The 114,439-nt window shown below is 61.3% G+C and carries 111 protein-coding genes, 1 tRNA gene and 1 pseudogene (2 of these 113 running past the window's edge); 74 read left to right on the plus strand and 39 right to left on the minus strand.

Features of this window, described 5'->3' with window-relative positions:
• The 8 genes from AB0O81_RS10690 to AB0O81_RS10725 form a co-directional block, all read left to right on the plus strand.
• Positions 1–915, plus strand: the 3' portion of a protein-coding gene (locus tag AB0O81_RS10690; RefSeq protein WP_363584067.1) for an FtsQ-type POTRA domain-containing protein. Its footprint begins 93 nt before the window's first position; the window shows 915 of its 1,008 coding nt (coding positions 94–1,008); its start codon lies off the left edge, out of view; the stop codon is at positions 913–915.
• 160 nt (positions 916–1,075) lie between these two features.
• Positions 1,076–2,224: a cell division protein FtsZ gene (ftsZ, locus tag AB0O81_RS10695; protein ID WP_363584069.1), complete on the plus strand. Its 1,149-nt coding sequence runs from the start codon at positions 1,076–1,078 to the stop codon at positions 2,222–2,224.
• 1 nt (position 2,225) lies between these two features.
• The gene (locus AB0O81_RS10700) at positions 2,226–2,915 is read left to right on the plus strand and encodes a YggS family pyridoxal phosphate-dependent enzyme (RefSeq protein WP_363584071.1); all 690 of its coding nucleotides are present in this window, start codon (positions 2,226–2,228) and stop codon (positions 2,913–2,915) included.
• Between the two features lie 32 nt (positions 2,916–2,947).
• The gene (gene sepF, locus AB0O81_RS10705) at positions 2,948–3,409 is read left to right on the plus strand and encodes a cell division protein SepF (protein WP_363584533.1); all 462 of its coding nucleotides are present in this window, start codon (positions 2,948–2,950) and stop codon (positions 3,407–3,409) included.
• Between the two features lie 3 nt (positions 3,410–3,412).
• A complete protein-coding gene (locus AB0O81_RS10710) occupies positions 3,413–3,715 on the plus strand; it encodes a YggT family protein (protein WP_363584073.1) in 303 nt (100 codons plus the stop codon).
• Positions 3,716–3,847: 132 nt separating this feature from the next.
• The gene (locus tag AB0O81_RS10715; RefSeq protein WP_363584075.1) at positions 3,848–4,453 is read left to right on the plus strand and encodes a DivIVA domain-containing protein; all 606 of its coding nucleotides are present in this window, start codon (positions 3,848–3,850) and stop codon (positions 4,451–4,453) included.
• 9 nt (positions 4,454–4,462) lie between these two features.
• On the plus strand, positions 4,463–5,059 hold the full coding sequence (gene lspA / locus AB0O81_RS10720) for a signal peptidase II (protein WP_363584077.1): 597 nt from the start codon (positions 4,463–4,465) through the stop codon (positions 5,057–5,059).
• Position 5,060: 1 nt separating this feature from the next.
• Positions 5,061–5,984 carry an RluA family pseudouridine synthase gene (locus AB0O81_RS10725; RefSeq protein ID WP_363584535.1) on the plus strand — a complete coding sequence of 308 codons (924 nt, stop codon included), beginning with the start codon at positions 5,061–5,063 and terminating at the stop codon, positions 5,982–5,984.
• 80 nt (positions 5,985–6,064) lie between these two features.
• Here the strand turns inward: AB0O81_RS10725 and AB0O81_RS10730 are convergent, their stop codons facing one another.
• Positions 6,065–6,538 (minus strand): NUDIX domain-containing protein, encoded by a 474-nt coding sequence (locus AB0O81_RS10730; protein ID WP_363584079.1) that lies wholly within the window; start codon positions 6,536–6,538, stop codon positions 6,065–6,067.
• Positions 6,539–6,600: 62 nt separating this feature from the next.
• Between AB0O81_RS10730 and dnaE the strand changes: the two genes are divergently transcribed.
• The 5 genes from dnaE (at position 6,601) to AB0O81_RS10755 (ending at position 14,129) form a co-directional block, all read left to right on the plus strand.
• Positions 6,601–10,119 carry a DNA polymerase III subunit alpha gene (gene dnaE, locus AB0O81_RS10735; RefSeq protein ID WP_363584081.1) on the plus strand — a complete coding sequence of 1,173 codons (3,519 nt, stop codon included), beginning with the start codon at positions 6,601–6,603 and terminating at the stop codon, positions 10,117–10,119.
• An 88-nt stretch (positions 10,120–10,207) separates the two neighbouring features.
• Positions 10,208–11,242 carry a hypothetical protein gene (locus AB0O81_RS10740; protein ID WP_363584083.1) on the plus strand — a complete coding sequence of 345 codons (1,035 nt, stop codon included), beginning with the start codon at positions 10,208–10,210 and terminating at the stop codon, positions 11,240–11,242.
• A complete protein-coding gene (hisD, locus tag AB0O81_RS10745) occupies positions 11,242–12,543 on the plus strand; it encodes a histidinol dehydrogenase (protein WP_363584085.1) in 1,302 nt (433 codons plus the stop codon). The genes AB0O81_RS10740 and hisD overlap by 1 nt, the downstream gene beginning before the upstream one ends.
• Positions 12,544–12,555: 12 nt before the next feature.
• Complete coding sequence (gene nrdR, locus AB0O81_RS10750; protein ID WP_363584087.1) at positions 12,556–13,044, plus strand: transcriptional regulator NrdR; 489 nt, start codon at positions 12,556–12,558, stop codon at positions 13,042–13,044.
• Positions 13,045–13,109: 65 nt separating this feature from the next.
• Positions 13,110–14,129, plus strand: coding sequence for a quinone-dependent dihydroorotate dehydrogenase (locus tag AB0O81_RS10755; RefSeq protein ID WP_363584089.1), 1,020 nt, complete (start codon positions 13,110–13,112; stop codon positions 14,127–14,129).
• A gap of 43 nt (positions 14,130–14,172) precedes the next feature.
• Here AB0O81_RS10755 and AB0O81_RS10760 read toward each other — a convergent pair whose 3' ends face one another.
• Positions 14,173–14,757: a DUF3043 domain-containing protein gene (locus AB0O81_RS10760; RefSeq protein WP_363584091.1), complete on the minus strand. Its 585-nt coding sequence runs from the start codon at positions 14,755–14,757 to the stop codon at positions 14,173–14,175.
• Positions 14,758–14,806: 49 nt separating this feature from the next.
• Between AB0O81_RS10760 and AB0O81_RS10765 the strand changes: the two genes are divergently transcribed.
• The 5 genes from AB0O81_RS10765 to AB0O81_RS10785 all read left to right on the plus strand — a co-directional run bounded on the left by AB0O81_RS10765 (position 14,807) and on the right by AB0O81_RS10785 (position 19,929).
• A complete protein-coding gene (locus tag AB0O81_RS10765; RefSeq protein WP_363584093.1) occupies positions 14,807–16,198 on the plus strand; it encodes a dipeptidase in 1,392 nt (463 codons plus the stop codon).
• A gap of 120 nt (positions 16,199–16,318) precedes the next feature.
• The gene (locus AB0O81_RS10770; protein ID WP_363584095.1) at positions 16,319–16,684 is read left to right on the plus strand and encodes an iron-sulfur cluster assembly accessory protein; all 366 of its coding nucleotides are present in this window, start codon (positions 16,319–16,321) and stop codon (positions 16,682–16,684) included.
• Between the two features lie 159 nt (positions 16,685–16,843).
• On the plus strand, positions 16,844–17,728 hold the full coding sequence (coxB, locus tag AB0O81_RS10775) for a cytochrome c oxidase subunit II (RefSeq protein ID WP_363584098.1): 885 nt from the start codon (positions 16,844–16,846) through the stop codon (positions 17,726–17,728).
• A gap of 2 nt (positions 17,729–17,730) precedes the next feature.
• Positions 17,731–19,494 (plus strand): cytochrome c oxidase subunit I, encoded by a 1,764-nt coding sequence (gene ctaD / locus AB0O81_RS10780; RefSeq protein WP_363584100.1) that lies wholly within the window; start codon positions 17,731–17,733, stop codon positions 19,492–19,494.
• Complete coding sequence (locus AB0O81_RS10785) at positions 19,495–19,929, plus strand: cytochrome c oxidase subunit 4 (protein ID WP_363584102.1); 435 nt, start codon at positions 19,495–19,497, stop codon at positions 19,927–19,929. It abuts the gene before it with no gap.
• Positions 19,930–20,014: 85 nt separating this feature from the next.
• Here the strand turns inward: AB0O81_RS10785 and AB0O81_RS10790 are convergent, their stop codons facing one another.
• The 5 genes from AB0O81_RS10790 to AB0O81_RS10810 all read right to left on the minus strand — a co-directional run bounded on the left by AB0O81_RS10790 (position 20,015) and on the right by AB0O81_RS10810 (position 24,940).
• Positions 20,015–20,422 (minus strand): rhodanese-like domain-containing protein, encoded by a 408-nt coding sequence (locus AB0O81_RS10790; protein ID WP_363584104.1) that lies wholly within the window; start codon positions 20,420–20,422, stop codon positions 20,015–20,017.
• 154 nt (positions 20,423–20,576) lie between these two features.
• Positions 20,577–22,409, minus strand: a complete 1,833-nt coding sequence (locus tag AB0O81_RS10795; protein WP_363584106.1) for a ubiquinol-cytochrome c reductase cytochrome b subunit — start codon at positions 22,407–22,409, stop codon at positions 20,577–20,579.
• Positions 22,406–23,485: a Rieske 2Fe-2S domain-containing protein gene (locus AB0O81_RS10800; protein WP_363584108.1), complete on the minus strand. Its 1,080-nt coding sequence runs from the start codon at positions 23,483–23,485 to the stop codon at positions 22,406–22,408. Before AB0O81_RS10800 ends, AB0O81_RS10795 begins: the two co-directional genes overlap by 4 nt.
• Before the next feature lie 35 nt (positions 23,486–23,520).
• Positions 23,521–24,321, minus strand: coding sequence for a cytochrome c (locus AB0O81_RS10805; RefSeq protein ID WP_363584110.1), 801 nt, complete (start codon positions 24,319–24,321; stop codon positions 23,521–23,523).
• 19 nt (positions 24,322–24,340) lie between these two features.
• On the minus strand, positions 24,341–24,940 hold the full coding sequence (locus tag AB0O81_RS10810) for a heme-copper oxidase subunit III (protein ID WP_363584537.1): 600 nt from the start codon (positions 24,938–24,940) through the stop codon (positions 24,341–24,343).
• Positions 24,941–25,160: 220 nt separating this feature from the next.
• Here AB0O81_RS10810 and trpD point away from each other — a divergent pair, with 220 nt between their 5' ends.
• From trpD to AB0O81_RS10825, 3 genes are all read left to right on the plus strand, one after another.
• Positions 25,161–26,228, plus strand: a complete 1,068-nt coding sequence (trpD, locus tag AB0O81_RS10815) for an anthranilate phosphoribosyltransferase (protein ID WP_363584112.1) — start codon at positions 25,161–25,163, stop codon at positions 26,226–26,228.
• A gap of 280 nt (positions 26,229–26,508) precedes the next feature.
• The gene (locus tag AB0O81_RS10820) at positions 26,509–27,504 is read left to right on the plus strand and encodes a PHP domain-containing protein (protein WP_363584114.1); all 996 of its coding nucleotides are present in this window, start codon (positions 26,509–26,511) and stop codon (positions 27,502–27,504) included.
• 38 nt (positions 27,505–27,542) lie between these two features.
• Positions 27,543–28,865 carry an MFS transporter gene (locus AB0O81_RS10825; protein WP_363584116.1) on the plus strand — a complete coding sequence of 441 codons (1,323 nt, stop codon included), beginning with the start codon at positions 27,543–27,545 and terminating at the stop codon, positions 28,863–28,865.
• Here AB0O81_RS10825 and AB0O81_RS10830 read toward each other — a convergent pair.
• The 3 genes from AB0O81_RS10830 to AB0O81_RS10840 form a co-directional block, all read right to left on the minus strand.
• Entirely contained in the window at positions 28,862–29,785 is a 924-nt protein-coding gene (locus tag AB0O81_RS10830) for a 5'-3' exonuclease (protein ID WP_363584119.1), read from the minus strand. The two genes, AB0O81_RS10825 and AB0O81_RS10830, sit on opposite strands and share 4 nt — an antisense overlap.
• A gap of 61 nt (positions 29,786–29,846) precedes the next feature.
• A complete protein-coding gene (locus AB0O81_RS10835) occupies positions 29,847–30,617 on the minus strand; it encodes a hypothetical protein (protein ID WP_363584121.1) in 771 nt (256 codons plus the stop codon).
• 26 nt (positions 30,618–30,643) lie between these two features.
• The gene (locus AB0O81_RS10840; RefSeq protein WP_363584123.1) at positions 30,644–31,192 is read right to left on the minus strand and encodes a hypothetical protein; all 549 of its coding nucleotides are present in this window, start codon (positions 31,190–31,192) and stop codon (positions 30,644–30,646) included.
• Positions 31,193–31,541: 349 nt separating this feature from the next.
• On the opposite strand from AB0O81_RS10840, the gene AB0O81_RS10845 reads away from it, so the two are divergent.
• Both AB0O81_RS10845 and AB0O81_RS10850 read left to right on the plus strand, forming a co-directional pair.
• A complete protein-coding gene (locus tag AB0O81_RS10845; RefSeq protein ID WP_363584125.1) occupies positions 31,542–31,970 on the plus strand; it encodes a YchJ family metal-binding protein in 429 nt (142 codons plus the stop codon).
• A gap of 35 nt (positions 31,971–32,005) precedes the next feature.
• A complete protein-coding gene (locus AB0O81_RS10850) occupies positions 32,006–33,055 on the plus strand; it encodes a zinc-dependent alcohol dehydrogenase family protein (protein ID WP_363584127.1) in 1,050 nt (349 codons plus the stop codon).
• Between the two features lie 7 nt (positions 33,056–33,062).
• Here AB0O81_RS10850 and AB0O81_RS10855 read toward each other — a convergent pair whose 3' ends face one another.
• The 3 genes from AB0O81_RS10855 to AB0O81_RS10865 all read right to left on the minus strand — a co-directional run bounded on the left by AB0O81_RS10855 (position 33,063) and on the right by AB0O81_RS10865 (position 35,670).
• Positions 33,063–34,097 carry an aromatic acid exporter family protein gene (locus AB0O81_RS10855; RefSeq protein WP_363584129.1) on the minus strand — a complete coding sequence of 345 codons (1,035 nt, stop codon included), beginning with the start codon at positions 34,095–34,097 and terminating at the stop codon, positions 33,063–33,065.
• Between the two features lie 33 nt (positions 34,098–34,130).
• Positions 34,131–34,550 (minus strand): DUF3054 domain-containing protein, encoded by a 420-nt coding sequence (locus AB0O81_RS10860; protein ID WP_363584131.1) that lies wholly within the window; start codon positions 34,548–34,550, stop codon positions 34,131–34,133.
• Positions 34,551–34,629: 79 nt separating this feature from the next.
• Positions 34,630–35,670 carry a lytic transglycosylase domain-containing protein gene (locus AB0O81_RS10865; RefSeq protein WP_363584133.1) on the minus strand — a complete coding sequence of 347 codons (1,041 nt, stop codon included), beginning with the start codon at positions 35,668–35,670 and terminating at the stop codon, positions 34,630–34,632.
• Between the two features lie 127 nt (positions 35,671–35,797).
• Here AB0O81_RS10865 and AB0O81_RS10870 point away from each other — a divergent pair, with 127 nt between their 5' ends.
• On the plus strand, positions 35,798–37,324 hold the full coding sequence (locus tag AB0O81_RS10870; protein ID WP_363584135.1) for an MFS transporter: 1,527 nt from the start codon (positions 35,798–35,800) through the stop codon (positions 37,322–37,324).
• A 196-nt stretch (positions 37,325–37,520) separates the two neighbouring features.
• Positions 37,521–38,981, plus strand: coding sequence for a 30S ribosomal protein S1 (gene rpsA / locus AB0O81_RS10875; protein ID WP_337337775.1), 1,461 nt, complete (start codon positions 37,521–37,523; stop codon positions 38,979–38,981).
• Positions 38,982–39,177: 196 nt separating this feature from the next.
• On the opposite strand, the gene AB0O81_RS10880 is transcribed toward rpsA, so the two are convergent.
• Complete coding sequence (locus AB0O81_RS10880; RefSeq protein ID WP_363584137.1) at positions 39,178–39,951, minus strand: response regulator transcription factor; 774 nt, start codon at positions 39,949–39,951, stop codon at positions 39,178–39,180.
• Positions 39,952–40,354: 403 nt separating this feature from the next.
• Here AB0O81_RS10880 and coaE point away from each other — a divergent pair, with 403 nt between their 5' ends.
• Positions 40,355–40,957: a dephospho-CoA kinase gene (coaE, locus tag AB0O81_RS10885; RefSeq protein WP_363584139.1), complete on the plus strand. Its 603-nt coding sequence runs from the start codon at positions 40,355–40,357 to the stop codon at positions 40,955–40,957.
• 48 nt (positions 40,958–41,005) lie between these two features.
• Positions 41,006–43,087: an excinuclease ABC subunit UvrB gene (uvrB, locus tag AB0O81_RS10890; protein ID WP_363584141.1), complete on the plus strand. Its 2,082-nt coding sequence runs from the start codon at positions 41,006–41,008 to the stop codon at positions 43,085–43,087.
• Between the two features lie 40 nt (positions 43,088–43,127).
• Here uvrB and AB0O81_RS10895 read toward each other — a convergent pair whose 3' ends face one another.
• Positions 43,128–43,382 carry a hypothetical protein gene (locus AB0O81_RS10895; protein WP_363584144.1) on the minus strand — a complete coding sequence of 85 codons (255 nt, stop codon included), beginning with the start codon at positions 43,380–43,382 and terminating at the stop codon, positions 43,128–43,130.
• A gap of 96 nt (positions 43,383–43,478) precedes the next feature.
• Between AB0O81_RS10895 and uvrA the strand changes: the two genes are divergently transcribed.
• The 10 genes from uvrA (at position 43,479) to AB0O81_RS10945 (ending at position 54,806) form a co-directional block, all read left to right on the plus strand.
• Positions 43,479–46,376 carry an excinuclease ABC subunit UvrA gene (gene uvrA / locus AB0O81_RS10900; RefSeq protein WP_363584146.1) on the plus strand — a complete coding sequence of 966 codons (2,898 nt, stop codon included), beginning with the start codon at positions 43,479–43,481 and terminating at the stop codon, positions 46,374–46,376.
• Positions 46,377–46,378: 2 nt separating this feature from the next.
• The gene (uvrC, locus tag AB0O81_RS10905; RefSeq protein WP_363584148.1) at positions 46,379–48,295 is read left to right on the plus strand and encodes an excinuclease ABC subunit UvrC; all 1,917 of its coding nucleotides are present in this window, start codon (positions 46,379–46,381) and stop codon (positions 48,293–48,295) included.
• 21 nt (positions 48,296–48,316) lie between these two features.
• Positions 48,317–49,198 (plus strand): RNase adapter RapZ, encoded by an 882-nt coding sequence (gene rapZ, locus AB0O81_RS10910; RefSeq protein ID WP_363584150.1) that lies wholly within the window; start codon positions 48,317–48,319, stop codon positions 49,196–49,198.
• A gap of 57 nt (positions 49,199–49,255) precedes the next feature.
• The gene (whiA, locus tag AB0O81_RS10915) at positions 49,256–50,233 is read left to right on the plus strand and encodes a DNA-binding protein WhiA (protein WP_363584152.1); all 978 of its coding nucleotides are present in this window, start codon (positions 49,256–49,258) and stop codon (positions 50,231–50,233) included.
• Positions 50,234–50,353: 120 nt separating this feature from the next.
• Positions 50,354–50,980, plus strand: a complete 627-nt coding sequence (locus AB0O81_RS10920; protein ID WP_337337782.1) for a superoxide dismutase — start codon at positions 50,354–50,356, stop codon at positions 50,978–50,980.
• A 105-nt stretch (positions 50,981–51,085) separates the two neighbouring features.
• Positions 51,086–52,096 carry a type I glyceraldehyde-3-phosphate dehydrogenase gene (gene gap, locus AB0O81_RS10925; protein ID WP_363584155.1) on the plus strand — a complete coding sequence of 337 codons (1,011 nt, stop codon included), beginning with the start codon at positions 51,086–51,088 and terminating at the stop codon, positions 52,094–52,096.
• Between the two features lie 9 nt (positions 52,097–52,105).
• Positions 52,106–53,320, plus strand: a complete 1,215-nt coding sequence (locus AB0O81_RS10930; protein WP_363584157.1) for a phosphoglycerate kinase — start codon at positions 52,106–52,108, stop codon at positions 53,318–53,320.
• On the plus strand, positions 53,311–54,099 hold the full coding sequence (gene tpiA / locus AB0O81_RS10935) for a triose-phosphate isomerase (protein WP_363584159.1): 789 nt from the start codon (positions 53,311–53,313) through the stop codon (positions 54,097–54,099). The genes AB0O81_RS10930 and tpiA overlap by 10 nt, the downstream gene beginning before the upstream one ends.
• A gap of 105 nt (positions 54,100–54,204) precedes the next feature.
• Positions 54,205–54,450, plus strand: a complete 246-nt coding sequence (secG, locus tag AB0O81_RS10940; protein ID WP_337337786.1) for a preprotein translocase subunit SecG — start codon at positions 54,205–54,207, stop codon at positions 54,448–54,450.
• Complete coding sequence (locus AB0O81_RS10945) at positions 54,450–54,806, plus strand: RNA polymerase-binding protein RbpA (RefSeq protein WP_363584162.1); 357 nt, start codon at positions 54,450–54,452, stop codon at positions 54,804–54,806. Before secG ends, AB0O81_RS10945 begins: the two co-directional genes overlap by 1 nt.
• A gap of 70 nt (positions 54,807–54,876) precedes the next feature.
• On the opposite strand, the gene pgl is transcribed toward AB0O81_RS10945, so the two are convergent.
• From pgl to tkt, 6 genes are read right to left on the minus strand one after another with little or no spacing between them, the layout of a single operon-like run.
• Positions 54,877–55,656 carry a 6-phosphogluconolactonase gene (pgl, locus tag AB0O81_RS10950; RefSeq protein WP_363584164.1) on the minus strand — a complete coding sequence of 260 codons (780 nt, stop codon included), beginning with the start codon at positions 55,654–55,656 and terminating at the stop codon, positions 54,877–54,879.
• Positions 55,657–55,662: 6 nt separating this feature from the next.
• Positions 55,663–56,628: a glucose-6-phosphate dehydrogenase assembly protein OpcA gene (locus AB0O81_RS10955; protein WP_363584166.1), complete on the minus strand. Its 966-nt coding sequence runs from the start codon at positions 56,626–56,628 to the stop codon at positions 55,663–55,665.
• The gene (zwf, locus tag AB0O81_RS10960) at positions 56,625–58,175 is read right to left on the minus strand and encodes a glucose-6-phosphate dehydrogenase (protein WP_363584168.1); all 1,551 of its coding nucleotides are present in this window, start codon (positions 58,173–58,175) and stop codon (positions 56,625–56,627) included. Before zwf ends, AB0O81_RS10955 begins: the two co-directional genes overlap by 4 nt.
• Positions 58,176–58,188: 13 nt before the next feature.
• Positions 58,189–59,805 carry a glucose-6-phosphate isomerase gene (locus tag AB0O81_RS10965; RefSeq protein WP_363584170.1) on the minus strand — a complete coding sequence of 539 codons (1,617 nt, stop codon included), beginning with the start codon at positions 59,803–59,805 and terminating at the stop codon, positions 58,189–58,191.
• Entirely contained in the window at positions 59,802–60,917 is a 1,116-nt protein-coding gene (tal, locus tag AB0O81_RS10970) for a transaldolase (protein WP_363584172.1), read from the minus strand. Before tal ends, AB0O81_RS10965 begins: the two co-directional genes overlap by 4 nt.
• Positions 60,914–63,010: a transketolase gene (gene tkt, locus AB0O81_RS10975; RefSeq protein WP_363584174.1), complete on the minus strand. Its 2,097-nt coding sequence runs from the start codon at positions 63,008–63,010 to the stop codon at positions 60,914–60,916. Before tkt ends, tal begins: the two co-directional genes overlap by 4 nt.
• 296 nt (positions 63,011–63,306) lie before the next feature.
• Here tkt and AB0O81_RS10980 point away from each other — a divergent pair, with 296 nt between their 5' ends.
• Positions 63,307–64,248, plus strand: a complete 942-nt coding sequence (locus AB0O81_RS10980; protein WP_363584176.1) for a heme o synthase — start codon at positions 63,307–63,309, stop codon at positions 64,246–64,248.
• Positions 64,249–64,327: 79 nt separating this feature from the next.
• On the opposite strand, the gene AB0O81_RS10985 is transcribed toward AB0O81_RS10980, so the two are convergent.
• Positions 64,328–64,810: a dinucleotide-utilizing enzyme gene (locus AB0O81_RS10985; RefSeq protein WP_363584178.1), complete on the minus strand. Its 483-nt coding sequence runs from the start codon at positions 64,808–64,810 to the stop codon at positions 64,328–64,330.
• A gap of 96 nt (positions 64,811–64,906) precedes the next feature.
• Positions 64,907–65,848, minus strand: a complete 942-nt coding sequence (locus AB0O81_RS10990) for a COX15/CtaA family protein (RefSeq protein ID WP_363584180.1) — start codon at positions 65,846–65,848, stop codon at positions 64,907–64,909.
• A gap of 261 nt (positions 65,849–66,109) precedes the next feature.
• Here AB0O81_RS10990 and sufB point away from each other — a divergent pair, with 261 nt between their 5' ends.
• Genes sufB through AB0O81_RS11020 form a run of 6 tightly spaced genes read left to right on the plus strand, consistent with a single transcriptional unit; the run spans position 66,110 to position 71,378 of the window.
• Entirely contained in the window at positions 66,110–67,528 is a 1,419-nt protein-coding gene (sufB, locus tag AB0O81_RS10995) for a Fe-S cluster assembly protein SufB (protein ID WP_363584182.1), read from the plus strand.
• A complete protein-coding gene (sufD, locus tag AB0O81_RS11000; RefSeq protein ID WP_363584184.1) occupies positions 67,529–68,731 on the plus strand; it encodes a Fe-S cluster assembly protein SufD in 1,203 nt (400 codons plus the stop codon).
• Positions 68,728–69,054 (plus strand): non-heme iron oxygenase ferredoxin subunit, encoded by a 327-nt coding sequence (locus AB0O81_RS11005; RefSeq protein ID WP_363584186.1) that lies wholly within the window; start codon positions 68,728–68,730, stop codon positions 69,052–69,054. The genes sufD and AB0O81_RS11005 overlap by 4 nt, the downstream gene beginning before the upstream one ends.
• Positions 69,054–69,824, plus strand: a complete 771-nt coding sequence (gene sufC / locus AB0O81_RS11010) for a Fe-S cluster assembly ATPase SufC (RefSeq protein WP_363584188.1) — start codon at positions 69,054–69,056, stop codon at positions 69,822–69,824. The genes AB0O81_RS11005 and sufC overlap by 1 nt, the downstream gene beginning before the upstream one ends.
• A gap of 9 nt (positions 69,825–69,833) precedes the next feature.
• Positions 69,834–70,163, plus strand: coding sequence for a metal-sulfur cluster assembly factor (locus AB0O81_RS11015; protein WP_337337801.1), 330 nt, complete (start codon positions 69,834–69,836; stop codon positions 70,161–70,163).
• Positions 70,164–70,217: 54 nt separating this feature from the next.
• On the plus strand, positions 70,218–71,378 hold the full coding sequence (locus AB0O81_RS11020) for an aminotransferase class I/II-fold pyridoxal phosphate-dependent enzyme (RefSeq protein WP_363584191.1): 1,161 nt from the start codon (positions 70,218–70,220) through the stop codon (positions 71,376–71,378).
• Between the two features lie 45 nt (positions 71,379–71,423).
• Here AB0O81_RS11020 and AB0O81_RS11025 read toward each other — a convergent pair.
• A pseudogene (locus tag AB0O81_RS11025) lies at positions 71,424–71,710 on the minus strand (SIP domain-containing protein); the annotation flags it as partial.
• 184 nt (positions 71,711–71,894) lie between these two features.
• Here AB0O81_RS11025 and AB0O81_RS11030 point away from each other — a divergent pair.
• Complete coding sequence (locus AB0O81_RS11030) at positions 71,895–73,493, plus strand: ABC-F family ATP-binding cassette domain-containing protein (protein WP_363584193.1); 1,599 nt, start codon at positions 71,895–71,897, stop codon at positions 73,491–73,493.
• On the opposite strand, the gene AB0O81_RS11035 is transcribed toward AB0O81_RS11030, so the two are convergent.
• The 3 genes from AB0O81_RS11035 to AB0O81_RS11045 are packed head-to-tail and all read right to left on the minus strand — an operon-like array spanning position 73,494 to position 74,988.
• The gene (locus AB0O81_RS11035) at positions 73,494–74,372 is read right to left on the minus strand and encodes an SURF1 family protein (RefSeq protein ID WP_363584539.1); all 879 of its coding nucleotides are present in this window, start codon (positions 74,370–74,372) and stop codon (positions 73,494–73,496) included.
• A 23-nt stretch (positions 74,373–74,395) separates the two neighbouring features.
• Complete coding sequence (locus AB0O81_RS11040; protein WP_363584541.1) at positions 74,396–74,620, minus strand: hypothetical protein; 225 nt, start codon at positions 74,618–74,620, stop codon at positions 74,396–74,398.
• Positions 74,620–74,988: a DUF3099 domain-containing protein gene (locus tag AB0O81_RS11045; protein WP_363584195.1), complete on the minus strand. Its 369-nt coding sequence runs from the start codon at positions 74,986–74,988 to the stop codon at positions 74,620–74,622. Before AB0O81_RS11045 ends, AB0O81_RS11040 begins: the two co-directional genes overlap by 1 nt.
• Before the next feature lie 87 nt (positions 74,989–75,075).
• Here AB0O81_RS11045 and fabG point away from each other — a divergent pair, with 87 nt between their 5' ends.
• Positions 75,076–75,786, plus strand: a complete 711-nt coding sequence (gene fabG / locus AB0O81_RS11050; protein ID WP_363584197.1) for a 3-oxoacyl-ACP reductase FabG — start codon at positions 75,076–75,078, stop codon at positions 75,784–75,786.
• Here fabG and serB read toward each other — a convergent pair.
• Together serB and AB0O81_RS11060 are read right to left on the minus strand one after the other, a co-directional pair.
• Positions 75,783–76,424: a phosphoserine phosphatase SerB gene (serB, locus tag AB0O81_RS11055; protein WP_363584199.1), complete on the minus strand. Its 642-nt coding sequence runs from the start codon at positions 76,422–76,424 to the stop codon at positions 75,783–75,785. The two genes, fabG and serB, sit on opposite strands and share 4 nt — an antisense overlap.
• Before the next feature lie 40 nt (positions 76,425–76,464).
• On the minus strand, positions 76,465–77,709 hold the full coding sequence (locus AB0O81_RS11060) for a glucose-1-phosphate adenylyltransferase (RefSeq protein ID WP_363584201.1): 1,245 nt from the start codon (positions 77,707–77,709) through the stop codon (positions 76,465–76,467).
• A gap of 47 nt (positions 77,710–77,756) precedes the next feature.
• On the opposite strand from AB0O81_RS11060, the gene glgA reads away from it, so the two are divergent.
• The 3 genes from glgA to AB0O81_RS11075 all read left to right on the plus strand — a co-directional run bounded on the left by glgA (position 77,757) and on the right by AB0O81_RS11075 (position 80,140).
• On the plus strand, positions 77,757–78,971 hold the full coding sequence (gene glgA, locus AB0O81_RS11065; RefSeq protein ID WP_363584203.1) for a glycogen synthase: 1,215 nt from the start codon (positions 77,757–77,759) through the stop codon (positions 78,969–78,971).
• A gap of 10 nt (positions 78,972–78,981) precedes the next feature.
• Complete coding sequence (locus AB0O81_RS11070; protein WP_363584205.1) at positions 78,982–79,767, plus strand: ABC transporter ATP-binding protein; 786 nt, start codon at positions 78,982–78,984, stop codon at positions 79,765–79,767.
• 124 nt (positions 79,768–79,891) lie between these two features.
• Complete coding sequence (locus AB0O81_RS11075; RefSeq protein WP_363584207.1) at positions 79,892–80,140, plus strand: type B 50S ribosomal protein L31; 249 nt, start codon at positions 79,892–79,894, stop codon at positions 80,138–80,140.
• Positions 80,141–80,228: 88 nt separating this feature from the next.
• Here AB0O81_RS11075 and AB0O81_RS11080 read toward each other — a convergent pair whose 3' ends face one another.
• Entirely contained in the window at positions 80,229–80,960 is a 732-nt protein-coding gene (locus AB0O81_RS11080) for a 3'-5' exonuclease (protein ID WP_363584209.1), read from the minus strand.
• Between the two features lie 75 nt (positions 80,961–81,035).
• Here AB0O81_RS11080 and AB0O81_RS11085 point away from each other — a divergent pair, with 75 nt between their 5' ends.
• On the plus strand, positions 81,036–81,935 hold the full coding sequence (locus AB0O81_RS11085) for an alpha/beta hydrolase (protein WP_363584211.1): 900 nt from the start codon (positions 81,036–81,038) through the stop codon (positions 81,933–81,935).
• Here AB0O81_RS11085 and AB0O81_RS11090 read toward each other — a convergent pair.
• Complete coding sequence (locus AB0O81_RS11090; RefSeq protein WP_363584213.1) at positions 81,895–82,449, minus strand: CGNR zinc finger domain-containing protein; 555 nt, start codon at positions 82,447–82,449, stop codon at positions 81,895–81,897. The genes AB0O81_RS11085 and AB0O81_RS11090 overlap by 41 nt on opposite strands.
• Before the next feature lie 74 nt (positions 82,450–82,523).
• Here AB0O81_RS11090 and AB0O81_RS11095 point away from each other — a divergent pair, with 74 nt between their 5' ends.
• Positions 82,524–83,531 (plus strand): DMT family transporter, encoded by a 1,008-nt coding sequence (locus tag AB0O81_RS11095; RefSeq protein ID WP_363584215.1) that lies wholly within the window; start codon positions 82,524–82,526, stop codon positions 83,529–83,531.
• Here the strand turns inward: AB0O81_RS11095 and AB0O81_RS11100 are convergent.
• Positions 83,503–83,976: an Lrp/AsnC family transcriptional regulator gene (locus AB0O81_RS11100; RefSeq protein ID WP_363584217.1), complete on the minus strand. Its 474-nt coding sequence runs from the start codon at positions 83,974–83,976 to the stop codon at positions 83,503–83,505. The genes AB0O81_RS11095 and AB0O81_RS11100 overlap by 29 nt on opposite strands.
• 165 nt (positions 83,977–84,141) lie before the next feature.
• On the opposite strand from AB0O81_RS11100, the gene pdhA reads away from it, so the two are divergent.
• From pdhA to AB0O81_RS11115, 3 genes are read left to right on the plus strand one after another with little or no spacing between them, the layout of a single operon-like run.
• A complete protein-coding gene (gene pdhA / locus AB0O81_RS11105; RefSeq protein WP_363584219.1) occupies positions 84,142–85,272 on the plus strand; it encodes a pyruvate dehydrogenase (acetyl-transferring) E1 component subunit alpha in 1,131 nt (376 codons plus the stop codon).
• Positions 85,269–86,279 carry an alpha-ketoacid dehydrogenase subunit beta gene (locus AB0O81_RS11110; RefSeq protein ID WP_363584221.1) on the plus strand — a complete coding sequence of 337 codons (1,011 nt, stop codon included), beginning with the start codon at positions 85,269–85,271 and terminating at the stop codon, positions 86,277–86,279. Before pdhA ends, AB0O81_RS11110 begins: the two co-directional genes overlap by 4 nt.
• Positions 86,276–87,673, plus strand: coding sequence for a dihydrolipoamide acetyltransferase family protein (locus AB0O81_RS11115; protein ID WP_363584223.1), 1,398 nt, complete (start codon positions 86,276–86,278; stop codon positions 87,671–87,673). The genes AB0O81_RS11110 and AB0O81_RS11115 overlap by 4 nt, the downstream gene beginning before the upstream one ends.
• Here AB0O81_RS11115 and AB0O81_RS11120 read toward each other — a convergent pair whose 3' ends face one another.
• Positions 87,674–88,270 carry a TetR/AcrR family transcriptional regulator gene (locus AB0O81_RS11120; protein ID WP_363584225.1) on the minus strand — a complete coding sequence of 199 codons (597 nt, stop codon included), beginning with the start codon at positions 88,268–88,270 and terminating at the stop codon, positions 87,674–87,676. It lies immediately after the preceding gene.
• A gap of 104 nt (positions 88,271–88,374) precedes the next feature.
• Here AB0O81_RS11120 and AB0O81_RS11125 point away from each other — a divergent pair, with 104 nt between their 5' ends.
• Genes AB0O81_RS11125 through AB0O81_RS11145 form a run of 5 tightly spaced genes read left to right on the plus strand, consistent with a single transcriptional unit; the run spans position 88,375 to position 94,446 of the window.
• The gene (locus AB0O81_RS11125) at positions 88,375–89,949 is read left to right on the plus strand and encodes a carboxyl transferase domain-containing protein (protein ID WP_363584227.1); all 1,575 of its coding nucleotides are present in this window, start codon (positions 88,375–88,377) and stop codon (positions 89,947–89,949) included.
• Positions 89,950–89,954: 5 nt separating this feature from the next.
• Positions 89,955–91,946, plus strand: coding sequence for a biotin carboxylase N-terminal domain-containing protein (locus AB0O81_RS11130; RefSeq protein WP_363584229.1), 1,992 nt, complete (start codon positions 89,955–89,957; stop codon positions 91,944–91,946).
• Positions 91,947–91,959: 13 nt separating this feature from the next.
• On the plus strand, positions 91,960–93,111 hold the full coding sequence (locus tag AB0O81_RS11135) for an acyl-CoA dehydrogenase family protein (RefSeq protein ID WP_363584231.1): 1,152 nt from the start codon (positions 91,960–91,962) through the stop codon (positions 93,109–93,111).
• Positions 93,112–93,115: 4 nt separating this feature from the next.
• Positions 93,116–93,622: a MaoC family dehydratase gene (locus tag AB0O81_RS11140; protein ID WP_363584233.1), complete on the plus strand. Its 507-nt coding sequence runs from the start codon at positions 93,116–93,118 to the stop codon at positions 93,620–93,622.
• A complete protein-coding gene (locus AB0O81_RS11145) occupies positions 93,622–94,446 on the plus strand; it encodes a CoA ester lyase (protein ID WP_363584235.1) in 825 nt (274 codons plus the stop codon). Before AB0O81_RS11140 ends, AB0O81_RS11145 begins: the two co-directional genes overlap by 1 nt.
• 6 nt (positions 94,447–94,452) lie before the next feature.
• Here the strand turns inward: AB0O81_RS11145 and AB0O81_RS11150 are convergent, their stop codons facing one another.
• Positions 94,453–95,055: a histidine phosphatase family protein gene (locus tag AB0O81_RS11150; protein ID WP_363584237.1), complete on the minus strand. Its 603-nt coding sequence runs from the start codon at positions 95,053–95,055 to the stop codon at positions 94,453–94,455.
• 40 nt (positions 95,056–95,095) lie between these two features.
• The gene (locus AB0O81_RS11155; protein ID WP_363584239.1) at positions 95,096–95,947 is read right to left on the minus strand and encodes a Sir2 family NAD-dependent protein deacetylase; all 852 of its coding nucleotides are present in this window, start codon (positions 95,945–95,947) and stop codon (positions 95,096–95,098) included.
• Positions 95,948–96,020: 73 nt separating this feature from the next.
• Here AB0O81_RS11155 and AB0O81_RS11160 point away from each other — a divergent pair, with 73 nt between their 5' ends.
• Positions 96,021–96,827, plus strand: coding sequence for an RNA methyltransferase (locus AB0O81_RS11160; protein WP_363584241.1), 807 nt, complete (start codon positions 96,021–96,023; stop codon positions 96,825–96,827).
• On the opposite strand, the gene AB0O81_RS11165 is transcribed toward AB0O81_RS11160, so the two are convergent.
• Positions 96,824–97,684 (minus strand): SGNH/GDSL hydrolase family protein, encoded by an 861-nt coding sequence (locus AB0O81_RS11165; protein WP_363584243.1) that lies wholly within the window; start codon positions 97,682–97,684, stop codon positions 96,824–96,826. The two genes, AB0O81_RS11160 and AB0O81_RS11165, sit on opposite strands and share 4 nt — an antisense overlap.
• A 139-nt stretch (positions 97,685–97,823) precedes the next feature.
• Between AB0O81_RS11165 and AB0O81_RS11170 the strand changes: the two genes are divergently transcribed.
• On the plus strand, positions 97,824–99,668 hold the full coding sequence (locus AB0O81_RS11170) for a DEAD/DEAH box helicase (RefSeq protein WP_363584245.1): 1,845 nt from the start codon (positions 97,824–97,826) through the stop codon (positions 99,666–99,668).
• Between the two features lie 27 nt (positions 99,669–99,695).
• Here the strand turns inward: AB0O81_RS11170 and AB0O81_RS11175 are convergent, their stop codons facing one another.
• Positions 99,696–101,012 carry a chloride channel protein gene (locus tag AB0O81_RS11175; RefSeq protein ID WP_363584248.1) on the minus strand — a complete coding sequence of 439 codons (1,317 nt, stop codon included), beginning with the start codon at positions 101,010–101,012 and terminating at the stop codon, positions 99,696–99,698.
• Positions 101,013–101,103: 91 nt separating this feature from the next.
• Between AB0O81_RS11175 and AB0O81_RS11180 the strand changes: the two genes are divergently transcribed.
• The 4 genes from AB0O81_RS11180 (at position 101,104) to AB0O81_RS11195 (ending at position 105,080) form a co-directional block, all read left to right on the plus strand.
• Positions 101,104–101,973, plus strand: a complete 870-nt coding sequence (locus tag AB0O81_RS11180) for a formate/nitrite transporter family protein (protein ID WP_363584250.1) — start codon at positions 101,104–101,106, stop codon at positions 101,971–101,973.
• Positions 101,974–102,060: 87 nt separating this feature from the next.
• Complete coding sequence (locus AB0O81_RS11185; RefSeq protein ID WP_363584252.1) at positions 102,061–103,209, plus strand: hypothetical protein; 1,149 nt, start codon at positions 102,061–102,063, stop codon at positions 103,207–103,209.
• A gap of 4 nt (positions 103,210–103,213) precedes the next feature.
• Positions 103,214–104,215, plus strand: a complete 1,002-nt coding sequence (locus AB0O81_RS11190) for an ATP-binding cassette domain-containing protein (protein WP_363584254.1) — start codon at positions 103,214–103,216, stop codon at positions 104,213–104,215.
• On the plus strand, positions 104,202–105,080 hold the full coding sequence (locus AB0O81_RS11195; RefSeq protein WP_363584256.1) for an ABC transporter permease: 879 nt from the start codon (positions 104,202–104,204) through the stop codon (positions 105,078–105,080). Before AB0O81_RS11190 ends, AB0O81_RS11195 begins: the two co-directional genes overlap by 14 nt.
• 9 nt (positions 105,081–105,089) lie before the next feature.
• Here the strand turns inward: AB0O81_RS11195 and AB0O81_RS11200 are convergent, their stop codons facing one another.
• Positions 105,090–105,317, minus strand: coding sequence for an RNA-binding S4 domain-containing protein (locus AB0O81_RS11200; RefSeq protein ID WP_363584258.1), 228 nt, complete (start codon positions 105,315–105,317; stop codon positions 105,090–105,092).
• 138 nt (positions 105,318–105,455) lie between these two features.
• Here AB0O81_RS11200 and AB0O81_RS11205 point away from each other — a divergent pair, with 138 nt between their 5' ends.
• From AB0O81_RS11205 to AB0O81_RS11220, 4 genes are all read left to right on the plus strand, one after another.
• The gene (locus AB0O81_RS11205; RefSeq protein WP_363584260.1) at positions 105,456–106,553 is read left to right on the plus strand and encodes a VIT1/CCC1 family protein; all 1,098 of its coding nucleotides are present in this window, start codon (positions 105,456–105,458) and stop codon (positions 106,551–106,553) included.
• 91 nt (positions 106,554–106,644) lie between these two features.
• Positions 106,645–106,728: transfer RNA gene (locus tag AB0O81_RS11210), tRNA-Leu, on the plus strand.
• A 95-nt stretch (positions 106,729–106,823) separates the two neighbouring features.
• Positions 106,824–108,125: a M20/M25/M40 family metallo-hydrolase gene (locus AB0O81_RS11215; protein WP_363584262.1), complete on the plus strand. Its 1,302-nt coding sequence runs from the start codon at positions 106,824–106,826 to the stop codon at positions 108,123–108,125.
• A 50-nt stretch (positions 108,126–108,175) separates the two neighbouring features.
• Positions 108,176–109,000, plus strand: coding sequence for an undecaprenyl-diphosphate phosphatase (locus AB0O81_RS11220; RefSeq protein WP_363584264.1), 825 nt, complete (start codon positions 108,176–108,178; stop codon positions 108,998–109,000).
• A gap of 11 nt (positions 109,001–109,011) precedes the next feature.
• Here AB0O81_RS11220 and AB0O81_RS11225 read toward each other — a convergent pair whose 3' ends face one another.
• Positions 109,012–109,887 (minus strand): PAC2 family protein, encoded by an 876-nt coding sequence (locus AB0O81_RS11225; protein ID WP_363584266.1) that lies wholly within the window; start codon positions 109,885–109,887, stop codon positions 109,012–109,014.
• A 69-nt stretch (positions 109,888–109,956) separates the two neighbouring features.
• Between AB0O81_RS11225 and AB0O81_RS11230 the strand changes: the two genes are divergently transcribed.
• The 5 genes from AB0O81_RS11230 to AB0O81_RS11250 all read left to right on the plus strand — a co-directional run.
• Positions 109,957–110,643 carry an HAD family phosphatase gene (locus AB0O81_RS11230; RefSeq protein ID WP_363584268.1) on the plus strand — a complete coding sequence of 229 codons (687 nt, stop codon included), beginning with the start codon at positions 109,957–109,959 and terminating at the stop codon, positions 110,641–110,643.
• Positions 110,640–111,668, plus strand: a complete 1,029-nt coding sequence (locus tag AB0O81_RS11235; RefSeq protein ID WP_363584270.1) for a tRNA (adenine-N1)-methyltransferase — start codon at positions 110,640–110,642, stop codon at positions 111,666–111,668. The genes AB0O81_RS11230 and AB0O81_RS11235 overlap by 4 nt, the downstream gene beginning before the upstream one ends.
• Before the next feature lie 9 nt (positions 111,669–111,677).
• The gene (locus AB0O81_RS11240) at positions 111,678–112,634 is read left to right on the plus strand and encodes an FKBP-type peptidyl-prolyl cis-trans isomerase (RefSeq protein ID WP_363584272.1); all 957 of its coding nucleotides are present in this window, start codon (positions 111,678–111,680) and stop codon (positions 112,632–112,634) included.
• A 110-nt stretch (positions 112,635–112,744) separates the two neighbouring features.
• On the plus strand, positions 112,745–113,683 hold the full coding sequence (locus AB0O81_RS11245) for a WYL domain-containing protein (RefSeq protein ID WP_363584543.1): 939 nt from the start codon (positions 112,745–112,747) through the stop codon (positions 113,681–113,683).
• Positions 113,680–114,439, plus strand: the 5' portion of a protein-coding gene (locus tag AB0O81_RS11250) for a WYL domain-containing protein (RefSeq protein ID WP_363584274.1). Its footprint extends 203 nt past the window's final position; the window shows 760 of its 963 coding nt (coding positions 1–760); the start codon lies at positions 113,680–113,682; its stop codon lies beyond the right edge, outside the window. Before AB0O81_RS11245 ends, AB0O81_RS11250 begins: the two co-directional genes overlap by 4 nt.

The raw sequence follows: 114,439 nt of genomic DNA on the forward strand, positions 1-114,439 counted from the left end.
GGGTTGGGTGAGGCTGACAAAGCAGCTGTGCATCCTGATCACGGCCTCACTGCTCCGATAATTCCGCTCGCGGTGCCTACGGCCGACGCTGATGCCGATCATGCTCCGGCGCAGTCCTACGCGGACGACATCGATGGGGCATACGAGGGTGATGTGGGCGTGCGCGACGTGTGGCGTGCCTCACGTGCGCGACGTAAGGCGCTGCGCTCCGAGGTGCGGCGTTTCACGGGCCGCCAGCGGCGACGGCGTATGGTGTGGATCGGTGCGCTCGCTTCGTTGATCGTGCTGGTGGTGGCAACGCTCGGAGCGGCATACAGTCCGCTTCTCGCGGTCGAAGAAATCGTCGTGGTCGGCGCCGAGCGCCTCGATGCCGAAGAAGTTTCGGATGCCCTCTCGTCGCAGCTGAACACGCCGCTGCCGCTCGTTGACGAGAGCGCCATCAAAGCGGCGCTTGTCGAATTTCCGCTGATCGAGTCTTATACGCTCGAGGCGCGTCCTCCGCATGAATTAGTGGTGCAACTCGTTGAGCGCACGCCCGTGGGGCTGATCGAATCAGCCGCCGGATACACTCTGGTCGACGCTGCGGGGGTAGCCCTCGCTACCACCGAGAATCGCGAAAGCGATGAGCCGATCATCGAGGTGACAGGCGGCACCGATTCCGACGCTTTTCATTCGGTCGGTCAGGTGATTCGATCGCTTCCTGACAGCATCCTCGAACGTGTCACCAGCGTGTCCGCGTCGTCGCCCAACGATGTGACTCTTACCTTCGGCGGCACCAACACGGACGTCGTATGGGGGAGTGCGGAAGACTCCGCACTGAAAGCGTTCGAACTCGAGAAGATCATGCAGACGCGTGCTCCCGAAGATGTGCTCACCTATGACGTCTCTTCGCCGTCCGCAATTGTCGTGCTCTGACCTCTGATTACTCCGATCTGGGGTGGGGATGTGGCGACACGCCCACGGCCTTCCGCCGCCAAGTCGACCCGCGGCATACCTTCAATTCAGGAATTGCATACCGAGCAATTCTTTAGACCTCTACTAGAGGTTGAAGGTTACCCCAGGTCCGGAGGCCGGCATGAGCCAAAACCAGAACTACCTCGCCGTCATCAAGGTGGTCGGCGTTGGTGGAGGCGGCGTCAACGCCGTCAACCGAATGATCGAGCTCGGCCTGCGTGGCGTGGAGTTCATCGCGATCAACACCGACGCGCAAGCGCTTCTGATGAGCGACGCCGACGTCAAGCTTGATGTTGGTCGCGAGCTCACCAGGGGTCTCGGCGCTGGTGCCGACCCCGAGGTTGGCCGACGTGCTGCTGAAGACCACACTGAGGAAATCGAAGAGGCGCTTCGCGGCGCCGACATGGTTTTCGTGACCGCAGGCGAGGGTGGCGGAACCGGAACCGGTGGAGCCCCCGTCGTCGCAAAGATCGCCAAGTCCATTGGTGCTTTGACCATCGGTGTCGTCACCAAGCCATTTTCTTTCGAAGGCCGTCGCCGGCAGAGCCAGGCTGAAACCGGTGTGTCGAAGCTGAAAGAAGAAGTTGACACTCTCATCGTCGTTCCGAACGACCGTCTGCTTGAAATCAGCGACCGCGGCATCTCGATGATCGAAGCTTTCGCCACCGCAGACCAAGTGCTCTTGGCTGGTGTGCAGGGCATCACCGATCTCATCACGACCCCTGGCTTGATCAACCTCGACTTCGCAGACGTGAAGTCTGTGATGCAAGGCGCTGGCTCTGCCCTCATGGGTATCGGTTCAGCGCGTGGCGCGGATCGCGCGATCAAGGCGGCCGAACTGGCGGTCGAATCTCCTCTGCTCGAAGCGAGTATCGAAGGCGCACACGGTGTGCTGCTGTCGGTGCAGGGTGGGTCGAACCTCGGGATCTTCGAGATCAATGATGCAGCTCAGCTCGTCAAAGAAGCGGCGCACCCCGAGGCGAACATCATCTTCGGAACCGTGATCGATGACACTCTCGGCGATGAAGTACGGGTGACGGTCATCGCTGCTGGTTTTGACGGCGGAGAGCCGCAGACGCGCGCAGAGCCCATCACCGCTGCTCGAGTCGCTCCTGCTCTTCCCACGGCTGTTGCCACCGACGTTGCAGACGAGCAAACGCCCGTTGTCGCGCGCGATCCCGAGCCGGTATCGGTGAGCGCCAACGTCGAGTCGAGCTACGGTTCTGCCTTCGGCGACGACGATCTCGACATTCCCGACTTTCTGAAGTGACGTGAACGCCGACCTAGGCGCCCGCCTCACCGAGATCGACGCGAGAATCGCCGATGCTGCTCGCTCGGCAGGCCGCGATGTTGCATCAATTTCGCGGATTGTCGTGACGAAGTTTCATCCGCCCGAGCTCGTGAAAGAGCTCTACGACCTCGACGTTCGTGATGTCGGGGAGAATCGCCAGCAGGAGCTTTCAGAGAAGTCATCGGCGCTCGCGCACCTCTCTGGTCTGCGCTGGCACTTCGTCGGCCAGGCTCAGACCAACAAGGCACGAGCGATCCGATCCGCTGCCACGGTGATGCACTCACTCGACCGCATGAAGTTGGCCAATGCTCTCGACAGCGCAGCGGAACCCGATTCCTTGCCCCTCGATGTGCTGTTGCAGGTGAACCTCACCTCCGACACGGGTCGCGGCGGAGTTGCACCCGAAAACCTGCTCGCCTTGGCTGAACATGCTGCGGCAAAAGTCAGCCTGCGCGTGCGAGGAGTTATGGCAGTCGCCCCACTCGAAGAACAACCAGCGAGAGCATTTGAACGACTGCGCGGATACGCCGACATCGTTCGCAGCGTCGTGCCAGATGCTGAATGGATCTCCGCTGGAATGAGCGCAGATTTCGCCGATGCGATCGCAATGGGCGCGACACACCTGCGCATTGGCTCAGCAATCACGGGCCTTCGGCCCCAACACGGTTAACCTCAGAACAGATGAGCACTACGGAGGATGCAATGTCGAACCCGCTCAAGAAGACCATGGTGTACCTAGGTCTCGCCGACGAAGAAGCCGAGGCGTATGAAGAGCCTCAGCCTGTGAGCCGCAAAAGCAACCCACAGAGTGTGGAAAAGTCCGCGCCTGTGACGCCGCTTCACCGTCCTACGGTGGTGCGCCAGCCCACACCGACGGCGGTGAGTGAGATTCTTACGGTGCACCCTAAGCAGTACCGCGATGCTCAGGTGATCGCCGAGAACTTCCGTGAAGGCATTCCGGTGATTATCAACCTGTCGCAGATGAGCGATGCAGACGCGCGGCGTCTGATCGACTTTGCCAGTGGGCTTTCGCTGGGACTGTACGGGCGTATTGAACGAGTGACGAGCAAGGTGTTCCTGCTCTCGCCCGAGAACGTTGCAGTATCGGGCGATGGATCAGTCGTACAGGCTGACCCTGACGCCGTGCCGTTCGCGCAGCAGTAGATCGTGGCAGTTCTCCAACTCATCGCATCAATTCTCAACACGCTGCTGTTGCTGTATGTCTTCGTGTTGATCGCCCGACTGGTTCTTGAGTGGATTCCGGTCTTCAACCGCGAGTGGCGTCCGAAAGGCGCTGGTCTGGTTGCAGCCGAGATCGTGTACTCGATCACCGATCCGCCCATCAAGCTGTTTCGGCGGCTGATTCCGCCGTTGCGGGTCGGAGCAGTCGCGATCGACTTCGGTTTCGCACTCACGATGTTGCTGTGCTTCATCTTGCTGAGCGTCACGCGCGCGCTGGCAAGTGCCTGATAAGTAGTGGGCCGTCGAAGAACTGCTTCGACACTCACCTGAACCCGCGGCTATGCTTGCTAGATACGGCCCCGTCAGGGAGAGTATCTCTGACATACGCCAGCGACCGGAGCGCTCGAAAGAGGAATCACCATGGCATTGACCCCCGATGACGTCGTCACCAAGCAGTTTCAGCACGTACGTTTCAAGGAAGGTTTCGACCCGGATGAGGTCGATGACTTCCTCGACGAAATCGTCGTTGAGTGGCGCAAGACTATCGCCGAGAACGAGCAGCTGAAGGCGAAGATCGCTGAACTTGAGTCCGGCGAAGCCGCCGCTGCTCCTGCGGCAGAACCGACGCCTGCTGTCGCCGAGGCTGAGCCAGCCGCAGAAGAGACCCAGTCAGCTTCAACCGCAGCCGCAGGCGGCGGTGCCGCGGCCACCGCTGGCATCATCGAGCTTGCACAGCGCCTTCACGACGAGCACATCGCCGAGGGCATGGCCCATCGCGACCAGCTCATCGCTGACGCCAAGGCTCAGGCCGCGTCGATTATCGATGACGCTGAAACGCGTGGCCGTGAAGCCCGCGAGAGGCTCGAGCGCGACCGCGCAGACCTCGAAGGCCGCATCACCGAGCTTCGTAGCTTCGAGCGTGACTACCGCGCTCAGCTGCGGGGTTACATCGAGGGCAAGCTGCGCGACCTCGAGACCACAGCGACCTCGTCGGGTCCGACCCCGGTTTCGGCTGTCGGCCTTTAGGCCGGACTTTTGACAGTCCGTCCTCCCCTTCGACAGGCGGCGGCCGGCTCGATCATCGCGATTCTCGCGGCGATCGTGCTGGCCGCCGACCAGTTTACGAAGTATCTAGCGCTAAAGAACCTTCCCTACCAGGAGTCGGTTCACATTCTCGGTGACTTTCTGATCTTCTATCTCACCAAAAACCCCGGTGCTGCCTTCTCGCTCGGCGAAGAAGTGACTTGGGTCTTCACCATCGCGCTCGCAGGCGTCGCGATCGCTATCGTGTGGCTTGCTGCCACGCGCGTGAAGTCAAGGCTGTGGGCGGTGGGTCTCGGCTTGCTGCTCGGCGGAGTGCTGGGGAACCTGACCGATCGACTGGTGCGCGAACCCGGTTTTGGCGTCGGACACGTGATTGATTTCATCAACACCCCCTGGATGATGCCGGCGATCTACAACGTCGCTGACATGTTCATCGTGACGATGATGATTGGCATCGCCATCATGGTGCTGGTTGGATTGCGGTTCGATGGCACTCGTGAAGGCGCAACCGCCAAGAACGAGTCGGCCGAGGAACGTGAAGCCGACGAAAATCCGGATGCTGCAGCATCCGTTTCATCGGTCGACTGACGTGGAATCACGCTCGCTTCCCGTTCCCGATGGTCTCGATGGAGTTCGCGTAGACGCAGCGCTTGCCAAGATGCTGGGCTTTTCACGCACTTTTGCCGCCGAAGTCGCTGAAGCGGGCGGCGTCACGATGGACTCCCGAGTGCTTGCCAAGTCGGACCGGCTACACGGCGGATCATGGCTTGACGTCACGTGGACTCCAAAAGAGGAGCCGCGGGTTGTGCCGGTCAACGTGCCAGACCTCGGCATCGTCTATGACGACGATGAGTTCGTCGTCATCGACAAGCCGACCGGCGTCGCGGCTCACCCGTCCGTCGGTTGGGAAGGCCCGACCGTGCTCGGCGCGCTTGCGGGCAGCGGGTATCGCATCGCGACGACGGGGTCCGCCGAGCGTCAAGGTATTGTGCATCGCTTGGATGTCGGCACCAGCGGGCTGATGGTCGTCGCCAAGACAGAGCACGCCTACTCGGTGCTCAAACACGCGTTCAAGGAACGCACCGTCGAGAAGATCTACCACGCGGTCGTTCAAGGCCACCCTGATCCGCTTGCGGGCACGATCGATGCGCCCATTGGGCGCCATCATTCGCACTCATGGAAGTTTGCGGTGACACCGACCGGCAAAGACTCGGTGACGCACTATGAGACGCTGGAAGCGTTCCCTGGCGCATCCCTTCTTGAGATTCATCTCGAAACGGGTCGCACGCATCAGATTCGAGTGCACATGGCCGCGCATCGTCATCCCTGCGTGGGCGATCCGCTTTACGGCGCCGACCCCACTATCGCTGCGCGTCTCGGGCTCACCCGTCAGTGGTTGCACGCGCGTGAGCTGTCGTTCTCACATCCGGCGACAGGGGAGTGGGTGACGTTCCGCTCGGAGTATCCCGCGGACTTGGCGCACGCGCTCGATCTGCTGCGCGATCCGGCCTGATCTCTCAACAACCACCCGATCTCTCAACAACCACCCGATCTCTCAACAACCACCCGATCTCTCAACAACCACCCGATCTCTCAACGACCACCTGAGAACGAGGCGGGGTCGTCTTCAGCGAGGGCAAGCGCAATTTTGCGTACGTGTGTCTGCTCCATGTCGCCGAGTTGACCGAGCGCAAACCAGCCGACGTCGGTGAGTTCGCCGTCTGCCGGGTGCGGTTCACCCGACACCCAATCGCACCGAAACACGAGATCGAGATAGTCGACCTGATCGCCGTTGTCATAGGTGATTCGCGGGAGCTGATGCACAAGGGCAAGGCGAGTGGCGCGCACCACGACGCCTGCTTCTTCGTGGCACTCGCGCACCGCTGCATCGGCCGGTTCCTCGCCCGGATCGACGATGCCCGAAACGCACTGCCATTGACCGTTGTCTGCGCGCTTGCCAATCAGGAGCTTCTCGTCTTTGAACACGACAGCAGTCACCCCGACAAGCGGGAGCGGGGAATGCCCGAGCTTCTCACGAAGCGAGAGGACGAAATCTGGAGTTGCCATGAGAACGAGCCTATGGGGCGCGGAGCGACGACCACGTCGTGGCCCGAAGGTAGTCTCGTTGGGTGGCATCCGACTCCTTCGTACATCTGCACGTACACAGCGAATACTCGATGCTCGACGGGGCAGCGCGCATCAAGCCGATGATCGACGAAGCTGTGCGTCTTGACATGCCGGCGATCGCGGTCACCGACCACGGCAACACCTTCGCCGCGTTTGAGTTCTATCGAACCGCGAAAGACGCCGGTATCAAGCCGATCATCGGCATCGAGGCCTACGTCACGCCCGGAACCCACCGCTCCGACAAAGCTCGAGTCAAGTGGGGCTCACCGGAACAAAGCCGCGACGATGTCTCGGGTGCAGGTGCCTACACCCACATGACGCTGCTGTCCGAGTCGACCGAAGGCATGCACAACCTGTTCCGGCTGTCATCGCTTTCTTCGCTCGAGGGCTACTACTTCAAGCCCCGCATGGACCGGGAGATTCTGCAGAAATATTCCAAGGGACTCATCGCCACTACGGGGTGCCCGTCTGGTGAGGTGCAGACCAGGCTGCGACTTGGCCAATACGATGCGGCTCGCGCCGCAGCCGCAGAGTTCCAAGATATCTTCGGCAAAGAGAACTACTTTGCCGAAGTGATGGACCACGGACTCGACATCGAACGTCGAATCATGAGCGATCTGCTGAAGATCTCCAAAGACCTCGATATTCCACTTGTCGGCACGAATGACCTGCACTACACCCACCAGCACGACGCATCGGCACACGCGGCGTTGCTGTGCGTTCAGTCCGGCTCGACGATCGATGACCCCAAACGCTTCAAGTTCGACGGCGATGGCTACTACGTCAAGTCGGCCGCCGAAATGCGTCAGGTGTTCCGTGACAAGCCCGAGGCCTGCGACAACACGCTTCTCATCGCCGAGCGCTGCGACGTCGAATTCAATACCAGCGCAAACTACATGCCACGATTCCCGGTGCCAGCGGGCGAGACCGAAGAGTCTTGGTTCGTGAAGGAAATCGAGACCGGGCTGCACTACCGCTACCCGGGCGGAATTCCTGATGCCGTGCGTCAGCAAGCCGAGTACGAAACCGGCGTCATCATCCAGATGGGTTTTCCCGGCTATTTCTTGGTCGTTGCCGACTTCATCAACTGGGCTAAGACCAACGGTATTCGAGTCGGGCCTGGACGAGGCTCGGGTGCCGGCTCCATGGTCGCCTATGCGATGAAGATTACCGACCTTGATCCGCTGCAGCACGGCCTGATCTTCGAGAGATTCCTCAACCCCGACCGCGTCTCAATGCCCGACTTCGACGTGGACTTCGACGACCGGCGCCGCGGCGAAGTCATTCAGTACGTGACCGAGAAGTACGGCGACGAGCGTGTCGCTCAGATCGTGACCTACGGCACGATCAAAGCGAAGCAAGCTTTGAAAGATGCTGGTCGAGTGCTGGGCTTCCCTTTCAGCATGGGAGACAAGCTCACCAAGGCGATGCCCCCCGCCGTGATGGGCAAGGACATGCCGCTGGAGGGCATGTTCGACAAGAGTCACGCGAGATTCAAAGAGGCATCCGAGTTCCGGACCCTCATTGAGACAGACCCCGAAGCGAAGACGGTCTTTGACACCGCCGTCGGGCTGGAGAATCTCAAACGACAATGGGGCGTGCACGCCGCTGGCGTGATCATGTCGAGCGAGCCACTCATCGACATCATTCCCATCATGCGCCGCGAGCAAGACGGTCAGATCGTCACGCAGTTCGATTATCCGTCGTGTGAGGCGCTCGGGCTGATCAAGATGGACTTCTTGGGGCTGCGAAACCTCACCATCATCAACGACGCGCTCGACAACATCGAAGCCAACCGCGGCCATCCCCTCGTGCTCGAAGATCTCTCGCTTGACGACAAGGGCGCATACGAATTGCTCTCACGAGGAGACACCCTCGGCGTCTTCCAACTCGATGGCGGCCCGATGCGGTCATTGCTGCGCCTGCTTAAGCCTGACAACTTCGAAGACATCTCTGCTGTGATCGCGCTCTACCGGCCAGGGCCGATGGGAGCGAACTCACACATCAATTACGCGCTGCGAAAGAACGGCCAGCAAGAGATCACTCCGATCCACCCCGAATTCACCGAGTCGCTCGCCGAGATTCTCGACACCAGCTACGGCCTGATCATCTACCAAGAGCAGGTGATGGCGATTGCGCAGAAGGTGGCTGGCTTCAGTCTCGGACAAGCCGATATTCTGCGCCGCGCGATGGGCAAGAAAAAGAAGTCAGAGCTCGACAAGCAGTTCGAGGGTTTTGAAGCGGGCATGCACGCCAATGGCTATTCGGATGCTGCGATCAAGATGCTCTGGGACATCTTGCTCCCGTTCTCGGACTACGCGTTCAACAAAGCCCACTCGGCTGCATACGGGCTTGTCTCGTATTGGACGGCCTATCTCAAAGCCCACTACCCGGCCGAGTACATGGCCGCGCTGCTGACCAGCGTTGGTGACTCCAAAGACAAGATGGCGGTGTACCTCAACGAGTGTCGTCGTATGGGCATCAAAGTGCTGCCACCGGATGTGGGCCAATCGATCCGCTTCTTTGCCGCTGTTGGCGAAGACATCCGCTTCGGGTTGGGTGCGGTGCGCAACGTGGGCTCGAACGTTGTCGACGGCATCGTCTCCTCTCGCGCCGACGAGAGCTTTGTGAGCTTCCATGACTTCCTCACGAAGGTTCCGATGCATGTGTCGAACAAGAGGACGATTGAATCGCTGATCAAGGCGGGCGCGTTCGACTCGCTCGGCTCCACACGTCGAGCGCTCATGGAAATCCACGAGGATGCCACCGAAGCTGCGGTCGACAGCAAGCGAAAAGCAGCTACCGGGGCCATCGGCTTCGACTTCGACAGCCTTTACGACGAGACAGAAGAGATTGCGCCGGCGAAGGTGCCCGACCGTCCCGAGTGGACTAAGAAAGACAAACTCGCATTCGAGCGCGAAATGCTGGGCTTGTACGTCTCCGACCATCCGCTCGCCGGGCTGGAGGTGCCACTCGCGAAGCATGCGTCGATCAGCATCCATGACCTTCTTGCTTCGGAGGACTTGAACGACGGTGATCAGGTAACCGTCGCGGGTCTGGTCACCAGCGTGCAGCATCGAGTGGCAAAGGCGAGCGGCAACCCCTACGGCATGATCACTATCGAGGACTTCGACGGCGAGGTGACGGTGATGTTCATGGGAAAAACCTATGCCGAGTTCTCATCGACGTTGATAGCCGACTCGATTCTCGCGGTGCGCGGGCGGGTGTCGCGACGCGATGATGGCTTGAACCTGCACGCCCAGTCGGCATTCACACCGGATTTGGGTGCAGTGGATGCTTCAGGCCCCCTCTCCCTCTTGGTTCCCGAGCATCGTGCGACTCAGCAGCTGGTAGAAGAGCTTGCGCAAGTGCTCAGCCGCCATCAGGGCACCACCGAGGTGACGTTGCGACTGCATAAAGGTGGTGTCGCGAAGGTGTTCGAAGTGCCGATGCCCGTTTCGGTGACCGCCGACCTTTTCGGCGAACTGAAAGGGCTACTCGGGCCGCAATGTCTCGGGTGATCTCATCGACACCTCATCTCGATCCGGCCGCGCGCCGTTAGGATCGAAGAAGACTTAGGCCGCGCTCGCGTGGCAAGAAGGGAAGATTGTGACGGACGACAAGCTCGCAGAAAACTCCGATGTGGAAGCACTGGATCACACCGACGCTGCGGCAAAAAGCACGGTCGACGAGGTCGAGGCGGCCACCACGCCAGAGCACGCGCCAGAGCACGCGCCACAGTACGGCGTCGGACCATTCTCGATTCGCGAGGTTGCGCTGATCGGCGTGTGGGTGGCGGCTGTCATCGTGTCGTTCTTCTCGATCAGCACGTTGCGTTTTGACTCAGTATGGACATCAGGGCTGCAGTGGATTCTCACTATTGGTGTGCCGACCGCGGCTGTATTCCTGGTTGTATTGCGGCGCCTGTCGCCGCTGGGGATTCGTCGAGTTGGATCGCTGGGCATCGATCAGTTCGCCTCGGTCGCGTTCAGCGTTTCGAGCGTGCTGTGGGCTCAGTCGATCTGGGAGACAGTCGCGTTTGCCGGCAGCACCGGGCAGTGGGTGCGCACCTGGGTGATCTGGGTGTCGTTCTTCTTGATGATGGCAGGCGTCTTCCTTACGGTGTTCGCGCCGTTCATCTCGCCGATTGACGAAGACTTCGTGGGCCGCGAAGAGGTGCCTGCGCACCGCAATGCACGTCCGATTCGAGCGATTTCGCCGCGTCCGGCGCCGGTCGCAGCTGCTGTCGATCCCGCTTCGGTTGAAGACAGCGACAAGGCAACGGAGCCGGTCGATGCCGACTCCGAGATCGCTGCTGACGATAGCGTGACTGGCGCTTACACGGCCGAGGAGATTGCAATCGTTGACGCAGGCGAGAGTGGCGAAGATGCCGCGGTCGAGCTCACAGATGCCGATGCCGATGGTGATGGCGCTCCTGTCGCTGAGCCTGTGCGCCAGCAAGCCTTCTGGGCTCTCGCGCCGGAAGAGCGCGATGTGGTCGACGAACTCGGTGCGCCCCTGTTCCGTGTCGGTCCCACCGCATGGGCCCTCGTGATTGAAGACCGCGGTGCGAGCTTCGTCGTGCGTCACGAAGATGGCCGCACGGGAGTTCTCAATGATGTGTCGGGAGTGACCCGCGGCTAATGCTTCGCATCATTGACCTGCGCGGGCGCACCATGACGCCCCTCGAACTGCTCGCTACTGTGCCCCGCGCAAGCGCGGCGCGAAACGATGCCCTGGCCGTTGCCGCCGAGATTGTCGCTGACGTTAAGGCGCGCGGCGAGGTTTCGCTGCGCGAGCAAGCAGAGCGGTTCGATCATGTGTCAGGTCACGAGCTGCGCGTGCCAGCGTCTCACCTCGATGAGGCGCTGGCAGGCCTCGACCCCGCTGTGCGCAGCGCTCTTGAGGAAGCGATCGCGCGTGTGCGGGCAGCATCCGCCGCGCAGGTTCCCCCGGCCGTGGTCACCGAACTTGGCGCAGGTGCCCGCGTCACGCAACGTTGGCAGCCGGTGCGCAGAGTCGGACTCTACGTTCCCGGCGGAAAAGCCGTGTACCCCTCGAGCGTGGTCATGAATGTCGTCCCGGCTCAGGTCGCGGGTGTCACCCAGATTGCTCTCGCCTCACCGCCTCAGTCGGAATTTGGTGGCCGTGTTCACCCGGTGATTCTGGGCGCTGCACGATTGCTCGGTGTCGAAGAGGTCTACGCCATTGGGGGAGCAGGAGCCATTGGTGCGTTTGCGCACGGAGTGGTTGACCTCGACCTTGAACCGGTAGATGTGGTGACGGGCCCGGGTAACAACTTCGTCGCCGCTGCAAAGCGCGCCGTTGCAGGTCTGGTCGGCACGGATTCTGAAGCTGGAGCGACTGAGATTCTGATCGTCGCTGACGATGCCGCCGACGCGCGGCTTGTGGCTGTTGATCTCATCAGCCAAGCCGAGCACGACGAACAGGCTTCCGCGGTGTTGGTTGCGACCTCCGTTCGGCTTGCTGAGGCAGTGCAAGCTGAGATCACGGCGCGAACCCCGGGCACGCGACACGCCGATCGCATCACGGCCGCGTGTGAGGGGGTGCAGTCCGCGATCGTGCTGGTAGACGACATCGAGACTGCCACTGCATTCAGTAACGCCTATGCGCCCGAGCACCTTGAGTTGCATCTCGAAGACGCTCGTCCCGAAGATTTTGTTCACGCTGGTGCGGTGTTTGTTGGGCCGAATTCACCGGTCAGCCTGGGGGATTACCTCGCAGGAAGCAACCACGTGTTGCCGACGGGGGGACAGGCCCGCTACTCGGCAGGACTATCTGCGTCGACCTTCTTGCGGCCTCAGCAGGTCATCGACTACGACCGCGACGCCTTGCAGGCGGTGCGCGCCGCGATCGTGACGCTGGCCGAGGCAGAGGCGCTTCCTGCGCACGGCGAAGCGGTGACGGCCCGGTTCGAGGCGTAGTCTGGCCCTCTTATGCATTGCCCGTTCTGCCGCCATTCCGATTCTCGTGTTATCGACTCGCGCACCAGCGACGACGGACTGAGTATTCGTCGCCGCAGACAGTGTCCGCAGTGCGGTGGCCGTTTCACTACGGTCGAAACAGCAAGCCTTAACGTCATTAAGCGCTCGGGCGTCATCGAGCCGTTCAGCCGTGAGAAGGTCATGTCGGGTGTGCGCAAGGCGTGCCAGGGGCGTCCCGTTACCGAGGGCGATCTTGCCGTATTGGCCCAGACGGTCGAAGAATCGATCCGTCAGACCGGCACTTCGCAACTTGATGCGAATGAGATCGGCTTGGCAATTCTGCAGCCCTTGCGCGACCTCGATGAAGTCGCCTATCTCCGGTTCGCGAGTGTGTATCAAGCCTTTGATTCGCTTGAAGATTTCGAGGCGGCGATCGCTCAACTTCGGTTGGACCACCCCCGCACGCGCGGTGAACGTGACGCCGCATCCGTTCTCGACTAGCTTGCTCGCGCACGAACGGCTCGCGGTGTGATGAGCTCCGCTTGCGAACGGCTAGCCTGGAGACGATGTATCCCTTCATCTTTCGCACCGTGTTCGCGCGTATGGATCCCGAAACTGCCCATCACGCCGCAATGTTGTTCATTCGTGTGCTCGGTGTTCCGCCGTTCTCATGGGCAGCCCGCCGTCTGACCGCTCCTGCACCGGAACTCGCCACTGCCGCGCTCGGCCTCACTTTCGATTCGCCATTCGGGGTCGCGGCGGGCTTTGACAAAGATGTGAAGGGGGCAGCAGGTCTCTACTCGCTCGGTTTCGGCCATGTCGAGGTGGGTACTCTCACCGCCATACCGCAAGAGGGGAACCCGCGGCCGCGACTGTTCCGATTGATTCCCGATCGTGCTGTCATCAACCGCATGGGTTTCAACAACAGCGGTGCCGAGCAAGCAGCTCGGCGCTTGACGAAACTCCGCAGGCGGTCAAAGCGTGCGGTGTTGGGCGTCAACATTGGCAAGAGCCGTGTGGTCGAAGTAGAAGACGCAACCGCCGACTATGTGCAGAGCGCGTCGCTGCTCGCGCCGTTGGCTGATTATCTTGTCGTCAATGTTTCGTCTCCGAATACTCCTGGCTTGCGCGGATTGCAAGCAGTAGAGACGCTACGGCCGTTATTGAGTGCGGTGCACGAGGCAGCCGGTTCAGTTCCGCTCTTGGTGAAGATCGCGCCGGATCTTCCAGACGATGAGGTCACCGCCGTTGCGCAGCTGGCCGTCGACCTCGGCTTGGCTGGATTGATTGCGACGAATACAACGATCGTCCGGGACGGACTCATCTCTGACGATGCTGTGGTTCAGGCGGCAGGCGCGGGCGGCCTTTCGGGCGCACCGCTGAAGGCGCGGTCACTTGAAGTTCTGCGCCTCGTGCGCGCCGCTGTTCCGGCGGAGTTCTGCGTGATATCTGCCGGGGGAGTTGAAACTGGCGCTGATGTCGAAGAACGTATTAAAGCCGGCGCGAACCTCGTCCAGGGCTACACCGCATTCCTCTACCGTGGCCCACTCTGGGCGCGCCAGATCAATCAGGCGCTAGCAAAGTAAAAGGCGCGCGCTGAGAGTTCAGCACGCGCCTCTGGAAGCTGGTCTACGAGACCGGGCGTCCGCCGATCTTGACCTGCGGCTTGGGTAGGCGCAGGAATCGCATTTGGATGCTGCGCATTGCGGAGTACCACCCGAGGCCCTTCTCCACCTTGCCTTCGCCAAATTTCTCCTTGGCAGCGCGCTTGACGCGGATCGACGTGATGACCATGTCGCCGACAACGAAGAAGATGAAGATCCAGAGCGCCACGAACGAATAGAACTGCACCTCGGTGCTCGGAATGAATGTGGCGAAGATCACCACAACCATGGCTGGCATAACCGCTTCGCCCAGGTGGAAACCGCGGTCTACGAAGTCACGAACAAACTTGCGCTGCGGTCCTTGGTCACGAACGGGCAGGTAGCGGGGATCGCCGGCAGCCATGCCGACCCGTGCTTTCTCGCGCTGAGCGGCGAGCTCGGCCTTGGCGCGAGCTTTCGCTTCTTTGCTGTCGGGCACCAGCGGGCGCTTTCGAGCGGCCTCTTGCTCGGCTCGGCTCGGGGTCGGGCGACCCTTGCCGGTCGCTGACGACTCGGCCGAAGAGTCGGCTGGAACGTCGTTCGGTGCGGGGGCGGCGGGTGTCTTAGCCACGGGTGAATCCTCGATGATTGTGAACAGGTGTGGGCTTAAGATTACCCGCATGACCACTGAGCTTTCTCGACAAGACGCTGTGCGCGCTGCTGCGGCGTCCGGAATCCCCGTCGCCCTCGCCGATCTCGGCGCTCTTGTGCGCATTCCTTCGATCGCATTTCCAGGCTTCGATCCTGGCGCCGTAGCGCAGAGTGCCGAGGCAGTCGCGGCGCTGGTGCGCGAGCTCGAACTGTTCGATTCCGTGGAGATTCGCAACGCCGTGATTGCTGACACCGGCGAAGCCGGCCAGCCAGCAGTGCTGGCGACGCGTGCCGCGCGCAACGGCCGCCCGACGATCCTGCTGTATGCGCATCACGACGTTCAGCCTGTCGGTGACGAGTCGCTGTGGGAATCGCCGCCATTCGAGCCGACGTTGCGAGCTGGGCGCTTGTACGGGCGCGGAGCAGCCGATGACAAGGCCGGGATCATGGCGCACATCGCGGCGCTACGCGCGCTGAAAGAAGCCCTCGGTAGCGATTTCGACCTGGGCGTGGTGCTGTTCTTCGAGGGGGAAGAGGAGGCGGGGTCTCGTTCTTTCGCTCAATTCCTCTCCGACAACGCCGACGCCTTGCGCGCCGACGTCATTGTCGTCGCCGATTCTGGTAACTGGGATGCGACCACGCCCGCGCTCACCGTCTCGCTGCGAGGAAACACCCGGTTCACCCTGAAGGTGCGCACGCTCGAGCACGCTTCCCATTCCGGAATGTTTGGGGGCGCCGTCCCTGACGCCATGCTCGCGACAGTGAAGATGCTGTCGACGCTCTGGGACGATGATGGTGCTGTCGCCGTATCAGGGCTCACCGAAAGGGATGCGGAGACACCTGACTACGGCGAAGAAACGTTGCGTGATGAGGCTGGACTGCCCGAGGGGGTTTCGCCGATCGGTCGGGGCAGCATTCTCAGCCGAATCTGGAACAAGCCCTCGATCACGATCACCGGAATCGACGCTCCGAGTGTCGCGAACGCATCCAACACATTGACCCCAGAGGTAACCGTCGTGATCAGCGCGCGTGTGGCCCCCGGCCAGCCCGCACGCGAGGCGTATGCCGCTGTGGAGGCTCATCTGCGTGCCAACGCGACGTTCGGTGCACAGCTGGAGTTCGTCGATCAAGACTTTGGTGATGCGTTCCTCGTTGACACCAGCGGCTGGGCTGTTTCGGCTGCGCGTGCCGCACTCCACAACGGCTACGGTGTTGAACCGGTTGATATCGGTGTGGGCGGATCGATCCCGTTCATCGCGGATCTCGTCCGGGAGTTTCCCGCTGCGCAGATTCTTGTGACTGGCGTCGAAGATCCGCACGCGAAAGCGCATAGTCCCAACGAATCGCTTCATCTCGATACTTTCCGCAATGCCGTTGCATCGGAGGCTCTGCTGCTCGAGGCCCTCGATTCTCGCGAGTGAAACCAGTGTTCCGGCGCGAGAGCGCTTGTGAGCGATTGGAGCGATTCCAGGCTCGCTGCCAAGCAGCGGGCGTACAATCGACATATCAAGCCGCGCGAGCGGCCCGTCCGGAGGAGTGCCATGACAGACACCGCGCTGACAACCGATGCAACCACCCGCGAGCACGGCGTTTCATTGACTAACGACGCTGCGCTGAAGGTGAAGAGCCTGCTTGGCCAAGAAGGCCGCGATGACCTGCGATTGCGAGTTGCCGTGCAGCCTGGCGGTTGCAGTGGTCTGATCTACCAGCTGTATTTCGACGAGCGCTATCTTGATGGTGACAAGACAGTGGATTTCGACGGCGTCGAGGTCATCATCGATGACATGAGCGTGCCATATCTCGACGGTGCGACGATCGACTTCAAAGACACGATCGCGGAACAGGGCTTCACGATCGACAATCCGAACGCTGCCGGTAGCTGCGCCTGTGGAGACAGCTTCCACTGATCGCACCACTTTTTTGGCAGGCCCGGAGAGCTCCTAGAGCACTTCGGGCCTGTTTTTTGTGGCGACATATCTTTGATCAAACTGGGTGGATGGCCTGAATCGGCTGGATGCTTGCCATAGACTGACTACAGTCCTGTCCGCGAACTGGAAAGGTGCATTGTGCCCTCGAAACGCCGCCTCCGCTGGGCCGTACTCCCTGTGGGGATTGCTACGGCCGCAGTACTTGCCGGGTGCACCCCCACTGAGCTCAACGGTTACCTTCCTGGGTTCATCGAGGACGGTGCCGCCACAACGAACCGAACCGAGATGGTTTCGGGCTTGTGGGTGAACTCTTGGATCGTGCTGCTCGTCGTTGGCGTCATCACCTGGGGTCTCATGGGATGGGCGGCGATCGTCTACCGTCGTCGGCGTGGGCAGTCGGGGCTTCCCGTTCAGCTTCGCTACAACATGCCAATCGAGATTTTCTACACGGTGATCCCGCTGATCTTGGTGATCGGCTTCTTCGCATTCACCGCGCGCGATCAGACGATTCTTGAGACTCAGTACGAAGACCCTGATGTGGAAATCACCGCCATTGCAAAGCAGTGGGCGTGGGACTTCCAATACACCGCAGACAACGACGCCGACACGGTGTGGACCATGGGTGTTCAGGCGCAGACTGACGAACAGGGAAACATTCTCAACGAGTTGCCCACCCTCGTGCTTCCCGTCGACCAGGAAGTGAAGATCACCCTGCAGTCGCGCGACGTGATCCACTCTTTCTGGATCATCGACTTCTTGTACAAGAAGGACATGTACATCGGCAAGGACAACTACTGGTCCTTCACGCCGACTCGTGAAGGTGAGTACGCCGGTAAGTGCGCTGAGCTGTGCGGTGAGTATCACTCGATGATGCTGTTCAACGTCAACGTCGTCAGCCAGGCCGAGTACGAGAGCTACCTTGCTTCGCTCGAGGCAGCGGGTCAGACCGGTGACATCACTGAAGAATACGATCGTTTGCAGAACCTGCCGGGCACCGGCGCCAGTGAAGACGGAGAACAGTAATCATGGCGACGACGCTTCCGCTTGAAGACACCTCGGCTGGGCGCCCCACTACGCTCCCGCCGCGGCAGGCTTCGCTGATGAGCTCCTCACGCGTGGAGGAAAAAGGCAACATCATCGTCAAGTGGATCACGTCCACTGACCACAAGACCATCGGTTACATGTATCTCATCGCTTCGGTGATGTTCTTCATGCTCGGCGGTGTGATGGCGTTGCTGATTCGCGCCGAGCTGTTTGAGCCCGGCATGCAGATCATTCCGACCAAAGAGCAGTACAACCAGCTCTTCACGATGCACGGCACGATCATGCTGCTCATGTTCGCGACTCCCTTGTTTGCAGGTTTTGCAAACGCGATTCTTCCGCTGCAGATCGGGGCGCCTGACGTCGCATTCCCGCGTTTGAACGCATTCGCATTCTGGCTGTTCCTTTTCGGCTCGACGATCGCTGTATCCGGCTTCCTCACCCCGCAGGGAGCAGCCGGCTTCGGCTGGTTCGCGTATCAACCTTTGGCGAACGCGTCGTTCTCGCCGGGGGTCGGCGGAAACCTGTGGATGCTCGGTCTCGGTATGAGCGGTTTCGGAACGATTCTTGGTGCTGTGAACTTCATCACCACGATCGTGACCATGCGCGCTCCGGGTATGACGATGTGGCGCATGCCGATCTTCACCTGGAACACTCTCGTCACCAGCATTCTGATCCTGATGGCTTTCCCGGTGCTGGCAGCGGCAATCCTCGCCGCCGCATCCGACCGTATCCTCGGCTCCCATATCTATGACCCGGCAAACGGTGGTGTGATTCTCTGGCAACACCTGTTCTGGTTCTTCGGCCATCCTGAGGTGTACATCATCGCGTTGCCGTTCTTCGGTATCGTCTCGGAGATCTTCCCGGCCTTCAGCCGCAAGCCGATCTTCGGATACAAGACGCTCGTCTACGCCACGATTGCCATCGCAGCGCTGTCGGTGGCTGTGTGGGCGCACCACATGTACGTGACCGGCGCTGTATTGTTGCCCTTCTTCGCTTTGATGACAATGCTCATCGCGGTGCCAACGGGTGTGAAGATCTTCAACTGGATCGGCACGTTGTGGCGAGGGTCAATCACCTTTGAAACGCCGATGGTGTTTGCACTGGGCTTCCTGGTTTCGTTCGTTTTCGGTGGCCTGACCGGTGTCATCTTGGCTTCACCGCCATTGACCTTCCACACTTCCGATTCGTACTTCGTCGTGGCGCACTTCCACTATGTGGTCTTCGGTACCGTCGTGTTCGCGATGTTCGCTGGATTCTATTTCTGGTGGCCCAAGTGGACCGGCAAGATGCTCAACGAGCGCATCGGCATGGTTCACTTCTGGATGCTGTTCATCGGTTTCCACATGACCTTCCTCATCCAGCACTGGTTGGGCGTTGACGGCATGGTTCGCCGCTACGCTGACTATTCCGCTGCGGATGGCTGGACTTGGCAGAACCAGGTGTCGACAGTTGGTGCGATTATTCTTGGCGCATCGATGATTCCATTCCTGTTCAACGTCTGGATCACCGCCAGAAAGGCGCCGAAGGTCACGGTCAACGACCCATGGGGGTATGGTGGCTCGCTCGAGTGGGCGACGTCTTGCCCGCCGCCGCGCCACAACTTCACCTCGATTCCCCGTATTCGCAGTGAGCGACCCGCATTCGACCTGAACCACCCAGAGGCAGCCGTGCCGGTCGGAGTGGGGCCGGCGAAGGATGCTCCTGATACCCCGGTTGTAGATGTCGAGACAGGAGAGGTTAAGTAGATGCGCACCAATACCGGTCTATGGTGGTTGCTCACCGTCTTCTTCTTCCTCGTGACGGTGATGTATACGGTATGGAACATCGTTGCTCACGCAGATCGTCCTTGGTACAACGCGATTGAGTGGGTCGGCACGACTGCGTTGCTCTTCACTTCACTCATGTCGGCGCTCATTGCCTTCTATATCGGTCGCGTGCACGCCGCACAGGGTGGCGAACTGCCAGAAGACAATCTGATGGCTGATATCGACGATGGTGACCCAGAGCTGGGTGAGTTCAGCCCTTGGTCCTGGTGGCCGATTGTGCTCGCAGCATCAGCGGCGCTGGCCATGATGGGGCTGGCAGTTGGAGCATGGATGATGCCCATCGGTCTCGCCGTGTTCGTCGTCGCGATCGTGGGTTGGGTCTACGAGTACTACCGCGGATACTTCGCTCGCTGATCTGGTTCTCAAAAGCGGTGTGCCTCTTGCTCAAGAGGCACACCGTTTTGTACTTGTGGGTATTAAGCGGCTTCGTCCCCAGCGGTCAGGAACGGACGACCATGACTAGTGGATCGAACTGTCGAGGCAGGGCGCCCTCGTCGTTCTCCAACGGCTGGCCCTCTCGCCCCCAGTACTCGTAGCCACCAATCATCTCGCGCACTGAGTAGCCCTGCTTGGCGAATTCGAGAGCTCCCTTCGCACCCGCGTTGCATCCAGGGCTCCAGCAGTAGACGACAACGGGCAGATCACCATCGATCTCTTGTGACGCACGCTCAGCTATCTGGGCGTAGGGCATGTGCATGGCGCCAACAATCCTCCCTTGTGACCACGCCTCATCGCTGCGCACGTCGACGAGCACAAAGGCGTCACCGGCCTTTTGGGCGGCGTACACATCCGACGCGTCGGTCTCGAGGCTGAGCTTTGCGGTGAAGAAGGTCATGGCGTCTGTCATGGGTCCACGCTAGTTCTTCAAAACGACCCGAACCAGACGCGAGAGCGCCAGCATACGCACGATTACTGCCGCGTTGCCCATGCCGACGCAACGCAGAACGCCCCTTCGGCATCCCGAGAATCGGGGGAGCGGCAGGGGCGATCTGCGTTGCGTGCTAGTTCTTTTCGTCCTTGCTCTTGTCCTTCGATTCCTTGCCCGACTCAGGCTCAGGAATGATGACGTTTGAAGGGTGCACCGAGGTCTCTGACTGATGGCCGTCCGAGATCGGAACGTGCGGAGCATCGGGGACACCGGCGCGCTCGTGAGCGCCCTGGATCTCGGGATGCTCTTCTTCAGCAATGTGCTCGAGAGCGTGGTGCTGATGCGCGCGTGCAGCTTCGATCTCGGTCTGCGTCACCGGGGTGAGGCGGTCTTCGAAGAACCATCGCGATAGCGATGCGCGAACGTTCTCGGTCCAAGGGATGTTGCCCTTGGCGTTTGGTCGCACGACGAGCGGCTCGTATGTTTCGACGTCTACCAGTTTGAAGAGCTCATACTCATCCACGGGCTGGTGCACTTCGATGAACTCACCGCCGGGAAGCCGGACGATTCGACCTGACTCATAGCCGTGTAGCGCGATCTCACGGTCCTTCTTCTGGAGCGCGATGCAGATGCGCTTCGTTACGAAGTAGGCGATGATCGGGCCCAAGATCAGCAGGGCCTGCAGGGTGTGGATGACACCCTCCATCGTGAGCCAGAAGTGCGTCGCGATGATGTCGGACGAAGCTGCAGCCCACAGCACCGCATAGAACGTAACGCCAGCAGCACCGATCGCCGTACGTGTTGCGGCGTTGCGAGGTCGCTGAGCGATGTGGTGCTCGCGCTTGTCGCCTGAGACCCACGCTTCGATGAACGGGTAGATGAGCACCAGCAAGATGAACAGACCCAGCACCGCGAGCGGAGCAATGATGTTGAACGACCAGGTGCGATCGAACAGAACGAACTCCCAGCCCGGGGGTACCAGGCGCAGAGCACCATCGGCAAAACCGATGTACCAGTCGGGCTGCGTACCAGCCGAGACCGGCGACGGGTCGTAGGGGCCATAGTTCCAGATCGGGTTGATCGTGAACAGCGATGCCACCAGGACGATGACTCCGAACGTGATGAAGAAGAAGCCACCCATCTTCGACATGTACACGGGAACCATCGGGTAGCCCACAACGTTGTCGTTCGTGCGAGCGGGGCCCGCGAACTGCGTGTGCTTGTTGATGATCATCAACATGAGGTGCGCTGCGAGTAAAGCGACCAAGATTGCAGGCAACAGCAGAATGTGCAGCGAGTAAAGACGCCCAACGATCTCGGTTCCGGGGAACTCGCCGCCGAACAACAGGAACGATATCCACGTGCCGACGATTGGGATTCCCTTGACCATGCCGTCAATGATTCGCAGTCCGTTGCCCGAGAGCACGTCGTCGGGAAGCGAGTAGCCGGTGAATCCTTCTGCCATCGCGAGGATGAAGAGGATGAATCCGATCACCCAGTTGAGCTCGCGCGGCTTTCGGAATGCACCTGTGAAGAAGACGCGAAGCATGTGCACACCGATGCCAGCGACGAACACGAGTGCCGCCCAGTGGTGGATCTGACGAACGAGCAAGCCGCCACGCAGATCAAAGGAGATCTCGAGTGTGGAGGCCATCGCGGCTGACATCTCGATGCCTCGCATCGGGAGGTAAGCGCCGTAGTAGTGCGTTTCGACCATTGATGCGTCGAAGAAGAACGTCAAGAACGTTCCCGACATCAATACAACGACGAACGCCCATAGCGCGATCTCGCCGAGCATGAACGACCAGTGGTCGGGGAAGATCTTGCGACCTAGCTCTTTGACGATGCCTGAAAGGCTCGTGCGCTCGTCGAGATAGTTCGCGGTGGCGCCGATGAAGCGACCGCCGAGAGGCTTGTCGCGCGGTTCAGTTTCGGCCTGGGTCTGAGGCTCGGTGACGGTACTCAATGGCGCTCCCAGAAGCTCGGGCCTACAGGCTCGTTGAAGTCGCTCGTCGCGATGAGGTAGCCCTCATCGTCGACGGTGATCGGCAGTTGCGGCAGTGCGCGCGCAGCGGGCCCGAAGATGACCTTTGCCTCGTCAGTCACGTCGAACTGCGACTGGTGGCAAGGGCACAACAGGTGGTGAGTCTGCTGCTCGTACAGCGCCACAGGGCAACCGACGTGCGTGCAAACCTTGGAATACGCGACGATGCCGTTGTACGACCAGTCTTTGCGCTCTTCGGTCTCGATCAGCTGGTCCGGCAGAAGGCGCATCAGCAGCACGATCGCTTTCGCCTTCTCTTCGAGGTAGCCATCGTGGTGCGAGAGCTCTGCAAGTTCCTGCGGAATAACGTGCACAGCGGAACCGAGCGTCAGGTCAGCTGCGCGGATCGGTTCACCGGTCGGGTCGTGCGCGAGGCGCGATCCTTCTTTCCACATGGTGTGGCTGAGCAGAGCGACCGGATTTCCCGCGTCTGGGTGCTCAGGCGAATCGAAAGGTGCGAGACCGCGGAACAAAACGATGCCGGGCGCGACGGACGCCACGATCGCGGCGATCATCGAGTTGCGGATCACCGTGCGACGGCCGAATCCCGACTCCTCATTGGCTTCGTCGAACACCTGAATGGCGGCCTCACGCGTGACGTCACGGCCACGAGTCGCGTGTCGGGGTTCGATGAACTCCTTGTCCGACATGATCGCCTTCGACCAGTGGATCGCGCCGATACCAATTGCCAGCAGCGCTAGAGCGATGCCCAAACCAATGAAGAGGTTGTTGTGGCGGATATCGATGATCCGGCCGCTCTCGATCGGGAAAAGCATGTAGGCAGCAATCGCCCAGATGCTCGCCGCAACCGAAACATAGAACAGTGTGTAGACCGTTCGTACGGCGCGTTTCATTGCGGCCGGGTCTTGGTCCGTCATCCGTGTGCGGTGCGGAGGCAAACCCGGGTTCTGCACTGGGTCGGTGACCGCGACCGCGAGCCCGGGGGACGGCTTCCATGAAGCCCTCTCGTGCTCGAGGGCGTCGTCCTCGTGTGCCATGCTGCTCCTCGTCAGTGCTTACGTGAATCGATAAATCAGTTGGATTTCGCCGTGATCCACACGGTGATGGCAATCAGCGAGCCGATGCCGAATATCCAGATGAACAGGCCCTCAGAGACAGGACCGAGCGAGCCGAGCGAGAATCCGCCAGCTGACTCATTGTCTTGCAGGTAGAGGAGGTAGGTGATGACATCACGCTTCTCTTCTGTGGTGAGCGTCATGTCGTTGAAGACCGGCATGTTCTGCGGTCCAGTCACCATCGCCGCATACATGTTCAGCTCGGTGGTGGTGTGAAGTGCAGGGGCGTACTTTCCCTCGGTGAGTGCGCCACCAGCGCCAGCCACGTTGTGGCACATGGCGCAGTTGATGCGGAATAGTTCTCCACCGTGCGACTCGTCGCCCTGGCCATCGAGAACTTCTGCATCGGGAAAGCTCGGCCCGGGTGCTGCATCCTGAATGTAGGCGCCAATAGCTTCGATCTGCTCATCGGTGAACTGCACCGGCTTCTGAGGGGCCTGCGGTCCCTGCATCTGCAGCGGCATGCGCCCGGTGCTCATCTGGAAGTGAACGGAGAGCTCGCCGACTCCGTAAAGAGCCGGTCCCTCTTCCGAGCCTTGCAGGTCGAGACCGTGGCAAGTTGCGCAGTTTGCCTGGAACAGCTTCTGACCATCTTCGACCGTCAGCGTCGAGGCGACCGCAGCCGGTTCAGTTGAGGCCATTGCCGCCGATGCTCCGGCGTATACGCCACCGGTAATCAGAAGGCCAATGCCAATGAGGGCGGCGGCAGCCCAAGGGCTGCGGCGGCCGGAGGAGCGGCGCGAGGTGTCACGTGCCATGTCGGGAATCAGCTCCGCTCTATTTCAGGAAGTAAATAACGGCGAACAGGGCAATCCACACCACGTCAACGAAGTGCCAGTAGTACGACACAACGATGGCAGTAGTCATTTCCTTGCGACCGAAGTTCTTGACGGCGTATGCGCGGCCGATCGTGAGGAGGAATGCGATGAGTCCGCCTGTCACGTGGATCGCGTGAAAACCGGTGGTGATGTAGAAGGCTGACGCGTAGGAGTCAGAAGCAATTGGCATGCCCTCTGCGACGAGCTGCGCGTACTCCCACACCTGGCCCGAAACGAAGATCGCGCCAAGGATGAAGGTAAGCCAGAACCACTCCACCATGCCCCAGCCCAACCAGCCGCGCTTCTTCGTGCTGTACGGCTGGAAGCGCTCAGCTGCGAACACGCCCATCTGGCAGGTCACAGAAGAGAGCACGAGGATGATCGTGTTTACGAGGGCGTACGGCACGTTGAGTAGCTCGGTGCGCTCCGCCCACAGCTCCGGCGATGCGTTGCGAAGCGTGAAATAAATGGCGAAGAGGCCCGCGAAGAACATAACTTCGCTGCCGAGCCACACGATGGTTCCGACAGCGACCGGATCCGGCCGCTTGACGGACCGCATGGCCTGGGAGTAGGTCGCTGTAGAGGTCGTCACAAAACCATTATGTCGGATGATGAGCGATCGTATTCCCATCCGGGCTCACTGTTTTGTCTCTATACGCACTTAGGGCTGCCTAAGAATGCGCCGTGAGTTGGCCAGGAACTCCCGATGTAGACAAAGAAGCGCCCTCCTGTGATCGCACGGAATGGGGCCGGGCAGCATCCAGATAGGCTTTTGCGTTATGGCGGAGCTCTACAACTGGTCTGAAATTCTTACCGATTTGCTTGGGGATCGTAACCTCAGCGTGTCGCAATCGACGTGGGCGATGCGCAAGATCATGTCGGGCGAGGCGACGCCTTCGCAACTGGCTGGTTTTCTCATCGCACTGCGTGCGAAGGGGGAGTCCGTAGATGAGGTCGTCGGGTTTCGTGACGCGATCCTCGAAGCGGCGTTGCCGCTGCCTGTGAACTCTGCAGTGCTCGACATAGTCGGCACCGGCGGCGACCGCTTTGGCACGGTGAATATCTCGACGATGGCAGCGCTGGTGGCGGCAGCATCCGGAATTCCGGTCGTAAAGCACGGCAACCGCGCGGCGAGTTCTGCTTCGGGGTCATCAGATGTGCTGAGTGCGCTTGGACTCGATCTGACGCTCACGCCCGACCAGGTCGCCGAGACTCTGGATCAAGCCGGCATCACCTTCGCGTTCGCATCAGCATTCCACCCAGGATTCCGACACGCCGGACCGACTCGGGCTGAACTGGGTGTACCCACCGTGTTCAATTTTCTTGGGCCGCTATGCAACCCTGCTCGTGCTGAAGCGAATGCAGTGGGTGTTGCCCAGCTCGACCGCGTGCCGCTGATCACTGGGGTCTTCCAAACCCGTGGCGCCACCGCTCTTGTCTTCCGAGGCGACGACGGTCTCGACGAATTGACGACCACCGGACACAGTCGGTTGTGGGAGGTCAGTCGTGGTGATGTGCACGAGCATGACCTCGATCCTCGCGATCTTGGCATTCCGCTCGCGCAGATCGACGATCTGCTGGGGGGTGACCCCTCGCACAACGCCGATGTGGTTCGGCGCGTTCTGGGCGGCGAACAGGGAGCAGTGCGCGACATCGTGCTGTTGAATGCTGCGGCGGGAATGGTGGCGTATCGGTTGTTCCTCGATTCAGCGCAGGTGCAACGGCCAATCGTGACCCGACTGGGTGAAGCGCTTACGGATGCCGCTGCGGCGATCGACACCGGTGCAGCATCCACTGTTCTTCATGACTGGGTGAGCGCCACACGGGCTTTCGGGGCCCACGCGTAATTCTTCAGTTCGGACTCTTCCGTCGACTGCGCACAGACCGATAGCGTGATCGGCAGGAGCGCATGCAGCGTGCCAGCACGGCGAATCCATGAGGGGGCAATCATGACCGCGGATGACCGGAACGCACACAACGCCCATTCACAGGCCGCTTCCATTGAGCCCCCGCCCGCAGCGTAGGCGGGGTCAAAGTCATGGGCACGCTGGACATTCTCGCCGGGATCCTGCTCATCTCGGTGGGACCTACGACGTTCGCGCCGTGATTGAGATGAGCTGAGCAGCGATGCACCCGCACGAAGCACTCGCTGAGATTGCTGCGCTCTTAGAACGAGAGCGGTCGTCGAGGTATCGATCGAAGGCTTTTCGCGCGGCAGCAAACGCCATCGCTGGGCTCAGTGACGAACAGCTGCGCGACACCGCGAGAGTGCGAAGGCTCAAAGGCGTTGGTGATTCGTCTCTCGCGGTGATTCAAGAAGCACTGCAAGGCGATGTGCCCGCGTATCTCGTCGATCTGCGCCAACGGGTGGGTGCCGAGAAGCAGTCGACTCTCAGAAGCTTGTTGCGCGGCGACCTGCATTCGCACAGTGACTGGTCTGATGGGCTCACTTCAATCGATTTGATGGTGGATGCTGCGCGTTCCCTCGGCCACGAATATCTCGCGCTGACTGACCATTCGCCGCGGCTGCGTGTGGCAAACGGGCTCAGCCCGGAGCGGCTTCGTGCGCAGCTCGAAATCGTGCGGAATACCAATGCAGAGGGGCTCACTTTGCTATCGGGTATCGAGGTCGACATTCTCGATCGCGGTGAGCTCGACCAAGAGTCTGAGCTGCTCGACGAACTGGATGTGGTGGTTGCCTCTGCGCACTCGAAATTGCGCATGGAGCACACTCCGATGACACGCAGGCTGGTCGCTGCGGTCTCGGGGCCGCATATCGACGTGCTCGGTCATGTGACGGGAAGGCTTGTTGAAGGCTCCCGAGGAACTCGGCCGCCCTCCAACTTCGACGCGAAAGCAGTTTTCGACGCCTGCGCCGCAAACGATGTCGCGGTCGAGATCAACTCTCGCCCCGAACGGCAGGACCCGCCAGATGAGTTGATCGCGGTAGCGCTGCGGGCAGGGTGCCTGTTTGCGATTGACTCAGACGCCCATGCCCCCGGGCAGCTGTCCCTTCTCGACCACGGGGCAGTCAGAGCCGAGGCCGCGGGCGTGCCACCGGAGCGGATAGTGACGACTTGGCCACTCGACCAGCTGCTGGAGTGGACTCGACGCAACTCGTGAGCACCGCGGGTGCACTCTCGGCCTCATAGACTCGGGTGGTGAACTCCGATCCTCGCTCCCGCGTCGGGCGAGGGATGCCATGGCTGGTCGTGGTGGGCGTTCTGCTCGCAGCAATGAGTCTTCGCGGCCCGATCGTCGCACCTACCGCCGTGCTGAGACTCATCGAGCAAGACTTCGGCATCGGTGCTGCGACTGCAGGTTTGCTGACGACCGCGCCAGTGCTGATGTTCGCCGCGCTGACTCCACTGGCAGCGCTGGTTATTCGCAGAGCCGGTGCGGAGCTCGCGCTGATGCTGTCGCTATCGGGCGTGCTCGTGGGGACGTTCGTACGGGCGCTACCGGGTTTTGGGTGGATGCTCGCCGGGATGTTCATCATCGGCGCCTTCATCACCATCGGCAATGTTGTGATTCCCGTTGTGATCCGGCGCGACGTGCCGCCCGAGCGGGTTGCGCTGGTGACGGCGGCGTACGCTGCCACGCTGAACGTCGGTTCGCTGATCACCTCGCTCGGCACCGCACCGCTGGCTGAAGTGATCGGATGGAACGCGGCCTTGCTGAGTTGGTCGGCGCTTACCGTCGCTGGCATCGCGTTATGGGCAGTGCATATTCGCCGATCACGCCGAACTCTGCGCGATGGCGACGGGCTCTCGGGCGAACCCCCACACCCAGCGATTCTCGACACCGCGCCAATCTCTTCGCCCGTCGTGCGCGACAACGCGGGCAATGAGCTCGACAGTGCGGCGATCACTGGTCCATTGCCCGTCATCGGCGCGGGTCGCGATTCGCGGTCGATTCTCACACGGCCGATCGCATGGTTCCTCGTCGCGTCGTTCGCGCTGCAGTGCACGATTTACTACGGGCTCACGACGTGGCTGCCTTCCTTTGCGGCAGACGAACTGAATCTCGATGCGACGTCTGCGGGTGCCGTTGCATCCATCTATCAAGGCGCGGGAATCGCAGGAGCATTTGTGGTGCCGTTGCTCAGCAGGTTCGCGCCACGCTGGGTAGCCCCCTTCGCCATCTGCGTTTCTTGGCTTACTGTCTCGATCGGTCTGCTTGCCGCCCCCCAGTTCCTGTGGGTGTGGCTTGCTATCGGGGCGGTCGGGCACGCTGGTGGCTTCGTCGTGATCTTCAGCGCACTTGTCGCCGTGTCACGCAGCGACGGCGAGGCCGCAGGGCTTTCGGCCATGGTGCAGGGTTTCGGCTATTCCATCGGTGCGCTTGGCGGGCCGGTTATCGGATTGCTGCATGAGCAATCTGGCGGCTGGACCGCGCCCTTGACGCTGGTGCTCGTGCTTTCGTCGCTGTATTGCGTCGCTCTGGTCACCGCGGTCGTCTTTGCCGGACGTGCGACTCGCTAGCGCTTGTTCAGCGCTGTCGTGATGCGCGACATTGCGGTGCCCAGCGACCACTTTTCACCAAGAGCTTCAGCGGCGTCTAGGTCGGCGGTTTCGAGGGCCGCGAGGCGAGAGTCGATGTCAGCAAGCTCGAGGTTGCGCACGACTTCCACGACCTTCGGGGCGACGTCAAGGTAGTCCGATGCCGCAAGGATCTTGTTGCGCACGCCCGGCGTCATGCCGATGCCCTCGGCAGCGGCAGCTCGAATGCCAGCGAGATTGCCGTGAGCGGCAAGAAGCGCGGCGGCGGTCTTCTCGCCGACCCCAGGTACGCCGGGCAGACCGTCGGACGAGTCGCCGCGCATCGTTGCGAAATCGGCGTACTGCTGGGGAGATACGCCATACTTCGTCGCGATCGTGGTGTCGGTGACAACCTCAAGATTGCTCATGCCCCGCGCGGTATAGATCACGCGCACGTCGCGCGCGTCGTCAACGAGCTGAAAAAGGTCACGGTCGCCGGTCACGATGTCGACGGGAATTGTTGAGCGCGTGGCGAGGGTGCCGATGACGTCGTCGGCTTCGTGGGCGGCGATCCCGACGATCGGGATGCCGAGGGCGTCGAGAGCAGCGCGGATGATCGGAATTTGCGCTTCGAGTGGATCGGGCACTTCTTCGATGTCGGCGCCTGTCGCGACGACTTCAACTACGCGGTGGGTCTTGTAGGTCGGAATCAGGTCGACACGCCACTGCGGGCGCCAATCGTCGTCCCAGCAGGCAACGAGGTGGGTGGGCTCGTACAGAGTGATGAGCTTGGTGATGATGTCGAGAAAACCTCGCGCGGCGTTCACAGGTGTGCCGTCGGAGGCGCGCACCGTATCGGGCACGCCGTAGAAGGCGCGGAAGTAGAGAGAAGCACTGTCAAGCAACATCAGCCGGTCGGTCACGATCTCATCCTGTCACGCGCCCTCGACATGATGTGTGGCACCGAGGGGTGCCACGAGCCCGCTAGCAGCCCGGACCGGCGGGGTTTTGATCGCACGTCTTATCGACGAGCGCCGTGCGGGCCTCGACGATTTGCACCGAGTAGGTCGGCGCTCCTGCCGTAATCGTGCCAGGCACGCGATACCAGTTGGTGCCCGTATCGAGGCGAACCTCGGGTTCAAAGTGCACGGTGAGCGAAATGGGGTAGTGCCCGGTGGCGAGGTACGTGTGGGACGTGTCGGTGGGGCTGAACTGGGATGCGCCGAGTGACTCCCACGACGCTCCACCCGTCGATGAAGTGGTGGTGGAGCCGTCCCCGTTGTCGAACACATAGGTGGCAGGAGTGAAACGCACGATGACGTCCATGTCGAGGATGGTCGCTGCGAACTCACTCGACTGTGCCTGGGCTACGCGGTTCGTTGGAGCACCCAGAAGGCCAAAGCCCAGCGGCTCACCGCTCAACGATGGAGACGTCGGTCGAAACGACGCCAGGTCTTCGAGAGTGATGTCGGTCAGGCTCACGATCGTGAATTGGCCGTTGCAGAGGATGTATTCCGTGGAACAGCCAATAAAGATGTCTTCGTCATCTCCCGGCTCAGAGCTATCGGGTGACGGGGCGTTGTCGCTATCTCCCGATGATCCGGATCCGCCGGAGCCGCCGCCTGGGCGCGTCTCGCTGGCCGAGATATCGAGTTGGGTGTTGTCCTCGGTTATCACGGCGCATGTGCCGGACCAATATCCGGTAGCGCAGCTCTCGGCCAGCACAGGAGCCGCGCTCATGCCAATGGTGGCCAATGCGCAGATTGTCCCCGAAATCGATGCTAACCAGCGCATTCAGAGATGCCTTCCCGCCCGCCCACCGTCGAGATTCGGAAGTCCGACGATGAACTGTTCGATCGCGCTAGCGGTACTCTAAGCGACTGTTGATCCGGTCGATCGGGAGCGACGACGGAAGTCCCTTCGTTGTCGAGCAAAGTAACCCCGCGAACGTCCAAGCACACATCTAGAATCAACGAAAGCGGAAAGTCATCGGGTTGCTCAGTCGACGGTTGAAGGCTCAGGACCCTGGTTTGGCCGCCGACCTCGAAGCCCTCAGCGTGCAGGCTGGTCAAGTCTTCACGCGCCTGCGCGCTTTCATCGCCTGTCGTCCAGGCGTAGACGTCCTCGAACGTTTCAGGATCGCTCAGGTCCACCGCATTGAGCGCATCGACGTAGGCACGGTACGTGGCCTCGGCAGCGGCGAATGCTTCTTCCTCGTTCGAGAATGCCACTGTCGGCGACGCGGCGGGTTCGGGCTGTGCCGCGCAACCAACCAGCACAGATGCCAGCACCGCGCCGACGGCGGCAATGCGAGCGAAACGGTGGATCACGCCACTACGGTAGCCGCCCTTGGGCATCGCCGATTGAAGTTATCCACACCGTCGCACGGACCGTTCTCGACGGCGAACTCAACGCGCTCATGAGACAGAGCCGGCGATCATCGGGGGGAATGATCGCCGGCTCTGAGCGGATCGGACACGCCCACTCTTCGCGCTCCTCGGGGTGGAGCAAGAGTGTCAGTCGACGATCCGGGTTTTTTGGTAGCGTGCGTTTCCGCTTGGGTTCGGATTCGCGGCTACAAGAATTACAGTCCTCGTGAGAGCTGGGAGGATGCTTTGGCTGGGCCGTACGCCAGCAGGGAAGCACGCCTGCGCTTGCTATATCTGAGGAGTTTTGACGATGTCATTCGGACCAGCAGTGTCGCCTGCGGGCGAGGGATTTGTCGCCGTTCACGCATCAGCGCTCTGCCCGTGCGGTAGTCGCAACCGGTTCGCTGATTGCTGTCAGCCGCTGCACAACGGCGCGATCGCCTCTTCACCCGAGCGCTTGATGCGCTCGCGCTACACCGCCTTTGTGGTCGGGAATGCGCAGTATCTCGCCGCGACATGGCATCCACGCACTCGACCTGAAGAACTCGACCTCGACCCGCAGCAACGCTGGGAGAAGCTCGAGATCATTGATTCGGGCGAAGCGGGTGATGAAGGTTTTGTCGCGTTCCGTGCCACGTGGCGCATCGGTGACGAGGTGGGGCGCCTGAGCGAACGCAGCAAGTTTCGACGTGCATACAAGCGTTGGTACTACGTTGACGGTGATGTAGAGATCTCATAGCCCATAGGCCCGTGTCGCGCGCCTATGCTCGACACATGCTTGCCACCGTAATCCACGCTGCCCGAGACATCCGCGTTGAAGAGGTTGCCGATCCAGCACTATCTACAGGAGCCGATGCGATCGTTCGCGTCGTTGCCGCGTGTGTGTGCGGATCGGATCTCTGGCCGTATCGCGGAGTGACAGACACCACCGAGCCCCATCGCATCGGGCACGAGTTCGTCGGAGTCGTCGAAGAAGTCGGCCCAGATGTTGCCCAGGTCGCGCCCGGAGACTTCGTCATCGCACCGTTCTACGTCTGTGATAGCACCTGCATCAACTGTCGCAACGGCGTCAGCACCTCCTGCAAACAGGGCAGTTGGTGGGGCAGCGACGATCGCGTCGGGGGCTTCGCCGATGGGGCGCAGGGCGAGCGCGTGCGCGTTCCCCTCGCCGACGGCACGCTCGCTGTCGTTTCTGGCCCGGTCGGTGACGAAGAGATCGCAGGCTTGTTGACTCTGAGCGATGTCATGGGAACGGGCCACCACGCCGCGATTTCAGCCGGCGTGGGTGCCGGCGATTCGGTCGCAGTGGTCGGTGATGGTGCGGTTGGGCTCTGCGCGATCATCGCGGCAAAGAGACTTGGTGCGACAACGATCATTGCGATGTCACGGCACCCCCAGCGTCAAGCGCTAGCTCGCGAACTCGGAGCGACCCACATCGTCGAAGAACGGGGGGATGCTGGTGTGAAAGCGGTCCGCGCACTGACCGACGGAGTCGGCGCTGATCGAGTGCTCGAATGCGTGGGAACGAAAGAGTCGATGGACCAAGCGCTTCGTTCCACTCGGCCGGGTGGAATGGTTGGCTATGTAGGCGTGCCCAACGGCGGCCCAGAGCTGCCGATCGCCGCCATGTTTGGTCGCAATGTTGGCGTAAACGGGGGAGTGGCGCCTGTCCGCGGCTACATCGAAGAGCTCTTGCCTGACGTGCGCTCGGGGGCGATTCAGCCAGGCAAGGTATTCGATCTCGTTCTGCCGCTTACCGAGGCGGCCGAGGCCTACGCGGCGATGGACGAACGTCGCGCAACGAAAGTCATGTTGCGGCCCTAGCACGCAGTCAGCTGCGACCTGCGAGCGCCTCGTGAATGCGTCGCAGGTCTTCGAGCAACGACCCGACGAGAATCCAATGCTCCGAGGGTGCGACGATCGCAAGGGGCGCGGTGAGCGCTGGAATCGGCGATGTGAGGTCAGAGACGTCGTCCACGTTGCTTGCATGGGCGAGTCCGAGGCGAACATCATGCGCCGCGCGATGCAACTGCTCTGAGATCGCTCTCACCGAAGCATCCCTCGCTATAGCGCGGTCGTAGTGGTCGTAGAACGCTCGCGTCATGCCAATGACCTGTGTGACGATCGGTCCGTACCGATCAAGCAGCTCTTGAGTGCTCGCGAGATCCGCGCGATGCCGACCGGCCCGAGGATTGAGAGTGAGTGATTCGGCGCCGTCCGCGATTGCTGCCTCTGCAGCATCCCTCATCGGCTTCATCAAGCGGGCAGTGAGCAACAGCTCCTCGAGGTTGGCATTGGTCTGCTCCTGTTGAAGCGCGTCGCCGAGTCGGTCGAGGGATGCGGCCAGTTCCGATCCGAGGTCATTGACCGCGACCGCTGCGGGCGCGACAACCACGGGCGGAACAAGCGCAAGGTTCACGATGACGCCGATGATCGCGCCGATGAGAGTCTCGAGAATTCTGTCGAGCGCATAGCTCGGTGTCGTCGTGGCCAACGCGAGCACGAGCACCGCGCTGATCGCGATTTGATTCGCTGTGCCGGCGGTCATCTTCAGCGCCCATGCAAGCAGCAGCGCAATGACGATGGCCGTGACGACAACCCATGTACCGTCGCCGAAGACGATTCCAAGAGTCGAAGCGATCACCACACCCGCGATTACACCGACACTGCGTTCAATCGCTTTGGCGAGCGATTGATTGAGGCTCGGTTGCACGACCAGCAGAGCGGCGATCGCGGCGAAGACTGGGGGTTGTCCGGGGACCAGCCACCCGGCGATGATCCATGCGGCAGCCGTGGCAATGGCGGACTTCGACACTTGGAGTAGTGGTGCACGTCGGCTGGCCCGCAGGGCGCTTGTCATGCGCATGAATCCACCGTAGAACGAGGTTGGGTTGCGCGGTCAGTTCGGACGGAGCTGGGTTCGCCGCGCGTGCGCCCACGTCGCAATCGTGCGCCACCCCACCAAGAAGACCAGCAACGTGATCGAAGCGACGATCACGAAGGCGATGGCTGTGCCCTGGTCGCTGACCGCGCGCAGAAGCATCCCGCCGGCCACGGTTATCGCCCATACGGGTAGGCCGGTGCGGATTGGTGACGCCGGATTGAGCCAGGCGCGCGCGATGAGCCACCCGAGCGCGAGAGCGATCAAGAATGGCCATGCCGTTTGCCATAGGCCCGAACCCCAGGGTCCGAAGACGCCTTCATCGTGGCTTGCGCGTCCGATGGCGGCAAAGGTCACTACGAGGGCGACGTCGAGAACCAACGCGCCAAGCACCGCCCGGCTACTGACGCGGGAATCGTTCGAGGGCTCGTTGCTCATGCTGCAGTCGATTCTGCCGGACGGCGGCACGCTCTGCGTCCAACGTCGCGATTCAGTCGAGCGCGCTCAGCGCCCGGGATCAGTACCAGCCGACGGACTGCGAGTGCGCCCAAGCACCACACGGCGTGCCGTAACGCCCTGAGATGTAGCCGAGGCCCCACGAGATCTGGGTGGCTGCGTTGGTTTGCCAGTCGGCGCCAGCGCTGGCCATCTTGCTACCCGGCAGCGCTTGCGGAATGCCATAGGCGCCGCTCGAGCCGTTGTGGGCCGACGCGTTCCAACCTGATTCTTTGTTCCACAGCGATACGAGGCATGCGAACTCGGAGTCGCTCCAGCCTCGGCTGGCGACCATTCCCTTGGCGATGGCTTGAGCCTCGCCAGCGCTGGTGGTTGCGCTCGCATATGACGGCGTAGGAACTGAGGTTGACGACGTCGATGATTCTGACGACGACTCTTCGACGGCTACGGCTGCGGCTTCTGCCGCCAGAGCAGCCTCGGCTGCGGCTGCGGCCTCTGCAGCGGCCTTCGCCTTGGCTTCGGCCTCCTTACGGGCCTTCTCCGCAGCTTCCTCAGCTGCTTTCTTAGCCTTCGCTTTGTCGAACGCTTCGCGCAGTTCGCTGACCTCAGCGCTCACTTCGTCAGCCTCCGCCGCGACATCGTCGGTCAGATCGGGAATGAGCGGAGCAGGCAGTTCGCTGGCGCCTTCGAGACGCTCAGTCGAAGCCTCGAGCTCCAGCGTTTCGATTGTGAGTTCGGTGTCTCCCATATCGAGATCTGACTCTTCGATCTCTGCCAAGAGCTCTTCAGCTGCAACGATTGCTGCGCTCGCGTCTGTGAGAGCAGCGCGGGCATTCATCGATATCTCGTCGCTTGCGTCGGGGCCCAAGTTGATGACCGGTTCAACCGACGTGGAGAAGGACGCAAGTACGAAGTTGGGGGTCTCGCTTGATGCCTCTACCGACGCTGCGGGGGTCGACGCGAGTCCGGCGATCGCGATGATTCCAAAAGCGGTGCCCGCAGCGAGGATCGCGGTGCGCCGTCGAGTGGTGCGGCGAGGGGTGGTAGAGGTGTTCGAGAGCATGTAACCGAGTTCCGTATAAAGGGTCGGCGCCGAAGACACGGCGCTTCACATCCCGCACGAGCGGGCACAAGAAGCCGATTCTGCCCACTCCTCCTGAACGCTACCCGTGTAAACGCTGGGTGTGTGGATCGGCCACCCCTACCCTACGAGGTCTAGCGTGGTCCTAGTGAGCGATGAGATAGCGCGGCACCCCCGCACCAAAAGCGGCACCACCGCACCGGCAGAGACCCGTGAGATCCCGCTACCATCGCATGCGCACCAGTGGCGGGCCTTTTGGGTGTGTGTGTCGGTCGCCGCGCTGACGATCCTCGATCTCACCAAGGTCAACGTTGCGCTCCCATCGATCGAAGACGCGTTTGGTTCAGGCTCGACGGCGCTCGGCTTCATTGTGTCGGGCTACGTGCTGGCCTTCGGTCTCGTGCTGGTGCCGATGGGCCGCTTGGGGGATCAGCGTTCGCGCCGCACTCTGTTCATCGTCGGCCTCAGTCTGTTCACACTGATGAGCTTGGTCTGCGCACTCGCCCCCACGATCGAGATACTGCTGATCGGGCGGTTGGTTCAAGGTATTGCTGCGGGCATACAGATGCCCCAGGTGCTGGGAATCATCCAGGAGCTGTTCCGCGGGGCAGATCGCGGCCGGGCCTTCGGGCGGTTCGGTGCCATCATCGGCATCTCAACTGCGCTCGGCCCGACGATCGGCGGCCTTGCGATTGCTATTGGCGGTGTGGCGGACGGCTGGCGGCTCATCTTCTGGATGAACGTTCCCCTCGGTCTCATCGCGATCGGATTGGCAATCTTCTTGCTGCCGAAGCTGCACAAGCGCACGCGCAAGCCGCTCTCGCTCGATCCGTTTGGCATCGTCTTGTTCGGCCTCGCAGTGTTCTCGCTCATGCTCCCGTTCCTCTTCACTACGGGCTCGCCCGATGACAACCCGCTGCGCTGGTGGCTGCTCGTTGCCTTTGTGCTCTTCGCTGCATCGTTCATCACGTGGGAGCGGCACTATGAGGCATCCGGTCGAGCTCCTCTCATTCCTCTGAAGCTGTTCCGCATTACCTCCTATCGCAACGGCACATTAATCGTCGCGACCTACTTCACCGCCATGCCGTCTATGTTTCTGCTCACCACGCTCTATCTGCAGGGTGGGCTAGACCTTGAGCCGGTTTATGCCGGCATGGTCACGATCGGCTTTGCCCTCGCGAGCGCGGTGACGTCTTGGATCGGAGGGAGTCTCGTCAACAAACTCGGCAGGCCGCTGGTGGTGTGGGGCATTGCCACCGTGCTCGTGTCGCTGGTCGGCCTCGTGGTGATCGCTCTCACAGCCCCTCCTGAGTGGATGCCTTGGCTGATGGCGGCGACAATGACCGTAGGCGGTGTCGGAGGTGGGTTCGTCATCTCGCCGAACCAGACGCTGACTCTCGCTGAGATCCCCGTCAAACAGGGCGGTGTTGCAGGATCAGTGGGCCAACTAGGGCAGCGGATCGGAACGGCCATTGGCACCGCGGTAGCGATCTCGCTGTTCTACGCCACGATTTATCGTGAGTCGGGGTCGCGGCCGGATCTCGTGGTTTTCCACGACGCCTACGCGTTTGGGATGCTGTCAGCCGCTCTCTTTCTCGCGGTCGCTTTCTTAATCGGGCTGATCGATCTGTCATCGCGGCGCAGGGCTCACAGCGGCCGGCAGCAGGCTCGCTGACCGCCGCGCTTCGCTCGCGGCACCGTCAATGAGGTGGGACCCCAGATCTGGCCAGGATTCTGGTAGCCTGAAGTGTCATGCGTATGACCCTTTCGTCGTGCGTGACAATCGCAATCAAATCCATTCGCTTTGCCTCGGGGTATTACTGTGCCCACGGCGAAGCCTGACACCCAAACCCACAAGGACAATCCACTACATGACTACCGCAACGACCGCCCCGGCCACCAAGCAGGTCGCAATCAACGACATCGGATCTGCTGAGGACTTTCTGGCCGCGGTCGAACTGACACTTAAGTTCTTCAACGACGGCGACCTCATCGAAGGAACCGTCGTGAAGATCGACCGCGACGAGGTTCTTCTCGACGTCGGCTACAAGACCGAGGGCGTTATCCCCTCGCGCGAACTTTCCATCAAGCACGACGTCGACCCCAACGAGGTCGTCAAGGTCGGCGACGAGGTCGAAGCCCTTGTTCTCCAGAAGGAAGACAAAGAAGGCCGCCTCATCCTCTCCAAGAAGCGCGCACAGTACGAGCGTGCCTGGGGAGACGTTGAGAAGATCAAGGAGACCGACGGTGTTGTCACTGGTTCGGTTATCGAGGTCGTCAAGGGTGGACTCATCGTCGACATCGGCCTGCGTGGCTTCCTCCCCGCATCGCTGATCGAGCTTCGTCGCGTTCGTGACCTCACGCCGTACCTCGGCCAGGAGATCGAAGCGAAGATCCTCGAGCTCGACAAGAACCGCAACAACGTTGTGCTCTCGCGTCGTGCGCTGCTGGAGCAGACGCAGTCCGAGTCGCGCACCACGTTCCTCAACAACCTCCACAAGGGCCAGGTCCGCAAGGGCACCGTCTCGTCGATCGTCAACTTCGGTGCGTTCGTCGACCTCGGTGGCGTTGATGGTCTCGTTCACGTCTCGGAGCTCTCGTGGAAGCACATTGAGCACGCATCCGAGGTCGTCGAAGTTGGCCAGGAAGTCACCGTCGAGATCCTTGAGGTTGACCTTGACCGTGAGCGCGTTTCGCTCTCGCTGAAGGCAACGCAGGAGGACCCGTGGCAGGTCTTCGCCCGCACCCACGCCATCGGCCAGGTTGCACCGGGCAAGGTCACCAAGCTCGTTCCATTCGGCGCGTTCGTTCGTGTTGCAGACGGCATCGAGGGCCTCGTGCACATCTCGGAGCTTTCGGGCAAGCACGTCGAGCTCGCTGAGCAGGTTGTCTCGGTCGGCGAAGAAGTGTTCGTCAAGATCATCGACATCGATCTCGAGCGCCGCCGCATCTCGCTGTCGCTCAAGCAGGCCAACGAGTCGGTTGACCCCAACGGCACCGAGTTCGACCCGGCTCTCTACGGAATGGTCACGGAATACGACGAGAACGGGGAGTACAAGTACCCCGAGGGCTTCGACGCCGAGACCAACCTCTGGAAGGACGGCTTCGACGAGCAGCGTCTCGCTTGGGAAGCAGAGTACGCCGCTGCCCAGGGTCGCTGGGAAGCGCACAAGGCTGCCGTTGCTAAGGCGATTGAGGCTGAAGCAGCTGCACCCAAGGAGACCAGCACCAGCTCGGCTCCGGCCGGCTTCGCTACCGACAGCAGCTCGGCGGGAACGCTGGCTGATGACGAAGCGCTTGCAGCGCTTCGTGAGAAGCTGTCAGGTCGCTGATTCGACACGTATGAGTTGAAGGGCCGGAACCTCAGGGTTCCGGCCCTTCTTCGTTTATCTGCGACGCGGCGGCAACGCAGATCTCCGGCGTCTTTCGCCATGCCGATGATGCGGTAGCCCCATCGTGCCTTCGTGCGGCACGAGAGAGTCGGCTGCTGGAGCGCCCCGTCTGGGCGGGGCTAAAGTGGCGGCGGAGTCAGTGAGACGAGGGCTCAGGGTGGGTCAGGCGATAGCCCACACCCCTGACTGTCTCTATCCAACGCGGGTTTGCCGGTGACTCGCCGAGTTTGCGGCGAAGGTTGGCGACGTGCACTTCAATGGCGCGCGCGTCGCTCTCACTGACGTATTCCAACCCTGTGAAATTCTCTCCACGAAGCATGAGTGCCAACTCGCTCTTGCTTCGCACTCGCCTTCCTGATGTCAGAAGATCAGCCAGAATGTCGAATTCGCTGCGCGTCAATTCGAGGTCCGATCCGCTCTGCGTCACGACGCGCGTGGATTCATTGAGCACAAGCCCTCGATGCTCATGCACCACGCTCGTTTCGTCAGGCTTGCTCGTAGAAGGCGCCGAACTCGTGACCGCGGCAGAATCGGTGTGTTGACGAGGTCGTCGCAACATTGCGTCGATTCGGGCTCGCAACTCTCTCGGCCGGAATGGCTTGGCGACATAGTCGTCTGCGCCGGCTTCGAGGCCTTGTAGAGCATCGATTTCTTCGGTCCGAGCGCTCAACATCACGATGTAGGTCGAAGACTCCGCTCGGATGCGCTTGGCTGCCTCGAAACCGTCCATTCCGGGCATATTCACGTCCAGAGTGGTGACAAGCGGATTGTGCGTGCGCACGAGCTCTAAGCCGTGCGTAGCATTTGCCGCACCATGAACATCAAATCCGGCCTGCTCGAGCACGGCGGTTAGCAGGGCTCGAATGTCGTCTTCGTCTTCGACAACGACCGCGATGCGCGATTCTTCCACAGAGAAACCCTCCCGTTGCGGCAGGGAAAAGAGTCTTGCCGGAACCTCGGTCATGTTACCCCAGAAGGCTGATTCGAACCTGCCGCGTGTGCCGTTCACCTCGAAGCTCGCTTCGAACGCGTGGCCGGGGCGACGGTATCCCCAAGATAGGTCGCCCCGCCACGCCCACGAATCCGCTCGGGTTGCAGTGCGGGCGTGCAACGCGATCCATCGGTGACGAGTGACACCAGTGCTGTACTGCCAATCTCGGTGGCCATCGTCCGCCTCCCCAGACACGCAGGTGCGGGTTCGTGTGGTTTTTCGGGTTTTTATTACGTTACTGCGGCTTCCTCAGGGCAGCCTCAGGACGAACTAAGGAGACTCCAAGGTTCGCTCTTGTGCCATCTCATGGCATTCTCGTCTCATGGCTTTAGTGGCGCTGACCGGCGGAATCGCATCGGGTAAATCAACGATCGCCCGCTTTCTCAAAGAGCGTGGGTCCGTAATCGTTGATGCCGATCAGATAGTACGAGATGTACAGCAGCCGGGATCGCCAGTGCTCACTCGAATCGCCGAAGAATTCGGTGCTGACATGCTCGGTGTCGATGGAACTCTTGACCGTGCGCGTCTTGCCTCAGTCGTTTTCGGCAACGACGACGCCGTCGCGCGGCTAAATGAGATCGTGCACCCTGCGGTACGGGCCGAGTCGGCGCGCCAATTCGAGGCCGCCTTCGCCCGGAACCCTGACGCGGTCGTGGTCTACGACGTGCCCCTGCTGGCCGAGGCGAGGATCGATGATCCCTGGGATCTCGTGATCGTCGCCCATGCACCTGCGGCAGTGCGGCGCCAACGCCTCATCGCGCAGCGAGGAATGGACGAAGCCGAAGCGGATGCGCGAATCAAGTCGCAGGTGTCAGATGACGCTCGACTGGCAGTTGCCGACGTTGTTGTGGATACCACGGGCACGATCGAGGCAACAGAAGTGCAGGTCGCGCAGGTATGGGATCAGCTGGTCGCAAAACATTGATCAGACTGGAACAGATCCGGTGTCGGTGACCACACGTACGCTTGAGTGATGCAACCTACTCGATCCGTCCGGCCGTTTGAGGTCGTCAGCGAGTTTGAGCCCTCGGGCGATCAGCCAGCAGCGATTGCCGATCTTGCCGGCCGCATCAACGCCGGCGAAACTGATGTTGTTCTGCTGGGTGCCACCGGTACCGGAAAGTCCGCGACCACCGCGTGGCTCGTTGAGGCGGTGCAACGACCCACGCTGGTGCTCGCGCACAACAAGACTCTTGCCGCGCAACTGGCGAATGAGTTTCGCGAGCTGATGCCAAACAACGCGGTGGAGTATTTCGTCAGCTATTACGACTACTACCAACCCGAGGCGTACGTTCCGCAGACTGACACGTTCATCGAGAAAGATTCGTCTGTGAACGCTGAAGTCGAGCGACTTCGGCACTCGACGACGAACTCACTGTTGAGCCGTCGCGACGTGGTCGTGGTGAGCACGGTGTCATGTATTTACGGCCTAGGAGCACCCGAAGAGTACATGCGCGCGATGGTCGCTTTGCAGACCGGCGAGCGCTACGACCGCGATGCACTGATTCGTAAATTCATTGCGATGCAATACAACCGCAACGACGTCGATTTCTCGCGAGGGAACTTCCGCGTGCGTGGCGACACGATCGAGATCATTCCGGTGTACGAGGAGTATGCCATTCGCATCGAGCTCTTCGGTGATGAGATCGAAGCGCTCTACATGCTGCATCCGCTCACAGGCGATGTGATTCAAAAGCTCGACGCCGTGCCAATTTTTCCTGCTTCTCATTACGTGGCTGGCAATGACACCGTGCAGCGAGCGATCGGCACGATTGAAGAAGAGCTGATCGAGCGACTGGCTGATTTAGAGCGGCAGAACAAGCTGCTCGAAGCACAGCGTCTGCGAATGCGGACTTCGTTCGACCTTGAGATGCTGCAACAGCTCGGCTTCTGCTCGGGAATCGAAAACTACTCACGTCACATGGATGGTCGCGCGGCGGGGGAACCTCCCCACACGCTGTTGGACTTTTTTCCCGACGATTTCCTGATGGTGATAGACGAGTCGCACGCCACCGTTCCCCAGATCGGGGCCATGTATGAGGGGGACGCATCGCGAAAGCGCACCCTGGTCGAGCATGGTTTCCGCTTGCCGAGTGCAATGGACAACAGGCCGCTGCGCTGGGACGAATTCAAAGAACGCGTCGGGCAAACCGTCTACCTATCAGCCACGCCGGGTCGCTACGAGATGGGCATCGCCGACGGTGTTGTCGAACAGATCATCAGGCCGACTGGTCTTGTGGATCCCCAGATCATGATCAAACCATCGAAGGGTCAGATCGACGATCTTCTCGAAGAGATCAGGGTGCGTGCACAGCGTGATGAGCGCGTACTCGTGACGACGCTGACCAAGAAGATGGCAGAAGAGCTCACAGACTTCTTGGGCGAGCATGGCGTGCGGGTGCGCTACTTACACTCCGACGTAGACACGTTGCGTCGCGTCGAACTGCTCAGCGAGTTGCGCGCCGGTGTCTACGACGTGCTCGTGGGCATCAACCTGCTTCGTGAAGGCCTCGATCTGCCTGAAGTCTCGTTGGTGTCGATTCTGGATGCTGACAAAGAAGGGTTCTTGCGCAGTGGTACCTCGTTGATTCAGACGATCGGTCGTGCCGCGAGAAACGTTTCGGGTGAAGTGCATATGTATGCCGATCGGGTCACCGACTCGATGGCGAAAGCCATCGAAGAGACAGATCGTCGACGCGAGAAGCAGGTTGCCTACAACCTTGAGCGCGGCATCGACCCGCAGCCGTTGCGGAAGAAGATCGCTGACATCACCGAAGTGCTGGCACGGGAAGCATCCGACACCCAAGAATTGCTCTCGCGCAAGGATGCTGCCCGCACGAAGTCGGGCAAGGGCAAGTCGCCCACGCCGCGGTTGAAGCGCGAGGGAATCGCCGCCGAGGGCGCGCAACAGCTCGAAGCGACGATCGCCGACCTCAGCGATCAGATGTTGGCGGCCGCCAGTGAGCTGAAATTCGAACTCGCTGCTCGTCTGCGCGACGAAGTGCAAGATATGAAGAAGGAATTGCGCGCGATGGAACGCGCGGGTCACGCCTGAGATCGACCGCGGTTGTGGTGCGCTTTCGCGAACACGTGAGTTACGGGCAGAGCATGAGGGGCTTCTCGCGCGATCGGTCGAACGTATGCGCTGTAATGGGCGCACCGCACAACGGGCACGGGCGTTCAGCGCGCTGCGCGCTGCTCGGCGGCGGAGTCTTTTCGTACGGTCCCACCGAAGCAGGTCCACCCACGCGGATCAGCGAGGCGTTGATCCACGCGTACAAGCCACCCGCCGCACGCACGCGTTCTCGAAGCGAAGCGGGCTTCTCAGGGGCAGAATCCGGTTCGCTCATACCCCTCAGTTTAGGAACGATCGCTGGGGTGTAGCACAACACCTGGAGAGCAACGCCATCGACGCCAGTGTCTGAGGCCCCGCCTACACTTGACTGGTGCCTATTGTGCCTGTCGATATCCCCGGAAACACGAGCGGAAAGCTCAGCGTTCGCGGCGCCCGCGTTCATAACCTCAAAGACGTCGACCTCGATATTCCGCGTGATTCGCTCGTCGTCTTCACCGGTCTTTCCGGATCGGGAAAGTCGAGTCTCGCTTTCGACACGATCTTCGCCGAGGGGCAACGTCGCTACGTAGAATCACTCAGCGCGTACGCGCGACAGTTTCTTGGTCAGGTTGATCGACCAGATGTCGACTTCATCGAGGGACTGAGCCCAGCGGTTTCAATCGACCAGAAGTCGACCAACCGCAACCCGCGATCCACTGTGGGAACGATCACCGAGATTCACGACTACATGCGACTGCTGTGGGCGCGCATCGGCGTGCCGCACTGCCCACAGTGCGGTGAAGTCATTCAGCGGCAGACCGTGCAGCAAATCGCCGACCAGCTCATGGAATTGCCAGAGCGCACCCGCTACCAGGTCGTCGCACCGGTTGTCACACAGAAGAAGGGCGAGTTCGTCGACCTCTTCAAAGAGCTCGCAGCCAAAGGATTCGCGCGCGCGGTGGTCGATGGTGATCTCATTCAACTTTCAGAACCCCCAACGCTCAAGAAGAGCTACAAACACGACATCGCCGTAGTGGTCGACCGATTGGTGGCAAGCGGAGACATCCTGAGCAGGGTCACCGACTCCGTCGAGACCGCCCTCAACCTCGCCGGCGGTGTGGTGCAAGTGAATTTTGTGGACGAAGAAGGGGATGCCGCGTGGCAGTCGTTCTCAGAGAAGCTTGCCTGCCCAAACGGGCACCCCTTGCAGCTCACGGAGATTGAGCCGCGCACGTTCTCATTCAACGCACCTTTCGGTGCCTGCCCCACCTGCTCGGGCTTGGGCACGCGCATGTCGGTGGATGTGGAACTGATGCTGGGGGACGAGTCGCTCTCCATCCGCGACGGTGTACTGATTCCGTGGACCACCCAGGGCAAGGGGCTATTCCAGTACTACGAAAGGCTGCTCGAAGGACTCGCTCGCGACCTCAACTTTTCGCTTGACACACCGTGGCAAGACCTGCGCGTCGACGTGCAAGACGCTGTGCTGCGCGGCGAGAACTACAAAGTGACCGTGAAATGGAAGAACCGCTACGGCCGCGAGATGCGCTACGCCTCCGGTTTCGAAGGTGTGGTGCCGTACATCGAGCGCCAATATCTGCAGGCCGAGAGTGACACGCAACGTCAGCGCTGGGCTGCCTATTTGCGTGAAGTGCCATGCTCCGACTGCGACGGTGACCGGCTCAAGCCCGAAGTGCTTGCCGTAAAAGTACACGAACACTCGATCGCCGAGGCATCACGCATGAGCCTCGCCGATGCGCAGGCTTACTTTGCTCAATTGGAACTGACGCCGCGCGAAGCGAAGATCGGCGCTCAGGTGCTACGTGAGATTCGTGCGCGCCTCGATTTCTTGCTTCAGGTGGGGCTGAGCTATCTCAGCCTGAGCCGTGCGGCCGGATCGCTTTCAGGTGGCGAGGCGCAGCGCATTCGATTGGCGACGCAGATCGGATCGGGTTTGACTGGCGTGCTGTACGTGCTCGATGAACCGTCGATCGGCTTGCATCAGCGTGACAACCGCCGCCTGATCGACACGCTCATCAAGCTGCGTGACCTGGGCAACACGCTCATTGTCGTAGAGCACGACGAAGAGACCATTCACGCAGCTGACTGGGTTGTCGACATCGGGCCACGTGCGGGCGTTGATGGTGGCTATGTGGTGCATTCCGGCCCGCTGGCAGAGTTGCTTGAAGATCCCGAGTCGATCACGGGGGACTACCTCGCAGGTCGTCGCTCGATCCCTACCCCTAAGAAGCGGCGCAAGATCGACAAGCAACGCCAGATCTCGGTCGTCGGCGCACGAGAGAACAACCTTCGTGACGTTACGGTGAACTTCCCGCTGGGCGTGCTCACAGCGGTGACCGGGGTGAGCGGCTCGGGCAAGTCGTCGCTGGTCAATGGAATCCTCTACGAAGTGCTCGCGAACCGCCTGAACGGTGCCCGCCGCGTTGCGGGCAAGCACACACGTGTCACTGGTCTCGACAATCTCGACAAAGTCGTTCACGTGGATCAGGCGCCCATTGGACGCACGCCACGATCGAATCCCGCTACCTACACCGGCGTTTTCGACCGGGTTCGCACGCTGTTCAGCGAGACGCCCGAAGCGAAGGTGCGCGGCTACCAGCCAGGACGCTTCAGCTTCAATGTCAAGGGCGGGCGCTGTGACGCATGCTCGGGTGACGGCACCATCAAGATCGAGATGAATTTCTTGCCCGATGTGTACGTCGATTGCGAAGTCTGCCATGGCAAGCGCTACAACCGCGACACCCTGTCGGTGCACTACAAGGGCAAGAACATCGCCGAAGTGCTCGAGATGCCGATTGCAGAAGCAGCCGAATTCTTCGAACCAATTCAAGCGATTCACCGCTATTTGAAGACGCTTGTCGATGTCGGGCTGGGGTACGTGCGACTCGGCCAGTCGGCAACCACTCTTTCCGGTGGCGAAGCGCAGCGAGTCAAGCTCGCGACCGAACTGCAGCGTCGATCCAACGGTCGCAGCATATACGTGCTTGACGAGCCCACCACGGGACTTCATTTCGAAGACGTCGCTCGGTTGCTTGAGGTCTTGAACAGCCTCGTAGACAAGGGCAACACCGTGATCGTGATCGAGCACAGCCTTGACGTCATCAAGTCAGCCGACTGGGTGATCGATCTTGGTCCCGAGGGCGGCTCCGGTGGAGGTCAAATCGTAGCTACTGGCACTCCCGAGCAGGTTTCGCGTGTCGAAGCTAGCCATACTGGTTCGTTCTTGGCGGAGGTGCTCGGCACGGTGCCCGCCCGCAAGGCTGGCTAGCCGTGGCATCCACTGGCCGAACTTCTCGTCCAGAGCTTGCGTATAAGCCGAAGCAGGGCGAGATTCCCACAAATCCGGGGGTCTATCGGTTTCGCGATGCCGAAGGGCGAGTGCTGTACGTCGGCAAAGCGAAGAACCTCCGCTCGAGACTGTCGAACTACTTCGCGCCGCTGCACACCCTGCACGAGCGCACTCGACGGATGGTCACGACGGCGGCGTCGGTCGAGTGGACCGTCGTTGATAGCGACGTTGATTCACTGCAGCTTGAGTACATGTGGATCAAGGAGTTCGATCCGCCGTTCAACGTGCGCTACAAAGACGACAAATCGTATCCCTTCATGGCGATCACCCTCGCTGATGAAGCGCCGCGCGTGATTGTCACCCGCAACCGGCGCATCGCTGGGGCGCGTTACTTCGGTCCGTACCCGAAGGTGTGGGCGGTGCACGACACCATCGACTTGATGATCAAGGTCTTTCCGATTCGCACCTGCAGCGATGCGTCGTACAAGAAAGCTATGGCCACCGGTCGGCCGTGTTTCCCCGGACAGATTGGCCGATGCGGTGGGCCCTGCTCGGGCAGAGTGAGCGTTGAAGAGCACCGTGCGATCGTCAACGACTTCATGGCGTTCATGTCAGGTGGCGACCAGAGATTTGCCAAAGAGCTGACGACTCGAATGCGTGAGTCATCGGCGGCGATGGACTACGAAGCAGCCGCGCGCTATCGCGACCGGCTGCAGGCGATCGACGCCGTGCTCAGCAAGAGTGCGCTTGTGCTCGACGACGATATCGACGTCGACCTGTTCGGTATTGCCGAAGACGAACTTGCGGCGGCTGTGCAGCATTTCGTGATCAGAGGCGGGCGGGTGCGCGCAGTGCGCGCCACGACGATCGAAAAAGAACTCGATATCAGCGGCGGTGAGTTGGTCGACCAGATTCTGCAGCGCACGTACGGCAATGCTCGCGGGGGAGAGGTTCCGCGTCAGGTGCTTGTGCCGGCGCTTCCCGATGACACGGGCGAGCTCGAGCAGTGGCTTCAAGAGCGCCGCGGCAAGAAAGTCACTATTCAGGTCGCGCAACGTGGGCAGAAGGCTGATCTGATGCGCACTGCAGCGTTGAACGCGCGGCAGGCACTGATGATTCACAAAACTCGCCGCACGAGCGACTACGTGGCTCGCACTCAAGGGCTCACCGACCTGCAGAATGCTCTGGAGCTGGCAGACGCACCGCTGCGAATTGAATGCTACGACGTCTCGCACTTGAGCGGAACAAATGTCGTCGCATCGATGGTTGTGTTCGAAGACGGCCTGCCACGTAAAGATCAGTACCGTTCGTTCTCGATTGCCGAGACCACAGACGACACCGATTCCATCGGTCAGGTGCTGACGAGGCGACTCGCCTATCTTGATCGTCCCGAGCCTGAGACAGCTGTAGAAACCGTCAATGAAGACGGTACGGTCGTGACCGAACGCAGAAAGCCCCGCTTTGCCTATCCACCGCAGTTGCTTGTTGTCGATGGTGGTCAGCCTCAGGTCGCTGCTGCTGCACGTGCCCTAAAAGAAGCAGGGCACGAAGAGATTGCTCTGTGTGGCATTGCCAAACGGCTGGAGGAGGTCTGGCTGCCGGGTGAAGAATACCCGGTCATCTTGCCGCGGACCTCAGAAGCCCTCTATCTACTTCAGCGTCTGCGTGACGAGGCGCACCGGTTTGCCATCACGCATCAGCGCAAGCGCCGACGCCGAGACATCCAAAGCGTGCTGGCAGAGGTGCCGGGGCTTGGCGAGGCCCGCATAAAAGCGCTGTTGCGTCACTTTGGGTCGGTCGCGGCACTCAAGCGCGCCTCGGAGGAAGAGATTGTCGCACTGCCTGGAATCGGACCATCACTCGCCTCCGCGATTCATACCCATCTGACAGATGGGTAGGGTGGTTGCCATGAGGCGCGTATGACTGAAACAAGGCGACAAGACGCGGGCGAAGTACTCATTGTGACTGGCATGTCTGGTGCCGGCCGTTCGACAGCGGCGAACGCGCTTGAAGATCTCGGTTGGTATGTGGTCGACAACCTGCCGCCTCAGATGATGCGCCCGCTTATGGACCTCACAGAGCTTGCTGGCGGAGCGCTGCCACGAGTGGCTGTGGTCGTCGATGTACGCGGTCGCGATCTGTTCGCAGAGCTGCCAGCCGCGCTGGAGGCTTTGCGCGAGCGTCGACAGACACGAATGATGTTCTTGGATGCTTCCGACGAGGTGCTGGTGCGCCGATTCGAGTCGGTACGCCGTCCGCATCCCCTCCAGGGGGACGGCACGATCGTCGATGGAATTCACCGGGAACGCGAAGTGCTCGCACCGATGCGTGAGAGTGCCGACGTCATTATCGACACATCGTCGCGCAACATTCATCAGCTTTCCACTGAGGTCGCCGAACTCTTCACTATGAAGGGGGCTGCGAGGCACACGGTCACTATTTTGAGTTTCGGCTTCAAATACGGGATGCCACCAGATGCAGATATGGTCGCTGACATGCGGTTTCTGCCGAACCCGTTCTGGACCGAGTCGTTGCGCTCGCTCACAGGCAAAGACGACACGGTGCGTGAGTTTGTGATGGCGCAAACGGGTGCGGAAGAGTTCATCGATGCGTACGCGCAAGCACTACGTCCCGTGCTCGACGGCTACCAGCGTGAAAACAAGCGTCACTCTGTGGTTGCTATTGGCTGCACCGGCGGTAAGCACCGCTCTGTCGTCATGGCGCGACAGCTGGCTGCCCGTTTGGATTCGGTTCCCGATGTGACGGTCCGGGTGAAGGATCGCGATCTGGGGCGCGAATGAGCCGCTGCGCGAGTAGGCTGGACGATCGTCCCTAAGACTGAAACGCAAGGAGATCCGTTGTCGTTGACCGCTGATGTAAAGGCTGAGCTGATTAGCGTGCGAGACCCGCGCCCCACAGCTCGGGTTGCGGAGCTCACCGCGTTGCTCCGTTTCTCTGGCGGACTCCATTCCATCGCGAATCGGGTGGCGGTCGAGGCGGAGCTTGACTCTGACGTGCTGGCCCGCCGTACCGCTCGGGAGCTCGTTGAGCTTTACGGTGTTCGTCCTGAATTGGTTCTCGTGCAGGGATCTGGCGGTCGTGTGGGTAGTTCTTACGCGGTTCGTGTCATCGAGGGCGGCGAAACCTTGGCGCGTCAGACCGGGCTTCTCGACCAGCGCCGACGTCCCGTGCGCGGCCTTCCCAACAAGCTCACCACAGGGTCGCGGGGAGACCTGACTGCCGTATGGCGCGGTGCGTTTCTCGCGGCAGGCTCGCTGAGCGACCCTGGCCGCTCGGCAGCGCTTGAAATCACTTGCCCCTCGTCGGAAGCTGCAATGGCTCTCGTGGGCGCAGGCCACCGCATCGGTGTTGCGGCAAAAGCGCGAGAGGTGCGCGCGGTGCCGCGCGTAGTAGTGCGCGAAGCTGAAGCCATTCGTGCAGCCCTATCGGCGATGGGCGCTGAGCACGCAGCAAGTCAATGGGATCAACTTCGTCAGCGCCGCGAGGTGCGAGCTGGCGTGAACCGCCTAGTGAACTTCGATGATGCCAATCTGCGCCGCTCTGCACAGGCCGCGGTCGCCGCGTGCGCGCGCGTTGAGCGAGCTATGGAGATTCTGGGCGACGATATCCCTGACCACCTGCGCGAGGCTGGCGATCTGCGCCTCGCACACCGCGATGCGAGCCTCGACGAACTCGGCCATCACGCCGACCCGCCACTTACCAAAGACGCCGTCGCGGGCCGCATCCGCCGGCTCCTAGCGATGGCTGACAAGAAAGCCGACGCCGAAGGTCTGCCTGGCACCGAATCTGCTGTGCCCGCAGGTATCGAAGACTGATCCATCACATGTGACGAAGTATCGCAACCCCTGCCAGTCGGGCTGCGCGCGTCACTAGGATGGAACCGACACCCCGCCGCGTCCGGGAGTTTCGGCGCGGCATCGATCGGAAGAGAGAACATGGCCTCCTACACGTTGCCCGAGCTCACCTATGACTACTCCGCGCTCGCGCCGCACATCAGCGCGTCGATCATGGAGTTGCATCACTCGAAGCACCACCAGGCGTACGTAACCGGCGCAAACACCGCACTGGAGCAGCTCGCTGAAGCCCGCGAAAGCGGCAACTTCGCTTACGTCAACAAACTAGAGAAGGACCTCGCCTTCAACCTAGGCGGGCACACCAACCACTCGATTTTCTGGACCAACCTCTCGCCAAACGGTGGCGACAAGCCCACCGGCGACCTGGCCTCGGCGATCGATGACCACTTCGGCTCATTCGACAAGTTCCAGGCTCACTTCACCGCGGCCGCATTGGGCGTTCAAGGTTCAGGCTGGGCGGGCCTGTTTTGGGACTCGATCGGCGAGAACCTGATCATCCAGCAGTTCTTCGATCAGCAGTCCCAGTTTGCTGCTGGTTCGGTGCCGCTGCTGCTCCTCGACGTTTGGGAGCACGCCTACTACCTCGACTACAAGAACGTGCGAGCCGACTACGTCAAGGCCTTCTGGAACATCGCTGACTGGGGCAACGTTCAGTCACGCTTCACTACAGCCCGCGAGAAGACTGCAGGCCTGCTGGTACTGTCGTAGCAAGCGTGGGCGTCCCGGCGGGTATGCCTGCCGGGACGCCGATGTCCATAGTCTGAATCGCACTAAACCGCGCACACGCGCACGACACATCTCAGGAGAGAATCCGTGGCTGTCAAGATCGGTATCAATGGCTTCGGCCGAATCGGACGTAACTACCTCCGCGCGGCTCTCGCGCAGGGGGCAGACATAGAAATCGTTGCGGTGAACGACCTCACCGACAACAAGTCGCTTGCGCACTTGCTCAAGTACGACTCCGTCGGAGGCCCACTGTCGCAGGACGTCTCGTACGATGGTGACTCGATCACCGTCGGCGACACCAAGATCAAGGTCTTCGAAGAGCGCGACCCGGCCAACCTCCCTTGGGGCGAGCTGGGCGTTGACATCGTTATCGAGTCGACGGGTCGCTTCACCAAGGCAGAAGACGCTAAGAAGCACATTGCGGGCGGCGCTAAGAAGGTTCTGATCTCGGCACCGGCCACCGGTGACGACGTCACGATCGTCATGGGCGTGAACGAGGGCGACTACAACCCCGAGACTGACGTCATCATCTCGAACGCTTCGTGCACCACGAACTGCCTCGCACCCCTCGCGAAGGTCTTCAACGACGCGTTCGGTATCGAGCGCGGCTTCATGATGACCGCTCACGCGTACACCGCCGACCAGAACCTGCAGGACGGCCCCCACGGCGACCTTCGCCGTGCACGTGGCGCAGCGATCAACATCGTCCCGGCTTCGACCGGAGCGGCAAAAGCTATCGGGCATGTGCTGCCCGAGCTCAACGGCAAGTTGAGCGGTTCTTCGTACCGCGTTCCCGTGCCCACCGGCTCGATTGTCGACCTTACGATCGTGACCCCCACTGACGGACTGACTGCCGAGCAGATCAACGCCGTCTACAAGGATGCTGCCGCTTCTGGTGCCCTCGCCGGATTCTTGCAGTACACCGAAGACCCGATCGTGTCCAGCGACATTCAGGGCAACCCGCACTCGTCGATCTTCGACTCGGAGCTCACGAACGTCAGCGGCAACCTGGTGAAGGTGTCGGCTTGGTACGACAACGAGTGGGGCTACTCCAACCGTCTCGTCGACCTGACCGAGTACGTTGCTGAGACGCTCTAAGCGATAACCATGCCACTGCGCACCCAAGAATCGCTCGGGTCGCTCGCAGGCAAGCGCGTCATCGTCCGTTGTGACCTCAATGTTCCCTTGCGGGATGGGGATATCACGGACGATGGCCGCGTGCGGGCCTCTCTTCCCACGCTGAACGCTCTGATCAATCAGGGCGCTCGGCTGGTCATCTGCTCGCATCTCGGCCGGCCGGCTGGCGCACCCGACGAGAAGTACTCTCTCGCACCGGTGGCGCAGCGGCTTTCAGAATTGCTGGGTAAGCCCGTCGCTTTTGCTCGCGACACCGTCGGTGAATCTGCCCATGACGCAGTTGCCGCCCTCGAAGGCGGTGAAGTTGCAGTTATCGAGAATCTCCGTTTCAACGCAGGCGAAACGGCTAAGGATGACGCAGAACGTCACGCTTTCGCTGAGCAGCTCGCTGAGCTCGGGGATGCCCTCGTATCCGATGGCTTCGGTGTTGTGCACCGCAAGCAGGCATCGGTGTACGAGCTCGCCGAAATCCTGCCCTCCGCAGCGGGATTGCTTATCGCCAAAGAGCTCGATGTTCTCGACCGGCTTACTGAGAACCCTGAGGCGCCGTACACGGTGGTCCTCGGTGGATCGAAGGTCAGCGACAAGCTCGGCGTGATCGCCCACCTGCTACCGCGGGTGCAGAAGATCTGTGTCGGTGGCGGAATGATGTTCACGTTCCTTGCTGCCCAGGGTTACAAGGTCGGCAAGAGTCTTCTCGAAGAAGACCAGCTCGACACCGTTCGGGGATACATTGAGACGGCCAAAGAACTGGGCGTCGAACTTATCCTTCCCGTGGACGCAGTCGTTGCGGCATCGTTTGCTGCAGACGCCGCGTACGAGGTTGCCCCGGCAGACGAACTTGAGAACACGCCGTTCGGCGCAGACGGACTGGGACTTGATATCGGGCCGCAGACGGCTGAGCTGTTTGCTGTCGCGATTCGCGAGTCGAACACGGTCTTCTGGAACGGCCCGATGGGCGTGTTTGAGATGTCAGCATTTGCGGCCGGAACTAAGACCGTGGCCAAGGCCCTCACCGAGGTCGGTGGCCTGTCGGTCGTCGGCGGCGGCGATTCGGCTGCCGCGGTTCGTCAACTTGGCTTCTCCGATGACCAGTTCGGTCACATCTCGACGGGCGGCGGCGCAAGCCTCGAGTTCCTCGAGGGTAAGAAGCTCCCCGGACTGGAGGTCCTCGGATGGCAGTAGCAAGAACCCCGCTTATCGCGGGTAACTGGAAGATGAACCTCGACCACCTGCAGGCGGTTGCGTTCGTACAGAAGTTGCACTGGACGTTGAAGGACGCCGCGCACGAAGACGGTTCGGTTGAGGTAGCGGTCTTCCCGCCCTTCACCGACATCCGCACCGTCCAGACGCTCATCGACGCAGACAAGATTCCGTTTGCGCTCGGCGCGCAAGACATCTCGTCACACGACTCGGGCGCGTACACCGGAGAAATTTCGGGCGCGTTTTTGTCAAAGCTCTCGTGTGGCTATGTCATCATCGGTCACTCCGAACGACGCGAGTATCACGCCGAGTCTGACGAGGTCGTTGCCGCCAAGGTTCAGGCAGCACTGCGTCATGGTGTCGTGCCGGTGATCTGCGTCGGAGAAACAGCTGAAGACCTCGAGAAGTTCGGTGCCAGCGCGGTCCCGGCGGGACAGCTCGAAGTGGCACTTTCTGGTGTCGCCGCAGACGCTGAAATCGTGGTTGCGTACGAACCCGTATGGGCGATCGGCTCGGGCCAGGCTGCAACTCCGCAGCAGGCTCAAGACGTCTGTGCCAAACTGCGCGAAGTCATCTCGAGTAAAATGGGTGCGGACGCTGCGGCGAAGACCCGCGTTCTTTACGGCGGTTCTGTGAAGTCCGCAAACATCGCGAGCTTTATGCGCGAGCCTGATGTTGACGGTGCTCTCGTGGGCGGGGCGAGCCTCGTCGCAGACGAGTTCGCCGCGATCATTCGGTTCCAAAAACACGTCGGCGTATGACTTATGACGAGGGATGCTGCGGGTCTTCCGTAGCATCCCTCGTCTCGTCGTATACTTGACCCTTGTGCGATCGGTAGTTGATCGCCACGAAAGGCTTCAAAGACAGTGGATATCCTCGAGTTCGTCCTGCAGGTGCTACTTGGCATCACAAGCCTCCTGCTGACCCTCCTCATCTTGCTCCATAAGGGGCGCGGTGGCGGCTTGTCCGACATGTTTGGTGGAGGAATGACTTCGTCCTTGGGCTCTTCGGGGCTTGCGGAAAGAAACCTCAACCGGTTCACGATCGTTCTTGCGCTCATCTGGTTCGTCGCAATTGTTGCGCTCGGCCTCATCACGAAATTTCAGGTCTAATGGCTACTGGCGGTAACGCAATCCGGGGCACTCGCGTAGGTGCAGGTCCCATGGGCGAGCAGGATCATGGTTTTCACGCCGATCGAGTGACGATCTCATACTGGGACGCACTTGGCAACGAGACGGTGCGCCACTTCGCTGCAGGAATTCCAGAAGAGGAAATCCCCGAGACGATTGACTCGCCGCACTCCGGGCTTCCGGCAGGTCGCGACAAGGAGAACCCGCCAGCGGTTGCGAAAGCTGAGCCGTACAAGACACACCTCGCCTATGTAAAGGAACGCCGTTCCGACGAAGAGGCAGGCACTCTTCTCGACGACGCGCTCACCCAACTGCGTGACCGACGCGGCCAGGTGTAACCATCAAGACTTAGCAAAAAAGAGCGGATGCCTGTCGGCATCCGCTCTTTCTATCTCTTGTGTCGCGAGATCAGTACTCGCGGTCAATCAACTCGTGCGGAACCTTTTCTGCAGCCATCTCATCGACGAAGAAGACGGTGCGCTTGCGGCCCTTCGCGCCGGCGGCCGGAACGTTGGAGTAGCTCGCTCCGGCGAGTGCGAGTCCCAGCGCCGATGCTTTGTCCGCTCCGGTGAGCACCATCCATACCCGTTTGGAATCGTTGATAACTGGCCGGGTCATTGAGACGCGCTCCGGTGGCGGCTTAGGGGAGTCGCGCACGGCAACGGTCGCCGCATCGGTGATGTGGATTTCACCGCGGTCGGGGAAGAGAGAAGCGATGTGGCCGTCGGGGCCCACACCGAGGAAGCAGATATCGAACGACGGCCAAAGTCGTCCATCTCGGCCGAAAGAGGCGAGTTCCTTTGCATACGCGGCGGCGGCATCATCGAGGCTGCCACCATCGTCGCTGGCCGCGACCGAGTGAACATTCGACGCGGGAATGTCAAGGCTGTCGAGCAGAGCTTCACGCGCCTGCTTTTCGTTGCGGTCGGCGTCATCGCGGCTGACGAAGCGCTCATCGCTCCACCAGAAATGAACGTGTGACCAGTCGATCTTGCTTACTTCGGCGCTACGCGCTGCTGCCGCAAGCACCGCGGATCCCATCGATCCACCCGTGAGCGACACGTGCACTGTCTTTCCTACGCTCGCACGCTTGCCAACACGGTCAAGAAATCTATCTGCCACTGATGCGGCGAGCGACACCGGGTCTGGGCCGATGACCACAAATTTTTCGGCCCACGCTTCGACCATATTCGCCTACTCCTGTGTCTGGTTGGACGGGCCAACCACCGTCGGTGGGCCCAGCAGGTTCCAACCTTCGCTGATGACTCGACCATACAGGAGGTCTGGATCGAGGCGTCGCAGCTCCTCAGCAAGACACTCACGCAACGTGCGTCGAGGAAAAGAAAGATCGTGCACTGGCTGGCCAGGCTGAGTGAGGATCGCCACTCCCGCACTGGGACGCTCCAACAGCACTTCGCCGCTCTCGCGAACAAGGCTGACCGACTTGATACCGTGCGGCCATTCAGATTCGTCGAGATAGCCCCAGTCAACCTCGACATCGAGTGCAAGACGCAGCCAAGCGGCGAGCAGAGCAGTGGAGGGCGAGTCGGCCGCTCCACGCACCCGCACCGATGTCACCCGTTCGTACGGCGGCTGGTCGAGAATCGCTGCGAGCTGTTCGCGCCACCTGGTGAGACGGGTCCATGCCAAGTCTGTGTCGCCGGGGGCGTAGCGATCGCCCAACGAGGACACCCATTTCGACGGATCTGACTTGGTGGCCGCATCGGTGATTCGGCGTTGGGCGATCTTGCCGATCGAGGTCTTCGATGGAAAATCGGGCGTACGGTTGGGCCACCACACGACGACGGGCGCGTCGGGCAACAGCAAACCCGTCACCAAAGACTCGAGGTTGCTGTCGCCGACTTCGCCCTGAACCTTCAACGTCACGACTTCGCTCGCACCGGCGTCTCCGCCCACACGGATCTGACCGTCAAGGCGAGACTCCGCTTCGCCGTCTGCGATCATCAGCACGATGACTCGCATCGGGTGTTCGCGGGACGCATCGTTCGCAGCCTCGATCACTTCTTCAAGCGCGCCGTGACGAGTGAGAATGATGAGGGTCAGAACTCGACCGAGTGCGACTGCGCCACCTTCTTCGCGCACATTAACAAGTGCACGAGAGATTTTGCTGACGGTGGTATCGGGCAGATCAACGATCACGGGCGCCTCCAGACACGTCCATCGCGGGCAAGCATCTCGTCCGCGGAAGCCGGACCCCAAGACCCGGGTGAGTACTGTTCGAGTGGACCGCCCTGGGCGGTCCAGAATTCTTCAATCGGGTCGAGAATCTTCCACGACAGCTCGACTTCTTCGTGTCGGGGAAACAGCGGGGGATCACCGAGTAGCACGTCGAGAATGAGCCGCTCGTATGCCTCAGGACTCGCCTCAGTGAAAGCATGCCCGTAGCCGAAGTCCATGGTGACATCGCGCACCAGGTTGCCCGCGCCAGGAACCTTCGAGCCGAAACGGATGGTCACGCCTTCATCTGGCTGCACGCGAATAACAAGTGCGTTCTGTCCCTGGCCAGAGGTTTGGCTGCGAGAGAACAGCTGTTCCGGTGAACTCTTGAAGACCACGGCGATTTCAGTGACGCGGCGGCCGAGCCGTTTGCCAGTTCGCAGATAGAACGGAACGCCGGCCCAGCGTCGGGTGTTCACCTCGAGGGTGATCGCCGCGTACGTCTCGGTGGTGGACTCGGGATTCATGCCGTCTTCTTCGAGGAAGCCGAGCACCTTCTCGCCGCCTTGCCACCCTCCCGCGTATTGGCCGCGAGCTGTCGAGAGCGTGAGGTCGTCGGGCAGTGTGACGGCCGCGAGCACTTTCTCTTTCTCAGCACGCAAATTCGCGGCATCGAACGAGATCGGTTCTTCCATCGCGGTTAACGCCATCAACTGCAGCAGGTGGTTTTGAATGACGTCACGTGCAGCGCCGATGCCGTCATAGTAGCCGGCGCGGCCGCCGACCCCGATATCTTCGGCCATGGTGATCTGCACATGGTCGACGTAGTTGCGATTCCAGATCGGTTCATACAGCTCGTTGGCGAACCGCAACGCCAAGATGTTCTGCACGGTCTCTTTTCCGAGGTAGTGATCGATTCGGAAAATGGAGTCGGCTGGGAACGCGGAGCGCAACGCGTCGTTGAGCGACTGCGCGGTGTCCAGATTGTGCCCGAACGGCTTCTCGATGACCACACGGCGCCAGCGGTCGGGCTGGTCTGCGGTGTCATCCACCAGTCCGGACGACTTCAGTTGCTCAGCGACGAGGGGGAAGTCCTTCGGAGGAATCGACAGGTAGTAGGCATGATTGCCCATCGTTCCTCGTTCGACATCGAGCTTCTCGACGGTCGTGCGCAGACGAGCAAACGCTTCGGGGTCGCCGAACTCACCAGACACGAACCGAATGCCCTGAAGCAACTGCTGCCAGGTTTCATCCCTGAACTCAGTGCGCGCATGTTCGCGCACCGCCTCATGAACAACCTCAGCGAAGTCTTGATCCTCCCAGTCGCGCCGTGCGAAGCCGACGAGGGCGAATCCAGGAGGGAGCAACCCGCGGTTCGCGAGATCGTACACCGCGGGCATCAGCTTCTTACGCGAAAGATCGCCAGTGACTCCGAAAATGACCAGGGCGCTAGGGCCGGCGATCCGGTTAAGTCGGTCATCGCCGGCGTCACGAAGCGGATTATTGCCTCGCGAGATGTCGATTGTCATTGAGTGAAGACTCCTATTGCGCCGCTTCGAAGAGCGACAGAATTTCGAACTGCGGGTCAGTGAGTGTGAGCGTCACGACAGGCCGACCATGCGCGGCGAGCACACTGGCATCCCCGGCGGCTTGTGCGGCGATGAGCTGACCGAAGGTGAAAGGGCGCTCGGGGATCTCGAGATCGAGATCTGTTGCTTCGAGAATCTGAAGGAAGACTCCGGTCGCGGGGCCACCCTTGTGGAACTGCCCGGTGGAATGAAGGAAGCGCGGCCCCCAACCGAACGTGGTTGGTCGGCCAGAGTCGGCGGCTACCAGCTCACGAAGGCCCTGCAACTGGTGCAAGGCGAGTCGGTTGACATAGGCCTGCACAGAAACGTACCCATCTGCGGGCAGTTGTGCCCACAGCGCGTCGAGTACGCCCGCGATGGTGCCGGACGAAGCCAGCGCAGGGTCTGAGACTCGCACTTCGACACCGTCAGCGACGAAGGCAGGCGCCGTCGCTTGCGGGCGCGCGTCGAGCAGCCCACGGGTGGCGCTCTTCGCTGACTCGACGTCGGGCTGATCGAAAGGGTTGATCCCAAGCATTTGACCGGCGATGGCGGTGGCATACTCCCAGACGATGAACTGCGCGCCCAACGAGCCGCTGATGAGAATCTCGCCCTCGTGGTGCTCAAAGAAGTGAAACTCGTTTGCCTCATCGACAAGTCGGACGATCTGAAGATCGGAGGGGCGTGATTCGACCTCGGGAGATACGGGCAGAAGCGGTACGGGCAAAATACCGGTGCCCTCCTTGCCGGTGGATTCTGCGACCAGTTGCTCGATCCAATCCGGCAACCCCACGATGTGGGTGCCGTCTGTGATCAGAGCGAGCTTGTCGCGCCGAGGAGCGCCTCCCGCGATAGCGGCGGCGAGCACTAGTGCGGGGTTATCGGGGCTGTCGATCGCTACTTCGAGCAGTGATGCGTCTGCTTCGTCGAGGAGTTCGGTGATATCGACGCCTGCAAGGCCCGTGGGTACCAGTCCAAACGCAGTCAATGCGGAGTAACGCCCGCCGACATTTGGGTCGGCATTGAACACGGTGTAGCCATCCGCGCGAGCGGCTTGATCCATAGGCGAACCCGGGTCTGTCACCACGATGATCCGATCAAGCGGATCAATGCCGAGATCACGGAAGGCTGCCTCGAACACCCGCTTCGCAGAGTCGGTTTCGACCGTGGCACCAGACTTCGACGAAACGACCAGGGCAGTCCGCGCGAGATCGCCATCGGCGCCGCCGTCGATGGCGGCCAGCAACTGCCCAGGAGCGGTGGTATCGACGATCACGAGCGGCACGCCTGAGGTCTGTGCAATCACCTCGGGTGCCAGTGATGAACCGCCCATGCCGGCGAGCACGATGCGAGTGATGCCCTTGGCAACAAGCTCCTCACGAAGCGCGAGAATCTCCTCTACCAGGGGGCGCGAGACGCTCACGGCGTCGACCCACCCGAGCCGCTTAGTCGCTTCGGCCTCGGCATCGGGGCCCCACAGGCTGGAATCGCCGGCGGTGATTCCAGAAGCAACGAGGGATCCCACCAGCGTCGGCAGTGTCTGTTCAACGACCGACTTGACGTGGCCGCTCAGGTGGATCGCGAAGGTCACCGGGCTGCCGCGTCTTTCAGCGCTGATTCAACGGTGCCTTGCAGGTCGTGCCACGAAGCGATGAACTTCGAAACACCCTCATCTTCAAGCACCTGGGTAACGTCATCAACATCGACGCCCACAGCGGCGAGCGAGTCAATAACGCTGTGCGCGTCGGCGTAGTTGGCGGTGATGGTGTCACCCGTGACGACACCGTGGTCGAACGTTGCTTGCAGCGTCTTTTCGGGCATCGTGTTCACGGTTCCCGCAGCGACCAGCTCCGTGACATACAGGGTGTCGGGCAACGCGGGGTCTTTCACTCCCGTGGATGCCCACAGTGGGCGCTGCACGTTCGCGCCAAAGCCCACGAGGTCTTGGGCACGCTTCTCGGCGAACTTCTGCTCAAACAGTTCGTAGGCGAGACGCGCGTTCGCAATGCCAGCCTTCGAAAGCAGAGCAGTCGCTTCGTCGGTGCCGATTGCCTTGAGGCGGTTGTCTACTTCGGTATCAACGCGCGAGACGAAGAATGATGCCACCGAGTGGATGCCAGTCAGGTCGATCCCGGCGCTGTGGGCGCGCTCGAGGCCTGCGAGATACGCGTCGATGACATCGGCGTAGCGCTCCAGGCTGAAGATCAGTGTGACGTTGACACTGATGCCCGCAGCGATTGTCTTGGTGATGGCCGGCAAACCAGCTTTGGTTGCTGGAATCTTGATCAGCACGTTGGGACGGTCAACAGCCTGATACAGGTCTTTGGCCTGCGCGATCGTCTCTTCGGTGTTGTGAGCGAGGTCGGGGGAGACCTCGATGGAAACGCGACCGTCGACGCCGTTGCTTGCGTCGTAGATCGGACGGAAGATGTCGCAAGCGTCGCGCACGTCGGTCGTGGTGAGCGAGAAGATCGTGTCGTCTACCGTCGCCCCCTTGCCGGCCTGAGCGGCTATTGCTTCTTCGTAGCCGATACCTGCCGAAATTGCGCCCTGGAAGATCGTCGGATTGGTGGTCACGCCGACGACGTCGCGGGTCGAGATCAGTTCGCTGAGGTTGCCCGAGGCAATACGGTCGCGCGAGAGGTCATCGAGCCAGATGCTGACGCCTGCGTGGGAAAGGTCGGCGGTGGGGGTGGTGCTCATGCGTTCTCCTTGATGGTTTCGCGCGCCGCTTCAACAACGGCCTCAGCGGTGATGCCGAACTTCTGGAACAGGGTCTTGTAGTCGGCGGAGGCGCCAAAGTGCTCGATCGAAACCGAGCGGCCGGTGTCTCCGACGAGGTGGCGCCACGTGAGGCCAATTCCGGCTTCAACCGAAACGCGCGCCTTGACAGCAGCAGGAAGCACAGACTCCCGATAGTCGGCGTCTTGCTCGTCGAACCACTCGAGTGATGGCACCGACACGACGCGCGCACCGATACCCTCAGCCGCCAGCGTTTCGCGCGCTGCTACCGCGAGTTGTACCTCTGAGCCGCTCGCGATGAGCAGCACATCGGGCGCGCCGTTGGCAGCATCCACCAGCACATAGGCGCCCTTGGCCACTCCTGCTGTCGATGCGAACTCGTCGCCCGAGGCATCGCCTTCGCCGCGGGGGAACACCGGAATGTTCTGGCGGGTCAGCGCAATACCCGATGGGCCCTCGTTGCGGCGCAAGATCTCAAGCCATGCCGCCGAAGTCTCGTTCGCATCGGCCGGGCGTACAACAGCGAAGTTGGGGATCGCGCGAAGCGTGGCAAGCTGCTCAATCGGCTGGTGTGTGGGGCCGTCCTCGCCCAGCGCTACCGAGTCGTGTGTCCACACAAACACCGACGGGATGTTCATCAGCGCAGCCAACCGGACCGCCGGGCGCATGTAGTCGCTGAAAATCAGGAACGTGCCACCGAACGCACGGGTGGGGCCGTGAAGGATGATTCCATTGACGATCGCGCCCATGGCGTGCTCGCGGATGCCGAAGTGGAGCACGCGACCGTAGGGGTCACCGGACCATTCGCTCGTTGACCACTGGGTGGGGATGAACGATTTCGCACTCTTGATGGTGGTCAAGTTCGACTCTGCCAGGTCGGCCGAGCCGCCCCATAGTTCGGGGAGTTCGGCCGCGAGAGCGTTGATGACCGTGCCCGATGCGGCACGGGTCGATACGTCCTTGCCCGCTTCGAACGTGGGCAATGCGTCATCGATGTTCTCGGGGAGCGCCTTTGCCTCGAGCCGATCAAGCAGCGCCTTGCGTTCGGGGTTCGCGTTCGCCCACGCATCAAAAGAGCGCTGCCATTCGGCACGCGCCTCAGCGGCACGGTCTTTGAGTGCGCGAGTGTGAGCAATCACGTCGTCTGCGACGACGAAAGACTGCTCAGGGTCAAAGCCGAGCACCTTCTTGGTCGCAGCGAGCTCATCGCCGCCCAGCGCCGAGCCGTGAATCTTGCCGGTGTTCTGCTTGCCGGGGGACGGCCACCCGATGATCGTCTTCAGAATGATGAGAGACGGCTTCTCAGACTCGCTCTTTGCCGCCTCAATTGCCGCGTGCAGTTCGGCGACGTCTTCGACGTAGTCGCCTGTCTTCTTCCAGTCGACCGTCTGAACGTGCCAGCCGTATGCCTCGTAACGAGCAGCGACGTCTTCGGTGAATGCGACATTGGTGTCATCTTCGATCGAGATCTGGTTGGAATCGTAGATGGCGATCAAGTTGCCCAGCGCCTGGTGGCCAGCAAGTGATGACGCTTCACTGGTAACACCTTCTTGCAGGTCGCCATCACCAGCGATGACATAGATGTTGTGATCGAAGGGCGAGGTGCCCGCCGCCGCATCCGGGTCGAACAATCCGCGCTCATAGCGTGCGGCATAGGCGAAGCCGACCGCCGACGCCAGGCCCTGGCCGAGTGGACCAGTGGTGATCTCGACACCGTCGGTGTGGCCGTACTCCGGGTGCCCTGGAGTCAGTGAGCCCCACGTGCGCAACGCCTTCAAATCGTCGAGCTCGAGACCGAAGCCGCCCAAGTACAACTGAACGTACTGGGTCAGAGATGAGTGGCCGACCGAGAGAATGAAGCGGTCGCGTCCCAGCCAGTCGGTATCGGTCGGGTCATGACGCAACACACGCTGGTACAGCAGGTATGCAGCGGGAGCGAGGCTCATCGCGGTGCCAGGGTGGCCGTTGCCCACCTTCTCTACGGCATCAGCCGCAAGCACACGGGCGGTGTCCACCGCACGCCGATCGATTTCATCCCAACGCAGTTCCGACACAAAAGGCCTTTCTCGAGGAGCGCCCGCTTTCCGCCAAATCCCAGCCCGCATTCCGGACAAGAGAGGGGGATGAGGCGCGAGACGCGCGTGCAGTCTCAGCATAGCGAAGGGGTATGCCCGGGGCCTCATGTGAACGATTGTGTGTCACAGTCTTTCGCTAGGTCGAGTACCAATCGTGTGTTCGGAGGGCATTTTGACGTGATTTGCAGCATTGCGGAAGTCGCGGGAGGGCGGAGGCGCACGTCATTGAATGCCATAGACTTGACCGGGCTCACAAGACTTCGATAGCGGGGGCGATGGACATTTCGACGACGGCGGCTTCTCAGACGTCCGTTTCTGCATCCTCGGCTGCGAACCAGAGTTTCGGCACGACGATCCGCGCCTACATCGCGTTGACGAAACCGCGCGTGCTTGAACTCCTCTTGGTGACAACTGTTCCGGTCATGATTCTCGCCGCTGGTGGTCTGCCCGATTTGTGGCTTGTTCTCGCCACGGTGATTGGTGGGTCGCTGAGTGCGGGGTCTGCCGCAGCGTTCAACATGTACCTCGATCGCGATATTGACGCGCACATGAAGCGCACGGTGAACCGACCTTTGGTTACCGGCGAGGTGTCACCGCGTGCTGCCTTGATCTTCTCGTGGGTGCTTGCTATCGGCTCGACGGCCTGGCTGTGGGTTACGACAAACTGGTTGGCTGCAACGCTCTCGGCCGCCGCGATCTTCTTTTATGTCGTCATCTACACGATGATCCTCAAGCGCCGAACGGAACAGAACATCGTTTGGGGCGGAATTGCGGGTTGCTTCCCCGTGCTCATCGGCTGGACAGCTGTCACCGGTTCGCTCGCATGGGCGCCATTCATCCTTTTCGTGGTGGTGTTCCTCTGGACCCCGCCGCACTACTGGCCGCTGTCCATGAAATACAAGGATCAGTACGACGACGTGCACGTGCCGATGCTTGGAGCTACCCGCAGCAGCTCGCAGGTTGGCTTGCAGGTCATTCTTTACGCATGGGCCACGCTCGTGTGTTCGTTGCTCCTGATACCCGTCGCTGGTATGGGCCTGGTCTACAGCGTGTCTGCCGTGGTCTTCGGCGGATGGTTCATCTACGAATCGCACCGTCTCTACAATCGGTCAGTCCGCGGTGAAGAGCCCAAGCCGATGCGGGTTTTCCACGCCTCGATCAGCTACTTGACACTGCTGTTCATCGCGATCGCGGTTGATCCGCTGTTGCCTTTCTGAGCTGACAACAAAGCAACGCCCTCCCGCTCAGCGGAAGGGCGTTGCTTATTGCCGTGAGTCAGTTTGTTCTTGGGCGACTCTAGTTCTTTGGTGGCTCATTGCCGTCGGTCTGCTCAGCAGCGGGCTCTACGGCCTCTACGATGATTACCTCATCAGCGGACTCCGCGACGACCGGCTCTGCATCGGTGAGGGGCTCTGCAACCTCGACAACGGGGTCAGGCTCGTAGGCGGCGGGTTCGTCGACCGCAACCTCGTCTTGGTTGTTCCAGTCGATTGGCTCGACAACCTCTACGGGCGGGTGAGCGCGAAGAGTGGATGCCGCGGCGATCGCGAGTGCGATAAGTAGACCGAGGACGCCGACACCTACGAGGATCGAACCGAGAAACGCGATGGACTGGCCGACGTAGACCTCGACGCCGGTTGCGGTGCCCTCGGTCAGCGTCACGGTCATGACGGCGATCTTGTCTGTCACGAGCGATACGCCGTAGGCGAGCGAGGCGAGGGAAGCAACGATAAGTGCCCAGAACGGGATGCTGCGGACCAAAGCGGGGCGAGTGTTCATGGTGATGGGAGGACTCCTTCTGAATGGCGCGGCCGAAACCGCAGTACGGATAGCCTGACGTGGCTCACCGACGGGATGGTATGTGAATTCAATGAGTTAGCTATGAACTGGAGCCTTCAATTTCATCACGACGACCGTCATCGCCGCGACCAGCGCGACAGCCAGTGTCATATGAATGTTGACCAGAACGATCGGCAGACCTGTGCGTGCCTGCCACAGGCCGATGACGATCTGCAGCAATTCTGTCGCGAGCAACAACCCGGTCCATAGCGGCAGGCGCTGCGCAGAGGGCATCTTCCACGCCGCAGCGAACAGCACCAGTGACAACGCGAAGGTCACGTAGGCCGGCCATGAGTGCACGTGCTGCAACAGCTCAGCATCCAAGCCATTGCGCGCGGCTCCGCCGTCTCCAGCGTGAGGCCCCGATCCGGTCACAAGAATGCCGACCACGACCGTCACGGCGACGCCGAGTGAGGTGAAATGGGCGACAGTTGCGTACCAACGCGGTACGACACGTGTGCGCGCTCCGGGTTGCGCGTAGACGCGCACCAGCAAGACGGCTGCGAGGGAAACGAGCACCGCAGACGCAAAGTAGTGAAGACCAACGACGTAAGGGTTCAGGTTTGTGAGTACCGTGATGCCGCCGATGATCGCCTGCAACGGCACGTAAAGCCCGATCACCAGCGACAGCCAAAACAGATCTCGCCGCTGTCGACGCATGCGCACAACGAACAAGAACATCAGGATCGCAACGATCACCAACACGAAGGTCAACATGCGGTTACCGAACTCGATGACACCGTGAATGCCCATCGCCTCAGTCGCAACGAATGATTCCTCAGTGCATCGAGGCCAGGTCGGGCAACCGAGCCCTGAACCTGTCAGACGGACGAGCCCGCCGGTCGCCACAATGCCGATCTGCACAACAAGGGTCGTCCACGCCATGGCGATCACGCGACGATCGACGGTGTTCGGGAGTCGGGACCAAAGTCGACGTATGAGTCCCGGCTGAGGGATTGTGGTCGTGTCGATCGACATCGAGGTGAGCCTCCTGGGCTGTTTCTTTGTGGGGCGCGCGTAATTTCAAACGTCACACCGTGACCTGTTACACAGGTGAACCCTGTAGAATCGAGCAAGTCGGGCGGCCGCGTTCTGCGCGAAATCACCACCGACAGTCTAGGCGCGATGGTCAGCGCCGCTTGAGCAGGGCCCACCAGCGGCATCCCCCTTCGGTAACTCCATCGAAGGAGCAGGAGTGCCGGGGCGGATCACACCGCCGGGGCTCGGAGGAGAACGTGAATGTCTGATGTGCTGATCGATCGACCCGAACTCGATGGCCTGGGCCAATACGAGTTCGGCTGGCACGATGCCGATGCCGCGGGAGCGAGCGCGACACGTGGCATCAACGACAAGGTCGTGCGAGACATTTCGGCGCTTAAGAGCGAGCCGGAATGGATGTTGAAGGCTCGGTTGAAGGGCCTTGACCTCTTTGGTCGTAAGCCGATGCCGACATGGGGAGCAGACCTCAGCGGGATCGACTTCGACAACATCAAATACTTTGTGCGCTCTACTGAGAAGCAGGCGCAAACCTGGGAAGACCTTCCCGAAGAGATTCGGGACACGTACGAGAAGCTCGGCATTCCCGAGGCAGAGCGTCAGCGGCTGGTCTCTGGTGTGGCAGCGCAGTACGAGTCTGAGGTCGTGTACCACCAGATCCGCGAGGATCTTGAAGAACAGGGTGTCATCTTCATGGACACCGACACGGCGTTGCGCGAGCACCCGGAGTTCTTCACCGAGTACTTCGGAACGGTGATCCCGTCGGGCGACAACAAGTTCGCCGCTCTCAACACCGCCGTGTGGTCGGGCGGATCGTTTGTGTATGTGCCTCCGGGCGTGCACGTCGATATTCCACTGCAGGCCTACTTCCGCATCAACACCGAGAACATGGGCCAGTTTGAGCGCACGCTCATCATCGCCGATGAAGGCTCGTACGTTCACTACATTGAGGGCTGCACCGCCCCGATCTACAAGAGCGACTCCCTTCACTCAGCTGTGGTGGAGATCATCGTGAAGAAGAACGCACGCGTTCGCTACACGACGATTCAGAACTGGTCGAACAACGTGTACAATCTCGTCACCAAGCGTGCGGTCGCGCACGAAGGGGCGACGATGGAGTGGGTTGATGGCAACATCGGCTCGAAGGTGACGATGAAGTACCCGTCGATCTTCCTCGTAGGCGAGCACGCCAAGGGAGAGACTCTTTCGGTCGCTTTTGCTGGCCCCGGTCAGCACCAGGACGCGGGCGCCAAGATGGTGCACATGGCTCCGTACACGCAGTCATCGATCGTCTCGAAGTCGATCGCACGTGGTGGTGGTCGCGCCGGATACCGCGGTGAGATTCGAGTCGAAGCCAATGCACATCACTCGGCCAACACGGTGCGCTGTGACGCATTGCTGGTGGACTCGATCTCGCGCTCTGACACCTATCCAGCAATCGACATCCGCGTCGATGACGTTCAGCTTGGGCACGAGGCAACAGTCTCGAAGGTCAGCGAGGAGCAGCTTTTCTATCTCCAGTCCAGGGGCATGCCCGAAGACGAAGCGATGGCGATGATCGTCCGCGGCTTTATCGAGCCGATTGCGCGTGAATTGCCGATGGAATATGCACTTGAACTCAACAAGCTCATTGAAATGGGCATGGAAGGCAGTGTCGGCTAGATGACGGCAACAACTCAGGCACCCGCAGTGGTGCCAGGTTCCAGCGCGCACTCCCACGGGGCAGGATCGGTGGTTCCTGTGCAGACTCGTTCCGCGCGTCCCACCTCTTATTCGCCAGAAGACTTCGGTACCCCCACGGGCCGAGAAGTCAACTGGAAGCACACCCCGATGGATCGGATCGCTGCCTTATTGGTAGACGAAGCAACCGAATCCGCCGCTGAAAACGCCATCGAGTACGACCTCAGTGCCGTACCCGACGGCTTCGTCATTGCTTCGACTGGCCACCACGCGGCTGTTCGCGGTGAGGTGTTCCGCCCCGAAGACATCACGGGAGCACTCGCCTGGCACCACGGCGAGAACGCCCTCCATCTGCGCATCCCCGCGAACGCAGAACTAAGTGAGCCGGTGCGCGTTGATTTGCGCGGTCGCGGTGGCCACGCCCAGGCGCACATCATCATCGAAGCAATGCCGAACTCGCACGGACGGGTGGTGTTGTACCACTCCGGATCGGCGCAGTACGCGCAAAACGTTGAGATCATCGCGCGCGACGGCTCGGCGCTCACGGTGATCACAGTGCAGCGTTGGGACGACGACGCGGTGCACCTTGCCGCACACCAGGCGCGAGTTGATCGCGACGCAACTCTCACTCACATCGTGGCTAGCCTCGGCGGCAGTGTCGTGCGCGTGAACCCGTCGGTCGAACTTGCCGGCACCGGATCGCGTGGCAACCTTTTCGGCCTCAGCTTCTCTGATAGCGGCCAGCACCTCGAGAGTCAGGTCTTTCTGCACCACAAGGGTGCAGAAACTGTCGGCGACGTCTTGTACAAGGGCGCGTTGCAGGGCTCCGGAGCACGCAGCGTCTGGATCGGCGACGTTCTTATCGGACCGGATGCCACAGCAACCGACTCGTACGAAGCGAACCGCAACCTCGTCTTGACCGACGGTGCTCGCGCCGACTCAATTCCGAACCTCGAGATTCAGACCGGCGATATTCGCGGTGCTGGACACGCGAGTGCAACGGGTCGATTCGACGACGAGCAACTGTTCTACTTGCAGGCCCGCGGCATCACTGAAGACGAGGCTCGTCGACTTGTCGTGCTTGGCTTCCTGACCGAGATCGTTCAGAAGATCGGCATCGACTCGCTCGAAGCCGAACTGATCGGCGCCGTCGAGGAAGAGCTGGCCCAGGAGGGGACCCGATGACCGCTCAGCGCGCCTGCGCACTCAGCGAGCTCGAGCAGGATGCTGCCAAGCGCGTGGAGGTCGATGGCGTCGCCATCTCGCTGGTTCTCGATTCCAACGGCGAGGTCCACGCCATCGGTGACACCTGCACTCACGGTGATGTGTCACTGTCCGAAGGCTTCGTCGACGGTGACACGCTTGAGTGCTGGGCCCACGGCTCGGCATTCTCGCTGATCACCGGCAAGCCCCTCAATCTCCCTGCATTCGAGCCCGTCCCGGTATTCGTCGTCACTATCGACGGCGACGACGTGCTCATTGACCCGAACGTGAAGAAGGAAATCTGATGTCTGTTCTTGAGATCCGCGACCTGCATGTCACGGTCGAAACGGAAGAGGGAACCACCCCCATCCTCAACGGCCTGTCGCTCACCCTGCGCAAAGGCGAAACCCACGCGATCATGGGCCCCAACGGCTCGGGCAAGTCGACGCTTGCCTACACAATCGCCGGTCACCCCAAATACACCGTCACCGGCGGTTCCATCACGCTCGACGGTGAAGACGTTCTTGAGATGACGGTTGACGAGCGGGCACGTGCGGGACTCTTCCTCGCGATGCAGTACCCCGTGGAAATCCCGGGCGTCACCGTGACGAACTTCTTGCGTACCGCGAAGACCGCCATTGACGGTGAAGCTCCGGCTATTCGCACGTGGACAAAAGAGGTCAAGCAATCGATGAAAGACCTGCGCATGGACCCGAAGTTCGCCGCGCGCAACGTCAATGAAGGTTTCTCGGGCGGCGAAAAGAAGCGCCACGAGATCCTTCAGCTTGAGCTGCTCAAGCCTCAGTTCGCGGTGCTCGACGAAACTGATTCAGGTCTCGACGTTGACGCACTGAAGGTCGTTTCTGAGGGCGTCAACCGCGCGAAGGAAACCACCGATCTTGGTGTGCTACTCATCACGCACTACACGCGGATCCTTCGATACATCCGTCCCGACTTCGTGCACGTGATGGTTGCTGGCCGCATCGTCGAGGAAGGCGGGTCTGAATTGGCCGATCGTCTCGAAGATGAAGGTTATGACCGCTATCTTGAGCCCGCAGTCGACACTGAGGCGTAGAGTCAACCTATGACCGCAACGCTCAGTCCCGAGAAGTTCGATGAGGTCACCGAGGCTCTCAAAGATGTGATGGATCCCGAACTGGGGATCAACGTCGTTGACCTCGGTCTCATCTATGACCTCAGCTGGGATGACGAAAACGATGCTCTCGTCATCCACATGACCCTGACATCAGCCGGATGCCCGTTGACAGACGTGCTTGAAGAACAGACGGCGCAGTCTCTGGACGACGTCGTCGACCAGTTTCGGATCAACTGGGTCTGGATGCCGCCATGGGGTCCGGAGCGGATCACTGACGACGGTCGTGACATGATGCGGGCGCTCGGCTTCGCCATCTGACGTCGTATTTCGCGGTCGATGCCCTCGGCGGTTGCCGGTCGGTAGGCTCAACGGGTGAGCGTTATTCCCCTTGAAGCACTGCCTATCGATGAGTTGCGTCAGCGCTCCAGTACGAAGTGGCGGCGATATCCGGCAGACGTCTTGCCTCTATTCGTCGCCGAGACTGACTTCGCGTTGGCGCCGGCGATCTCGCGCGCTCTCTTTCGCGCGGTCGAACTCGGCGACACCGGCTACACCCCTCCTGAACCAGGCATTCGGAATGCTTTTGTTGACTTTGCGCAACGTCGATATGGGTGGAGCATCGACCCCGCGGGAGTGCGCTGGACGTGCGACGTCATCATGGGGGTGGTCGAGCTGCTCCGCGTGGTCACACAACCCGGCGACCGCGTGATTGTCACCCCGCCGGTGTACCCGCCGTTCTACGACACGATCGTTGAGGCCGGCGCTGAAGTGGAACGGGTGCCCTTGCTGCACACCGATGCAGGTTGGGAGCTTGATCTTCCGGGTATCGAGACGGCTCTTGCCGCGGGTGCCCGCTGCGTTTTGCTGTGCAACCCACACAACCCGACCGGCACCGCGCACTCTAAAGCCAGCCTCGCGGCTCTCGCCGATCTCGCTGACACTTTTGGCGTCGCGGTGATCAGCGATGAGATTCATGCTCCGCTCGTGCAGCCGTCGGTCACATTTACTCCTTTCCTTGAGGCCTCGGCCGTAGCCGCACGAGTCGGGTACGTCGTCACGAGCGCAAGCAAAGCGTTCAACACCGCCGGTCTCAAGTGCGCACTCATGGTAGCCAGCAACCCGGCGACGATCAGCGTAGTTCAGTCGCTGCCCGACGAAGTCGAGTGGCGTACCGGACTGTTCGGAGCGATCGCAGCGGTCGCGGCGTTTGCGCCAGAAAGCGATGAGTGGCTTGACTCCCTTCTCGCGCGGCTCGATGAGAACGCTCGTCTGCTTGCAGTCCTGCTCGCGGAGCACGTGCCCGAAGCAAAGTATGAGATTCCGGATGCTGGATTCTTGGGCTGGGTCGATCTGACAGCGTTTGGTTGGGGGGCAAACCCCGCCGAGCGGATTCTGCAAGAGGCGAAGGTGGCGCTGAACCCTGGCCCAGACTTTGGCGAACAGGGAACTGGGCACGTGCGCATCAACTTTGGCTGTTCGCCCGACGTGCTTCGCGACGCGGTCGAGCGAATCGGCGTGATCACGCGCTCGTGAGCGGGTCGCGCTCATCCGCAGCGAATTCGACCGTTCCGTCGATTGTCAGACCTCGGCCTTACCCAGTCGCCAGTACCCCATGAAGGCGACTGCTCGGCGGTCGACGCCGCAGTCAGATACTAAGTGGCGGCGCAACGTCTTGATTGCGCTGGCTTCACCGGCAAGCCAGGAGTAGAGGGGGCGCTTTTCAGGGCCGCGCCACCTTTCGCCGTGCGCGGAACCTCCCACAAAATCTCAGTGTCAACGTCTATCTCTTCGACCTCGCCGCCTCGGCCCTCGGGGGCAAGACACACGACGGCGGCCTTCACAGCCTCCAGCAGGTACTCGTGCCGACGCCTTACATTACTTCGTGCGCGTCGCATGTGCGAACTCAATGTCGCATCTCCGTGGTTGATCGGCGGGGTTGCGGGCTTCGTCCGACAGATCCTCAGCCGGCGCACTCTATACTTGGGGGTCGACCCGATCGCTCGATCACTCTGGCCCCCACTCTCATCTCAAAGGAACGGACGTTTCGCTGTGCTCTCCGTGCACGACCTCGAAATCCGCGTAGGCGCGCGCATCCTGATGTCGGACGTTTCGTTCCGTGTCTCGAACGGCGACAAAGTAGGACTCGTTGGTAGAAACGGGGCGGGCAAGACCACACTGACAAAGGTGCTGGCCGGCGACCTGATTCCGGCAGACGGACGCGTCGACACTTCGGGAGAGCTCGGGTACCTGCCTCAGGATCCCCGCACCGGCGACCCAGAAATGCTCGCGCGCACGAGAATCCTTGACGCGCGCGGTCTCGGCACGCTTTCCCTCGGTATGCACGAAGCGTCTTTGGCGATGGGAGATGCTGACCCTGAGGTTGCCGCACGCGCAATGCGTAAGTACAGCAACCTCACCGAACGCTTTGAAGCACAGGGTGGCTATGCCGCCGAAGCCGAAGCCGCATCGATCGCGCACAATCTCTCACTGCCCGATCGCATTCTCGACCAGCAGTTGAAAACGCTTTCGGGTGGTCAGCGTCGCCGCATCGAGCTCGCGCGCATCCTCTTTTCAGATGCGGATTCGATGATCCTGGATGAGCCCACAAACCACCTGGACGCCGACAGCGTCGTGTGGTTGCGCGAGTTCTTGAAGGGCTACAAAGGTGGACTGATCGTGATCAGTCACGATGTCGAGCTCGTCGGTGAGACGGTCAACCGTGTCTTCTATCTTGACGCCAATCGCCAGGTCATCGATGTCTACAACATGAACTGGAAGAACTACTTGCGCCAGCGCGTGGCTGACGAAGAACGCCGCAAGAAAGAGCGTGTCAACGTCGAGAAGAAGGCCACCCAGTTGCAGATGCAGGCTGCACGTTTCGGTGCAAAGGCATCGAAGGCAGCCTCCGCGCATCAGATGGTCGCTCGTGCAGAGAAGATGCTTTCGGGGCTTGACGATGTTCGTCAAGAAGAGCGCGTCGCCAAGCTTCGCTTTCCGAAGCCCGCAGCCTGTGGCAAGACGCCGCTGATGGCTACGGGGCTGTCGAAGTCCTATGGCTCGCTTGAGATCTTTACTGACGTCGATCTCGCGATCGACCGTGGCTCCAAGGTCGTCATTTTGGGGCTCAACGGTGCAGGAAAGACCACCCTGTTGCGAATTCTCGCTGGCGTCGATCAGCCCGATACCGGTCAGCTCGAGCCTGGACACGGTTTGAAGATCGGCTACTACGCGCAGGAGCACGAGAACCTCGACGTCAATCGCTCGGTGCTTGAAAACATGATGTCTGCCGCTCCTGACATCAACGCCACTGAAGCGCGTAAGGTACTCGGCTCATTCCTCTTCACGGGTGACGATGTGCTCAAGCCAGCTGGCGTGCTCTCTGGCGGTGAGAAGACGCGACTGTCGTTGGCCACGCTCGTCGTTTCCAGCGCAAACATGTTGCTCCTCGACGAGCCAACGAACAACCTTGACCCGGCTTCGCGTGAAGAGATCCTCGGGGCCCTCGCGCACTACGAGGGCGCTGTCGTACTCGTCTCGCACGATGAAGGTGCGGTTTCTGCGCTCAACCCCGAGCGGGTGCTGATCCTGCCCGACGGTGTCGAAGACCTCTGGGGTCGCGACTACATCGACCTGATCACGCTTGCGTAGTCAGGGGCGGTAGCCGATCGCGTCAATCAGGGCATCTTCGTCGTCTGAGTCGCGATCGCGCCGGCGGGGTGCTGGTGGTCGCGCAGCGGCGGGTTTCGGCGTCTCGCCCGAGCTGGCTGCCTCATCTTCTTCATCTTCGCGCCGGTGCTGACGCTCGGTGCGAATGACGTAGCCGATGAAAACGAACCCCATGACCGCGAACAGGATCCACTGAATCGCGTACGACAAGTGCGGGCCAGGGTCTTCTGAAGGCTTGTCCAGCGCTGCAGGCGTCGTTGCCATGGCCGGGTCTTCAGACACCATCAAGCCATACACGCTGAGGTCCATCCTGGCTCCTGCGTCAGCGTTGATGGTGGCAGCGACGAGGGGCACGTTGATGGTGGGCACTTGCCCCTCAGGCGCGGAGCGCCCAGAAGAGGGGAGTGCTTCGCTGGGGCGCAACCGCACAACCACCGTGACCTCGCCAGTGGGTGCAGCGGGCACGACGTCTGGATCAGGTTGGTCTACACCGGGCGCAACCCAGCCACGATCGATGAGAACTACTCGGCCATCGTTCGTTTCGAACGGAACGAGCACTTCGAAAGCTGCGGTTCCGCCGTGCGGGCGGTTGCGCACGAGCAGTTCTTCGTCAGACAAATACTGTCCGACGAGCTCGACCGGCCGCCACTCGTCTTCGGTGAGCAAATCGCTGCCCACCGGCACCAAATCGCCCAGCGCGACCGGTGTGGCGTCGTAGTTCTGCTCGACGAGGGCGAGCTGTTCAGCTCTACTCTCGTTACGCGTGAACTGCCAGTACGACAAGAATCCGCACGCGATCGCAAAGACGATTGCGATCGCGACATAGATCGTCCATCGGCCCGCGCGCGGCAGGTTTTGCATGCTCACGCCGTTGCGCGACCGGCTCACGTCGCCGTCTCCGTGGTCGAAGGATCCAGTGGCCCCACTGAGACAGGAAAATCTCGGGCGGCAAGGTAATCGCGCAAAAAGCCTCGATGCTCGTCGCAGGCAACCCAGGTCTTCACACGGTCAGTGGCGTGAATACGAGGATTCCGCCACTCCACGCGCCAGCTTGCCTCGGCTCGGCAGCCAGCCCGCGAGCAGACTGCACGCTCAGCATCCCTCTCAATCACGAACTATCGCTCCCAGACTCTGGCTGACCGTGGGGCTTACCCTCTTCAATTCGAATCACTGTGGAATCGGTGGGCACCGGCTTCGGCGTAGCAGCAGCGGCGGGAAGTGCACGCTCGGGATTCTGTGCGCCGTTACCCAGATCTTCAGAGTTGTTCGCATTCACCACGGCAATGTAGGGCAACACAATCGCCGCTATGCCAAATAGCCAGGTTTGCCAGCCATACGGAGTGATGAGAACCATCAAAAGGAAACACACCATGCGGATCGCCATCATGATCAAGTACCGACGCGAACGCGCGCTTGCATCGTCGCGTGGCGCGCGCGGCAGCGATGTCGCAGATTGTGGCTGGTCTGGTCTCTTCACGGTGTATCCAGCCTACGCCGCGAATGGCACGACTGGCGGTCGCAGGTAGGCTGGGGCAGTTCCGTTCGCAACCCTGGGAGTGCCACCATGTCCGCTGATCGCGTCGTTCTCGTTACCGGTGGAAACCGCGGAATTGGCAAAGCCATTGCCGAGCGGTTTGTCGCAGCAGGGTACAAGGTAGCTGTCACGGCTCGTTCGGGCGAAGGTCCTGAAGGAACTCTCACGGTGCGCGCGGATGTGACGGATGCTGCCGCAGTCGACGCGGCGTTCACTGAGGTCGAATCCACGCTCGGACCTGTCGAGATCGTCGTTGCCAATGCAGGAGTCACCAAAGACATGCTGCTTCTGCGCATGAACGAGGATGACTTTGACAGCGTCGTCGCCACGAACCTCGGCGGCACGTTTCGGGTCGTCAAGCGCGCATCGAAGGGAATGCTACGGGCTCGCTGGGGCCGCGTAATTCTCATCTCGAGTGTCGTCGGTCTCTACGGCTCGGCCGGCCAAATCAACTACTCCGCTTCTAAGAGCGCCCTTGTCGGTTTTGCGAGATCGCTTACTCGCGAACTTGGCGGCAGAGGGATCACCGCGAACGTCATCGCCCCAGGTTTCATCGAAACGGATATGACGGCCGCGCTGCCGGAAGAGACCCAAGAGCAATACAAGAAGACGATTCCGGCTGGTCGTTTCGCGACGCCCGATGAGGTTGCTGGCGCTGTGGTGTGGATGGCCTCAGACGATGCTGCCTACATCTCGGGCGCTGTTATTCCGGTCGACGGCGGACTGGGCATGGGCCACTAGGGCAGCAGCGCGATAACCTCGCTCAGATCGACTGCACCGACGACGAGATCCGCCTTCGCTCGCACCGCGGGCTTGGCGTTGAACGCAATTCCTAGTCCGGCGGCCTGCATCATGACCAGGTCGTTGGCGCCATCGCCGATGGCGAAGGTGAGTTGGCGTGACACCCCTGCACGCGTGGCCCATTCGATAAGGGTGTCGGCTTTGGCCTGCGCATCGACGATCGCGCCGTCGATGGCGCCCGTCAACGCGCCATCGGCGACGGCCAGGCGATTCGCTCGCCACATGTCGATGCCGAGAGCCGGCGCGACGGTGTCGAGAATCTCGTGAAAACCGCCTGAAACGACGCCCACGAGGCCGCCGCGTGTATGCACGGCGCTGACGAGTTCCTCGACCCCAGGCGTCGGCTCGATGCGCGAGAGCACACGTTCGAACGATGACACCTGAACGCCGGTCAGCGCATCCACGCGCGATCGAAGGCTCGCGGCGAAGTCGACTTCACCGCGCATCGCCGCCTCGGTTGCGGCAGCGACCTCGGGTCCGCGTCCTGCTTCGTCAGCGATCAGCTCGATGACTTCGTTGCGAATGAGGGTTGAATCTGCGTCGAGCACGACGAGAAAGCGTGCGGCAAGAGCGGGCATCCTTCCACGCTAGTGTGAGCCGCGCGCTCGTGCGCACACATCATCGCTCGACGTGGATGCCTTTGCCTACGACGGTGATGCCTGACTCAGTGATTGTGAAGCCCCGCTCAAGGTCACGGGTGCGGTCCACCCCGACAGTCGCCCCGTCAGCGAGCACGACATTCTTGTCGAGAATCGCGCGGTGTATTCGTGCGCCAGCGCCGACGCGCACCGAATCGAACAGCACGGACTGGGTGATCGTCGACCCGCCGGCCGCGAGAGTCCAAGGGCCGACGACGCTGAGCTCCAGGTGAGCACCCGAGAGCACCGACCCTAGCGACACGATCGAGTCAATCGCGTTGCCAATGCGATGCACGTCGTCGCGCACAAACTTCGCGGGCGGGGAGTTCACCGCTTGAGAATGGATGGGCCACAGCATGTTGTAGAGGTTGAATATCGGCAAGGTCGAGATGAGATCGCGATGCGCGTCGTAGAAAGAGTCGATCGTTCCGACATCTCTCCAGTAGTAGCGGTCGCGGTCGGTGGATCCCGGAACGTCGTTGCGGTTCATGTCGTAAACACCCGCTTCGCCGCGCTCGACGAAGTACGGCATGATGTCACCGCCCATGTCGTGATTAGACGTGGGAAGCTCCCCATCTGCCTCAACCGCTTCGATGAGGGCATCGGTGTCGAAGATGTAGTTGCCCATCGACGCGAGCACTTCATGCGGCGAATCGACCAGTCCTTCAGGGTTTTCTGGCTTCTCCAAGAACTGCTTGATTCGAGTGGGGTCCGTCTTGTCGACGTCGATGACGCCGAACTGATTTGCGAGTCCGATCGGTTGACGAATCCCCGCGACCGTTGCGCGCGCACCCGACTCAATGTGCGCCGCGAGCATCTGCTGGAAGTCCATGCGGTACACGTGGTCTGCACCGACCACGATCACGATGTCGGGCTTCTCATCGTTGATGAGATTCAAGCTCTGCAGGATCGCATCGGCTGACCCCGTGAACCAGCGCTTACCGAGGCGCTGTTGCGCGGGAACAGATGCCACGTACGAATCGAGCAAGGCCGACATTCGCCAGGTTTGAGAGATATGGCGGTCGAGACTGTGCGACTTGTACTGCGTCAAAACGACGATCTGTTGCAAGCCCGAGTTGATCAGATTCGAAATTGCGAAGTCGATCAACCGGTACTGTCCGCCAAATGGAACAGCGGGCTTTGCACGGTCTGCCGTCAGTGGCATGAGGCGTTTGCCCTCGCCGCCAGCGAGGATGATTCCGAAGACCTTCGGTGCAGGTTGCATGCCACAACCATAGAACCTGTTGCACCCGGTGTACTAGCGTTCGTGACATGCGCGTCGACATAATCACCAAGGAATATCCGCCCGAGATCTATGGAGGGGCGGGGGTGCACGTTGCGGAGCTGGTGCGTGCGCTGCGAGACGGCTCTGGGAAATCGGAGCACAACCTCGATGTGCGGGTGCACGCCTTCGGTGCCCAACGCGACGAAAGTGGCACCGAATCCTATTCAGTGCCCGCTGGCCTGAGCAGTGCGAATGCGGCTGTGCAAACCCTGGGAATCGATCTGGAGATCGTGGGTGGGGTTGCTGGCGCCGACGTGGTGCACAGTCACACTTGGTACGCGAACTTCGCAGGACACGTGGCATCGATGCTTCATGGCATTCCTCACATTGTCAGCGCGCACTCGCTCGAGCCACTTCGGCCGTGGAAAGCTGAGCAGCTGGGCGGCGGATACGCCGTGTCGAGTTGGATCGAGAAGACCGCCTACGAGAGCGCCGCGGCCGTCATCGCTGTGAGCGATGGAATGCGCAACGACATCTTGCGCAGCTATCCCGATCTCGACCCCGCCCGTGTGCGCGTCATCTATAACGGAATTGATGTTGAGGCGTGGCATCCGACCGAGAATGCTGATTTCTTGGCCAGTGAGGGCATCGATCCGACAAAACCCTCCGTGGTGTTCGTTGGGCGCATCACACGACAGAAGGGGCTTCCCTACCTGCTGCGTGCGGCCGAGTTGCTCCCCCCGGACGTCCAGTTGGTTTTGTGTGCTGGTGCGCCCGACACCCCTCAGATCATGGCCGAGGTTGAAGAGCTCGTGCGCGGCCTGCAAGCCAGCCGAGACGGTGTCATCTGGATCGATCGGCTTTTGCCACGCCATGAGCTCAGCGCGATTCTCACGGCTGCCACGACGTTCGTATGCCCTTCAGTGTACGAACCGCTAGGGATCGTGAATCTCGAGGCCATGGCTTGCGGAGCGGCTGTGGTTGGCACCGCGACCGGAGGAATCCCCGAAGTGGTTGTCGACGGTGTGACAGGTCGCCTCGTGCCGATCGAACAAATGCAGGACGGCACGGGAACACCGATCGACCCGGACGGCTTCGTCGCAGACCTCGCTCGCGTGCTTACTGAAGTGGTCAGCGATGTGCAGAAGGCCACTGAGTACGGTGTTGCAGGACGAGTGCGTGCCACAGAGAGCTTCAGTTGGGCGAAGATTGCCGAACAGACGTCGGCGCTTTACGCAGAGGTCAGCGCAAGCGGCCGATAAGCTGGGTCACATGCCGCAGGTCCTTCAGTTTTCTGACGTCGTCGTTCGCCGAAATACCCGGGAGATCATCGACCACCTCGATTGGTCGATCAATGATGATGAACGTTGGGTGATTCTCGGCCCAAACGGCGCCGGCAAGACCACCGCGCTGCAACTTGCTGACACGATGCTGCATCCGACTTCGGGCACCGTGACCATTCTGGGAGAACAGCTCGGACGCACCGACGTGTTCGAATTGCGGCCCAGAATCGGGTTTGCCTCCAGCGCGATGGCTCGCAGGATTCCGGTAGACGAAACTGTGCTGAACGTGGTGCTGACTGCGGCGTACTCGGTGCTCGGCCGTTGGCGCGAAGATTACGAAGACATCGACGAACGGCGTGCGCTTCGCGTTCTTGCCGAGTGGAAGCTCGACCACCTCGCTGATCGGCATTTCGGAACGCTGAGTGATGGCGAGCAGAAGCGAGTACAGATCGCCAGAGCGATCATGACCGACCCAGAACTGCTGCTCCTCGATGAGCCCTCGGCGAGCCTCGACCTGGGCGCGCGCGAAGAGCTTCTCGGGTTGCTGAGCGGCTACGCGACCGCACCGACTACACCGGCCATGGTGATGGTCACCCACCACGTTGAAGAGATTCCGGTCGGTTTCACTCATGTGCTGTTGCTTCGCGATGGCAAGGCCGTCGCGGCAGGACCGCTGGCGCAGAACCTCACTGCGGCTTCGCTGAGCGAGACTTTCGGCGTCGAGATTCTGCTCACCGAAGCAGACGGGCGCTATGCGGCGCGCGCCGCTCTGTAGGCGTATGTACCCTCGGGTTCCCTGAAGGGCGCCGAGCCTGGTAGGATCGTTCTTTGGTGCGCTCGCACCCCAGACTTTGACCGCACTGGCAAAATCCAGAGCACCCCCTCTCAAAGGACTTCTCATGCAGACTGACATCCACCCCGTTTACCAGGACATCGTTTTTCGCGACCTCGGTACCGGCGATACGTTCCTCACCCGCTCCACGGTGACCAGCGAAAAGACCATCGACCTCGACGGCGTCGAGTACCCGGTCATCGACGTTGAAATCTCGTCGGCTTCGCACCCGTTCTACACGGGCAAGCAGCGCATCATGGACTCGGCCGGTCGCGTCGAGAAGTTCAACCAGCGCTTCAAGAACTTCGGCAAGTAATCGTGCCACACGAAAGAGGCCCCGCTTTGTGCGGGGCCTTTTTCGTGTGCACGACACGACGGATGCAGCGCGGGGCGACGACCGTGCGCTAGCGAATCGGCCAAGCGCCGTCGACAGAATCGTCAGGCTCGATACGACCGATTTTGATGAAGTACTCGGTCAAGCTCAGTGCTTGAGAGCGTGCCCAGCCGACCTGCTGAGTGTGCAGTTCGTCGAGGGTGCCCGGCAGTTGCGTCGCGAAACGTTCGGCTATCGCCTGAGCGACGCGACCCGCTGCGATAGCATCTGCGGACGCGTTGTGAGCGCCGTCTAAGCGAACGGCGTAGTGCTGTGCAACGACTTCTAGGGTGCGTTTGCCGCGACGGTATCGATCGAAGGCCTTGTCTACGACCAATGGGTCGATAACGGGGGAGGGATCAGTGATCGGCGCGATGCCGTGGCGAAGCGCTTCGAATTTCAAGAGCGAGAAATCGTAGGGAGCGTTGTAGGCGACGACGGGAATGCCGGCGTCAAGCAGGGCGCGCAGTTCTTGGACGACCTCGGCGACGACCTCGGGGGCGGGGCGGCCCTCATTGCGCGCGTGCCGGGTGCTGATCCCATGAATAGCGGTTGCCCCTTCAGGAATCTTGATACCGGGATCTGCCAGCCAATCGCGGGCGCGCACGACTGCGCCGGTCGCGTCGAGCAGTCCGACATGGGCGGTGACGATGCGATCAGCCGAAACATCGATGCCGGTTGTTTCAAGATCGAAGACGCCGACGACGTGTGCCCACTCAGGAATGTCGAAAAGCGGAAGCTGCTCGGGCTGACACGACTGCATGCCCTTACGATATGGGCGACCTCCGACAGCGATAGTCAGGCGCACCGCGACGACAAACACTCGTAGACTCAGACGGTGACCTCAGCAAACCCGTATTTGACTCGACTGAGCGAAATCCCGGTAAGTCGACACGAGGTGTCAGTTCTCGGCGGTCGCACGGCCTACTGGGTGTACGGCCCAGATGAGGCTGAGACCACCATGATCGTGGTGCACGGCTTCCGCGGGGAGCATCATGGACTGGAACCCGTGATCGCGCACCTACCGGGAATGCGTGTCATCTCGCCCGATCTGCCTGGATTCGGCGAAACGGCGCCGCTGGTGGGTCGCACCCACGATCTGGATGCCTATTCTGCATGGCTCACCGATTTCACCGCATCGGTGGCTCCGGGCGCCGTGATTCTCGGCCACTCCTTCGGCTCGATCGTCGCGGCCGACGCGGTGGCGAAGGGGCTGGATACTCCTCGTCTGGTGCTGGTGAATCCCATCGGGGCGCCGGCGCTCGAAGGCCCTCGCGGAATCCTGACTCGGCTGGCTGTCTTTTACTACTGGGCGGGCGCAAAGCTGCCGCGTCCTGTCGGTGATGCCCTGCTGCGCAATGGCATTGTCGTGCGGGTGATGAGCGTATCGATGGCGAAGACTCGTGACAAAGAACTGCGACGATTCATTCACGACCAGCACGACACATACTTCTCGCGGTTCGGGGATCGTGATGTTCTGCATCAAGCTTTTGTCACGTCGGTGTCTAATGATGTGCGAGCGAGCGCACCCGCGATTGTTCAGCCCACGCTGCTCGTGGCAGCCGTGCGCGACGACATCACCCCCATCGAAGCGGAGCGGCATCTCGCCACGCTCTTCGCTGACAGCGAGCTCGTCGAAATCGAAGACGTGGGGCACCTCATTCACTACGAGACACCCGCCGCTGCGGCTGATGCGATTACGCGCTTTCTTGAGCCTTCCGTGCCCGATACGCGATAACGTTCATGCGGTTGCCGCAGTTACCGGTATCGCAGTAGCGCTTCGATTGATTCTTCGAGTAGTCGATGTAGACAGCGTCGCAGTCATCGGCTTCGCATACCCGCACGCGCGAGTATTCGTCTGAGCGTATGACGTCGACGAACGCCATCGCCGACTCCACGAGCATCCTCATCGCGAGAGGGGCGCTGTCAGATGTCGCGTGAATGTGCCAGTCGTACCCCTCGTGCCTCACCAGGCGAGGCAAAGCGTCTCCGTCGGCGAGCATCTGATTGATCAGTTCCACCCCGCCATCGCGGTCGGTGTTCCAAAGTGCGCGCAGGCGCGAGCGCACATCACGAATGCTATCCACGGTCTTGCGGGTGTACTCAATGTGTCCCGTGTAGGGGTGCCGCTTGAGGAACAATTCAAGGTCGTTCGTCGTCGTGAACGTGTCGTCGCTGTCGTATCCGGGCAGCGTGTTGGCAAGGTCGACGGCCATCATCAGCGTGCGTTTCGTGTCATGAATAAATACCATCTTGACTCCTGACATTGTCGAGCAGTACTGTCACCACTGTACCCACATTTCACTCCTGACCTACGGATGTCGCCATGACCGCTCCAACAGCGCCAACTCCTGCAATCGCATCGACCATTGACACCGGCAACCACCGTGCACTTGGCCTCGGGATGGCGGTGATCTCGGCCCTCGCGTTCTCTGCCAGTGGGCCGGTGATGAAGCCACTGTTCGAAGCGGGTTGGTCACTGGGCGCCGGGCTCTCGGTGCGTATGGGGCTCGCAGGGCTGATCCTGGCGCCTGCGCTCATCGTTGCAATCACACGACAGCGTCACTTTCTGCGACGCCACGGATTCCTAATTGTCGCGTTCGGCCTCACCGCGGTAACGGGCTGCCAATTGCTGTTCTTTGCCGCAATGCAACGGATGCCGGTGGCCGTTGCGCTGCTGATTCAATATCTCGCGCCCGTGATCTTGGTGGGCTTCGTCTGGTGGAGCACGCGTCGCGCGCCCTCCCGATTGGTGCTGGTGGGCTCGGGAGTCGCGCTGGTCGGACTGGTGCTTGTCGTCAACATTGCTGGTGCGCAGTTCGATCCGTTGGGCACGTTGATGGCTCTGGGCGCTGCGGTGTGCATGTGTGCCTACTTCGTAATTTCAGAGAAAGCTGGCCCCGATCTGCCTCCGCTCGCCCTTGCCTCGGGTGGGCTTCTCTTCGGTGCAGTAGCGATGCTGGTTCTCGGCGTCAGCGGAGTGCTGCCATTTCATGCTCCCGCAGTATCGGTGGAGCTTGCGGGCGTGACAGTCGCGTGGTTCGTGCCGCTCGTCATCGTTGCATGCATCTCGACGACTCTGGGTTACGCGCTTGGTGTCGGTGCGGTGCCGCACATTGGGTCGCGCGTTGCGTCGTTCGTGGGGCTCTCAGAGGTGCTGTTTGCGCTGGGCTTCGCGTGGTTGCTGTTGGGTGAGGCTCCGGCGCCAGTGCAGTTCGTGGGTGGGGGACTGATACTTCTGGGCGTGGTGTTGGTAAGGCTGGATGCTGACGCCACCCGGTCGGCAGGCGTGCGGCCAGAAAGTCCTACGCTTCCTGCTGTGCCAGCTCCATAAGCGGCGCGACCCGATACGGGATTACTTCACCCATCACGAGTGAGGTTTCGGTGCGCTCAACGCTCTCAATCGCGAGGATCCGCGCGTCGGTGTCGAACAGGTGCTGGGTGTCTCGACATGCGACACGAGCAAGCAGGTCAACCGGCCCAGATAATCCATGCACCTGCACGATCTCGGGAATGCGCTCAAGCTCCGCGGCAATGTGGGGAAGAGCGGCTTGACGAACTGTCACGCTGACGAAGGCATCGATAGGAAATCCCAAGGTCAGCGTTGATATCGAGCGTTCATATGAGAGCAGAGCGCCCGACTGCTCCAGGCGCGCCATGCGCGCCTGTACTGTATTGCGCGAAAGCCCAAGTCGGTCTGACAGCGCAACGACTGTCGCGCGCGGGTCGGCCGACAGCGCCTTCAGCAGTTCCAGGTCTACACGATCGAGATTTCCCATAGTGCGCAAGATTAGCACGCTCGCATCGGGTCTGATTGGCAACATGCTCAATGTGGGGTCCGTTGCTTGAGCGAGGTGCGTCATCGACGTAGGGTCGAGGTATCGGCAAAGCCGCCGATGCGCCTACGACACGGTGGCCTCACGAGGGCGACTGTAAGAGGAGGGATGACGATGACGTACACCCAGACGACAGAACCAGACACTGCAGACGACACAGAGCACGTTCTGCGCCTGCTCGCTCACGATGGTTCACGAGTGAGTGATCCCATTCTCGAGCCCTGGGCGGCGACGCTATCGGCCGATGTGCTGCGCGGGATGTATCGCGACATGATGCTCACCCGCCGAATCGATAGCGAAGGTGTCGCGCTGCAGCGGCAGGGGCAACTAGGACTTTGGGCACCGTGCCAGGGGCAAGAAGCAGTTCAGATCGGCACCGCGCACGCGATGAATGCCGACGACTTCGCCTTTGGTAGCTACCGCGAACTCGGAGTCATCGTTTCACGCGGTGCACGAGCGGCCGACTTCGTGCTGTCGTGGCGTGGTGAGGAACACTCGACCTACAACCCGTACGACCTCAACGTTGCGACACCCCAGATCATTATCGGCGCTCAGACGCTTCACGCGGTGGGCTACGCCATGGGTATTCAGCGTGACGGCACTGATCAAGCAGCGGTCGCGTACTTCGGTGACGGGGCAACGAGCCAGGGCGACGCCAACGAGGCATTGGTGTTTGCGGCATCGTTCGAAGCACCCGTGGTTTTCGTGTGCAGCAACAACCAGTGGGCAATTTCTGAACCCGTCTCATTGCAGTCGAAGTTCCCGCTGGCGGGGCGAGCCCCCGGCTTCGGCATTCCCAGCATGCGGATTGACGGCAACGACGTGCTGGCTTGCTTCGCTGCCATGAAATGGGCTCTTGAGCGAGCGCGTTCGGGAGCTGGTCCCTCGTACATTGAGGCCGTCACGTATCGCATGGGACCCCATACCACCTCCGATGACCCCACCCGATATCGCACACGCGATGACGTGGACCTCTGGCGCAGCAGAGATCCGCTGACGCGCTTCGAGAAGCTGCTGCGCGCCGAGGGTGTGATCGACGATGACTTTGTCTCGAATGTGAACGATCAAGCCGATTCTCTTGCTCGAGAAGTGCGAGAGGCGGCGCTTGGCGCGTCGCGCAGAGCGCCGATCGGCATATTCGATCATGTGTACGAAGAGCCCCACAGCGGACTGGACGAACAACGTGCCTGGTTTGCGTCGTACCTTGACGGCTTTGACGAGCAGGAGCAGCAGCGATGAGCACTCTCACCATGGCAAAAGCCATCAACGAAGGACTGCGACGCTCGCTGGCAGATGATCCGAAAGTAGTGCTGATGGGTGAAGACATCGGCAGGTTGGGCGGAGTCTTTCGTGTAACAGACTCCCTTCAGACCGAGTTCGGGCCGCAACGCGTTGTCGATACACCGCTCGCCGAGTCGGCAATCATGGGCACTGCGGTGGGACTCGCGTTCCGTGGCTATCGGCCAGTTGTGGAGATCCAGTTTGACGGTTTCGTTTATCCTGCCTTCGACCAGATCGTATGTCAGGTGGCAAAGCAGCACTACCGCACTCGCGGCAATGTGAAGATGCCGATCACCATTCGCATCCCGTGGGCAGGAGGCGTCGGCGCCGCGGAGTTTCACTCGGAGTCTCCTGAGGCGTACTTCGTGCACACCTCAGGCCTTCGAGTTGTTGCTGTGTCAAATCCCCAAGACGCCTATACGTGCTTGCGGCAGGCGATCGCCTGCGACGACCCGGTGGTGTTTTTCGAGCCAAAGCGGCTCTATCACTCCAAGGGTGAGGTTGACCTCGAAGGTCAACTCGATGATGCGGCGCCTATGGGACTCGCAAGGGTGGCAAGGATGGGAAGCGACGTCACCGTAGTCACATATGGCGCTCAAGTTGAGACAGTTCTGGATGCGGCGATCGCGGCCGAAGACGACGGTGTGTCCATCGAGGTCATTGATCTGCGTTCGCTGTCGCCCGTCGACTATCGCACCGTCACCGCATCGGTGCGCAAGACGGGCCGCGTCGTGGTGACGCATGAGGCAGCCCGCGAGGCTGGTGTCGGCGCTGAGATCGTTGCAAGCATCACGGAGCGTTGCTTCAACTACCTTGAGTCTTCGCCGGTTCGAGTGACAGGTCATGACATTCCGTACCCCCCGGCCAAGCTGGAACGACTGCACGTTCCTGACATCGATCGCATTCTTGACGGGGTCGATCGCGCACTTGATCGCCCCAATAGCCTGACGGGAGTGGAACTGTGACTGAAGTATTCCGATTGCCCGACTTGGGCGAAGGTCTTCCTGAAGCGGAGCTTGTGCAGTGGCTTGTGGCTGAAGGTGACGAGATCGTCCTCAATCAGACGCTCGCCGAAGTTGAGACTGCGAAAGCGATCGTCGAGTTGCCCTCGCCCTTTGCCGGCCGAGTCGGTGCACTTCACGCGGCCGCTGGTGAGGTGATCGCGGTCGGCAGTCCTGTCATCTCGATTGAGACGGATGCAGGGCCGGGTAGAGAGCGCGATGCGGGAGGCGAATCTGAGGCCGCTGTGTCTGAGAGTGCAGAGTCTGACAGGCATCGTGAGTCGGTAGATGAGGCTGCCCTACCGAATCTCGTCGGCTATGGCGCTGCGGCCAGGAGTGCAGAGCGCCCCCGGCGGCGCGCGCGGCGCACGGTATCGAGTGGGGTAACTGCTGCAGACACTGCCGTGCTCGAAGCAGCGCCACACGATGCTATTCATACTCCCGCAGTAACGGCTCCGGCTCATGAGCGGCCGCGATCAACCCCTCCGGTGCGGGCATTGGCGCGACGATTGGGTGTTGACCTGGCATTGGTGGATGCCGCAGGCGCAGCTGAGATCATCAGTCGCGAGGACGTCGAGGCGTATGCCGCACGAATGGGGGTGACCGCCGATGCTGCGCATGAGGCGATTGATGCGCCTAAAACTTCGGTAGCGACGGAACGCACCACTCGCTCGCCGATTCGCGGGGTGCGCAAGCACACCGCGGCCGCGATGGTGTCGAGTGCGTTCACTGCCCCACATGTGACGACGTTCCTCACTGTCGATGTCACCGCTACGAGCGAGATGCTCTCGTCGTTCAAGAACGACAGATCGCTCGCCGATCACCGCATTGGAATTCTCGCGGTCGCTGCTAAGGCGGTGTGTCTCGCCCTCGGTCAGCATCCGTCTCTGAATTCGAAATGGGATGATGCGGCCAACGAGATCGTTGAGTTTCAGTATGTGAATCTTGGGATCGCCGCCGCTACGGGGCGCGGACTTGTCGTGCCAAACATTCGCGACGCTGATCGGCTCACACTTGCGGAGCTGGCTGATGCGATTGCGGGTCTGGCCGACGTTGCCCGGTCGGGCAAGACCGCTCCGGTCGACATGACGGGAGGCACATTCTCGATCACAAACGTCGGAGTGTTCGGCGTTGATGCGGGCACTCCGATCCTCAATCCGGGGGAAGCGGGAATTCTCGCCCTTGGCGCAGTGCGGAGCCAGCCGTGGGAGCACCACGGTGAGATGGCATTGCGCGACGTTATGACCCTGTCGTTGAGCTTTGACCACCGACTCGTAGACGGTGAGCAGGGAGCGAAGTTTCTGCGGGACGTCGGGCGTGTGCTTGAGATGCCAGGTCGCGCGATGCTTCTTCGCTGATCACACCGCGAGTGCGGCGTACGCCATCGATTCGAGCGTGCGTCGCACATCGTCGGGGTGGGGTTCAGCTCGCGCACCGCGCAGTGCGTGTGGTGTGGAGTTGATGAGCCCGAAACAGGCGTGAGCGCGCACGCGCAGATCGTCACCGTGACGCTGAGGGTGCAGCGTCGAGAGAATCTCAACCCAGGCCTGCACGTATTCGCGTTGCAGTCGACGCACGGTGCGTTGGTCGGCGTCGGTGAGGCTGGCAAGATCGCGATCGTGAACGCGAATGACGTCGGCATCGCTGAGAGCGAAGTCGACGTGGAAAGCGATGAGCGAGCGAAGCTGCGTTTCGGGTGTGGTCTCGTCTTGCGATACGGCGAGGCCGCCGGCGAGGAGGCGTTCGCTGACACCAATAAGAATCGCTCCTAGAAGGGCCTGCTTGTTCGCGAAGTGCCGATAAAGCGCGGGGCCGCTGATGCCGACGGCGCCGCCGAGGTCTTCGAGACTGACTCCGCCGAAACCACGTTCTGCGAAGAGCCGAGCGGCTTCGCGAAGGATGGCCGAGTATCGATCAGCTTTGGCTCGATCGCGATCGGTGGCGCCACTTGTCATCTCAGTTAATCCTCGCTAACCTGGAGTCCGGTTAATGAACACTAACCAATTCCGGTGTGCGTCGCCAACGTGCGTAATCGGATTGTGACGTCGATGGAGATGACATGAGTGTGTCGAGCGGTGTGGCCGACAGTCAAGCGCAGCTTGCTGAACAGTTGCGCGAGCGACTCGAGGTCGCAGCGCTAGGCGGCCCGGAAGCATCTCGGCAACGGCACATTGCCCGAGGCAAGCTGTTGCCCCGAGAGCGTGTGAATCGCCTGCTCGACGAAGGCAGTCCGTTCGTTGAGATCGCACCTCTCGCCGCTGACGGCTTGTACGGGGGAGAGGCTCCAGGGGCCGGAGTCATTGCCGGCATCGGGCTGGTGCATGGTCGACACGTCATGGTGGTCTGCAACGATGCCACGGTCAAGGGCGGCACGTACTTTCCTATGACCGTGAAAAAACACCTCCGGGCCCAAGAGATTGCGCTAGAAAATCGGCTGCCGTGCCTCTATCTAGTCGATTCCGGCGGCGCATTCCTTCCCATGCAAGACGAGGTCTTTCCGGATCGCGATCACTTCGGTCGCATCTTTTACAATCAAGCCCGATTGTCTGCCGCTGGCATTGCTCAGATTGCCGCGGTGATGGGCTCCTGCACCGCAGGTGGCGCGTACGTGCCAGCGATGAGCGACGAGACGGTGATCGTGCGGGATCAGGGCACGATCTTTCTTGGCGGACCGCCGCTCGTAAAGGCTGCCATTGGCGAGATTGTCACCGCCGAAGAGCTGGGCGGGGGAGAGATGCATGCCAAGCGCTCGGGCGTGGTCGATCACCTCGCGGATGATGACGAACACGCGCTCGAGATCGTGCGCGACATCGTCGCGACGCTGCCGCCACCTGCAAAGCCCTCCTGGGAGGTCGCAGCAACACGTCAGCCCGCAGTGGAGACGCGAGATCTATACGACGTTGTTCCTGTCGACGTCAATCAGCCGTATGACGTGCACGAAGTGATCGAGCGACTTGTCGACGGCAGCGACTTTCACGAGTTCAAGAAGGAGTACGGCGACACGCTTGTCACCGGCTTCGCGCACATTCACGGTCATCCTGTCGGCATCGTTGCCAACAACGGTGTGCTGTTCAGCGAGTCGGCCCAGAAAGGTGCTCACTTCATCGAGCTGTGCGACCAACGAGGCATCCCGTTGCTCTTCTTGCAGAACATCTCGGGTTTCATGGTGGGTACCGATGCCGAAGCCGGTGGCATAGCGAAAGACGGCGCGAAGATGGTCACCGCGGTCGCGACAACCCGGGTGCCCAAGCTGACCGTGGTCATCGGCGGCTCGTTCGGCGCAGGGAACTATTCGATGTGCGGGCGCGCCTATTCCCCGAGGTTCTTATGGTCATGGCCTGCTAGTCGCATTTCGGTGATGGGTGGAACCCAGGCGGCTTCCGTGCTCTCGACGGTGAAGCGTGACCAGATTGAAGCGCGCGGCGACAACTGGTCAAGCGATGAGCAGGCGACCTTCGAGGAACCGATTCGTGCCGGGTACGAAGAACAGGGCAACCCCTACTATGCGACGGCGCGGTTGTGGGACGACGGTGTGATCGATCCCATGGACACCCGCGACTTGCTCGGTCTCGCACTAGACGTCGTCGCTCGAACCCCGTTGCCCGAACCACGCTTCGGCGTCTTCCGAATGTGACCCTGATGACCTCTTTTGACACTGTGCTCGTTGCGAATCGCGGCGAAATTGCGCGCCGCGTGATTCGCACATTGCGAGCGCTTAACATTCGTTCGGTTGCTGTGTACAGCGATGCCGACGCGAACGCGCCGCATGTGCGTGAAGCCGACGTGGCCGTGCGCATCGGCACGGCTGCCGCATCCGAGTCGTACTTGAACATCGACGCGGTGTTGCACGCGGCGCGCGCGAGCGGTGCGCAGGCCATTCACCCCGGCTACGGGTTCCTCTCTGAGAACGTGGCGTTTGCGCGCGCATGTGCCGAGAGCGACATCGTGTTCATCGGACCGACTGAGCACGCCCTTGAGGTCATGGGCGACAAGATTCGATCGAAAGAGCAGGTGAGCGCCTACGGGGTGCCGACTGTGCCCGGATTCAGCGCGGCCGGGCTGAGCGATGAGGCTATTGCCCGAAAGGCCGATGAAACCGGCTACCCGCTTTTGGTCAAGCCCTCCGCAGGTGGCGGCGGCAAAGGCATGCAGGTGGTGCGTCATGCAAGCGAACTCACTGAGGCACTGGCGGCAGCCCGACGGGTTGCGGCTGCGGCTTTCGGCGATGACACTCTGCTATTTGAGCGACTTATCGAACGGCCACGCCATATTGAAGTGCAGGTGCTGGCTGATGAGCATGGCAACGTGATTCACCTCGGTGAGCGTGAATGCACCCTGCAACGCCGGCACCAGAAGGTGATCGAGGAGTCTCCGTCGATAGCAGTGGATGCTGCCACTCGCGAACGACTAGGCGCAGCGGCCTGTGCAGCCGCGGCAAGCGTCGGCTACGTGGGCGCTGGCACAGTGGAGTTCTTGGTGGCCGCGCAGCATCCTGAGGACTTCTTCTTTATTGAGATGAACACACGACTGCAGGTTGAGCACCCCGTGACCGAAGCGGTCACGGGTATCGACCTTGTCGAGCAGCAAGTCCGTGTCGCAGCGGGACGAGCGCTCGAGATTGCGCAGCAGGATGTGGCTCTGACCGGTCACGCTATCGAGGCGCGCGTGTATGCCGAATCACCGGAGCGCGGTTTCTTGCCCGCAACCGGCGAGGTGCTGATGTGGCGGGCCGCAGACGGCGTGCGCACCGACTCAGCAGTTGAGACGGGCAGCGAAGTCACCGCTGACTATGACCCGATGATCGCGAAGGTAGTCGCCTTCGGCGCGAGCCGGGTCGAGGCACTGGCGCTGCTTGATGAGGCACTCGCTGAGACTGTGTTGCTCGGCGTTGACTCGAACATTGGTTTCTTGCGAGCTTTGATTGCTCACCCCGATGTGGTGTCGGGTGAAATGGACACGGGTCTGATCGACCGGATGCCGCCGTTCGAGGAACCTGCACTTGGCCTCGCACCGTTGACGGCAGTCGCGGTAGGCGGTGCCGCAAAGTCGAACATTCACGACAATCCGAATGCGGCGAGTGAACTGTGGCGCTCGAGTTCTGGCTGGCGAGGAAGCGCGAGCGCCGTGCTGCGCACAGCTGCATTCGAGATGGCTGATGGCACGCTCACGACGGTGAGCCTGCCCGTAGCCGCGCACACGACCGGCGATCACATCGCGGTGGCTGTTGATCGCGATGGATGGTCGTGGGTTCACGCACACGGCGAAACGCGCCGGCTGCGCGCACTGACGCGTCGTGAGGCGAGTGCTCAGCAACGGAGCAGACGAGCACGCGCGGGCGCCGCGACCAATCCCGATCTTCGAGCGCCCATGCCTGGTGCCATTGTCGCTGTTCACGTCGCGGACGGCGATCAGGTCGTTGCGGGAGAGCGGGTGCTCACGATTGAGGCGATGAAAATGGAACACCCCATCGTGGCCGAGCATGACGGTGTGGTGCACGTCATCGGCGCGGTCGGTGAGCAGGTTCGGCGTGACCAGATTCTGGCGCGCGTTGATGAGACATCGGCTATTGACTCTCACCGCACCAACCCAACCGAAGCGGCGGCTCACGAGGCCGCCGCTGCCGAGTCCTGAACCGAGGAGAAGCATGGACAACTACGCCCTTTCCGATGAAGAGCGCGAGCTCGCGCAGCTGGTGCGTGAATTCGCACAAGAAGTCGTGGCTCCCGTCGCGTACGAAGCGGACCGTACGCACACGTTGTCGCTCGATGTGATTGCTCAGATGGGCGAGATGGGGTTGTTCGGCCTTCCGTTTCCGGAAGAAGTCGGTGGCCAAGGTGGGGACCATTTCGCGCTCTGCCTCGCGATCGAAGCGCTCGCGCGGGTTGACCAGTCGATCGCGATCACGCTCGAAGCGTCAGTCAGTCTGGGCGCAATGCCGCTTTATCGATTTGGTACCGACGAGCAGAAGAGCGAGTTTCTTCCCGACCTGCTCGCTGGGCGCGCGTTGGCTGGGTTCGGATTGACTGAGCCCGAAGCGGGCTCTGATGCGGGCGCAACGCGCACGACGGCGCACCTCGACGGCGCTGAATGGGTGATCAACGGTTCAAAGCAGTTCATCACCAACTCGGGGACCGCCATCACTCGCTTCGTCACGGTGACTGCGGTTACCGGCGAGCGCGACGGGCGCAAAGAGATTTCGACCATCATTGTTCCCAACGACACTGCCGGATTCACCGTGGAGCCGGCGTACGACAAGCTTGGCTGGCACGCCTCGGATACGCACCCGCTCTCGTTCCAAGACGCACGCGTGCCCGAGGCCAACCTGCTCGGCGAACGAGGTCGCGGATTCGCGAATTTCCTCTCTGCGCTCGACGAGGGACGTGTTGCCATCGCTGCGCTCGCCACGGGCGCTGCCGAGGGCTGTCTGGAAGCCGCGATCGACTACGCGCACAAACGGGTGGTGTTCGGCGAACCGCTTGCCACACGCCAGAGTGTGCAGTTCATGCTTGCGCGAATGAGATTGCGGGTGCACAACGCCCGCCTCGCTTGGCATCATGCGGCGCGCCTGCGTGACGCTGGCAAGGCATTCAAAACCGAAGCGGCCATCGCGAAGCTCACCGCAAGCGATGCTGCAATGGACAATGCGCGTGACGCCACGCAGATCTTCGGCGGGAACGGGTTCATGAACGAGTATCCGGTGGCCCGTCATTTCAGAGACTCGAAGATTCTTGAGATCGGAGAAGGTACCAACGAGGTGCAATTGCTCGTGATTGCTCGCTCACTCGGGGTAGCGTGAAGCTGTGACCGACATCGTGCAACGCGGGCTGTATTTCGACGAACTCGAGGTGGGGGCGCGGTTCGCACATCGACCGGGGCGAACGGTGACAGACGCTGACAACGTGCTGTTCTCGTCGTTGACGATGAACTCGCAGGCGCTGCATCTCGACGCAGCGTACGCGGCAACCCAGCCGTTTGGTCAGCGCCTCATGAACTCGATGTGGACGCTGTCAACACTCGTGGGGGCGTCGGTTTCACAGATCACGCAGGGCACCCTGGTCGCGCAACTGGGATTGAACGACATCACGTTCCCTGCGCCGCTTTTCCACGGCGATACTCTCTACGTCGACACCGAAATCGTTGACAAACGGCTGGCAGCGTCTCGGCCGGGGCAGGGGATCGTCACCATGCGCCATACCGGTCGAAACCAAGACGACACCATCGTGGCAACCGCCACTCGTGTGGCACTGATGTGGCTCTCGGATGCTGCACCAGACGTCACTCGCGCGGGTGAAGCGAAAGAAGAATAATGAGCACCGTGCAGACCCCGTTCGATCTCGGTCCAGCGTTGTTGTTCTGTCCGGCGGATCGCCCAGATCGTTTCGTAAAGGCAGCCGCTTGTGCCGACGCGGTCATTCTCGACCTCGAAGATGCGGTGTCGCCCGCTTCCAAAGCAGCCGCGCGCGGTGCGCTCATCGAAGCTGAGATCGATCCTGAGCGAGTGATCGTGCGGGTCAACTCCATCGACACCGACGCGTATATGTCAGACATGTCGACCCTGTCGCAGACAGATTTTCGTCGCATCATGGTGGCAAAAGCGGAGGGTCCCAAGAAGATCAGCAAGATGGACTCACGCTTCGAAGTGATCGCGCTGTGCGAGACCGCCAAGGGTGTTGCCAATGCTGAGCGCATCGCTGCGCTCGACAACGTCTCTGCGCTCATGTGGGGAGCCGAGGATCTGGTTGCGAGCCTTGGAGGCACATCGTCACGCAAGCCGAACGGTCGCTACCGCGACGTCGCCCGTGTCGCGCGAGCTCAGGTTTTGCTCGCGGCTGGGGCACGGGGAAAATCCGCTATTGACGCCGTTCACCTTGATATCGCTGACACGAAGGGACTGGCAGTCGAAGCGGGGGATGCGGCAGCATCCGGATTCGCTGCTACGGCCTGCATTCACCCGATTCAGGCCGACATCATTCGTGAAGCGTACCGACCGGACGCGCGCACGATCGAATGGGCTCGGGCCGTGCTCGCTGCGGCACAAGACGAGCGCGGTGTGTTCCGTTTTGACGGCCGCATGGTAGATGAGCCGGTGTTGCGGCACGCGCGATCTGTGCTCGTTCGCGCGGGCGGGTAAGCCGCGCTAGACCGATGCGGTGATTTCAGTCAGCATGCTGAGCTGCTCGCGTTCGTAGAGCAACTCGTGTGCGGACCCGTTTGTGAGCCGCACACCGACCGGCGGGTGCTCGCCAGCGCTCGCGTGATTGAGAAGCTCTCGAATCAGGGCACCGTGGGTGACCACGATAAGGGATGCGTGCGACGGCGCGGTTGCTCGCCGAAGGTCACTGACTGCTTCGCCCAGTGCGGCGATGCCACGATTGCGCAGCGCGCTGCGAGATTCGGCGCCGGGCACCTCAGCGGTGTTGCTCGCGCCCCAACGTGCTTTGAACTCTTCATCGGTGACGCCTTCGGCTTCGCCGTATGAGCGTTCACGCAATCCCGGATAGGTGCGCGGGGCGGTCAGACCAAGCTCGCGCGCAATGATTTCGGCCGTTTCTTGAGCGCGCGACAGATCACTTGACACCACGACAAGGCGCTCGCGGTCACGCCGATCACGAAGGAGTGCTGCTGCTGTTCGAGCTTGTTCGCGACCGGTGTCGTTCAGCGGGATATCGGTTGCACCCTGAATGCGGCGAGCGTGATTCCAGTCAGTTTCGCCGTGGCGAATGAGAGTCAATGCGGTCACCCTGCGAGCCTACCGATCTGCCGCTGGCAGAAACCTGGAGTCAGCGCAGCGGGCTAAGTCGCTGCGCCAGCGCGGCGAGCACTTCGGTAGTGCCCGCGTTGAGCTTGACCGTAGCGCGCGCGTCGCCTCTCGTAGCGCCCCGATTGACGATGATGATGGGGAGCTTGCGTCGTCTCGCACGCTCCAACAGCCGGATGCCGGAATTCACCACGAGGGACGAGCCAGCAATAATCAGCGCGTCACTTGACTGCACGAGCTGTTCAGCTTCGCGAAACTTCTCGGCCGGAATGAACTCACCGAAGAACACCACATCGGGTTTCAGCATTCCTCGACACACGCTGCACTCAGGAATAACGAAACCCGCCGTCGATTCGGGCAGCACGTCGCCATCGGGGCCCAAAGGAACGTTCTCGGGAACGGTAATCCACGGGTTGTCTGCTTCGACACGTCGAGCGAGGTCGCGGCGGTCAAAGACCTGGCCACACTTTGTGCAAAACACCCTGCGCATGGTGCCGTGAAGTTCGACAACCCTGCGACTCCCCGCGCCGACGTGCAAGCCATCGACGTTCTGGGTTACGACACCCGTAACCAGACCCCGCGATTCGAGCTCTGACAAAGCTCGGTGCCCGCCGTTCGGTGCTGCTGAGGCGAATGCCTGCCAGCCCAGATGGCTTCCTACCCAGTAACGGCGACGAGCAGACTCGTTTGACAAATACTGGTCAGCGGTAATCGGAGTTCGAGTCGGTGCGCCCTGGCCGCGGTAGTCGGGGATGCCGGAATCGGTGGAGATTCCTGCACCTGTCAGCACTGCGATCCGTCGGTCCTGGAGCGCGGCCGCCGCTTGTTCCAGCCCGCGAGAGAGCTCTGCGTCAACCTCGGAGACGATCGTCACGGCGTACCCCCTTCAAAACGAGTGTAGGCCGGACGGTTTACCGGGATGTTACGGGCTCTGTCAGAGTGGGGTAATGCTCGTCTTGCCGCTGACTACTGCCGATGACCCGCGGCTTGCCGATTATCGAGACCTCACTGACGTCGCACTGCGTCGCGTGCTCGAGCCGGAGGGAGGCCTATACATCGCCGAATCCGCCAAGGTAATCGCCCGGGCTGTCGCCGCAGGGCACCGGCCGCGGTCTGTGCTGGTGCAACAGAAGTGGCTCGCGGATATTGAACCAGTACTCGCGGATTTTCCCGACACCCCGATCTATGTCGTCGAGCCCCACATTGCGGAGCAGCTCACCGGATACGCGGTGCACCGAGGTGCGCTCGCAGCAATGCACCGCCCGGAGCCACTCTCGGTCCGTGAGGTGATTGCCGACGCGCGCTTGGTCGTGATTCTCGAAGACATCGTCGATCATACGAACGTCGGCGCGATCTTCAGAGCGGCCGCTGGCCTCGGCGCCGACGCAGTACTCATCAGCCCACGGTGCGCGGATCCGCTGTACCGCCGCTCGGTGCGCGTGAGTATGGGAACTGTTTTTCAGGTGCCGTGGGCGCGACTGCCGGAATGGCGCGCCGCTCGCGAGATTTTGCACGATGCCGGAATGCACCTCGCAGCACTCGCGCTGGCTGATGGCGCGGTTGACCTTGATGCGTTCGCCGAGGCACGACCCGAGCGCGTCGCCCTCATGCTCGGAGCCGAAGGCGACGGACTGAGTCGGCGGGCGCTCGACGCGGCAGACACCGTGGTGACGATTCCCATGGCTGGGGGCGTCGACTCGCTCAACGTTGCGAGCGCGAGCGCGGTCGCGATATGGGAGCTACGTGCCCGCTAGGCGAGTTCACCCGGTGTCTGTTCCGGGTCTTTGCCCGGAGCGAGCGTGGTGAACGGCACGGCATCGGGTCGCTTGGCGGCGATCGCGTCGCCTGACGACTGGTGGCGCAGGCGGCGAAGTACCCATGGAACCAAGTGTGCGCGTGCCCAGACCAAATCGCCGGTGCGCGCTTCACGCCAGGTGCGGTTCGGCACAGGCTCGGGAACCATCGGCTGCAGGTCGTTGTCAACGTTCAGCGCGCGCAACACCATTCTGGCCACCTCATGGTGGCCGAGTGGATTCATGTGCAACCTGTCATCGTCGAAGAAGCGCATGTCTTGAACCTCTTTGAGAGCCCACTGATCGGCGACGATGCAGTCGTATTTATCGGCAATCGCGCGAATGTTCTCGTTGTAGATTGCGACCTTGCCGCGAATTCCACGAAACACCGGAGTGAAGTTGGTGTCGATTCCGGTGAACACGACCACTGTCGCACCGTGTTCGGCGAGGCGCACCACCGCATCTTCGAATAGCTCTGCCACCCGATCGGGGTCACCACCGGGGCGAATGACGTCGTTGCCGCCCGCAGAGAAGGTCACGAGGTCGGGCTTGAGCGCAACAGCAGGCTCGATCTGCCCGTCGACGATCTGCTGAATCAGCTTTCCGCGAATAGCGAGGTTCGCGTAGGCGAAGTCGGGAACCTGTTCGCCGAGCACCGCAGCGACGCGGTCTGCCCAGCCACGATGGCCCCCTGGAGACGACGGATCAGGGTCGCCGATACCTTCGGTGAACGAGTCTCCGACCGCGACATAGCGGCGCCACGGATGCGGCTGTGCATTCGGAACGTACGGGCTGCGATTCTCATCGAATTCTGACATGCTGCTCCTCGGTTTGTGACCGACCCCAAGGCTATCGCGCCGTGTGATCTGTGCCCACCGACATCGGCGGTCATGCCCGCGATGTCAGTTGCGTCGTTTAGTGTGGTGACTCGTTGTGTGAAGGTTCGGGGGAGGTGCTGTGCAGGAAGATTCGCTTCTTCAAGACCGCGATGAGTCAGCCCACATCGGCAGCTTTGCCGCCGAGCATCTCTCGCCCTCGTTTCCGCAGCGCGCACCCTGGGGTACGGCGCAACGCCTTCGCGCGTGGCAGGCCGAAGCGCTCGACATCTATTTCGCCATGGATGGTCCCGATGGTGAAGGCGGCGGGCCACGAGACTTTCTCGCGGCAGCAACCCCTGGGGCAGGAAAGACCACTTTCGCACTACGTCTTGCGAGTGAGTTGCTTCGTCGCCGCATCATCGACCGCATCGTCGTTGTGGCCCCGACCGAGCATCTGAAAACACAGTGGGCCGATGCAGCAGCAAGGGTGTCGATCAGACTGGACCCCGCCTTTAGCAATCGTCACTTCGCCCCGGCAAAGCACTACCACGGCGTCGCAGTGACCTATGCGCAGGTCGCCGTCAAGGCATCGGTGCACCAACGACTGGTGATGGATGCACGAACGCTTGTGATTCTTGACGAGGTGCACCACGGCGGCGACGCACTCTCATGGGGAGACGCACTCCGAGAGGCGTATGCGCGGGCGACTCGACGACTACTGCTCTCTGGGACGCCCTTCCGCAGCGACACCGCCCCCATCCCGTTCGTGGAGTATCACCCCGATGCCAAGGGCAATCGCGTGTCGCGCACGGACTACGCCTATGGGTATCGCCGTGCGCTTGAAGACGGTGTCGTTCGTCCAGTGATGTTCATGGTCTATGCGGGGCACATGCGATGGCGCACCAAGACCGGCGACGAGATGGAAGCTCATCTCGGTCAAGACAACACGAAAGACATCACTTCGCAGGCCTGGCGTACTGCCCTTGACTCAGAGGGCGAGTGGATTCCGGCGGTGCTGAAGTCGGCGGATCGTCGTCTCACCGAGGTTCGAGAACAGGTAGCCGATGCGGGTGGTCTGGTCATCGCGACTGACCAAACGGCGGCGCGAGCGTACGCGGCAATTCTTCACGCCATCACTGGCGAGCAGCCAACCGTCGTGCTTTCAGACGAAGCAGAGGCATCGTCGCGCATCGAGGAGTTCGCGAAGTCAAGCTCGCGGTGGATGGTCGCGGTACGCATGGTGTCGGAAGGCGTCGACGTGCCACGGCTCGCCGTTGGCGTATACGCGACTTCAGCATCCACCCCCTTGTTCTTCGCCCAGGCGATTGGCCGATTCGTGCGCGCGCGCAAGCGAGGTGAGACAGCCAGCGTGTTCCTGCCCAATGTGCCGCAGCTGCTCGGCTTGGCGAATGAGCTTGAGCGCCAGCGCGACCACGCTCTCGATCGCGATAGCGAAGACGACGAGTGGAACGCCGAAGAAGACCTGATGGATGCTGCGGAGCGCGAAGACAAAGCCTCTGACGCGCTCACAGAAGAGTTCAGCTACCAGGCGCTAGGATCCCTCGCTCACTTTGACCGCGTGTTGTTTGACGGCAAGGAGTTCGGTCAGCTGGCTGTGCCTGGCACTCCCGAAGAAGAAGAGTTCTTGGGACTACCCGGACTGCTTGAACCTGAGCATGTTCACGAGCTGCTCATGCAACGCCAGACCCGTCAGGGCCGGCACCGACAAACCCGTGAGGCATCGGAGCAGGCGAGTGGCGAGCAGACTGAGAGTACGATTCCGGCGCCGCTACACCGAACGCTTAAAGAGCAACGTCAGCTACTGAACAGCTTGGTGGGCCTGTACGCTCGCCAGGCGGGCGAGGCCCACGGCCTCGTTCACGCAGAGCTGCGTCGTATCTGCGGCGGCCCAGCCGTTTCGCACGCAACCGTTGCTCAACTGCAGTCGCGAATCGACATTCTTCGCAGCCGCATTCGCTCCTAGTCTGTTGCAATCCGGCGCTCGGGGCGTCTAGCTCAGCTTTGCACCGTCTGTCGTTGGTAGCGGGGTGAAGCGTGCAGAGGCAACGTGTGCAACTACTACCGACACGATCACCAACGGCATCAGCGCGAGTCCGTCGGCGGCGAGGATCAGCGAGGTCAACAGCACCGACGTGAGTGGCAGTTTGAGCATCACGACGCACATGGCGCCGATGCCCATTGCCATTCCGGCGATCGGCGGAAGTCCGGGCAGGTGCGCGAGCGCCGCGCCACCGACTGCGCCAATGAACAGCGCGGGAAAGGTCGGACCGCCGCGAAAGCTGCTCAGTGCCAAGCCGTAAGCAAGCGCCTTGCAAACAAGCAGGAGCAGTAGGGCGCCGACGGTGTAGTCAGAAACGTTCTCAATCAATGGACCGAGCGCCGTTTGCCCTGAGAACAGCACGTCGGCCGAACTCATGCCGGTAATGGCGGCGTAACTCACGGCGAGCGCAGCGATCGCAACGCCGACGAGTGGCGTGATCACGAGAAGTCGGCGTTCTACCTGCGTGCGCAACGTGACACCAAGCCAGCGGATGGCGGCGCCAACGGGAACAGCCAGCAGGCCAATCGCAATCGCCCACAAGAACTGCACGCCAGAAGGAGCGTCGGCCGCAGGGAGATTTGGAATGGCAAGGGAGAAGGTACCGAGTCCCGTCCACGCGTCAAGCCCTACAAAAATGAGGGAACCGACACCCGCTGCCAGCAGACCCGGTACGAGTACGAGTCCCAACGCCGGTCCGCCAAGCCCCGATGCCTCCATCAGAAGGAATGCACCGGTGAGTGGCGACCCCAGCAAGGTGCTGATTGCGGCGAAGCTGCCCGCCGCCGCCATCATGGTCTGAACTCGGGGCGGGGCACCGCGTTTGACGAGACGCACTGCCAGTGCGCCAAGACCGGCACCGAGAGCGACCAGCGGTCCTTCAGGACCGAGCACCACCCCGAGGCTGAGGGTGCCGAGGGCTGCGAACAAGATGCCGGGCAACTGCGCGCTGCTCGGTGCGCCTTCCATCTTGAATCCGTCGGCCGGCGAGTTTCCACCGGTTCCCGGCAGGTACTTGATTGCCAGCGAGACGAGAATACCCGCGGCGAGCAGAGGCACAAATGGCCACCACAGCGGGGCGGTTCCGCCACTGAAACTCGCAGGCAGGGTCGTGAAGATCCATTCCTGCAGAAAATCCACAAGCGCGAGGAAGAAGTATGCGATCGCGGCGATCGGAGCGCCAACTGCTGCACAGAGAATGAGGAGGGATACGTAGCTCTTTGAGCGCAGCACCGCGGCGGGATCGGGAGCAGAGGCGGTCGTCGTCATTCGACGTCACGTCCTTTCGTCGGTGCCGGGTGGCGCACTCGGTCAGCATAGTGGAGGGCGGAGTTGCCCACCGCTGTGCGAACCTAGTCGCATGAGCGATCAGAGCCAGCTCTTTCCGGGCAAGCATTTCATCTCGACCGTTCTTGGCGTGCTCGGCACCAAGACCACCATGAGCGGTGGTCTTGCCCGCGTTTTTCTCATGCGTTCGGCTATGGCCGGCGCGATCATCGGTGTGATGTACCTCACCTACTTCGCGGTGCTCGCCGCTTTCGATGACATCGCGAACGGCGAGCTCGATGGTGTCGGTCACATCGTGGCTGCGTTGGCATTCGGCTTCGCCCTCGTCTTTATCTACTACAGCAAGTCAGAATTGCTGACCTCAAACATGATGATCGTCACAGTGGGCGCCTACTACCGCACGACCGCGTGGTGGCGGCTGTTGCGCATTCTGGTGCTCTGCTATGCCGGCAACATCGTGGGCGGACTCTTCATCGCACTCCTCGTCATGTTCTCGACGCTTGCCGATGGCAACGTGGGTGAACAGATGAACCTGGCTGTCGACCACAAGCTCGCATATCTGACCGCCGGTGTTTCGGGTTGGTCAGATCTGTTCGTGCGCGCGATTCTCTGCAACTTCATGATCAACCTCGCCATGCTGCTGGTGTACAACGGATTGATCAAAGACGACCTCGCGAAGATGGGTGTGATGATCGCGAGTGTGTTCGTCTTCGGCTTCGTCGGCTTTGAGCACTCGGTCGCCAACACCGTGCTGTTCTCGATCGTGGGTCTGCAGCAGGGTATCGACGTCGGACTCGCCCTCGGCAATCTAGGAATCGTGCTGCTGGGCAACTACATCGGGGGCGGGCTGCTGATTGGCCTCTACTTCGCGTACGCGAATGACAGCCGGCGCTACCTAAAGAAGCATCCCGACACCGTTGACGAACCGACACCCCAGCCATAACCGGTGCGAACGCGGCGTAGGTGGGGAGATGCTGGACGTTTGCACTGAGCGGGCCCGGCCACTGATCCGCAGACGTACGCTGAAAGCATGACCTCCCGAACCAAGAGGGTCTCCCCGCGTGCCGCTCGCCGGTCGCTTCTCGCGATTCCCGCCATTGCCGTCCCGACAGCGATTGTTGCTGCAGCCGTCTTGATCCCGAACGCCGCTTCAGGCGCGGTGGATCTTCCTGACTTGACGCCGCAAGAGCTTCTCGAATTCGCGGCCGCCAGTGAGGTCGATCAGCTGAGTGGAACCATCGAGCAGACGGCGGATCTTGGCCTGCCTGATCTCGGTGGCCTCACCACGGCTTTTCGCTCCGACACAGCGGCTGTAGACGACAACGCGGCAGATATCGACGATCTGCTTTCGCTTGCTACCGGCTCGTTCACTGCCAAGGTCTATCTTGATGGCGACCGCGCGCGACTGCAGGTGCTCGATTCACTTGCCGAACGCAATGTCTACCTCGACGGCGAAACCGACACCGCCTGGTTTGTCGACTCTGACTCGCAGACCGCAACGAAGATCACACTCGGCGTGGGCGAGAAGTTCGGTGCGGATGACGCGCGTGAGCTTCCGACTCCCCAAACCACGCTCGAAGAAGCGCTCGCGAACCTCGACGAGACCACAGTTGTCACCGTTGGATCTGACGCGAGCGTTGCGGGCAGGGACGCCTATGAGCTCATTCTCGAGCCGCGCAGTGATGACACTCTCGTTGAGAGCATTAGCTTCGCGATCGACGGTGAAACGGGAATGGCGTTGTCGGCATCGATATCCGCCGCGGACAGCACTGATCCCGCGTTTTCGATTGCATTCACAGACGTGTCGTTCGATGCCCCGGATGCTTCGACGTTGACCTTCGAGCCGAGTTCGAACATCACCGTTTCTGAAAAAGAGATCGCACTGCCCTCGCATACTGATCAGGAAGCGATGGTCGACGATGCCACCGCACCTGAGATGAGCGTTGTTGGCGAAGGGTGGTCAACAGTCGTTGAAGTTTCGGCGGCGGACGGCGGCTCGCAGACGTCTGAAAGTCTCACTGCGGAACAGCAAACGATGCTCGAGAGCTTCACGACTGCGGTCGACGGCGGACGGGTGTTCCAAACGGCATTGCTCACAGTTCTCATGACCGACGACGGTCGAATTCTTGTCGGTGCGGTTCCCGTGAGTGTGCTCGTAGACGCAGCATCCGGCGAATAACCGAATGCCTTCGTTCTCTGCCGAGCAGCACACGCACACGAGCAGCGCCGACCTCGCGATACAAACCCATGGGCTGACGAAACGGTTTCACAAGCACGTGGCGGTTGCGGGAATCGATCTGGCCGTGCCGCGCGGAGCGGTTTTCGGCTTTCTCGGACCCAATGGCTCAGGTAAAACGACCACGATCCGCATGTTGCTGGGACTCGTGCGCCCAACCACCGGTGAGGCGTACGTGCTGGGTTCGCCGATGCCGCGAACGTTAGCGACGGTGTTGCCTCGCGTTGGTGCACTTGTCGAGGGACCAGCATTCTGGCCATACCTCAGCGGAGAGCAGAACTTGCAGCGGTTGGATGCTGCCGATCCCCGTTCTGACGCCCGTTCTCGCGACAAGCGGGTCGCGTCAGCGCTCGAACGTGTTGGCCTCTCTCACGCGGCGGGTAAGAAAGCTCATGCGTATTCGCTGGGCATGAAGCAACGGCTCGGCCTGGCCAATGCGTTGCTCACCCCGCGCGATCTGCTTGTGCTCGATGAGCCGACCAACGGGCTCGACCCGCAGGGCACTCGCGAGGTTCGCGCGCTCGTGCAAGCAGTCGCCGACGAAGGAGCGACTGTCTTCGTGTCGAGTCACCTGCTGGCGGAAGTCGAGCAGGTTTGTACGCACGTGGGCATCATGAGCGCTGGCTCGCTCGTGTCGCAGGGAACTCTCGAGGACTTCCGCAGCGGCGGGGGCGGGGCGCGCGCACGAGTTGATACTCCTGATGTCGCAGCGGCGACGCGTGTGCTCGTAGGACTGGGGCTGGCTGTTGTGTCATCGAGCGCAGGCGCCGCTGATTCCACAGCTATCGTCGCGACCTTTCCCGACGAAGCGGCCGATCCACGGCCGGATGCGATCGTCGCGGCGCTGGTACAGCAAGGGGTGCGCGTGAACGGTTTTGCGGTGGAGCGCACCAGTCTTGAGCAACGTTTCGTCGAGCTGACAGGGGAGGGCTTTGATGTCGTCGCCTGACCTGCTGAAGGCCGGCGCTCCGTCCGCCGATGGTGGCGGCTTGCAGCTGAGAGGAACGCTGCGGCTGTTGCGAAACGAGTTGCTCACTCTGTTGAGGCGTTCGCGTACGTGGGCGATGCTTGGTGCCCTTGCGCTCATTCCGGTCCTGCTGGCGATTGCGCTGCGGGTTGCAGGTGGCACCGACGCGGGCCGTGGTCCTGCATTCCTCGATCAGATCACCAATAACGGCCTCTTCGTGGGGGTCGCTGCAATGACGCTTGCCATCCCACTGTTTCTGCCGCTCACGATTGCGGTGACGGCTGGCGATTCCATTGCTGGGGAGGCCAGCCACGGAACACTCCGCTACTTGTTGATCGCCCCCGCCGGTCGCATTCGCTTGTTGTGGGTGAAGTACCTGGTGGCCGCGGTGTTCGCTATCGCGGCGACGTTGACGATTGTGGTCTTCGGCACCCTCGCCGGTTGGGTGCTCTTTCCGGTCGGACCGTTGACTCTGGTCTCGGGAACCGAGGTGTCAGTGGGTGAGGGGCTGCTGAGGTTGCTCGCGGTTGCTGCCTACGCCACGATTTCGCTGCTGGGTCTGACTGCGATCGGTCTTTTCCTGTCGACGGTGACAACAGTGCCCGTGGGTGCGATGGCAGCCACGGCGATCCTCGCGGTTTCGGCGCAGATCGTCGGATCGATTCCACAGCTTTCGGCGCTGCATCCGTTTCTCTTCACAGATCGATGGCTGGATTTTGCCGACCTGTTGCGTTCGCCGATCGTATGGGATTCATTCGTCGACAACGCGCTGATTCAAACGGCTTACATCGTGCTGTTCTTCGTCGCTGCGATGGTGCGCTTCACCCGGCGCGACGTGTTGTCGTAGCAAACGACGTTATGCGCAGACGCGCACCTGGTGGCCGCTGAATGCGACAACGTCGCCAAACTGAAGCTGGCGACCGCGGCGGCGATCGACCTCACCGTTGACGGTGACGTATCCGTCGATAATGGCTTCTTTCACGTCGCCGCCCGTGTCGAGGAGTCCTGCAAATTTCAGGAACTGGCCGAGGCGAATCGACTCGCCATCAATGGAAACATCGTCGATTCGAGCCGGGTTTGTCATGTTCGAATGCTAGCCGACTAGCGAAAGTTGGAGGGAGCCGTTCGGGATTCCGAAAAGCTGTCAAAGGTGATTTGAGTGCGGCCTGCACGCCGGGATCTAACTAGCGTAGGAGCATTCCGAACCGGAGCTTGGAGGCTCATGAACTCGTCGAGAGCTGTTCCCGATGCTGAGCCGACTGCTGCTGACCGGCGACGCTGGGCCAGGTATCTGGTGGACGAACGCGCCGAAGCAGACGTTTACCGTCGCCTCGCGGGGCGCCGCACCGGAGAAGAACGTTTGATCTTGCTCGCGCTGGCTGACGCAGAGGGCCGCCACGAAGCGCATTGGCTGGATCTTTTGGGCGGCGAACCTGCTCGCTTGCCTCGACCTGGCGTGCGCACTCAGAGCCTTGGGTGGATGGCGTCGAGGTTCGGATCGATCTTCGTGCTCGCGTTGGCCCAGAACGCTGAGGAGCGCTCGCCCTACGACGATGACCCTCACGCGTCAGCGGCCATGGCAGCCGATGAGAAGGTGCACTACGAGGTCGTGAGGGGTCTCGCTGCGCGGGGGCGGCGTCGGCTTTCAGGAACATTTCGCGCGGCCGTATTCGGGGCAAACGATGGACTTGTCAGCAACCTCGCGTTGGTGATGGGCATCGGTGCGACGGGTGTGGCACCGCAATTCGTGCTCTTCAGCGGTTTGGCGGGACTGCTCGCTGGTGCGCTGTCAATGGGCGCGGGGGAGTACGTGTCGGTTCGGTCTCAACGAGAGCTGCTGGAAGCGACAGAGCCCAGTAACTATGCAAACGCGGCGCTGAACGATCTCGACCTTGATGCCAACGAGCTGGCGCTCGTGTATCGCACGCGCGGAATGCCTAAAGACGAGGCACAGGTGCGCGCCCGCGAAGCAGTCGCGAGCGCGCAGCAGGGAACGGCGCACCCAGGGGAGCATGTCGCGGCACGCGATGACGACGATGTGGTCGGCAGCGCCTGGCGTGCAGCGATCTCAAGCTTCTTGTTCTTCGCGTCGGGCGCGGTGATCCCTGTTCTTCCCTGGATCCTCGGCCTATCGGGGTTTGCAGCGATCGTGCTCGCACTCGTGCTGGTGGGAATTGCGCTCATGGCAACGGGCGCAGCCGTTGGAGTGCTGTCTGGTGGGCCGCCGCTTCGGCGCGCGCTGAGACAACTGGCGATCGGCTACGCGGCGGCCGCGGTCACCTACGCGCTGGGCTTGGCATTCGGCGTCACCCTGGGTTGAGAATCGCGCGATTAATTCCCGCCTCGATTCGTTGTCTCTGCACCGACATGGTAATGTCGTTCCTCGGTTGCAAAACCGAAAAACACCACCTGCGCGGGTGGCGGAATAGGTAGACGCGCTAGCTTGAGGTGCTAGTGCCCGAAAGGGCGTGGGGGTTCAAGTCCCCCCTCGCGCACAGAATGAAGAAGGCCCCCGGAAGGGGGCCTTCTTCTGTTAACGGCACCATTTCGTGGCGGATACGGGCCCGCCTTTCGCGGTAAGTTTGTCGGCATGCCTCCCGCCGACAGTCCGCTTTCAGAGGTCGTCACGATTGCACGTGATCTGATCCGCATCGACACCACTAACCACGGTGGTGGGCGCGCCAACGGCGAACGCGAAGCCGCAGAATACGTCGGGGCGTATCTAGAGTCCGTCGGGCTCACACCGACGTATTTCGAGCCGATCCCTCGGCGTACCAACGTGATGACCCGCATCCCGGGCCGCAATCCCGACAAGCCTGCACTGGTGGTGCACGGCCATTTGGATGTCGTCCCCGCCATCGCCGAAGACTGGAGCGTTGATCCGTTCGCGGGTGAGATTCGCGACGGGATGCTCTGGGGGCGTGGCGCGGTCGACATGAAGAACATGGACGCCATGATTCTGACCTCGGTGGCCGACATTTTGCGCAGCGGAGAGCAGCCCGAACGCGATCTGATAGTCACATTCTTCGCAGACGAAGAAAACGGCGGCGTCGAAGGATCCGAACTCGTCGTCCGCGATCATCCGGAGTGGTTCGCGGGCGCCACCGAAGCCATCAGCGAGGTTGGCGGATACTCGATCGCCGTCGGCGAGCGACGGGCCTATCTGCTGCAGGTGGGAGAAAAGGCGCTTATCTGGATTCGGCTGGTGGCTCGTGGACGAGCAGCCCATGGCTCCAGCTACCACTTCGACAATGCGGTCACCACTCTTGCGAAGGCTGTCGCCGCCCTTGGCAGCACCCAGTGGCCGGTCAGTCTGACGCCCGCGACGACCGAGATGCTCGCCCGCCTCGGCGAGCTCGCAGACATCGGTTCGACCGATCCCGATGCCATCGCGGCGACCGCGGGCACAGCTGCAGGGTTCCTTCGTTCGAGTTTTCGCACCACCACAAACCCGACGGGGCTCACTGCTGGCTACAAGCACAACGTGATTCCAGACCGCGCAGAAGCTTTGATCGACGTTCGTGTGTTGCCCGGCACCGAAGAAGCCGCGCTAGATGACATTCGACGCATTGTGGGCGAAGGCGTTGACGTCGAGATTGTGCACCAAGACATCGGTCTTGAGGTTCCGTTCTCAGGTGACCTCGTCGGCGCCATGGTGGACGCGCTCGGCCGTCACGACCCCGGAGTCCCCGTGGTTCCATACCTGCTCGGCGGGGGCACCGACAACAAGGCACTCGCGGGCCTAGGCATTGAAGGGTACGGCTTCGCGCCGCTTCGACTGCCCGCAGGCTTCGACTTCACTGGCATGTTCCACGGGGTCGATGAACGAGTTCCGCTAGATGCACTCGAGTTCGGCCAGTCCGTGCTCACTGACCTGTTGCGCACCTACTGACGAAATAGACTCTGGGATGCTCCCCCCGGCATCCTCGGCGAAAGGCGCCCATGCAATTTCTCGAAGCGATCATTCTCGGCTTCATGCAAGGACTCACCGAGTTTCTTCCGGTGTCTTCGAGCGCGCACCTACGCATTCTCGGAGAGTTTCTTCCGACCGCTCAGGACCCTGGCGCGGCCTTCACCGCTATCACTCAGATCGGCACGGAAGCGGCTGTCGTGCTGTTCTTCTGGCGTGACATCGTGCGCATCATCGGTCAGTGGTTTCGGTCGCTGGTTGGCAAAGTGCCGCGAAGCGACCCCGATGCCCGCATGGGCTGGTTCATCATTGTCGGCAGCATCCCTATCGTCGTTCTCGGTTTGATCTTTCAAGACCAGATTGAGACAACGTTCCGCTCACTGTGGATCGTCGCCGCCATGCTGATCTTCTTCGGCGTTCTGCTCGGAATCGCAGACCACGTCGGCGCAAAGAAACGGAAGCTCAACGACCTCACACTGGGCCACGGCGTGGTGTACGGATTCGCGCAGTCACTCGCACTCATCCCGGGAGTGTCGCGCTCGGGTGGCACGATCACGGCGGGTCTTTTCATGGGGTACGAGCGTGCGGCAGCCGCGCGCTACGCCTTTTTGCTCGCGATTCCCGCGGTCTTCGGCAGCGGTTTCTACCAACTCTTCAAGAGCTGGGACGAGCCGGGAGTGTTCACTCTCGCCGAAACAGCGGTGGCAACCGTAGTGGCATTCCTGGTCGCACTCGGCGTGATTGCGTTCTTCATGAAGTGGATCTCACGCCACAGCTTCTTGCCATTCGTGATCTATCGCGTTGCGCTCGGCACCACCTTGATCGTGCTGCTCAGCATGGGCGTGATCTCGGCGTAGCTGCTCAGGTGTCAGCGCCGCGGACGGGGCGGGTCATCGCGCCCCGGCTTCGTCGGCCCACCATCGCCGCCCCGGCGCAGATAGCGTTCGAACTCTTGAGCAATCGCGTCGCCTGACGCTTCCGGTGAATCCCAGGTGTCGCGCGTTTGCTCGAGCTGTTGGATGTACTCGGTCATCTCTTCGTCGTCTGCGGCAGCCGCATCGATGGATGCTTCCCAGGTAGCAGCGGCGGTGGGCAGATCGCCACGCGGCAACGAGGCGCCGGTGAGGTCTTCAAGGCGATCCAGAAGCGCCAGGCTCGCTTTGGGAGACGGCGTGTGTCCGGCGACATAGTGCGGAACGCTCGCCCACAGGCTCGCGGCGGGAATACCTGCCTCGTTCGCCGCGTGTCCGAGCACACTGAGGATGCCGACCGGTCCCTCATAAGTGCTCTTCTCAAGCTCGAGTGACGTGCGCAGCTGATCCGAGTCGCTTCCGGCGAAGACTGAGATCGGCCGAGTGTGCGGAACGTCCGACATCATCGATCCGAGTGCAACGAATCCGGTGATGTCAGCGGCGAGCGCGGCATCCATGAATTCGCTGGCGAACGCCTTCCAAGCTCGGGCCGGTTCGACGCCGGTGAGCAGCCACAGTTGCGTGCCTCGGGTCGTGCGGGTGGGCTTGAACAGCGTGGCTTCGGGCCAGACGAGCGAGCGGGTGCCATCAGCATCCATCGTTAGCTGGGGCCTTGTGTATTGGTAATCGAAGTACAACTCCGGATCCACGCTGAACACTGGCTCGTAGGCGCCAGATTCGCGAAGATGGGTGATCGCCGACGACGCAGCTTCTCCGGCATCGTTCCATCCATCAAACGCAGCGACGAGTATTCGACGTCCCATTCCGTCCACGTGACCTCCTTCGGCGCCAGATAAGTTCCCTCCACAATAGGCCCGCGCACTGACGGGTAGCATTGCACGGTGAGTTCATCCCCGCTTTCTGCCGTCCTGTGGGACATGGACGGAACCCTTGTCGACACCGAGCCTTACTGGATGGCAGCCGAAACGCCGCTCATTGAGAGGTTCGGCGGCACGTGGTCGCACGAACAGGCGCTCGCCTGCGTAGGCCTCGGACTCGAAGATTCAGCGAGGATCTTCCAGACCGCTGGCGTGCGCATGGCCGTGCACGAGATCACCGCGCATCTCACCGATGAGGTGATGCGCCAACTCGCAACCGAGGGCGTGCCGTTTCGCCCTGGTGCGCGCGAGTTGCTCGCCAGCTTGCGCGCAGCCGGAATCAAGACGGCACTGGTGACGATGTCGTTGCGGCGCATGGCCGACACCGTGGTCGATTTGATTGATTTCGACGCGTTCGATGTGGTTGTTGCCGGCGACGAAGTGACTCGACCGAAGCCTTTTCCTGATCCGTACCTGCAAGCGTGCAAAGCGCTCGGCGTGAATGCTCAAGACACCGTGGCGATCGAAGACTCGCCCAATGGGCTGCGCAGCGCCGTTGCGTCTGGTGCCTCAACAATTGGCGTTCCCCTCATGGTTCCCGTCGAAGGCGTCGGTGCCGACGCTATTTGGCCAACCCTTGAAGGGCGCACCGCCCAAGACTTGGCATCCTTCCATGCCGATGTTCGTGCACGAAAGGATTCCTCTCGATGAATCAGCGACCCAGCGGACCGTTCCGCGTCGGTGACCGAGTGCAGCTGACCGGACCGAAGAACCGGCTGCACACCATCACGCTCCGCGAAGACGGAGAGTTGCACACGCATCACGGTGTGCTCAAGCACATCGACCTGATCGGCCGTGACGACGGTTCGGTGGTTGCGAACAGCAGTGAGCACGAGTATCTGGCGCTTCGACCGCTGCTGCGCGACTTTGTGATGTCGATGCCTCGCGGCGCCGCCATTATCTATCCGAAGGATGCCGCCCAGATTCTTGCCGAGGCAGACGTCTTCTCTGGCGCCGTTGTTGTCGAGGCAGGAGTGGGTTCTGGAGCACTATCTCTGTGGCTCTTGCGTGCGATCGGCGCTGAGGGAAAGCTGCATTCGTTCGAACGCCGTGAAGATTTCGCCGAGGTCGCACAGGCAAACGTCGAGACGTTCATGGGTGAAGTGCCCGGTAACTGGCAGGTTACTGTTGGCGACCTCGTCGAAGCGCTCCCCGAAACTGTTGAGCCGGCGTCGGTTGATCGTGTCATTCTCGACATGCTCGCGCCGTGGGAGTGCATTGATGTGGTCGCAGATGCGCTCACCCCCGGCGGGGTAGTGCTCTGCTACGTCGCAACAGCCACCCAGCTCAGTCGCGTCGCCGAGTTCATCCGGGGGACGGGCCTGTTCACCGAACCCGAGGCGAACGAGACCATGGTGCGCGGATGGCACGTCGAAGGCCTCGCCGTTCGTCCCGACCACCGCATGATCGCGCACACCGGATTCCTCATCTGGGCGCGCAGATTGGCGCCTGGCGCAGTGCCGCCCGAAGTCAAGCGTCGTGCCTCGAAGTCGAGCTACGGCGATGAAGACGTTGAGATGTGGACTCCCGGGGCGGTGGGTGACCGTCAGATCACCGACAAGAACCTGCGCAAACGTGTGCGGGAGGCGCAGAAAGCGGCACAGGGCGCGCGCATTGCAGCGGCATCAGCGTTGAGTGACGTTCCCGCGGCAGATGAGGTTGATCCGTCCGCCTAGACTGTTGCGGTGCGTAAGTTCCCTGTTGCCCTCACCGTTGCCGGAGTCGCTCTCGTCTCACTGACGGGATGCACCGCATCGTCGACCGCCGATTGCGTTCCCGCGTCGGGGTCAGAAGAGCTCGACCTGATCAGCGTGAGCGGCCCCGTTGAATCGGTTCCCGTCGTTGACGTCTATACGCCGTTCTACGTCGATGAGACATCGTCGCGTGAAGACGTATCGGGCGAAGGCACGCCCATCACTACAACCTCGCAGTTGGTTGTCGTAGACGTTGCGCTTTTCAGCGGCCAAACCGGCGAGCCGTTGTTGGCCACGCCCTACGACGGCGACCTTTCACGGGCCTACACCGTTGACCGCTGGAGCGAGCAGTTTCCTGCCTTCGATGAAGCGCTGATGTGCGCGACCGAGGGCTCTCGCCTCACCATCGCAATGGCTCCCGGCGACTTCGATGCCGTGTCGCTTGAGAGCGTGGGCGTCGAGGCAGACGACTCAGTAATCGGCGTCGTCGACGTGCGCAAAGTGTATTTGCCCGCGGCAGACGGCGATGACCAGTTCAACGCGGCCAACGGTCTGCCCACCGTCGTGCGCGCGCCCGACGGTCGCCCCGGAATCATCGTGCCGGGCAGCGCAGCCCCTGAGGAACTTGTCGTTGAAACCCTCAAAGAAGGAACCGGCGAAGTCATCACCGGTGACCAGGCCGTGCGCGTGCATTACACCGGGGTTACCTGGGACGGCCGTGAGGTCTTCGACACCACCTGGGACACAGAACCGGCGTCGATGACCCTTGACTCGGTCGTGCCAGGTTTCGCGGCGGCGCTTGAAGGCCAGACGGTGGGCTCGCAGGTGCTCGCAGTGATTCCACCTGACCAGGGCTACGGCGATCAGGCTCAGGGCGATATTCCGGCTGGCTCGACCCTCGTCTTCGTGATCGACATCGTCGGTCTCGACGAAGCTCCGCTCTCTTAGCGAGGCATCAACGGCCGATCCCGCGAGCGACTTAGGATGTGGGAGTGCCTGACAACTCACCGAACGCGGGTCCGCCCGAAGAACGACTGCTCAACCTGGTAGTCGCGCTTATGGCGACTGAGCAGGGACTGACGAAAGACACGATCCTGACTTCGGTCGCTGGTTATCGAGAACTGCATGAAGCAGGATCGTCCAAGGCCGCGCTAGAGAAGAGCTTCGAGCGCGACAAGCTGAACCTGCGCAAACTCGGTGTTCCCATCGAGACGCTGGGAGAAAGCAGCGACCCTGATGATCTGCGGTCAGCCCGCTACCGAATTGCTATCGGTGAGTATTCGCTTCCCGATGACATCGAATTCACTCCCGCAGAAGTAGCGCTGCTGAATCTTGCAGGCGGCGTGTGGGGTGAGGGATCGATGACGGATGCTGCGCGAAGTGGGCTGCGCAAGATCCGCGCGCTCGGGATCGAGGTAGACGAGCCGATCATCGGATTCTCGCCGCGTATCAGCATCCGCGAACCATCCTTTGTGCCGCTTGAGCAGGCCATAGACCTTTGTAAGGCTGTCACGTTTTCTTATCTGAAACCGGGGGAGCGTTCTGCGCGTACACGCCGACTGCAGCCGCTAGCGCTGGTCGAGTATGAAGCCCGTTGGCATGTCTATGGGATTGACCTCGACGCCAAGGCCGAGCGCACCTTCTTGCTGTCGCGTGTCGTCGGCGATGTGGCGATCACACGACAATCGTTTGATCGTGAGCTGCGCGAAAGGGCGGGTGAACGCGCGATAGCTGGGCTTGAAGCGGTAGCCGCGCGAAACTCAGCCCTGCTCGAAGTGAACCCTGGCACTGAAGCAGCACTTCGGCTGGCGCGACGGGCCCCGATTGCCGAGCCGATCGAGCAGGGTATTCGTGTGCCGTTCGTCGACATCCATATCTTTGCTGACGAACTTGCGTCTTATGGTCCTGAAGTGCGTGTTGTAGAGCCTGCCGAACTGCGGGAACAGGTCGTTCAGCGCCTTGTCGCTGCGCGAGACCTGCACGGAGTCGCATCATGAGTGAACCTCGCCACCTCGTAGCCACCGACCGAGCGGCCCTCATGCTGCAACTCGTGCCCTACCTCGTCGGGCAGGGAGAGGTATCCGTCGAAGACGCCGCTCGAGAGTTCGACGTTACGCCCGAGACGATGCGCGCCATGGTCGAGAAGCTCACCGTGATCGGTCGCCCCGGTGACGGAGGCTTCTGGCAGATGCCCAACGACCTCTTTGATATCGACTGGACGCTGCTCGATGAGCAAGACCGCATCGCGCTGACAAACACGGTCGGTCTGGAACGCAGTCCGAAACTGACCGCCCGCGAAGCTGCGGCGCTGCTTGCGGGGCTGCAACTAGCTCGTTCGCTTCCAGGAATCGGCGACTCTGAAGTGTTTACTGGCTTGCTCGGCAAACTCGCGCGTGGCGCATCGGGAACCCCCGTCGACGTGATCGTCGCCCCTGGCCCCGTCGACGAGGTGCGTGACGTCGTTGCCACCGCGCTTCGTGATCGAGTGGCGGTGTCGTTCACCTACAAAGCGCCGGATGCTGAAGCCACTACCCGCACGGTCGACCCGACGAAAGTACAGATCGCGAATGGTCAGTGGTATCTGCAGGGCTGGTGTCATCTTCGTGAGGCTATGCGCACGTTCCATCTGGAACGCGTCAGTCATCTTGAGCTGACGGATATTGCGATCACCCACACCAGCGACTCGCCGCAGGCATGGTTTGATCCTGCAGATGAAGATCTGACAGCCGTTGTGCGCTTTTCGGATGACGTCG

This window comes from Microbacterium sp. NPDC076911 (assembly GCF_040687125.1).
Classification (GTDB): Bacteria; Actinomycetota; Actinomycetes; order Actinomycetales; family Microbacteriaceae; genus Microbacterium.

Coding starts and splice junctions, on each gene's coding strand:
- coaE (WP_363584139.1), top strand. CDS start 40,355: ATGGCTTTAGTGGCGCTGACCGGCGGAATCGCATCGGGTAAATCAACG.
- AB0O81_RS11145 (WP_363584235.1), top strand. CDS start 93,622: ATGAGCACCGTGCAGACCCCGTTCGATCTCGGTCCAGCGTTGTTGTTC.
- AB0O81_RS10930 (WP_363584157.1), top strand. CDS start 52,106: ATGCCACTGCGCACCCAAGAATCGCTCGGGTCGCTCGCAGGCAAGCGC.
- AB0O81_RS10770 (WP_363584095.1), top strand. CDS start 16,319: ATGACAGACACCGCGCTGACAACCGATGCAACCACCCGCGAGCACGGC.
- serB (WP_363584199.1), bottom strand. CDS start 76,424: ATGCCCGCTCTTGCCGCACGCTTTCTCGTCGTGCTCGACGCAGATTCA.
- ftsZ (WP_363584069.1), top strand. CDS start 1,076: ATGAGCCAAAACCAGAACTACCTCGCCGTCATCAAGGTGGTCGGCGTT.
- AB0O81_RS10785 (WP_363584102.1), top strand. CDS start 19,495: ATGCGCACCAATACCGGTCTATGGTGGTTGCTCACCGTCTTCTTCTTC.
- AB0O81_RS11120 (WP_363584225.1), bottom strand. CDS start 88,270: ATGACAAGTGGCGCCACCGATCGCGATCGAGCCAAAGCTGATCGATAC.
- uvrB (WP_363584141.1), top strand. CDS start 41,006: ATGCAACCTACTCGATCCGTCCGGCCGTTTGAGGTCGTCAGCGAGTTT.
- AB0O81_RS10990 (WP_363584180.1), bottom strand. CDS start 65,848: ATGTCGATCGACACGACCACAATCCCTCAGCCGGGACTCATACGTCGA.
- AB0O81_RS10800 (WP_363584108.1), bottom strand. CDS start 23,485: ATGGCACACGAGGACGACGCCCTCGAGCACGAGAGGGCTTCATGGAAG.
- rapZ (WP_363584150.1), top strand. CDS start 48,317: ATGACTGAAACAAGGCGACAAGACGCGGGCGAAGTACTCATTGTGACT.
- AB0O81_RS10945 (WP_363584162.1), top strand. CDS start 54,450: ATGGCTACTGGCGGTAACGCAATCCGGGGCACTCGCGTAGGTGCAGGT.
- pdhA (WP_363584219.1), top strand. CDS start 84,142: ATGACGATGACGTACACCCAGACGACAGAACCAGACACTGCAGACGAC.
- fabG (WP_363584197.1), top strand. CDS start 75,076: ATGTCCGCTGATCGCGTCGTTCTCGTTACCGGTGGAAACCGCGGAATT.
- sufB (WP_363584182.1), top strand. CDS start 66,110: ATGTCTGATGTGCTGATCGATCGACCCGAACTCGATGGCCTGGGCCAA.
- AB0O81_RS11005 (WP_363584186.1), top strand. CDS start 68,728: ATGACCGCTCAGCGCGCCTGCGCACTCAGCGAGCTCGAGCAGGATGCT.
- AB0O81_RS11060 (WP_363584201.1), bottom strand. CDS start 77,709: ATGCAACCTGCACCGAAGGTCTTCGGAATCATCCTCGCTGGCGGCGAG.
- tal (WP_363584172.1), bottom strand. CDS start 60,917: ATGAGCACCACCCCCACCGCCGACCTTTCCCACGCAGGCGTCAGCATC.
- AB0O81_RS10715 (WP_363584075.1), top strand. CDS start 3,848: ATGGCATTGACCCCCGATGACGTCGTCACCAAGCAGTTTCAGCACGTA.
- AB0O81_RS11075 (WP_363584207.1), top strand. CDS start 79,892: ATGCAGACTGACATCCACCCCGTTTACCAGGACATCGTTTTTCGCGAC.
- AB0O81_RS10920 (WP_337337782.1), top strand. CDS start 50,354: ATGGCCTCCTACACGTTGCCCGAGCTCACCTATGACTACTCCGCGCTC.
- AB0O81_RS11110 (WP_363584221.1), top strand. CDS start 85,269: ATGAGCACTCTCACCATGGCAAAAGCCATCAACGAAGGACTGCGACGC.
- AB0O81_RS11165 (WP_363584243.1), bottom strand. CDS start 97,684: ATGTCAGAATTCGATGAGAATCGCAGCCCGTACGTTCCGAATGCACAG.
- AB0O81_RS10850 (WP_363584127.1), top strand. CDS start 32,006: ATGCTTGCCACCGTAATCCACGCTGCCCGAGACATCCGCGTTGAAGAG.
- zwf (WP_363584168.1), bottom strand. CDS start 58,175: ATGACAATCGACATCTCGCGAGGCAATAATCCGCTTCGTGACGCCGGC.
- hisD (WP_363584085.1), top strand. CDS start 11,242: ATGCTTCGCATCATTGACCTGCGCGGGCGCACCATGACGCCCCTCGAA.
- AB0O81_RS11130 (WP_363584229.1), top strand. CDS start 89,955: ATGACCTCTTTTGACACTGTGCTCGTTGCGAATCGCGGCGAAATTGCG.
- AB0O81_RS11245 (WP_363584543.1), top strand. CDS start 112,745: ATGGCGACTGAGCAGGGACTGACGAAAGACACGATCCTGACTTCGGTC.
- AB0O81_RS10755 (WP_363584089.1), top strand. CDS start 13,110: ATGTATCCCTTCATCTTTCGCACCGTGTTCGCGCGTATGGATCCCGAA.
- AB0O81_RS10985 (WP_363584178.1), bottom strand. CDS start 64,810: ATGAACACTCGCCCCGCTTTGGTCCGCAGCATCCCGTTCTGGGCACTT.
- AB0O81_RS10855 (WP_363584129.1), bottom strand. CDS start 34,097: ATGCGCATGACAAGCGCCCTGCGGGCCAGCCGACGTGCACCACTACTC.
- AB0O81_RS10730 (WP_363584079.1), bottom strand. CDS start 6,538: ATGGCAACTCCAGATTTCGTCCTCTCGCTTCGTGAGAAGCTCGGGCAT.
- trpD (WP_363584112.1), top strand. CDS start 25,161: ATGGCGGAGCTCTACAACTGGTCTGAAATTCTTACCGATTTGCTTGGG.
- AB0O81_RS11195 (WP_363584256.1), top strand. CDS start 104,202: ATGTCGTCGCCTGACCTGCTGAAGGCCGGCGCTCCGTCCGCCGATGGT.
- sufC (WP_363584188.1), top strand. CDS start 69,054: ATGTCTGTTCTTGAGATCCGCGACCTGCATGTCACGGTCGAAACGGAA.
- AB0O81_RS10765 (WP_363584093.1), top strand. CDS start 14,807: ATGACCACTGAGCTTTCTCGACAAGACGCTGTGCGCGCTGCTGCGGCG.
- AB0O81_RS11185 (WP_363584252.1), top strand. CDS start 102,061: ATGACCTCCCGAACCAAGAGGGTCTCCCCGCGTGCCGCTCGCCGGTCG.
- AB0O81_RS11215 (WP_363584262.1), top strand. CDS start 106,824: ATGCCTCCCGCCGACAGTCCGCTTTCAGAGGTCGTCACGATTGCACGT.
- AB0O81_RS10860 (WP_363584131.1), bottom strand. CDS start 34,550: ATGAGCAACGAGCCCTCGAACGATTCCCGCGTCAGTAGCCGGGCGGTG.
- pgl (WP_363584164.1), bottom strand. CDS start 55,656: ATGGTCGAAGCGTGGGCCGAAAAATTTGTGGTCATCGGCCCAGACCCG.
- sepF (WP_363584533.1), top strand. CDS start 2,948: ATGTCGAACCCGCTCAAGAAGACCATGGTGTACCTAGGTCTCGCCGAC.
- rpsA (WP_337337775.1), top strand. CDS start 37,521: ATGACTACCGCAACGACCGCCCCGGCCACCAAGCAGGTCGCAATCAAC.
- AB0O81_RS11070 (WP_363584205.1), top strand. CDS start 78,982: ATGCCGCAGGTCCTTCAGTTTTCTGACGTCGTCGTTCGCCGAAATACC.
- AB0O81_RS11160 (WP_363584241.1), top strand. CDS start 96,021: ATGCTCGTCTTGCCGCTGACTACTGCCGATGACCCGCGGCTTGCCGAT.
- AB0O81_RS11200 (WP_363584258.1), bottom strand. CDS start 105,317: ATGACAAACCCGGCTCGAATCGACGATGTTTCCATTGATGGCGAGTCG.
- AB0O81_RS11125 (WP_363584227.1), top strand. CDS start 88,375: ATGAGTGTGTCGAGCGGTGTGGCCGACAGTCAAGCGCAGCTTGCTGAA.
- AB0O81_RS11100 (WP_363584217.1), bottom strand. CDS start 83,976: ATGGGAAATCTCGATCGTGTAGACCTGGAACTGCTGAAGGCGCTGTCG.
- tpiA (WP_363584159.1), top strand. CDS start 53,311: ATGGCAGTAGCAAGAACCCCGCTTATCGCGGGTAACTGGAAGATGAAC.
- AB0O81_RS11205 (WP_363584260.1), top strand. CDS start 105,456: ATGAACTCGTCGAGAGCTGTTCCCGATGCTGAGCCGACTGCTGCTGAC.
- AB0O81_RS11180 (WP_363584250.1), top strand. CDS start 101,104: ATGAGCGATCAGAGCCAGCTCTTTCCGGGCAAGCATTTCATCTCGACC.
- ctaD (WP_363584100.1), top strand. CDS start 17,731: ATGGCGACGACGCTTCCGCTTGAAGACACCTCGGCTGGGCGCCCCACT.
- AB0O81_RS11190 (WP_363584254.1), top strand. CDS start 103,214: ATGCCTTCGTTCTCTGCCGAGCAGCACACGCACACGAGCAGCGCCGAC.
- AB0O81_RS11015 (WP_337337801.1), top strand. CDS start 69,834: ATGACCGCAACGCTCAGTCCCGAGAAGTTCGATGAGGTCACCGAGGCT.
- AB0O81_RS10820 (WP_363584114.1), top strand. CDS start 26,509: ATGCACCCGCACGAAGCACTCGCTGAGATTGCTGCGCTCTTAGAACGA.
- AB0O81_RS10845 (WP_363584125.1), top strand. CDS start 31,542: ATGTCATTCGGACCAGCAGTGTCGCCTGCGGGCGAGGGATTTGTCGCC.
- AB0O81_RS11235 (WP_363584270.1), top strand. CDS start 110,640: ATGAATCAGCGACCCAGCGGACCGTTCCGCGTCGGTGACCGAGTGCAG.
- glgA (WP_363584203.1), top strand. CDS start 77,757: ATGCGCGTCGACATAATCACCAAGGAATATCCGCCCGAGATCTATGGA.
- nrdR (WP_363584087.1), top strand. CDS start 12,556: ATGCATTGCCCGTTCTGCCGCCATTCCGATTCTCGTGTTATCGACTCG.
- AB0O81_RS10790 (WP_363584104.1), bottom strand. CDS start 20,422: ATGACAGACGCCATGACCTTCTTCACCGCAAAGCTCAGCCTCGAGACC.
- AB0O81_RS10895 (WP_363584144.1), bottom strand. CDS start 43,382: ATGAGCGAACCGGATTCTGCCCCTGAGAAGCCCGCTTCGCTTCGAGAA.
- AB0O81_RS11220 (WP_363584264.1), top strand. CDS start 108,176: ATGCAATTTCTCGAAGCGATCATTCTCGGCTTCATGCAAGGACTCACC.
- AB0O81_RS11135 (WP_363584231.1), top strand. CDS start 91,960: ATGGACAACTACGCCCTTTCCGATGAAGAGCGCGAGCTCGCGCAGCTG.
- AB0O81_RS11175 (WP_363584248.1), bottom strand. CDS start 101,012: ATGACGACGACCGCCTCTGCTCCCGATCCCGCCGCGGTGCTGCGCTCA.
- AB0O81_RS11080 (WP_363584209.1), bottom strand. CDS start 80,960: ATGCAGTCGTGTCAGCCCGAGCAGCTTCCGCTTTTCGACATTCCTGAG.
- AB0O81_RS11090 (WP_363584213.1), bottom strand. CDS start 82,449: ATGGTATTTATTCATGACACGAAACGCACGCTGATGATGGCCGTCGAC.
- AB0O81_RS11035 (WP_363584539.1), bottom strand. CDS start 74,372: ATGCAAAACCTGCCGCGCGCGGGCCGATGGACGATCTATGTCGCGATC.
- AB0O81_RS10805 (WP_363584110.1), bottom strand. CDS start 24,321: ATGGCACGTGACACCTCGCGCCGCTCCTCCGGCCGCCGCAGCCCTTGG.
- AB0O81_RS11095 (WP_363584215.1), top strand. CDS start 82,524: ATGACCGCTCCAACAGCGCCAACTCCTGCAATCGCATCGACCATTGAC.
- AB0O81_RS10810 (WP_363584537.1), bottom strand. CDS start 24,940: ATGCGGTCCGTCAAGCGGCCGGATCCGGTCGCTGTCGGAACCATCGTG.
- sufD (WP_363584184.1), top strand. CDS start 67,529: ATGACGGCAACAACTCAGGCACCCGCAGTGGTGCCAGGTTCCAGCGCG.
- AB0O81_RS10980 (WP_363584176.1), top strand. CDS start 63,307: ATGGACATTTCGACGACGGCGGCTTCTCAGACGTCCGTTTCTGCATCC.